88 protein-coding genes and 1 pseudogene are annotated in these 89019 nt (G+C 64.6%); 28 read left to right on the forward strand and 61 right to left on the reverse strand.

All coding sequences use genetic code 11. The features are described from left to right. Nucleotides 1-14: 14 nt before the first annotated feature. Entirely contained in the window at nucleotides 15-236 is a 222-nt protein-coding gene (locus tag AX709_RS19590; RefSeq protein WP_082731768.1) for a TetR/AcrR family transcriptional regulator, read from the reverse strand. A 278-nt stretch (nucleotides 237-514) separates the two neighbouring features. On the opposite strand from AX709_RS19590, the gene AX709_RS12005 reads away from it, so the two are divergent. The 4 genes from AX709_RS12005 (at nucleotide 515) to AX709_RS12020 (ending at nucleotide 6654) form a co-directional block, all read left to right on the forward strand. Continuing rightward, nucleotides 515-1624: a tyrosine-type recombinase/integrase gene (locus tag AX709_RS12005; RefSeq protein ID WP_231727514.1), complete on the forward strand. Its 1110-nt coding sequence runs from the start codon at nucleotides 515-517 to the stop codon at nucleotides 1622-1624. 218 nt (nucleotides 1625-1842) lie between these two features. Next, on the forward strand, nucleotides 1843-2955 hold the full coding sequence (locus AX709_RS12010) for a mannose-1-phosphate guanylyltransferase/mannose-6-phosphate isomerase (protein ID WP_066549576.1): 1113 nt from the start codon (nucleotides 1843-1845) through the stop codon (nucleotides 2953-2955). Between the two features lie 55 nt (nucleotides 2956-3010). Continuing rightward, complete coding sequence (locus AX709_RS12015; RefSeq protein ID WP_066549641.1) at nucleotides 3011-5320, forward strand: glycosyltransferase family 4 protein; 2310 nt, start codon at nucleotides 3011-3013, stop codon at nucleotides 5318-5320. After that, nucleotides 5311-6654 carry a glycoside hydrolase family 130 protein gene (locus tag AX709_RS12020; RefSeq protein WP_066549577.1) on the forward strand — a complete coding sequence of 448 codons (1344 nt, stop codon included), beginning with the start codon at nucleotides 5311-5313 and terminating at the stop codon, nucleotides 6652-6654. The genes AX709_RS12015 and AX709_RS12020 overlap by 10 nt, the downstream gene beginning before the upstream one ends. A gap of 57 nt (nucleotides 6655-6711) precedes the next feature. Here the strand turns inward: AX709_RS12020 and AX709_RS12025 are convergent, their stop codons facing one another. From AX709_RS12025 to AX709_RS12060, 8 genes are all read right to left on the reverse strand, one after another. Continuing rightward, entirely contained in the window at nucleotides 6712-6951 is a 240-nt protein-coding gene (locus AX709_RS12025; RefSeq protein ID WP_066549578.1) for a hypothetical protein, read from the reverse strand. Between the two features lie 714 nt (nucleotides 6952-7665). After that, nucleotides 7666-8205, reverse strand: a complete 540-nt coding sequence (locus AX709_RS12030) for a nucleotide exchange factor GrpE (RefSeq protein ID WP_066549581.1) — start codon at nucleotides 8203-8205, stop codon at nucleotides 7666-7668. A 75-nt stretch (nucleotides 8206-8280) separates the two neighbouring features. Continuing rightward, nucleotides 8281-10155 carry a molecular chaperone DnaK gene (gene dnaK, locus AX709_RS12035; protein WP_066549582.1) on the reverse strand — a complete coding sequence of 625 codons (1875 nt, stop codon included), beginning with the start codon at nucleotides 10153-10155 and terminating at the stop codon, nucleotides 8281-8283. A 91-nt stretch (nucleotides 10156-10246) separates the two neighbouring features. Beyond that, nucleotides 10247-11194, reverse strand: a complete 948-nt coding sequence (locus tag AX709_RS12040; RefSeq protein WP_066549587.1) for a DnaJ C-terminal domain-containing protein — start codon at nucleotides 11192-11194, stop codon at nucleotides 10247-10249. 149 nt (nucleotides 11195-11343) lie between these two features. Then, on the reverse strand, nucleotides 11344-12090 hold the full coding sequence (locus tag AX709_RS12045) for an HAD-IIB family hydrolase (protein WP_066549589.1): 747 nt from the start codon (nucleotides 12088-12090) through the stop codon (nucleotides 11344-11346). A gap of 46 nt (nucleotides 12091-12136) precedes the next feature. Beyond that, a complete protein-coding gene (locus tag AX709_RS12050) occupies nucleotides 12137-12472 on the reverse strand; it encodes a hypothetical protein (RefSeq protein ID WP_066549590.1) in 336 nt (111 codons plus the stop codon). Nucleotides 12473-12489: 17 nt separating this feature from the next. Next, nucleotides 12490-13302, reverse strand: coding sequence for a universal stress protein (locus tag AX709_RS12055; RefSeq protein ID WP_066549591.1), 813 nt, complete (start codon nucleotides 13300-13302; stop codon nucleotides 12490-12492). Between the two features lie 152 nt (nucleotides 13303-13454). Next, nucleotides 13455-13922, reverse strand: a complete 468-nt coding sequence (locus AX709_RS12060) for a Dps family protein (RefSeq protein ID WP_197418949.1) — start codon at nucleotides 13920-13922, stop codon at nucleotides 13455-13457. Nucleotides 13923-14235: 313 nt separating this feature from the next. Here AX709_RS12060 and AX709_RS12065 point away from each other — a divergent pair, with 313 nt between their 5' ends. Next, nucleotides 14236-14898: a BON domain-containing protein gene (locus tag AX709_RS12065; protein ID WP_066549595.1), complete on the forward strand. Its 663-nt coding sequence runs from the start codon at nucleotides 14236-14238 to the stop codon at nucleotides 14896-14898. Nucleotides 14899-15014: 116 nt separating this feature from the next. On the opposite strand, the gene AX709_RS12070 is transcribed toward AX709_RS12065, so the two are convergent. Next, on the reverse strand, nucleotides 15015-15338 hold the full coding sequence (locus AX709_RS12070) for a hypothetical protein (protein WP_231727515.1): 324 nt from the start codon (nucleotides 15336-15338) through the stop codon (nucleotides 15015-15017). Nucleotides 15339-15743: 405 nt separating this feature from the next. Here AX709_RS12070 and AX709_RS12075 point away from each other — a divergent pair, with 405 nt between their 5' ends. Then, nucleotides 15744-16490, forward strand: a complete 747-nt coding sequence (locus AX709_RS12075; protein ID WP_066549597.1) for a redoxin domain-containing protein — start codon at nucleotides 15744-15746, stop codon at nucleotides 16488-16490. Next, on the forward strand, nucleotides 16490-16771 hold the full coding sequence (locus AX709_RS12080) for a glutaredoxin family protein (RefSeq protein ID WP_007406284.1): 282 nt from the start codon (nucleotides 16490-16492) through the stop codon (nucleotides 16769-16771). Before AX709_RS12075 ends, AX709_RS12080 begins: the two co-directional genes overlap by 1 nt. Nucleotides 16772-17050: 279 nt before the next feature. Here the strand turns inward: AX709_RS12080 and AX709_RS12085 are convergent, their stop codons facing one another. After that, nucleotides 17051-17701 (reverse strand): hypothetical protein, encoded by a 651-nt coding sequence (locus AX709_RS12085; protein WP_231727516.1) that lies wholly within the window; start codon nucleotides 17699-17701, stop codon nucleotides 17051-17053. Between the two features lie 269 nt (nucleotides 17702-17970). On the opposite strand from AX709_RS12085, the gene AX709_RS12090 reads away from it, so the two are divergent. Together AX709_RS12090 and AX709_RS12095 are read left to right on the forward strand one after the other, a co-directional pair. Next, a complete protein-coding gene (locus tag AX709_RS12090; protein ID WP_066549598.1) occupies nucleotides 17971-18441 on the forward strand; it encodes an Hsp20 family protein in 471 nt (156 codons plus the stop codon). A gap of 53 nt (nucleotides 18442-18494) precedes the next feature. Beyond that, nucleotides 18495-19007, forward strand: a complete 513-nt coding sequence (locus AX709_RS12095) for an NADH dehydrogenase ubiquinone Fe-S protein 4 (RefSeq protein ID WP_066549599.1) — start codon at nucleotides 18495-18497, stop codon at nucleotides 19005-19007. Between the two features lie 82 nt (nucleotides 19008-19089). Here AX709_RS12095 and trxC read toward each other — a convergent pair whose 3' ends face one another. From trxC to AX709_RS12120, 6 genes are all read right to left on the reverse strand, one after another. Further along, nucleotides 19090-19527 carry a thioredoxin TrxC gene (gene trxC, locus AX709_RS12100; RefSeq protein WP_066549601.1) on the reverse strand — a complete coding sequence of 146 codons (438 nt, stop codon included), beginning with the start codon at nucleotides 19525-19527 and terminating at the stop codon, nucleotides 19090-19092. 61 nt (nucleotides 19528-19588) lie between these two features. Continuing rightward, complete coding sequence (clpB, locus tag AX709_RS12105) at nucleotides 19589-22198, reverse strand: ATP-dependent chaperone ClpB (protein WP_066549602.1); 2610 nt, start codon at nucleotides 22196-22198, stop codon at nucleotides 19589-19591. A 193-nt stretch (nucleotides 22199-22391) separates the two neighbouring features. Next, nucleotides 22392-23891, reverse strand: coding sequence for a Do family serine endopeptidase (locus AX709_RS12110; RefSeq protein WP_443026159.1), 1500 nt, complete (start codon nucleotides 23889-23891; stop codon nucleotides 22392-22394). A 250-nt stretch (nucleotides 23892-24141) separates the two neighbouring features. Continuing rightward, nucleotides 24142-24804, reverse strand: a complete 663-nt coding sequence (locus AX709_RS12115; protein WP_231727518.1) for a 6-phosphogluconolactonase — start codon at nucleotides 24802-24804, stop codon at nucleotides 24142-24144. 69 nt (nucleotides 24805-24873) lie between these two features. Further along, entirely contained in the window at nucleotides 24874-25299 is a 426-nt protein-coding gene (locus AX709_RS18650; protein WP_037569492.1) for a glycine zipper 2TM domain-containing protein, read from the reverse strand. A gap of 322 nt (nucleotides 25300-25621) precedes the next feature. Continuing rightward, nucleotides 25622-26473, reverse strand: a complete 852-nt coding sequence (locus tag AX709_RS12120; protein WP_066549605.1) for a class I mannose-6-phosphate isomerase — start codon at nucleotides 26471-26473, stop codon at nucleotides 25622-25624. Nucleotides 26474-26520: 47 nt separating this feature from the next. On the opposite strand from AX709_RS12120, the gene AX709_RS18655 reads away from it, so the two are divergent. After that, nucleotides 26521-26976, forward strand: a complete 456-nt coding sequence (locus tag AX709_RS18655) for a hypothetical protein (protein ID WP_156454261.1) — start codon at nucleotides 26521-26523, stop codon at nucleotides 26974-26976. Nucleotides 26977-27139: 163 nt separating this feature from the next. Here AX709_RS18655 and AX709_RS12130 read toward each other — a convergent pair whose 3' ends face one another. The 3 genes from AX709_RS12130 to AX709_RS12140 form a co-directional block, all read right to left on the reverse strand. Further along, the gene (locus AX709_RS12130) at nucleotides 27140-28351 is read right to left on the reverse strand and encodes a glycoside hydrolase family 130 protein (RefSeq protein ID WP_066549606.1); all 1212 of its coding nucleotides are present in this window, start codon (nucleotides 28349-28351) and stop codon (nucleotides 27140-27142) included. Between the two features lie 167 nt (nucleotides 28352-28518). After that, nucleotides 28519-29427, reverse strand: coding sequence for a YfdX family protein (locus AX709_RS12135; RefSeq protein ID WP_066549607.1), 909 nt, complete (start codon nucleotides 29425-29427; stop codon nucleotides 28519-28521). A 31-nt stretch (nucleotides 29428-29458) separates the two neighbouring features. Beyond that, the gene (locus AX709_RS12140; RefSeq protein WP_066549609.1) at nucleotides 29459-29794 is read right to left on the reverse strand and encodes a DUF5335 domain-containing protein; all 336 of its coding nucleotides are present in this window, start codon (nucleotides 29792-29794) and stop codon (nucleotides 29459-29461) included. 423 nt (nucleotides 29795-30217) lie between these two features. Here AX709_RS12140 and AX709_RS12145 point away from each other — a divergent pair, with 423 nt between their 5' ends. Together AX709_RS12145 and AX709_RS12150 are read left to right on the forward strand one after the other, a co-directional pair. Continuing rightward, nucleotides 30218-30901 carry a helix-turn-helix domain-containing protein gene (locus tag AX709_RS12145; RefSeq protein ID WP_231727519.1) on the forward strand — a complete coding sequence of 228 codons (684 nt, stop codon included), beginning with the start codon at nucleotides 30218-30220 and terminating at the stop codon, nucleotides 30899-30901. An 86-nt stretch (nucleotides 30902-30987) separates the two neighbouring features. Further along, on the forward strand, nucleotides 30988-31722 hold the full coding sequence (locus AX709_RS12150) for a Crp/Fnr family transcriptional regulator (RefSeq protein WP_066549610.1): 735 nt from the start codon (nucleotides 30988-30990) through the stop codon (nucleotides 31720-31722). 104 nt (nucleotides 31723-31826) lie between these two features. Here AX709_RS12150 and AX709_RS12155 read toward each other — a convergent pair whose 3' ends face one another. Continuing rightward, on the reverse strand, nucleotides 31827-32339 hold the full coding sequence (locus tag AX709_RS12155; RefSeq protein WP_066549613.1) for an Hsp20/alpha crystallin family protein: 513 nt from the start codon (nucleotides 32337-32339) through the stop codon (nucleotides 31827-31829). A gap of 324 nt (nucleotides 32340-32663) precedes the next feature. Here AX709_RS12155 and AX709_RS12160 point away from each other — a divergent pair, with 324 nt between their 5' ends. Continuing rightward, nucleotides 32664-33404 (forward strand): sensor histidine kinase, encoded by a 741-nt coding sequence (locus AX709_RS12160; protein WP_066549652.1) that lies wholly within the window; start codon nucleotides 32664-32666, stop codon nucleotides 33402-33404. Nucleotides 33405-33493: 89 nt separating this feature from the next. Here AX709_RS12160 and AX709_RS12165 read toward each other — a convergent pair whose 3' ends face one another. Continuing rightward, nucleotides 33494-35953, reverse strand: coding sequence for an NAD-dependent epimerase/dehydratase family protein (locus AX709_RS12165; protein WP_007406280.1), 2460 nt, complete (start codon nucleotides 35951-35953; stop codon nucleotides 33494-33496). Nucleotides 35954-36544: 591 nt separating this feature from the next. Here AX709_RS12165 and cls point away from each other — a divergent pair. Together cls and ybaL are read left to right on the forward strand one after the other, a co-directional pair. After that, complete coding sequence (cls, locus tag AX709_RS12175; protein ID WP_066549616.1) at nucleotides 36545-38023, forward strand: cardiolipin synthase; 1479 nt, start codon at nucleotides 36545-36547, stop codon at nucleotides 38021-38023. 58 nt (nucleotides 38024-38081) lie between these two features. Further along, nucleotides 38082-39776 (forward strand): YbaL family putative K(+) efflux transporter, encoded by a 1695-nt coding sequence (gene ybaL / locus AX709_RS12180; protein WP_047100454.1) that lies wholly within the window; start codon nucleotides 38082-38084, stop codon nucleotides 39774-39776. A 59-nt stretch (nucleotides 39777-39835) separates the two neighbouring features. Here ybaL and AX709_RS12185 read toward each other — a convergent pair whose 3' ends face one another. The 5 genes from AX709_RS12185 to AX709_RS12200 form a co-directional block, all read right to left on the reverse strand. After that, complete coding sequence (locus AX709_RS12185; RefSeq protein WP_066549617.1) at nucleotides 39836-41542, reverse strand: cation:proton antiporter domain-containing protein; 1707 nt, start codon at nucleotides 41540-41542, stop codon at nucleotides 39836-39838. A gap of 596 nt (nucleotides 41543-42138) precedes the next feature. Further along, the gene (locus AX709_RS18945) at nucleotides 42139-42306 is read right to left on the reverse strand and encodes a hypothetical protein (protein ID WP_164542692.1); all 168 of its coding nucleotides are present in this window, start codon (nucleotides 42304-42306) and stop codon (nucleotides 42139-42141) included. A 205-nt stretch (nucleotides 42307-42511) separates the two neighbouring features. After that, nucleotides 42512-43162 (reverse strand): YoaK family protein, encoded by a 651-nt coding sequence (locus AX709_RS12190; RefSeq protein WP_047100288.1) that lies wholly within the window; start codon nucleotides 43160-43162, stop codon nucleotides 42512-42514. A gap of 286 nt (nucleotides 43163-43448) precedes the next feature. Next, nucleotides 43449-44063, reverse strand: coding sequence for an HdeD family acid-resistance protein (locus AX709_RS12195; protein ID WP_231727520.1), 615 nt, complete (start codon nucleotides 44061-44063; stop codon nucleotides 43449-43451). 47 nt (nucleotides 44064-44110) lie between these two features. Then, nucleotides 44111-44839, reverse strand: a complete 729-nt coding sequence (locus tag AX709_RS12200; RefSeq protein ID WP_066549623.1) for a Bax inhibitor-1/YccA family protein — start codon at nucleotides 44837-44839, stop codon at nucleotides 44111-44113. Between the two features lie 487 nt (nucleotides 44840-45326). Here AX709_RS12200 and groES point away from each other — a divergent pair, with 487 nt between their 5' ends. Continuing rightward, on the forward strand, nucleotides 45327-45632 hold the full coding sequence (gene groES, locus AX709_RS12205; protein ID WP_007406608.1) for a co-chaperone GroES: 306 nt from the start codon (nucleotides 45327-45329) through the stop codon (nucleotides 45630-45632). Between the two features lie 48 nt (nucleotides 45633-45680). Beyond that, nucleotides 45681-47300, forward strand: coding sequence for a chaperonin GroEL (gene groL / locus AX709_RS12210; RefSeq protein ID WP_007406588.1), 1620 nt, complete (start codon nucleotides 45681-45683; stop codon nucleotides 47298-47300). A gap of 48 nt (nucleotides 47301-47348) precedes the next feature. On the opposite strand, the gene AX709_RS12215 is transcribed toward groL, so the two are convergent. Both AX709_RS12215 and AX709_RS12220 read right to left on the reverse strand, forming a co-directional pair. Further along, nucleotides 47349-49334 carry a PAS domain-containing sensor histidine kinase gene (locus AX709_RS12215; protein ID WP_007406594.1) on the reverse strand — a complete coding sequence of 662 codons (1986 nt, stop codon included), beginning with the start codon at nucleotides 49332-49334 and terminating at the stop codon, nucleotides 47349-47351. Beyond that, nucleotides 49334-50815, reverse strand: a complete 1482-nt coding sequence (locus tag AX709_RS12220) for an ATPase domain-containing protein (RefSeq protein ID WP_037569798.1) — start codon at nucleotides 50813-50815, stop codon at nucleotides 49334-49336. The genes AX709_RS12215 and AX709_RS12220 overlap by 1 nt, the downstream gene beginning before the upstream one ends. Nucleotides 50816-51294: 479 nt before the next feature. Here AX709_RS12220 and AX709_RS12225 point away from each other — a divergent pair, with 479 nt between their 5' ends. From AX709_RS12225 to AX709_RS12235, 3 genes are all read left to right on the forward strand, one after another. Continuing rightward, nucleotides 51295-51519 carry a ribbon-helix-helix domain-containing protein gene (locus tag AX709_RS12225; protein WP_007406591.1) on the forward strand — a complete coding sequence of 75 codons (225 nt, stop codon included), beginning with the start codon at nucleotides 51295-51297 and terminating at the stop codon, nucleotides 51517-51519. Beyond that, complete coding sequence (locus AX709_RS12230; protein WP_007406611.1) at nucleotides 51516-51860, forward strand: type II toxin-antitoxin system RelE/ParE family toxin; 345 nt, start codon at nucleotides 51516-51518, stop codon at nucleotides 51858-51860. The genes AX709_RS12225 and AX709_RS12230 overlap by 4 nt, the downstream gene beginning before the upstream one ends. Before the next feature lie 129 nt (nucleotides 51861-51989). Beyond that, the gene (locus AX709_RS12235) at nucleotides 51990-52541 is read left to right on the forward strand and encodes a hypothetical protein (protein WP_007406600.1); all 552 of its coding nucleotides are present in this window, start codon (nucleotides 51990-51992) and stop codon (nucleotides 52539-52541) included. Between the two features lie 64 nt (nucleotides 52542-52605). Here the strand turns inward: AX709_RS12235 and AX709_RS12240 are convergent, their stop codons facing one another. The 3 genes from AX709_RS12240 to AX709_RS12250 all read right to left on the reverse strand — a co-directional run bounded on the left by AX709_RS12240 (nucleotide 52606) and on the right by AX709_RS12250 (nucleotide 55609). Further along, complete coding sequence (locus tag AX709_RS12240) at nucleotides 52606-54048, reverse strand: L,D-transpeptidase family protein (RefSeq protein WP_443026333.1); 1443 nt, start codon at nucleotides 54046-54048, stop codon at nucleotides 52606-52608. Between the two features lie 238 nt (nucleotides 54049-54286). Further along, nucleotides 54287-54649: a Crp/Fnr family transcriptional regulator gene (locus tag AX709_RS12245; RefSeq protein WP_050794223.1), complete on the reverse strand. Its 363-nt coding sequence runs from the start codon at nucleotides 54647-54649 to the stop codon at nucleotides 54287-54289. A gap of 306 nt (nucleotides 54650-54955) precedes the next feature. Further along, nucleotides 54956-55609, reverse strand: a complete 654-nt coding sequence (locus AX709_RS12250; protein WP_007406599.1) for a TetR/AcrR family transcriptional regulator — start codon at nucleotides 55607-55609, stop codon at nucleotides 54956-54958. On the opposite strand from AX709_RS12250, the gene AX709_RS12255 reads away from it, so the two are divergent. Next, nucleotides 55588-56928, forward strand: coding sequence for a multidrug effflux MFS transporter (locus tag AX709_RS12255; protein ID WP_197432034.1), 1341 nt, complete (start codon nucleotides 55588-55590; stop codon nucleotides 56926-56928). The genes AX709_RS12250 and AX709_RS12255 overlap by 22 nt on opposite strands. Continuing rightward, the gene (locus AX709_RS12260; RefSeq protein ID WP_007406583.1) at nucleotides 56925-57800 is read left to right on the forward strand and encodes an SDR family oxidoreductase; all 876 of its coding nucleotides are present in this window, start codon (nucleotides 56925-56927) and stop codon (nucleotides 57798-57800) included. The genes AX709_RS12255 and AX709_RS12260 overlap by 4 nt, the downstream gene beginning before the upstream one ends. Here AX709_RS12260 and AX709_RS12265 read toward each other — a convergent pair. Together AX709_RS12265 and AX709_RS18300 are read right to left on the reverse strand one after the other, a co-directional pair. Then, nucleotides 57787-58473 (reverse strand): pentapeptide repeat-containing protein, encoded by a 687-nt coding sequence (locus AX709_RS12265; protein WP_007406590.1) that lies wholly within the window; start codon nucleotides 58471-58473, stop codon nucleotides 57787-57789. The genes AX709_RS12260 and AX709_RS12265 overlap by 14 nt on opposite strands. A gap of 147 nt (nucleotides 58474-58620) precedes the next feature. Next, a pseudogene (locus AX709_RS18300) lies at nucleotides 58621-59331 on the reverse strand (IS5 family transposase). A 1156-nt stretch (nucleotides 59332-60487) separates the two neighbouring features. On the opposite strand from AX709_RS18300, the gene AX709_RS12280 reads away from it, so the two are divergent. Continuing rightward, nucleotides 60488-60691 (forward strand): hypothetical protein, encoded by a 204-nt coding sequence (locus AX709_RS12280; protein ID WP_037569807.1) that lies wholly within the window; start codon nucleotides 60488-60490, stop codon nucleotides 60689-60691. Here AX709_RS12280 and AX709_RS12285 read toward each other — a convergent pair. From AX709_RS12285 to AX709_RS12380, 21 genes are all read right to left on the reverse strand, one after another. Continuing rightward, nucleotides 60688-63516, reverse strand: a complete 2829-nt coding sequence (locus AX709_RS12285; protein WP_066549624.1) for a conjugal transfer protein TraG N-terminal domain-containing protein — start codon at nucleotides 63514-63516, stop codon at nucleotides 60688-60690. The two genes, AX709_RS12280 and AX709_RS12285, sit on opposite strands and share 4 nt — an antisense overlap. Nucleotides 63517-63539: 23 nt before the next feature. Continuing rightward, nucleotides 63540-64940, reverse strand: coding sequence for a conjugal transfer protein TraH (locus tag AX709_RS12290; protein ID WP_066549629.1), 1401 nt, complete (start codon nucleotides 64938-64940; stop codon nucleotides 63540-63542). A 65-nt stretch (nucleotides 64941-65005) separates the two neighbouring features. Then, on the reverse strand, nucleotides 65006-65830 hold the full coding sequence (locus tag AX709_RS12295) for a conjugal transfer protein TraF (RefSeq protein WP_066549654.1): 825 nt from the start codon (nucleotides 65828-65830) through the stop codon (nucleotides 65006-65008). 2 nt (nucleotides 65831-65832) lie between these two features. Next, on the reverse strand, nucleotides 65833-66069 hold the full coding sequence (locus AX709_RS18310; RefSeq protein WP_082052519.1) for a hypothetical protein: 237 nt from the start codon (nucleotides 66067-66069) through the stop codon (nucleotides 65833-65835). Next, nucleotides 66050-66445: a hypothetical protein gene (locus AX709_RS12300; RefSeq protein WP_231727521.1), complete on the reverse strand. Its 396-nt coding sequence runs from the start codon at nucleotides 66443-66445 to the stop codon at nucleotides 66050-66052. Before AX709_RS12300 ends, AX709_RS18310 begins: the two co-directional genes overlap by 20 nt. A gap of 24 nt (nucleotides 66446-66469) precedes the next feature. Further along, nucleotides 66470-68311 (reverse strand): conjugal transfer protein TraN, encoded by a 1842-nt coding sequence (locus AX709_RS12305; protein ID WP_007406612.1) that lies wholly within the window; start codon nucleotides 68309-68311, stop codon nucleotides 66470-66472. Further along, nucleotides 68308-69054 (reverse strand): type-F conjugative transfer system pilin assembly protein TrbC, encoded by a 747-nt coding sequence (gene trbC / locus AX709_RS12310; protein ID WP_007406615.1) that lies wholly within the window; start codon nucleotides 69052-69054, stop codon nucleotides 68308-68310. Before trbC ends, AX709_RS12305 begins: the two co-directional genes overlap by 4 nt. Nucleotides 69055-69064: 10 nt before the next feature. After that, nucleotides 69065-70081, reverse strand: a complete 1017-nt coding sequence (gene traU / locus AX709_RS12315; RefSeq protein ID WP_007406589.1) for a conjugal transfer pilus assembly protein TraU — start codon at nucleotides 70079-70081, stop codon at nucleotides 69065-69067. Continuing rightward, entirely contained in the window at nucleotides 70081-70350 is a 270-nt protein-coding gene (locus AX709_RS12320) for a hypothetical protein (RefSeq protein WP_007406606.1), read from the reverse strand. Before AX709_RS12320 ends, traU begins: the two co-directional genes overlap by 1 nt. Next, entirely contained in the window at nucleotides 70350-71009 is a 660-nt protein-coding gene (gene traW / locus AX709_RS12325; protein ID WP_007406603.1) for a type-F conjugative transfer system protein TraW, read from the reverse strand. Before traW ends, AX709_RS12320 begins: the two co-directional genes overlap by 1 nt. Further along, the gene (locus tag AX709_RS12330; RefSeq protein WP_042469292.1) at nucleotides 71006-71542 is read right to left on the reverse strand and encodes a S26 family signal peptidase; all 537 of its coding nucleotides are present in this window, start codon (nucleotides 71540-71542) and stop codon (nucleotides 71006-71008) included. The genes traW and AX709_RS12330 overlap by 4 nt, the downstream gene beginning before the upstream one ends. Beyond that, nucleotides 71523-72200 carry a type-F conjugative transfer system protein TrbI gene (locus tag AX709_RS12335; RefSeq protein ID WP_037569809.1) on the reverse strand — a complete coding sequence of 226 codons (678 nt, stop codon included), beginning with the start codon at nucleotides 72198-72200 and terminating at the stop codon, nucleotides 71523-71525. The genes AX709_RS12330 and AX709_RS12335 overlap by 20 nt, the downstream gene beginning before the upstream one ends. Next, nucleotides 72193-72546: a hypothetical protein gene (locus tag AX709_RS12340; protein ID WP_007406604.1), complete on the reverse strand. Its 354-nt coding sequence runs from the start codon at nucleotides 72544-72546 to the stop codon at nucleotides 72193-72195. The genes AX709_RS12335 and AX709_RS12340 overlap by 8 nt, the downstream gene beginning before the upstream one ends. Nucleotides 72547-72559: 13 nt before the next feature. Further along, the gene (gene traC / locus AX709_RS12345; protein WP_066549630.1) at nucleotides 72560-75151 is read right to left on the reverse strand and encodes a type IV secretion system protein TraC; all 2592 of its coding nucleotides are present in this window, start codon (nucleotides 75149-75151) and stop codon (nucleotides 72560-72562) included. A gap of 1 nt (nucleotide 75152) precedes the next feature. Next, a complete protein-coding gene (locus AX709_RS12350) occupies nucleotides 75153-76184 on the reverse strand; it encodes a TraV family lipoprotein (RefSeq protein ID WP_066549631.1) in 1032 nt (343 codons plus the stop codon). Then, nucleotides 76181-77059, reverse strand: coding sequence for a DsbC family protein (locus tag AX709_RS12355; RefSeq protein ID WP_066549633.1), 879 nt, complete (start codon nucleotides 77057-77059; stop codon nucleotides 76181-76183). The genes AX709_RS12350 and AX709_RS12355 overlap by 4 nt, the downstream gene beginning before the upstream one ends. After that, nucleotides 77046-78374, reverse strand: a complete 1329-nt coding sequence (locus AX709_RS12360; protein ID WP_047100308.1) for a TrbI/VirB10 family protein — start codon at nucleotides 78372-78374, stop codon at nucleotides 77046-77048. Before AX709_RS12360 ends, AX709_RS12355 begins: the two co-directional genes overlap by 14 nt. 4 nt (nucleotides 78375-78378) lie before the next feature. Further along, a complete protein-coding gene (locus tag AX709_RS12365; RefSeq protein ID WP_066549634.1) occupies nucleotides 78379-79182 on the reverse strand; it encodes a type-F conjugative transfer system secretin TraK in 804 nt (267 codons plus the stop codon). Beyond that, nucleotides 79179-79745, reverse strand: a complete 567-nt coding sequence (locus AX709_RS12370) for a type IV conjugative transfer system protein TraE (RefSeq protein ID WP_047100309.1) — start codon at nucleotides 79743-79745, stop codon at nucleotides 79179-79181. The genes AX709_RS12365 and AX709_RS12370 overlap by 4 nt, the downstream gene beginning before the upstream one ends. Before the next feature lies 1 nt (nucleotide 79746). Then, the gene (gene traL, locus AX709_RS12375; RefSeq protein WP_007406717.1) at nucleotides 79747-80037 is read right to left on the reverse strand and encodes a type IV conjugative transfer system protein TraL; all 291 of its coding nucleotides are present in this window, start codon (nucleotides 80035-80037) and stop codon (nucleotides 79747-79749) included. Between the two features lie 61 nt (nucleotides 80038-80098). Continuing rightward, nucleotides 80099-80419 carry a TrbC/VirB2 family protein gene (locus AX709_RS12380; protein WP_030541416.1) on the reverse strand — a complete coding sequence of 107 codons (321 nt, stop codon included), beginning with the start codon at nucleotides 80417-80419 and terminating at the stop codon, nucleotides 80099-80101. 365 nt (nucleotides 80420-80784) lie between these two features. On the opposite strand from AX709_RS12380, the gene AX709_RS12385 reads away from it, so the two are divergent. Both AX709_RS12385 and AX709_RS12390 read left to right on the forward strand, forming a co-directional pair. After that, a complete protein-coding gene (locus AX709_RS12385; protein WP_066549635.1) occupies nucleotides 80785-81255 on the forward strand; it encodes a hypothetical protein in 471 nt (156 codons plus the stop codon). 124 nt (nucleotides 81256-81379) lie between these two features. Continuing rightward, nucleotides 81380-81886: a hypothetical protein gene (locus AX709_RS12390; protein WP_047100311.1), complete on the forward strand. Its 507-nt coding sequence runs from the start codon at nucleotides 81380-81382 to the stop codon at nucleotides 81884-81886. A gap of 29 nt (nucleotides 81887-81915) precedes the next feature. Here the strand turns inward: AX709_RS12390 and AX709_RS12395 are convergent, their stop codons facing one another. After that, entirely contained in the window at nucleotides 81916-82887 is a 972-nt protein-coding gene (locus tag AX709_RS12395) for a lytic transglycosylase domain-containing protein (RefSeq protein WP_066549636.1), read from the reverse strand. Nucleotides 82888-82997: 110 nt separating this feature from the next. Here AX709_RS12395 and AX709_RS12400 point away from each other — a divergent pair, with 110 nt between their 5' ends. After that, nucleotides 82998-84290 carry a hypothetical protein gene (locus AX709_RS12400; RefSeq protein WP_066549637.1) on the forward strand — a complete coding sequence of 431 codons (1293 nt, stop codon included), beginning with the start codon at nucleotides 82998-83000 and terminating at the stop codon, nucleotides 84288-84290. Nucleotides 84291-84307: 17 nt separating this feature from the next. Here the strand turns inward: AX709_RS12400 and AX709_RS12405 are convergent, their stop codons facing one another. Then, entirely contained in the window at nucleotides 84308-84577 is a 270-nt protein-coding gene (locus AX709_RS12405; RefSeq protein ID WP_037569879.1) for a hypothetical protein, read from the reverse strand. A gap of 785 nt (nucleotides 84578-85362) precedes the next feature. Between AX709_RS12405 and AX709_RS12410 the strand changes: the two genes are divergently transcribed. Further along, entirely contained in the window at nucleotides 85363-85767 is a 405-nt protein-coding gene (locus tag AX709_RS12410; protein WP_066549656.1) for a hypothetical protein, read from the forward strand. Nucleotides 85768-85829: 62 nt separating this feature from the next. Here AX709_RS12410 and AX709_RS12415 read toward each other — a convergent pair whose 3' ends face one another. The 4 genes from AX709_RS12415 to AX709_RS12430 form a co-directional block, all read right to left on the reverse strand. Further along, on the reverse strand, nucleotides 85830-86630 hold the full coding sequence (locus AX709_RS12415) for a trypsin-like peptidase domain-containing protein (protein ID WP_066549658.1): 801 nt from the start codon (nucleotides 86628-86630) through the stop codon (nucleotides 85830-85832). A 142-nt stretch (nucleotides 86631-86772) separates the two neighbouring features. After that, nucleotides 86773-87282, reverse strand: a complete 510-nt coding sequence (locus AX709_RS12420; RefSeq protein ID WP_066549638.1) for an Hsp20/alpha crystallin family protein — start codon at nucleotides 87280-87282, stop codon at nucleotides 86773-86775. A 69-nt stretch (nucleotides 87283-87351) separates the two neighbouring features. Next, complete coding sequence (locus AX709_RS12425; protein ID WP_066549639.1) at nucleotides 87352-87858, reverse strand: Hsp20 family protein; 507 nt, start codon at nucleotides 87856-87858, stop codon at nucleotides 87352-87354. Between the two features lie 94 nt (nucleotides 87859-87952). After that, nucleotides 87953-88609, reverse strand: a complete 657-nt coding sequence (locus tag AX709_RS12430; RefSeq protein ID WP_174609209.1) for an HdeD family acid-resistance protein — start codon at nucleotides 88607-88609, stop codon at nucleotides 87953-87955. 147 nt (nucleotides 88610-88756) lie between these two features. Between AX709_RS12430 and AX709_RS18660 the strand changes: the two genes are divergently transcribed. Continuing rightward, nucleotides 88757-88993 carry a hypothetical protein gene (locus AX709_RS18660; RefSeq protein WP_125458960.1) on the forward strand — a complete coding sequence of 79 codons (237 nt, stop codon included), beginning with the start codon at nucleotides 88757-88759 and terminating at the stop codon, nucleotides 88991-88993. The last annotated feature ends 26 nt before the right edge of the window (nucleotides 88994-89019 follow it).

Genomic DNA, 89019 nt, shown 5'->3' on the forward strand with positions numbered 1-89019 from the left:
CAACCCTCCTTAAATCACAACCTCAAATCTGTGCCATTGGTGCTGACGGGGGACAAGGCGGCCACTCCGCCATAGTGCTTGATGAATTCCTCAAACAGTCGGGGTTCATCGGCATGCTGCGAGACCACCGCTCTAAGTTCGTCAAGGAGCCTCTCGAGAACTGCTACGATCATCGCATCGCGGTCAGAGAAGTTCCGATAGAGCGCTCCGCGGCCAACACCGGCACGTTGTGCGATCTGCTCTAACGCGACATAACCTTTGTTACCGGACTAGCGGCTTTCTATTTCGTGACGGCCATTTACCTGCCCTTGGACGTGAACCGCAGTCGCTCAGCTTAGGTCCGGCGATTCAAAGCTATTGTCCGATGATCCTACGCCACTTTCGGCCCACCGGCCGGCGATCAAACGTCAAAATCGCGGAGAGCCGATCGATGTGCGGCTATCTTACGCAACGACAACAGCCTCAGCGGCACAGCCCCAGAAGTCTGTCCGATAATCTTTCTTATCGGACAGACTTGAGCTCGCCGGGCAGGGGTGGCAAACCACCTTGGACAGTCCATCGAATCGCGGCACCGATCTTGCAATACCCAAGCCCCGACGAACTCGAGCCCGAGCCCGTCACGCTGCCGGCGCTGGCGCCGGACGCGGCGATGCTTGCCGTGCTCCACGAGGATCTCGAACGCGCGGCCGCCTACAAGAAGGCCGCGCGTGCCGCCTCGACCCATCGCGCCTATGATTCAGACTGGATCATCTACACCGACTGGTGCCGCGCCCGCGGCCTCGTAGCGATGCCGGCACATCCGGAACAGATAGCCGCGTTCGTCGCCAACCAGGCCGCGTCCGGTCTTAAGCCAAGCACTATCGAGCGGCGCGTCGCGGCAATCGGTCACCATCACCGCACAAGCAACTATCCAGCGCCCACCGCGCACCCCGAAGCCGGAGGCCTGCGCGAGGCGCTTGCCGGCATCCGCAACGAAATACGGGCGAAGAAAACCCGCAAGGAGCCCGCAGACGCGGCCGCGCTCCGCAACATGCTGGCACAGATCAAGGGCGACGGCTTGCGCGCCCGTCGCGATCGTGCCGCGCTCGCGATCGGCATGGCCGCCGCGCTGCGCCGTTCGGAGCTGGTGGCACTGACACTCGAAAGCGTCGGTATCCTCGAGCACGGGATCGAACTGTATCTGGGCGCCACAAAAACCGACCAGGCCGGCGAAGGCGCGACGATCGCCATTCCCGAAGGCACCCGGCTGCGCCCGAAGGCGCTGCTGCTGGACTGGATCGGCGCCGTGCGCGTGCTGGAGGCCGGCATCATCCGCACGCCCGCGCAAGAAGCGGCGGTCCCGCTGTTCCGCCGCCTCACCCGAAGCGACCAGCTCACCGCCGAGCCGATGTCCGACAAGGCAGTCGCGCGCTTGGTCAAGCGCTATGCCGCCGCCGCCGGCTACGATGCCGCCAGATTCTCCGGTCACTCGTTGCGCGCTGGGTTCCTGACCGAAGCGGCCAGTCAGGGCGCGACGATCTTCAAGATGCAGGAGGTCAGCCGCCACAAGACGGTGCAGGTGCTCTCGGACTATGTCCGCTCGGCCGAGCGGTTCCGCGACCATGCCGGCGAGCGGTTTCTCTGACCTAGAACGCCGCCGCTCGCGACGGCCGCCCTCATGATCAGGCAGTGACGCTGCGACTGATCTAGCGCAGGGTGCGGCAGCCGCCCCGTCCTTACCGTCACGTAGCCTTGGCGGCGAGTGCGGCCATCCGGATCGCGCCCAACGCTGAAAGGAAATCGGAAAATTGTCCCTGGAGCGCGCTGCTCCCATGCCGGGACTTCGCGACAAGGGCCTGATTCATGCAGCTCATCCCCGTCATCCTTTCCGGCGGCGCAGGGACGAGACTTTGGCCACTCTCCACCGAGCAGACACCGAAGCAGTTCCTTCCACTGGCAGGCGAGGAAAGCCTCCTGCAGCAGACGGCCTTGCGTGCCAGGAGTATCGCGCAAGCTAGCTCCCCCGTCGTCGTCGCCAGTCAGAACCATGAGCGGCAGATCCTCGGAGAGCTCGAAGCAGTGGGATGCCCACCCTCCCGACTGCTCCTCGAACCGATCGGGCGCAACACCGCCGCCGCCCTTGCCATGGCGGCGCTCGAAAGCACGGACGAGAGCGCCTTGTTGCTGGTCATGCCGAGCGATCATGTGATCAGGGACGTAGAGTCCTTCGACGAGGCCGTGCACCGGGCTCTTCCTCTGGCCCGGGACGGCTGGCTGGTGACGTTCGGCATCACTCCAGACCGCCCCGCGACCGGTTATGGCTATATTCACATGGGAGAGCCGCTCTCCGGCGAAATTAACCGGGTGAATCGCTTTGTTGAGAAGCCGGAGGCGGCACGCGCGGAACGCATGCTTGCCGATGGCGGATATGTTTGGAACGCAGGCATCTTCCTGCTCCGCTCGGACCGCCTGATCGAGGAACTCTCGGTTCACGCGCCCGGGCTTCTCCAATCGGTCCGCAAGGCTTTGGCGAACGCCCATCGCGAGGGCATTCGAGTGATTCCCGATAGAGCCGCCTTCGCGTCCGTAGAGTCGAAATCGATCGACTATGCCGTGATGGAGCACGCCGCGCGCATGGCGGTGGTTCCCGTCGACGTGGGATGGTCGGATATCGGGAGCTGGGATGCGCTTCATGAGATCGAGGCCCAAGACGACAGCGGAAATGCGCTGCACGGCGATGTTCTAGCGCTGGAAAGCCATGGATGCCTGATCCGGACGAGCGGGCCCCGCGTTGCCGCGCTAGGCGTGTCCGATCTCGTCATCGTTGCCACAGATGACGTCGTGCTGGTGATCCCGCGGGAGCGTGCTCAGGAGGTGCGCCGACTGGTTCAACGGGCCGGCCAAGCGACGCCTCCGCCACCGCGACGACCGCAGCGAACCGCCACCCTGTCGATCGCCACGCCCGCCGCCTCCTGAGCAGGAAATGGGATCGGCTACACGAAACTCGAAGACGCCCGGAATGGAGAGTAAGATGAACGGCAATGCTCTGACGCCGCCGGTTCGCCACATCGCGCTGATCGGCAATTTCCCTCCTCGACGCTGCGGCATCGCGACTTTCACCGCCGATCTGCACGAAGCGCTGCGCCAGATATCGCCCGACGCCGGTCTCTCCACTGTCGCGATGAACGATCCTGGGACCCGGCACCGCTACCCGGAGGAAGTAGGTTACGAGATCGCGCAGGACGATCCCGACGCCTACCTGGCGGCCGCGGACCACCTCAATGCGCTCAATCCGGACGTCATCTGCGTTCAGCATGAATTCGGCATCTTTGGTGGGAAGGCAGGCGGCTACTTGCTGCCGATGCTCGAGAGACTTCGGGCGCCGGTCGTCACGACGCTTCACACGGTGCTGACGCAGCCCGACCCGGATCAACGACGGGTGATGCGCGCTCTCGCCGAGCGGTCATCCCGCCTGGTCGTCATGACCGAGATGGGCCGAACGATCCTTACCCGTGATATGGAGGTGGCGGCCGGCAAGATCGCCGTGATCCCGCATGGCATCCCCGATCTGCCCTTCCTGGACCCGGCCTTCCACAAGCACCGCTTCGGGCTCGACGGCCATCGCGTCATCCTGACCTTCGGCCTGCTTTCCCCGAACAAGGGCATCGAGGTGATGATCGAAGCGCTTCATCGCCTCGTGAAGGACCATCCAGATCTCGTATACATCGTCCTCGGCGCGACGCACCCTCATCTGGCGGCGCGCGAGGGCGAACGCTACCGCGACGAGCTGGCAAGTCGCGTCCGCCGCCTCGGTCTCGAGAGCCATGTGCGCTTCGTGAACGAGTATGTCGACGCGCCGACCTTGCAGGCGTGGCTCTCGGCCTGCGACATCTATGTGACGCCCTATCTCTCCGAGGCGCAGATCACGAGCGGAACGCTCGCCTACGCTGTCGGCTTGGGCAAGGCGGTGATCTCTACCCCCTATTGGCACGCGCAGGAGTTGCTCGCCGGGCGTCGCGGTCAGCTCGTCCCCTTCGGTTCGCCCGAGGCGCTCGCCGCATCCGTGGGCGCCGTTCTGTCCGACAGGAACCTTCGCGACGAGATGCGGCGCAACGCTTATCAAGCCGGCCGTGACATGATCTGGCCGGTGGTGGCAGAGCGCTATACGACGCTTTTCCAGTGGGCGCGCATCGAGGTCTTTGGAAAGCCGGGCGTCGTACAGCTTCACGCCTCCAAGTCGAAGCCGCCGAAGCCAAGCCTTAGCGCCGTGGCGCGGATGAGCGATGGGTGCGGTATGCTGCAGCACAGCCGGTCCACCGTCCCGGATCGGCGCCATGGCTATTGCCTCGATGATAACGCCCGCGCGCTGATGCTCGCCACGCAGTTCGAAGCAGAGCGAATCGAGGCCAAGCGTGCGCTCGCCCTGGCGCCTACCTACGCTTCGTTCGTCGACCTTGCCTGGAACGAGCAGTCACAGCGCTTTCGCAACTTCATGGGTTTCGACCGGAGCTGGCTCGAACAGGAAGGTTCACAGGACAGCTTCGGCCGCGCCGTCTGGGCGATCGGCCGTACGGCCGAGCTCACCCGCAATCACGGTCTCAAGCTCTGGGCGACGGCGCTTGCAGACAAGGTGATCCCGGCAAGCGCATTCCTCACCAGCCCCCGCGCCCGCGCCTTCGCCATTCTCGGCCTAGCAGCGCATCTCAGCGTCTACCCGGGCCACCGACCGGCAAGGCTTCAGCTTGAATCGTTCGCCGGGGAGCTGCACGACCTGCTTCGTACAGTAAGGCGGGACGCCTGGACGTGGTTCGAGCCGGTCCTTGCCTATGACAATGCCCGCCTGCCGGAAGCACTGCTGCTGGCGAGTACCGTCCTCGGCTGCACGGACATGCGACAGGACGCCCTGGAGGCGCTGGACTGGCTCCGGCGCCAGCAGACCGCTCCGGAAGGCCATTTCCGGCCGGTCGGCACCCAAAGCTTCGGCGCGGCCTTTCAACCGCCGCGTGCCTTCGATCAGCAGCCGCTCGAGGCCTGGGCGACGATCGATGCCTGCACGCTCGCATTCGCGCAGGACGGCGATCGCCGATGGCGGGACCATGCCGAAGCCGCGTTTGCCTGGTATCTCGGCGCAAACGACCTCGGCGTGCGGATCGCGAGCCCCGATGGCGGTTGCTACGATGGCCTGCAGGTGGATCGGGTGAACCTCAACCAAGGCGCGGAATCCATCCTCGCCTACCAGTTTGCAGCCCTGGCGATCGCGCGCTTGCGCAACAAGGCGGCCGTGTCGGACACAAGCGAGGAGCGCCCGGTGGCCGCGTCCGGAGGCAAGGCATGCCGCTGATCCAATCCAGCCTGCACCTCCTTCCGAACCCTTCCAGGGTGGTCGTTCGGCCCTTGCAGATCGCTTCGGAGCCGCGGGACCTCAACCCTGTCGATAATGAGCGGATGCGCCGGATCATCGCTGCCGTGCGGGCGATGGACGGCCGCACGACCCAAGCGGAGCTTGCCCTCGTGCTCGCGGATTTCGAGAGCCGGCACCGTGAGATTCGCAAGGTTTTCGAAGAGCGTTACGATCAGGTCGCGAGTGACATGGGTCTCACCGGATCGTTAGACCGTTCGCAGCGTCAGCTTATCGGCGCCTATTTTTGCCATGAATATTCGTTCGGTGCCGCGGCGGTCATGAACCCGAGCATCGTACCTCATCCTGACCAGACGGGGCTCCCGCATGGGGCATTGCGCTTCATCCTGTCCCTGCGCGCCGTCGGCGAAGGGCACATCTCGTCGGTGACGTTCCGCCAAGGCATCGTCCTCTCAGACGGCTCGCTCGAACTCGAGCCGGAACCGGATCTTGCGGTCGCCGCCAAAGCCGAGAGCCACGACGATGGCAGAGTCGTCTTTCGCCGTCATGACTGCAGCAACCGTCTCGACGAGATGGTGCTGTTTCCATTCACGCCCGCGCAGCGCAACGGCTTGGAGGACCTACGCCTCGTACGATTCGAGCAGAATGATGGCGGCCATACCTATTACGGCACCTATACTGCCTACAGCGGCAAGGCGATCTCCTCGGAAATCCTCCAGACCCGCGATTTCGAGACGTTCGAGCTTCGCCCGCTCCAGGGCAGCGCCGCACGCAACAAAGGCATGGCGCTCTTCCCGCGTAGTTTCGACGGAGACTATTTGATGATCGGCAGGCAGGATGGCGAAAGCCTTTATCTGCTGCGCTCCTCCGATCTCCATCGCTGGGAGCATGGCGAACTTCTTGCCCGCCCCGAATTTGCCTGGGAGCTCATTCAGATCGGCAACTGCGGATCACCAATTGAGCTGGAAGAAGGGTGGCTGGTGCTCACCCACGGCGTCGGCGCCATGCGCAAATATTCCATCGGGGCGCTGCTGCTCGATCGGGATGACCCCAGCCGCGTCATCGGCCGAACAGCAGTGCCGCTCCTCTCGCCCTCGGATGAAGCACGCGAAGGCTATGTCCCCAACGTCGTCTACACCTGCGGTGCGTTGGCGCACGCCGGCCGCCTGATCATGCCGTATGGCGTGGCGGACAGCTCCGTGAGCTTCGCGTCGATTGACCTGGCGGAATTGCTGGCGATGCTGTCGCCGCCAGCTGCCGCCCGGTCCCCACTCGCCCACGATGTGGAGCCGATCCGGGACCGAACGGACGCGTGATCCTTCCTTCACTCTGACGGCGCAGCGGACGTTAGTCGCGCACCAGCAGGCACTTGCCTAGTGCAGCGTCGTGTCGGTCTCGACGTCCGCCTCCGCGATGACATACTCGTCCCCCTCCCCCGCGAAGAACATCGTGACGCGTTCTTCCTCGTTTTCTGGAGGCGGCCGGTCAGGGAAACGTTCAGGCCAGGTGCCGTTTACGTAGGACAAAAGCGTGGACCAGGCGATTGCATGATTCGGATGCGTCGACAGGAAGACCTTTCCGAGGTGCTCGATCATCAGGACGACAACGGACATACGCCTACTCCGCCACCTTGACTCGCGAGAACATCTGCAAAGACGAGGTCGCGGAGAGAGGATCAGACCATCAACGGCTTCCGGCTGGGTTGGAAGTGCGAATGCCTGACAAAATCCGTTCCACTTCGAAGAGATCGCCCGACGTCTCGACACCAGGTCCGCAGAGACGAATGATCATTCGCCCCTCGACTACCTTGCTTCCAATTCGAGGTGCGGATCCGAGGCCAAAATGAACGCCTGGCTTATCGAGCACATGCTGATAGAGCCGCCAATAGCGGCGCCATTCAGCCGCGCTTCCGCTCGTCGAAATGGTCATATGACCGGATCGGAGCGGCACATACGACACATCGCGGCTTAACTGTGCGCGTTCGATCGCAAAGCAGCGCGCCCCACGGCCCGCAGCGACTTGCGCCGCTTTCCTCAGCAACCCCGTTCGCACCGACCGGTCAGGCCAGCGTGTCGGGGCGAGGATTGCGATTTCATAGCTCGGCTGATCGCCGCTCCCGACCTCGTGGACTTCGAAAGTCGGGAGCTGGGGCCCGCTTTTTGCAGACGCCGAGTCGACATGCGCGGCCGAGACAAGGGCGAGCACGCCGCACCACCAGTTCCCCCTTGTGGACCGGACCGAGCGTCGCAGCAGCCGGCCAAAGCATTGCCGTGTTCCGGAGGCGTCAGCGGCGGAGGCGAACCGTACCATCGGATCCGCCGCCCCGCTCAGCTCGCCCTTGCAATCACGACGCGCGCGGGCCTCACAAGCCGGCCAGCAACCCTGTATCCGGGCTGGAGGGTCTCGAGGACCAGGCCGTCACCTGTCTCGTCATCAGATCGCGATGAAATCGCATCATGGATGTTGGGGTCGAACGCCTCGCCCGTGCCGGGGCATATTCGCTCGACGCCCACCTTGATCAGCGCATCGAGAAACGCGCGACTGGTCGCCCGGAGCCCGTTTAGCAGGGCATCGACACTCGGCTGCGTTCTTTCCTCGGTTCGGCCGGCCGCCTCGATGGCGAGATCGAGGCTGTCCAGAGCGGGAACGATTTTCGAGACCAGGTCTGCAATCCCGCTCTCGCGCCCCTCGGCACGCGCGCGATCGGCGCGCTTCCTGGCATTCTCGGCATCGGCCAGGGCACGCAGGAGCCGCTCCCGCATCTCGTCGGCTTCCGACGCGGCCGCCTGCTTGGACTCGGGCTTCTCCACCACCTGCTCCTGCGGCGCTGGAGACTGTCCTCCTTCAGCGATGTCGTCCTGGTTCATTTGCCCGAGCCTTCATTCATCCGTGCAAGCGGCAGGCGCCACTTCACCAAACTGTGATCAGCGGAACGGACCGGATCACTTCTTCGCGTCGTCCGCCTCCTCGAACTCGGCGTCCACAATCCCGTCGTCAGCCGACGATGTGCTGCCCGGTTCCGCGCGCTGGGCGCTGGCGACCTTCTGGGTCGCAGACTGCAGATCCTCGCCGCGCGCGCGGATGTCCTCGATCTGGTCGCCCTGCATGGCCGTCTTCAGGTTCGAAACCGCGTCTTCGACGGCTTGCCGATCCGCGGCCGCAACGCGATCCCCTGCATCCGCAAGCGTCTTTTCGGAGAGGAAGATCAAAGCGTCGGACTGGTTCTTCGCTTCCGCCAGTTCGCGCCGCTTCCTGTCCTCGCTGGCATGCTCTTCGGCGTCCCTGACCGCACGCTTGATGTCCTCTTCGCTCAGCCCGCCCGAAGACTGGATGGTGATCTTCTGCTCGCGCCCGGTCCCTTTGTCTGTCGCGGAAACGTTCACGATGCCGTTTGCATCGATATCGAACGTCACCTCGATCTGCGGCACGCCTCGGGGCGCGGGTGCGATGTTCTCGAGATTGAACTGGCCGAGGAGCTTGTTGTCCTCGGCCATTTCCCGCTCGCCCTGGAAGACCCTGATGGTCACAGCGGGCTGGTTGTCCTCCGCCGTCGAGAAGGTCTGGCTCTTCTTGGTGGGTATCGTCGTGTTCCGGTCGATGAGCTTGGTCATCACGCCGCCGAGCGTCTCGATTCCCAACGACAATGGCGTGACGTCGAGGAGCAGCACGTCCTCGACCTGGCCCTTCAGCACGCCGGCCTGGATCGCCGCGCCGAGTGCCACGACCTCGTCAGGGTTGACGCCCTGGTGCGGCTCGCGCCCGAAGATGGTCTTCACCGCCTCGACGACCTTCGGCATGCGGGTCATCCCGCCGACCAGCACGACTTCGTCGAGCTGGTCGGCCTTGAGCCCTGCATCCTCCAGCGCCGCCTTGCACGGCCCCACGGTGCGGGAGATGAGGTCATCGACCAGCGCCTCGAGCTTGGCGCGCGTGAGGCTGATGTCGAGATGCTTCGGACCGGATTGGTCCGCGGTAATGAAGGGCAGGTTGACACTCGTCTGCGATGCCGAGCTGAGCTCGATCTTCGCCTTCTCGGCCGCCTCTTTCAGGCGCTGGAGCGCGAGCCGGTCCTGGCGCAGATCGATCCCTTGCTCCTTGCGGAACTCGTCCGCGAGAAAGTCGATGATCCGCTTGTCGAAATCCTCGCCGCCGAGAAAGGTGTCGCCGTTGGTCGACTTCACTTCGAACACGCCATCGCCGAGTTCGAGAATGGATACGTCGAACGTGCCGCCGCCAAGATCATAGACCGCGATCGTGCCTGCCTTCTTCTTTTCCAGCCCATAGGCAAGGGCGGCAGCCGTTGGCTCATTGATGATGCGCAGAACCTCGAGACCGGCGATGGTCCCTGCATCCTTGGTCGCCTGCCGCTGGGCGTCGTTGAAATAGGCCGGAACGGTGATGACGGCTTCGGTGACCGGCTCGCCCAGATATTTCTCGGCAGTCTCCTTCATCTTGCGCAGGATGTGCGCGGAGATCTCGCTGGGGCTCGACTTCTTCCCGTTCACCTCGACCCAGGCGTCACCATTGGTGCCGGGAACGATCTTGTAGGGCACCATGCCCTTGTCCTTCTGGACGATGGGGTCATCGTAGCGGCGTCCGATCAGGCGCTTGATCGCGAAGAGGGTCTGCTCCGGATTGGTAATGGCCTGACGCTTCGCGGCGGCTCCGACCAGCACCTCGCCATCAGGGCGGAAGGCCACCATGGATGGGGTGGTCCGGGCACCTTCGGCATTCTCGATGACCTTGGGCTCCTTGCCCTCCATCACCGCGACGCAGGAATTGGTGGTGCCGAGATCGATGCCGATTGCTTTCGCCATGCCAGCCTCCGAATGAGAAAATCGAACATCGACGATGGAGAGTATCGCGCTCGTGAGTCCTGACCTGGATCAGTTGTCGCGCAAGGCCGCCTCAGACACCCATGGAGGCACGCGGATTCTCGTCATGACGCTGGGCCCAGGTGCGGGCGAACTCCTCAAGCTCGGCGTCTCCGGAAGGCAGATGCACCATCAGGCGGACCAACTGATTGCCGCGTGAACCGTCCCGCCGGTGGAACCCCTTGCCCTTGATCCGAAGCGTGCGGCCCGAGCTCGATCCCTTCGGGATCGTCAGCAAAACCGGCCCGTCAACGGTCGGGACCCGCACCTTGGCGCCAAGCACGGCTTCGTCCCAGCGCACCGGCAGGTCTAGCAATACATCGTCGCCTTCGCGCGCAAAGAATCGGTGCGGCTGAATTTCGAGGATGACGATCGCATCGCCAGCGCCTCCGGGACCATCCTCACCCTGCCCGCGAAGACGCAGCTGGGTGCCGGACTCGAACCCTGCCGGCAGCTTCAGGTCGAGAGCCTTCCCACCCCCCAGGTCGATATGCTGCGGTCGAAGAGCCGCGGCATCCTCGAAGCTGACATTCAACCGATACGCGACGTCCGCTCCGCGAGCGCGATACGACGCGTGCCGGCGCGCTCCACCTGCGGTGGCCCCGCGGCCGAACAAGTCGCCGAAGATGCTGGCGAAGTCGGCCTCGTCTCCGCTGAATTCGAAGGTTGTCGCGCCGCCATCGGCGCCCGCCCGGAAGCCGCCGCGCCGGGCGAAAGGACCGGCGCCATCGAAATCGGAGAAGCCGAAGGGAGCCTTTGGATTGCCGTCCTCGTCGATCTCGCCGCGATCGTAGCGCGCTCGTTTGTCCTTGTCGGTGAGCAGGTCATAGGCCGCGGTCACGGCAGCGAAGCGTTCCGCCGCCCCCGGCTTATCCGCGTTACGGTCGGGATGATACTCCTTGGCGAGCTTGCGATATGCCTTCTTGATCGTGGCATCGTCGGCATCGCGCGGGACGTTCAGGGTTTGGTATGGATCCGCCATTCTATTCAGTCCCTGTCCCGGCCCCTCATCGCCTGCGATCGCCCTGCGCTGCAGATGAGATGGCAAATCGTTCCGTCAGAATCTTCCGTTCGTCCCGAGCCCCCGCGACTGCCATCGGAGCTAGACCGACCCACCATCGTCTGGCGGGCTCAACGGCCTAGCCACAGCGTCAGAGCATGAAGAATGCTCTTCGTCTCCTGCACGTCGCGAACGGCGACTGCATCGACTCCGACGGTGACGGCTGGATAGTCGTTGCCACCCGGGAAAATCGAATCGCCGAGGAAAACCATGTCTTTCAAAGGAACGCCGCTCTCCGCGGCGAGCTTGCGAAGCCCGAAACCCTTGTCGATTCCTGCCCGGGTGATGTCTATCGAGGTGGTGCCTCCGATATTGACCGACCATTCTGTCAGGGTCCGCCTCAACATCTCCTGGAGCTGTAGCCGCTTGCGCCGATCCGGATCCCAGGCCTCCTTGGCCTCGAGCGGCGCCTTCTGCCCAATCCCTGAATAGGTGATCTGCGTGCCGCGGTCCTCGATCCGGGGCCCCCATGCGGGATCGCGATCGAGCCCGGCAGCCTTGATCGCCCGGTCCAGCTCCTTGAGTATGTGGGCCTTCTCGGCCGGCGTGATTGCCTCCGAATAGGCTTGGCGCCACTCTCCGGCGAACCGGAAGAGCTTCGCTCCTGCCGTCGGCAGGATCCACAGCCGTCCCAGCTCGGCACCCGGCGGCAGCCGATCGACGACCTGCTTCTTGAACTGAGGCCAGTCGCCCCCGGAAATCACCGCCACCTGCGCGAAGGACAAGAGCGTGGCAAGCAGCCCGGCTACCTCGTCATCGAGCGGGGCCTTGCTCTCGGCCAACGTGCCATCGAGATCGAACGCCATCAGCTGCTTCACGCTGCCACCGTCCGAAGTGCGTCGACATCGCGCTCGCCTCGTGCGGTCATCGGGTTCGGCTCACCACATAGGCTGTTCCGTCAGCGCGGACGATGATGAGGTGATATGACTTGTCCTCGCACTGCGCGCGCCAGACCGGCCCGTCCTTCTCGTCGGGCAGCCGCTCGGCTTGAATGACGTTCTGGCACGGAAGGCCGGCATCTCGGATCGCACGGAAAAGCACAGCCTTCCGCGATGCCTCGTTGAGGTTGATCACCGCCTGCTGATAATTGTTTATCCCGTCGCTCGTGGCGGTCTGGGCGGCGGCAGGCTGTTCGGCCTTCTGCGTTCCGCATCCAGCGAGTGCGACGCACAAGGCGGTCGCGGCGAGGAACCGGCGCATCGATCGTTCTCCCCTGCTCAATGGGCCAGCAGCAGCGGCTTCGGGGACCGCAGCAACATCTCGCGCGTGACCCCACCGAGGATACGTTCGCGAATGCGCGAATGCCCATAGGCGCCGAGAACCGCGAAGCTCGACCGCGAGTCGATGATGACGTTCAGCAGTTCCTCTCCCACGCTGAGCTCACCGCGGGGCACCGAGAGCAACTCCGATTGGATGCCATGATGCGAGAGATAGGCGGCGGCGCCGGCGGCGGGAAACTCGGGAGCGTCGTCCCCGATCGTCACGATCTGGACGCGCGCCGCCCGGCTCAGGAGCGGAACCGCGAAACGCAGCGCCTGCGCGGCCTCGAACGAAGCGTTCCATGCGACGAGTGCAGTGCCCTCGAGATCAAGCGTTCCGTTGTCATAAGGCACCGAGAGGATCGGAGCGCGCGAATGGACTGCGACATCGCCGACGAGGTCGAGTTCGGCGTCCCAGCCTCCTTTGTCGCTTTCGAGATGACTGAGGATGATCACGTCGCTCAGCCGCGATTGATCGAGAAGCACCGTCCCAGGAGAACCAGCTCCGCGTACCCAGTCGAAGGTCACACCCTCGTCGCGCAGTCTGGCCTCCACGGCCGCGCGCGTGGCATCCTGTCGTTTCTCGTGCTCCGTGAAGAGCTTCACCGATGGGTAAACCCCGCCGAAGGGGTCGGCCATTGCGTAGGCCGACAGCGGCGCAGCCTGCGTGCCCGTCAGATGAAGGTCGAATGCCCGGGCAAGCTGGACTGCCGCGTCAAGCCGCGCGTCTCCGCCCCTGTCCTCGGCCACGTGGAGCAATCCTGTTTTCATCTACCGATCCTTTCGATTGCGTGGTCGGCCGAAAGGCAATGGCCGCAGCAGCAGAATGGTAAGCAGCGGAAGGATCGCGGACGCTGACATAGGTCAGACGCGGTGCCCGCCGATCGCTGCCGCCCGTCGGAGCGTGGACTGCGGAGGTCAGCTCACTCGTCGAGGAGTGCGCGGAGCATCCAGGCCGCCTTTTCGTGAACCGCCACGCGTTGCGTCGCGAGATCAGCGGTCGCCTGGTCGCCCGCTTCATCGGCCACAGGAAAGAGGCTGCGAGCCGATCGGGCAGTCGCCTCGTGACCCTCGGCCAGGATCCTGATCATGGCCTCGGCCTTCGGGGGCGTCTCGGGCGCATCGGCAAGAGAGCTGAGCCCGGCGAACTGCGCATAGGACCCCGGCGCCGGCTCACCAAGAGAGCGTATCCTCTCCGCAATCGGATCAACGGCGTTCCACAATTCGGTGTATTGCGCCATGAACATCGCATGCAGGCTGTTGAACATCGGCCCCGAGACGTTCCAGTGAAAGTTATGGGTCGTCAGATAGAGGGTGTAGGTGTCCGCCAACAAGCGGGCCAAGCCGCCGGTAACCTCTTTCCTCTTTGCCTCATCGATTCCGATATTCATGGCCATTCGAATTGTCCTGCAAATGGCGCCGCCTCCGCGGTCACTATTCCGCCGATGCGGTCGCAGCTCCTATGCCATCCTCAGCCACGTGCGCGGCTCCTGAGGTCGCGCCAACTTTAGCCCGCGAAGCGCGCGGCAAACTGACCCAGATCAGACGTGCACGCCAATGTCGCTGCTCGGCCAACGCATACCCTTTGATGTCCCCGATTTCGGCTGACGTGGGTCAGCGCGCGGGCTCGACTCGCAGAATAGGTGAACCGCGGCGGAGTACCAACTGGGGCTTGGATGCCCGTAGCAGACAGGAGGATCCGAGATGGTTTCACTTTTCCGCACTGACGCCACGATCAAGAAGGACGTGGAGAGCGAGATCCAATACGATCCGTCGATCCAGCATGAAGACACGATCGCCGTCGCCGTGAAGGACGGCATCGTGACGCTGAGCGGCGTCACCAAGAGCTACATGGACTCGTATTATGCCGAGAAGGCGGCGAAGCGGGTTTCGGGGGTGAAGGCCGTCGCCAACGAGATTCAGGTCAAGCTCTCGACCGAGCGCCTCGATCCCGAGATTGCCGAGGAGGCGGTCAAGTCGCTGAAGCGCGAGCTGCCCAGCAGCGCCGACAAGATCAAGATCGTCGTCAAGAGCGGCTGGCTCACGCTCGAGGGCCACGTGGAATGGAACTTCCAGAAGGAATGGGCAGAACGCGCCGTACGATCGATCGCCGGCGTGAAGGGCGTTACCAACACGATCACGGTCCAGCCCAGGGTCAACCCAGGCGACGTCAAGAAGAAGATCGAGGATGCGCTCGTCCGCAGCGCGCAGGTTGACGCGCAGCGCGTCCAGGTCGAGGTCGACGGCAGCAAGATCACGCTCAAGGGCACCGTGAGGACCTGGGCGGAGCGCCAGGAAGCCGAGCGGTCGGCCTGGTCTGCGCCCGGCGTGTCGAGCGTCGACAATCAGATCAGGATCCTGCCCTGATGCAACCGGCGGGGATGGCTTTGGCTATCCCCGCCTTCGCCGGCTGCGCAGCATCGACCTGCACGAACCCATCGCCGACCGGCGTAACCTTCCCGACGGATTTGAGCGAGGACCCGTCAGGTCGGCGGGAAGGTCGCGTCGATGATCGTCCCGCTTGGCAACTGGCAGCGGCCTTGGCCACCGCCAGCCATGCCTGCGCCGGGCCGCATCAGCCGGAAATGGCACCGCATCTGCCCGTCCGGCCCGCCTAGGTTGGCCAGGACTCTTCCGCTATAATGGGTGAGCGTGCTCTGGGTGGGACCCCAATAGGCCCAGCCGCGCCATCTCCACCGGTTGCCCCACCCGGTCCACAGCGGGCCGAGCTCTTCAATGGTTGTCTCGCTCGTGATCTGGAAGAACGGGCCTGCATAGGTCGCGCCGGTGCTCAGGTTAGCGGTCATCGTGCCCGATCGGGCACCGCTCGATTTCCATACGAACGTCGCTGTCGTCGACCCGCCCCTCGAAACGCCGATACCGGACCCCGTGGTGGTGCACCCGGCTATGCCAAGAAGCATTGCGGGCAGGAGAGCAGCCCTGATTGCCTTCATCTTCACCTCAACCTCTTGCTCTATGCGTTCGATCGTCGCCCCTTCATCGGTGGTCGCCGCGCTCCATGGGGCTACCGACCTCCTGCGGCCGAGCCACGTCGAGCGGCGATCTTGGGTTAGTCGCAAGGGCGATCCGGGCTCTGATCTATCTCAGCCCGCCACCGGGCGACCGGGCTAGGTTGAGTCGGCGACATCAGAGCGGTTCGTCGCGCCATTCCTCGCGAAGACGGACCACGTTGCCAGCAAGGAGCCCTCAACTTGGATAGAAACGCAGGCACACTGGCCCCCCAGCCAAGTCGACTGGAACAGCTCAGCACCGACTTCGCGGCGCTGGCGCCCAAGCTTCCGGACGGCCCGGAAAAGCAGGCTCTATCGCTGCTCCACGGCATGATTCAGGAATTGTGGCGCTCCGCCGGCTCGGCCCGCCCTGCCTTCGAGGCACCGGCCGGCGCGACTCTGGATGATCTGAAAAGCCTCCACGAGCATGCGCCTGCGATGGAGGGAGATGCGATCAATTCTCCTCTCAGCGTGGGAGCGAAAGCGCCAGAGTTCGCCCTGCTGGACGCTAGCGGCCGGGAAGTCACCCTCTCATCCTATGCGGGACGGGCGATCGTCCTCGTCTTCTATCCGCTCGACTGGAGCCCGGGCTGCAGCAAGCAGTTGGACCTTTATCAGCAGGAATGGAGCGAGTTCGAGAAGCGCGACGTGGAGATCGTCGGGATATCCGTAGATAGCCTTTACAGCCACGGCGCCTGGGCCGCCGCCCGCGGACTCTCGATGCCTCTCCTCGCGGATTTCAATCCCAAGGGAGAAGTCGCGCGCCGCTATAACGTATGGCGCGACGCTGATGGCTTTTCCGAGCGCGCGCTCTACATCATCGATGGAGAGGGCGTCATCCGTTACGCCCACGTCTCGCCGAAGCTCCAGCATGTTCCCGACATCTATGAGCTCTTCGCCAAGCTCGACGAGATTGTTGGAACGCCAGCAACTGGGGGACGCGAATAATGGCGTCCGCGTATCGAGCACGCGGCTCGGCTGCCGCTCCGATCGTCATCTATGGAAGCCGTTGGTGCGGCATCACCATGATGGTCCGGCGGTATCTCGATCGAGCCGGGATCCCGTATCGCTTCGTCGACTGGGAAGCCCATCCGGAAGTGCGGTCGGAGCTCGAATGGCTGGCCGGAGGCAGGCTAGCCAGTCCGACGATCAAGCTCGGGGGACAGGTTCTCGTGCAGCCCTCGATGCGCGAACTCGAATGGGCGCTGGCCCGCGCCGGATACCGTTAGCTTTAGGAATACGGCTCGCACTGGCCACTCGCCCCCCCGGCCGGCGAGCCGTCGCACCGGGCAGCGTGATGCTATCACTCCGCCCGTCACGCTGTCCGGTGCCCTTCCCCCCCAACAAATCTACGGCGCCCATATCTTATAGGCGGCTGAGCATGATGCCGCGGCCGCCACACGAGTGGTTACGGCCAAACGCCCGAGGTACGACCCAACGGGCTCAGGGTTAGATCGGCCCCCCCGTTCTGATTTCTCGAGCGCGCCGGGCCGCCAGGCCCCTGCGGACTAAGTGGCGAGCCACGGATCGGGTTGGATCGTGGCAAGGGGCAACTCGTCCAGAGTCTTCTTCAGCTCGATTTCGTGCACGTGCACGTTGAGAGCTCCTGACTTCCGCATGATCTGCTGAGCCCTTTCCTCCGCGGCGGCATCGCGCGCGCGAACGAAGACGACCAATCCTCCCCCACGCAGATCGCGTTCCAAATCTTCCGCGCCGACGCCACCAAGAATTGCGCTGCGGACGACCTTCGCAATTCCCGCTCCGGCCGCGCCGCCGGCGGCCGTAGCGGCAAGCACCGCTGCGAGTGCTCCGCCGGATGCCACGACCGGCAAAGCTGCCCCTAGCGCGGCAAGCGAGATCAACGTCCCGAACACCAGACCCGTGACCGTCGTCCCTTCATCGCGCGTTACGAGCTCGCGTCGTGGCAGCTCAGGTATCTCGGCCAGGTGGATGGGATCAGCATAGATCGCCGGCAGCTTCTTTAGGACCGCCTCGCGGCTGGCCATCAGGTCGATATCGCTTTTGTCGAAGCCCGCGGCGCTGAGTGCGACAACCATGCTCTCGAGCAGTTCGAGATTGTGCACGGTGCCGACGACTTCCCGAGCCCGGACGGTTTGGACAATGCTCTGCTCCGACTCTTGCGGCACGCTGCGCTCCACTGATGACCGAAATACTCCATGTCTCCCCGGTCGCCGCTCGAAACGCCCTGATGTAAATCAGCCGTTGCTCCGCACTGCTCCCGCATTCTTGGCGCTCGGGCCCGAGAGCCAAAAAAGTCACCCAAGCGGCTTCACGCCGTCTTGAACACGACTTCACCAGTACTAGCTAAATTGTGCCGGGTGCCTCTGCGGGCCCGGCAGGACAAGAGGGCGTCGGCTCTCTCTCCGACGCCTCAGATGTCCAAATTGCTCACGAGGAGGATTTGGCGATGAGAGCAGCGAATTATCTAGATCTGGCGCCCTATCGGCGCTCTACCATCGGCTTCGACAGGCTTCTCGACTTGATGAACAATGCCGCGCCTGATGCGGCCGAGCCCTACCCGCCGTTCGACATCGAAAGGCGCGCAGACGGCACCTATCGTATTTCGGTCGCAGTTCCCGGCTTCCGACCGAACGAACTGGAAGTGGTGGCGCAACAGAACATGCTCACCGTCAGCGGACGCAAAGCCGGGGGAGAACCCCAGGCCACGTACCTGCATCAAGGCATCTCCACACGCTCCTTCGAGCGTCGTTTCCCGCTCGCCGACTTCGTCATCGTGCAGTCGGCCGCACTGGAAAACGGTCTTCTGACCATCACGCTGAAGCGTGAGGTGCCCGAGGCGATGAAGCCACGCAAACTCGACATCTCCACCACCGCCCAGCCGGCATCCACGACCGAGAAGGACCAGGCCCAGGCTTAAGAGATTGCGCGCCATCGAGAGGCCGGTGGCGCGCACTTGGAAGGAGACGTTTTATGATTGCGCGACTCGCGAAGGCCCGAGCGGCAGCGTCTGCCCGCTTCAGGGCGAGGCTTGCCCGTGTTTCGCGCCGACAACTGCGCCCAGGGCCGCTGATCGCCCATGAAGAGGTCAGGTCCGGCCGCAATTCGCAGGATGACCGCTCGTGGCTCCGCTACCTGAGCGCGCTTCCGGAGGACGCGCGGGCCGTCCTCGAGCCGCTCCCAACGGCGACGAACCAGGGCGGGCGCGCGCGGAAGGGGCAGTGGAGGCTCAGTTACCCGCAAAGGAAGAAGCCGTTTGTAGATTGGCTGATGGGGTGGACCGGTGGTGAGGATCCTCTGGTTCAGGTCGACCTTCGCTTTCCAACCCGCGAGGCGGCAGAGCGATATTGCGAGCGATTGAACTTGCCCTACGACGTGCATGAGCCTCCGCGCGCTCATACCGAGCCGGTCAACAAGCAGCGCTTCCAGCTCGATGACGCGCCGATCGCGGGATGGCCCGACACCTTGGCGCGGGACCGCTCCTGACACTGTATCGTGCGGCATCCCAGGCGGCGGCCGCTCAGCACCGCCGCGCCCGATGCAGGTCGAGCCGCCGCCGCACTGGGATTTAGGTGCTGAACCGCTCGGCCCACCCTCTCAGCGTGCCTAGATCAGTGACGCCAGCCTGGCGCGCGACGACATTACCATTCTTAAAGGCGAGCAACGCAGGAATTCCCTGGACGCCGTACTCGGATGCGATGTGGGGATTGGCGTCGACATCAACTTTGATGAAGCGCGCCTTCGGTTCGAGGGAGCGCGCCGCCTGTTCGAAGATCGGCGTCATCGCCCGGCAAGGGCCGCACCAGGCCGCCCAGAAGTCGACGATCACCGGCAGGTCCGAATTGCGAATATGCTTGCGCGCTCTCGCCGCGTCGAGGGCGGCAGGGGTGCCCTCGAACAGCTTCTGATGACAACGCCCGCATTTGGCGACGAGCGGCTCACGGTCGGCGGGCACCGCGTTGGTGGCATCGCAATGGGGGCAGACGACCCGACGCTTTTCGGCCATCGATGAATCCTCGTTCGCGGCAGGTCATCGCGGCAGCGGGTCGCCGCCGCGATGGGTCCTTTCAAGCAGCCTGCGCCTCGGCAGGCCTTGATACGTTGGTCGTGAATGTCAGCTCGCTGTCCCCTTCATCGATGGTGACGGTCGAGCCATCCGGCACCTCGCCCCGCAGGAGGAGGTCCGCCAGGGGGTCCTGAAGATATCGCTGGATCGCGCGCTTCAGCGGACGCGCGCCATAGACCGGGTCGTACCCCACGCGGCCGAGCCAGGCACGCGCGCGCTCGGTGAGGTCGAGCGTGATCTTGCGGTCCTTGAGGAGGTTCTGGACGCGCGCGACCTGAATGTCGACGATGGGACCCATGTCGGCCTGGCCGAGGCGGTGGAACAGGATGATCTCGTCGAGCCGGTTAAGGAATTCCGGCCGGAAATGCGCCCGCACCACTTCCATCACCTGCGGCTCGACGCTCTCGACCGTCTCCCCTTCCGCCAGGTTCGAAAGATACTGGCTGCCGAGGTTGGAGGTGAGGATGATCAGCGTATTCTTGAAATCGACCGTGCGGCCCTGTCCGTCCGTCAGCCGGCCATCGTCGAGCACCTGCAGGAGCACGTTGAAGACGTCGTTGTGCGCCTTTTCCACCTCGTCGAAGAGTATCACCTGGTAGGGCCGCCGCCGCACCGCCTCGGTCAGCACGCCGCCTTCCTCATAGCCGACATAGCCCGGCGGGGCGCCGATCAGCCGCGCGACCGAGTGTTTCTCCATGAACTCCGACATGTCGATGCGGACCATCGCGCTGTCGTCATCGAACAGGAAGCCGGCGAGCGCCTTGGTTAGCTCGGTCTTGCCGACGCCGGTCGGGCCGAGGAATAGGAACGAGCCCATCGGCCGGTCCGGATCCTGCAGGCCCGCGCGGGCACGGCGGATCGCGCGGCTGACCGCCGTGACCGCCTGCCGCTGGCCGATGACCCGCCTGCCGAGCGCCTCCTCCATATGGAGGAGCTTTTCGCGCTCGCCTTCGAGCATCTTGTCCACCGGGATGCCCGTCCAGCGCGAGACGACCGCCGCGATGTCCTGGGCGGTGACCTCCTCGCGCAGCATCGCGCCCTGGCTCGCCGTCTGAGCGTCGGCCAGCTGCTTCTCCAAACCCGGTATGACGCCATAGCTCAGCTCGCCAGCGCGGGCGAGGTCGCCGCGTCGCTGCGCCTGGTCAAGCTCGAGGCGAGCCTGGTCGAGCTGCTCCTTGAGCTTGGCCTCGGCCTGGATCTTCTCCCGCTCCGCCTGCCAGCGCTGTGTAAGTTCCGCCGACTGCTGCTCAAGCTGCGCGAGATCATGCTCGAGGTGCGTCAGGCGATCCTTGGATGCGGCATCCGACTCCTTCCTGAGCGCTTCCCGTTCGATCTTCAGCTGGATGATGCGCCGGTCGAGCGTCTCGATCTCTTCCGGCTTGGATTCGACCTCCATGCGGATCCGGCTTGCCGCCTCATCCATCAGGTCGATCGCCTTGTCGGGCAGGAACCGGTCGGTGATGTAGCGGTTGGAGAGCGTCGCCGCCGCGACGATCGCCCCATCCGTGATCCGCACCCCGTGGTGCAGCTCGTACTTTTCCTTGAGACCCCGGAGGATGGAGATTGTGTCCTCCACCGTCGGTTCGCCGACGAACACTGGCTGGAACCGGCGCTGGAGCGCCGCGTCCTTCTCGACATATTTGCGGTATTCGTCGAGCGTGGTCGCGCCGATGCAGTGCAGCTCGCCGCGGGCAAGCGCCGGCTTCAAGAGGTTGCCCGCATCCATCGCGCCTTCCGTCTTACCCGCGCCGATCAGCGTGTGCATCTCGTCGATGAAGAGGATGATGTCGCCCTCGGCCCCCTTCACTTCGTCGAGCACGCCCTTGAGACGCTCCTCGAACTCGCCGCGATACTTCGCGCCGGCGATGAGCGCCCCCATGTCGAGCGCCATCAGCTTGCGATCCTTGAGCGTGTCGGGAACGTCGCCATTGGCGATGCGGCGCGCCAACCCTTCCACGATCGCGGTCTTGCCCACGCCGGGATCGCCGATGAGCACGGGATTGTTCTTGGTCCGACGCGCCAGGATCTGAACCGTGCGTCGGATCTCCTCGTCCCGGCCGATCACCGGATCGAGCTTCCCGTCCCTGGCGGCCTGGGTGAGGTCGCGGGCGAATTTCTTCAGCGCATCGTAGCGATCCTCGGCGCTTGCCGTGTCGGCGGCGCGCCCGCCGCGGAGCTGGTTGATCGCTTCGTTCAGCGCCTCGGGCTTCACGCCCGCTCGCGCCAGCGCCTTGCCAGCCGCCGCGCCTGTCGCGAGGGTAAGCGCCAGCAGCAACCGCTCGACCGTCACATAGCTGTCCCCGGCCTTCTGGGCGATCTGCTCGGCTTGATCGAGGAGACGGACGGCATCGTTGTCGAGCCCGGGAGGCTGGGACGCCCCGCTTCCGGTGACCGAGGGCAGCTTGGCCAGCGCAGCGTCGACCTCGCTGGTCGCCAGGTCCGGATTGCCGCCGGCGGCGCGGATCAGGCCGGCTGCCATGCCCTGCTCGTCCTCGAGCAGGGCTTTGAGGATATGCTCCGGCGCGATGCGCTGATGATTGAGCCGGATTGCGACAGTCTGCGCGGACTGAAGAAAGCCCTTCGCGCGGTCCGTATACTTCTCAAGGTTCATCCCGATTCCTCCTGTTCGACAAACAGAGCCGGCGGAAGTGCGGAGCGAGCGGAGGCCTCGCGCGCGGACTTTCCGTCGGCGCATCGATCGGCAGGTCGCGTCCGATCGCGATCGGAGCAAGCATCAGCCGCCTCGTCCAACACGCAAGGCGAGGAGAAGTGCCGCACCCCCGTCCTCCTCTCCTCGCCATTTCTCAGGGCTTCCCGGAGAGCTCGACGCCGACGAACCGCGGTGGCACCGACCCGCGCTTCACCAACAGAAGCACCTGCTTACGTCCCGCCTTCCTCGCTGCGGCGATCAAGCCCACCGCCTCCTGTGCGGTCCGCACAGCCTGCTGGTTGATCGACAGGATGATGTCGCCCTCGCTCAGTCCTTTCGCCGCGGCGTCGCTGGAAGGATCGACCTGCACGATGACCAGACCCTGGGCTCCAGGATCGACCCGCAGTTCGCTCGCAAGCGCGGGCGTGAGCGGCCGCACGGAAAGGCCCAGCCCGGCGGAGGCGCTCGCCTTCCCTTCACCATCGTCGTCGAGGTCGAATTCTTCGTCCTCGCCGTTGAGGCTCGCTTCTGCCGGCCGCTCGGCAACCACAGCCGTCAGCGTTTTCCTGGCACCTTCGCGAAGCACCTCGAGCGTTACCCGCGAGCCGACGGGAGCGGCTGCGATAAGCCTGGCTACCGAGTTCTCCGGCGTGATCTCGGTCCCATTTACGCGCAAGATGACATCGCCCTGCCGCAAGCCCGCACGCGCCGCCGGCAGGTTCGGCTGCACTTCCGCGACGATTTCGCCGCGGTCCTTCTGCAAGCCCAGCGCGGCAGCGACATCCTCGGTGACAGGCTGCAGCAGGAGGCCGAGATAGCCACGGCGGACGCGACCGCCGGCTCTCAACGTATCGACGACCGGCTTTGCGATCTCGGCCGGGATCGCGAAGCCGAGCCCGACGTTGCCCCCGGTGGGAGAAATAATCGCGGTGTTGATCCCGATCACATTGCCCTGCATGTCGAAGAGCGGGCCGCCTGAATTGCCGGAGTTGATCGAGGCATCGGTCTGGATGAAGCTGTCATAGGGCCCTGAACGGAGGTCCCGATGAAGGGCGGACACGATTCCGGCCGTCACCGTGCCGCCGAGGCCATAGGGATTCCCGATTGCCAGGACCCAGTCGCCGGTGCGCGCGCCCGGCGAGTCACCAAAGCGCACGAAGGGCAAGTTGTTGGCTTCGATCTTCAGGACAGCGAGGTCGGAGGCTTCGTCACGCCCGACCACGCGAGCCGGATATTCCTGCCCGCCGGTCAGCGTGACCTTGATCGCTTGGACCTGCACGCCCGCGCCGCGACCCGCCACGACGTGGTTGTTCGTGACGACGTAGCCATCTGCCGAAATGAGGAATCCGGATCCGAGCGACGTCGCGTTACGGGGAGCGGGCGGCCGGCCCAGCTCCGGAAAGGGAAACAGGCCGCCGAACGGAAGGCCGCCTGGAAACTCGGGCATTCTCCGCGCCCTGACACGCGACGTCGTCGAGATGTTCACGACAGCCGGTGAGAGACGGGCGGCAAGATCGGCGAAGCTCGGGGGCGCCCCACGCGCCGACTCCAGGCGGCCGGAACCCTCCGCATTCAGCGGTGCCGTCTGGGCGTGACTACGCGTATCGCAGGCGACCGCCAGCAACAACGCTGGAACGAAAATGAACCTCCGCATCCAGGATCTCCTGTCGATCAGCTCGATCAGCCTTCCGGCGAGCCGATCGAGCACCAAAGACCTGGGCAAGCTAAGCGTGCCGGCTCGGCCAAACGCTGATCTTTGTCAGTGCTATGGAAAGGGCGGGCCGCAGCATCTTCTCCACGACTCCCAGCCTTTCGCTGCCATGCTTTTTCGCAAAGAGCTTGCTGAGCCGGCCCCGCACGAGAGACGCCCGCGAAGCGAGCCGATCCAGCGACAAAGTTCGAAGCTATCGGCTCCAGAACAGATCGGGCTGGCACTTCGCTTTAGCTAAGACGATGCCGAGCGGCATCTGCGACTCCGCACCCTCATCCAGGGCCCGTTTGACGACTTCCAGCTTATCCCGGCCGCTGCCGGAAATCAGCAGTCGCTTTGCCGAGAGAATGGCGCTCAGCGTCAACGTCACTCTGGGCACCGGCGCCTCGGCCGGAAGCGGCACGGGCCTGACGCCAGCGATGCGCCTCCAGTCAGGATAACGCATCGCGACGGGAAGGTCGGGTCCCGGGAGGAGCGAGGCAACATGACCGTCCAAGCCGAAGCCGAGCCAGACCAGATCCAGCGGCCAAGCCAGGTCCGAAAGCCTCAGCTCGGCTGCGTCTGCCGCCGCGGCAGGATCATCGAATGGTGGTCTTGCGAGAGGGATGAGCTGTGCTTGCCCCGCCGCGAAATATCTCTCCAGCAGACCATAGTTGGACAGCCGGTCGCCAGGCGGCACGAGGCGGTCGTCGGTGGGGATGACCGTGACCCCACGCCACCCGCTCGCGCGCGGGGCAAGGAATTCGAAGGCGCGTGCAGGCGACCTGCCACCCGGAAAGGCGACGAAGGCGGCGCCTTCCGTATTCAGACGATCGGTGATGATGCCCGACACCTCTCGGACCAGGCTCTCGGCCAAATGCTCCGGAGTGGCAAACCCGTGCCATAGCGGCTCAGGCACACCAAGGACTTCCGACTCCTCCGGCACTTAGCGGCGTCGCCAGTGGCGCTTGTACCAGTATCGGTGATAGGGATAGGGCCTGTAGATCCAGTGGCCCCCGTACCATACCCAGGGATCATACCACGGCGGCGCCACATAGACGTGCGGATAGACGGGTGGCGGATAGAAAGGCTCGGGCGCTGCCTTGACCACGAACCCGGGCGGACAGTCGGGGCTGGCGTTCCTCGCGATGGCGCTGCCCGCGACCGCGCCTGCACCCGCGCCAAGGACGGTGGCCGGGGCTCTATCGTAGCGACCCGCGAGCCCTGAACCAGCAAGCGCTCCAATCAGCCCGCCGATCACCGCGCCTGCAGCGACGTTGCTTCGGCGATCGGCAATACAGTTTTCTGCCGCCCACCGTTCGGCTTCGCGGCTGTAGCGATCGTCCTCCTCGCGCTCGCGGTCCGACTGCACGAACCGGCCAGGAGGCGGCTTGTAGCCGGGCGGCGGCGGTACGTTGTACTGCTCGCTGCGGCCTTCGGTTGGGCTTGAAGACGAAGCGGTGGAAGTCTGCGCAATCGCGGGATTCCCGCAGGCCAGAAGCAATGTCAGGATTGTGGTGCAGCGAACCGGGCTAGCAGGCATTTCAAGGCCCATCCTTGGAGAAGCCCACCGAGGCGGGATCATCGGCTTCGCTATGCGCAGCACCTCCGTCCGGCACTGATCTAGCTCATTTCAACAAGCCATTTTCGGTTCGATCGGGAGCCCGCTTCAGGACTGCCGGTCCACTTCAAGATCAGCTGATGAGCGCCTCGTGCACCGCTCGGCCGGAATAGGCGACGAGAAGTTCGCACGAGCCGGTGAAGTTGACGCCGGCATCGCCAGCGACGATCCACACGCCGCCTGGCTCTATGGGCTCCGATCCCACGACCGCTTCGCCCCGGAGGGGTATCAACCAGACCGGCTCGCCTCGCCGCGGCGCCAGAATGCCGGTAAAAGCGTCGGCCCAGCGTTCCACCACGAACGGCCCTCCGGCGGCAAGCACGCGCCTGCCCCGCGCCAACTCGAATGGGGCGAATGGAGCGTCGTAGGGCGCCGGGCGGGCAGCCTCCACTGCCTCGTCCAGATGGAGCTCGCGGTTGCTACCATAGTCATAGAGCCGATAGGTGACGTCCACATTCTGCTGGATTTCGATCAGGCTGAGACCGGCGCCTATGGCGTGGATCGTGCCTGCCGGTGCGTACCAGAAGTCACCCGCTCTTACCGGCTTCCAATCGAGCAGCGCCACGATCGAGCCGTCCTTGGCCGCGGCGCGCAGCCGGTCTTTTGTAATCGGCTCACGCAATCCCATGGCAATGCTCGCCCCTGGCTCTGCCTCGAGGATCTGCCAGGCTTCGCTCTTGCCCCGGGGAAGCCCGTGCGCCTTCGCGGCGGCGTCATCAGGATGAACCTGGACAGAGAGCCGCTCGCTTGTGAACAAGTGCTTGACCAGCAGCTCTGGTTCACCAAGGCCGCTCCCGTGCGGAACCTCGAACCAGATTTCGCCGATCGGTTCCTCGCCCGCACTTACGTCGTCGAACCCAGGTCCAAGCGACCGCCGGCCCCAGGGCTTTCTGACCGTTTTTGTCACCAAGCGGAAAACCGGCAAGCCGTTCCCCTCCCCTTCTAGAAGTTCGAGCGGCAGTGGCGGGCGTAATGGAGCCCTCTGAGGAAGCCACGCCGCGCGTAGCCCGCGTCGATTGCGGCATTCAGGCGCCGCTGCGCGGGAGCGGCGCCTGTTATCTCCCGGACGATTCCGCGGAAGGGGATCAAGGCATTGACCACGGACCTGCCGCCGGCTTCGGCTATTCTCCCGGCCCGATTTTCTCGCCTTTGGCGCGCAGTGGTGAAATCAGGGCCCAGGACGTTGCTCAGTTCCTTGATCGCCTCTGTGAGCTCGCGGCAGGTTCCAAGCTTCTCCACGCTATATGGATCCTCTGCGGCCTTGAGGAGCACCGGCGGAATCTCGGTCCTCGCGACACCCACATCGTGGGCGGGCTGCACGACAATCTTGCCCGCGCGGTCCAACACCTCGCCGACCGGCTGCTGAGGCTTCCCGTCCTGCGCAAGCGCGCCAGCACCGCTAAGCGGAAGCGCAATCAGGAGTGCTGACCGGAGCAGGCAAAGGGGCAAGGTGTGCGGCACGCAGGCAGCTCCACGAGATCGCGCGTCGGCGGGCGCCGATAGACGAAGTGCTTTGTAAGCAGTGAAGCGGTCCGGCTGGCTGACCCATATCAGTCGGAGTGCTGCGACGGCCGTCAACCTGCGATACCGCCTAGTCCATCGCGGCCAGCAGAGCATCAAGACTCAAGGTCGAAAAGGCAGTGAAGCTGTCCGCGACGCCATATGGTAGCAATATGTCGTTCCCGCTCAGCAGCGCGCCGCAGCTATAGACGACGTTCGGAACGTAGCCGTATCGCTCCTCCGGGGACGGGCGTAGCAGTGGCTGGCGTGTGCGGGCGATCACACGGCTGGGCTCCGATCGATCGAGAAGGCACGCACCGATACAATATTCCCGCATCGCTCCCACGCCATGCGTGAAGACGAGCCAACCATCGGAAGTTTCAATCGGCGATCCACAGTTGCCGAGCTGTGTGAACTCCCATGTCCATTGCGGGTTTACGATCCTGATGCCGCCATCCCAGTGATGCAGGTTTTCGGACAGTAGAAGCCAAATATTCTCATTGTCGTGCCGGCCGAGCATCGCGTAACGGCCCTCGATCAGGCGGGGAAACAGCGCCATTCCTTTCGAGGCGGCGATGGGTCCCTCGAGCCGGTGCATCTTGAAGTCGACGAAGTTTCGGGTGGCGAGCAGCTCCTGGGCGATCCCTCGTCCCCCGACCGCCGTGTAGGTCCCTGCAAACAGTGTCGACCCGTCCTCCATTTCGAGGCTGGTGAGCCGAAGATCCTCGATGCCGCCGCGCTGCCGCTCGAGGATCGGGAACAGGACGGTCTCTGAAAGGTCGCGGCTGTCCTCACAATGAAGATGCACAGCAGCATCATCGTTTTCGGGATATTCGATTCGGGGCGTGGCGGCCAGCGGGCTCGCCGCATCTAGGACGATGTCTCTCCCTGGCTGCCAGGTGCCCGTTCTGAAGGCGATGGACGAAAGGTGCCCTTCGCCGATCGCCCGCAGCGATAGGATGAACCGCAGCGCGCCTGGCGGACATCCCGACTGATCCGGATGCCTGACGATGCTCGGGTTGAACAGGGCAGCCGACTGGTAGGCATATTCCTCGCTGAAATAGGCGCCGATCAGCTTTGCGCGAGCGCCACTCGCCGAGAAGCTCCCGCGGAGCAGTTCTCTGGCGTTCTCGTAGCGCTGGAGAAAGACCTTCTCCACGTCGCGGTGACGGCCGCAGAGAACGCTCAGCAGCCGTGCGTACTCGGCCGCCAATTCATCCTCAGGCAGGCCGAGGATCCGCCCGACGATGCGCTCGGCCCGGGTCTGACCCCGCTCCAAGGCATTCGGCGAGTCGCCGGGCATGAAGGTTCGTATAACCGTTCTTCGATGGTCGGGTTTGATGAAGTGCGGACTTCGCAGGATCGGAACGTCCGCACTCATCGTCCTATGTTTCCCCTCGTTGCCGACCGGCGGAACCGTCGAACCTGAGCGCGTCCGCGCCTGCCGCACTGCCTAGAGAGTGCAAAAGCTCACTTCTTCTCCGCAGGCTGACTCGACTCCGTTGCCTTCTTGAAGCGCTCGCGGATCTTGTCGAAGATGCTGGTCGCCGCGCCCTTGTTCTTGGTGCCGTCCTCGATCTCGTCGACCGTCTTCAGCAGGTCCTTCATTTCGTCCTTGGTCGCATAGCCGAGCGCCTGACCGAGCCGGAGCTGCTCGCGCGCAGTGGTCAGCAGTCGCTGAATCCTCGCCTCGTCTCCGGCGCCCCGCTGTGCGTTCGCGGCCAGCTTGCGCGCCTCTTCGATCGCCGCGCTCGCCCGCGTCAGCGGGAGCGGGTGGATCACGTCGCGGATCACGATCGTGCTGAGCGCCGCTTCGAGCGCCGCCTTCGCTTCATCGAGCTTGTTCTGCGCGACCAGGACCGCGGCCGCCTTGATCGCGTCCGGGTAGGTCGCGAGCGGGAGATTGCTGACCCGCACGACGGTCTCGCTCGCCAGCCCGTCGATGAGATGGCGTGCTTCCTGCAACCGCCCATCCTCGAGCGCGTCCTCGGCCGATTTCCGCAGCGCGTTCACGGCGTCCACCGAACCCAGGACGTCGTAGCTGACGACGCTGACGTCGACCGGGGCGAGAGCGAGGCTGGGGTTGCGCGCGAGCACGATTTCCAGCTTGCCTGTCGCGCGCTCGAGAGCCGCGGTTGCGGCCTTGGCATCCTTCTTGTCGAGCGCGGCCAGAGCATTCTCCGTCTCCTGCAGCGCCGAAACGGCGTCCTGGAGCAGCTCTTCGCGATCGACCGGCGGGGTCGGCGTCGCCTGCGCGGTGGCGTTGTTCGCCGCCGTGGTCGTGTTCTCGGCTGCCTGGTTGTCGGCGTCCTGCTTGGAACAGCCCGCCGTCAAGATGAGGGCCGAGGCTGCCGTCGCGGCGAAAAGACTGCGTTTCATGATCTTCCCTTTGGTTGTTGAGGATACGGGCTCATTGGTCGGGAGCGGGCAGCGCCAGCGGCCGCCTCAGCTTGATGAGGTGATTCGTTCCATCGCGATCGATCACCGCGATCGCCGCAACGCCATCGCCGGATTCTTCGACATAGATCGACTGCGGGTGGTGGATCATGTGATCGAGCCCCTCGAGCGTCACACCGACCAAGTCATCCTTGTGGTCATAGAAGATTCCGGTGATCGGCAGGTATTGCGCTTCGATCTGATCGCCGAGTTCGAGCGATGCGACTTCGATTTCGGCTCGAAGCCCGGTAAGGCCGCGGGACACGCGGTTCAGATATTGAGGCCATTCCGCCTTAGGAACGACGTTCACGGTTCGACTCCTTCACAAAGGGCGAGGGACCGCTCGCCGGGGTTTCTCGTCGAGAAAGGATATCGGCCGTCCCGCATCGAGCCCCTGGTCCGCGGGGCGCGGTTTGCCGCAGCGCTTCCTCCGGAAGAGCTGCGAATTGGGGAATGCCTTGGAAGGTCCGGGGAAAGCTTCCCGAGCCGCTTCCCGACATCCTGAACATCGGATCTTGATCCACCCGGCCGCCCGCTGGCGGGACCGGCGAGATCGCGATCTTGGCCGATATCCAGCTCAACGCGCTCATCGATATTCTCCAGGTCGCGCCTGGAATTGCAGGCCCGGCCCTCCGCCGCCCTGACATAGCTCAGCCTTCTGCCGGTCGAACTGTGGCACGACTCGGGCATTGAGATTGCCCATCATCGTGACATATGTTACGCACCGTGACATGTGGAACGGCTCGGCAGCTCATTTGAGACGGAGACGCCCGCGATGAATCGCGGGCGAAAGGTCGTTCCTCCGCCTCTAGGAAATGGCTTCAACTCCAAGCTCATCATGTTGAAGGACCGCCAGGAACTCCCTGCGCGGCCCGAGTCGGATGGCCTCTACTGGATCCTCTCCGGCGCCATCCAAACCAGCATCATCTCCGAGGATGGTCGCCGGTGGATCGGTGGCTTCTACCTGCCGGGGGAATTCATCCTGCTCGAACGCGACGAGGTGCGCAGCCAGTTCGCCCAGGCCCTGTGCCCGACCTCGCTCATCATGACGGATCGCAGCGTGCTTGAGGGCCTGTCGCAGTTCGATCACTTCACATGCGCCACGATCACGACCTGGTTTCTGCGGACCTATCGGATCGCGCTACGCACCGGCTTCCTGCTCGGGCGGTCGAATGCCATGGAGCGGCTGGCGTTCTTTCTTCTCGATCTCATGCAGAGGCTGGAGGGGCGTCGCCACTTCCATCTGCTCATGTCGAGAGCCGACATCGGCGACCATCTCGGGTTAACCAGCGAGACCGTGACCCGTACATTCACTCTGCTGCAACGGCATAACTATGTGCAGGTGAATGGGCGCAACCTGGAAATCCTTGATCCGATCGGGCTTGCGCGTCTCGCGGCGGCGGTGGTCACGACCTGACGGCGCCGGGCCCACACAGCGGCCGTGTGACATGTGGGCCCACCTCTGCTATAGCGCACTGGTTATGGGAACGGGTTCGGACTCGAATGAACTTCATACCGTGTGAAGACTGCGCGCTTCGCCGGTTGGCGCTGTTCAAGAAGTTTACAGCGCCCGAGCTCAGCTTTGTGCGCGCCCTCAAGAATAATCAGATAGATGTTCCTGCGCGCCGCGTGATCATCGAGCCTGGGCGGTTCGCCGGAAAGCTGTACACGCTGTATGCGGGATGGGCATATCGCTACAAGCTTACACCAACCGGGCAACGACAGATCATCGACATTCTGCTGCCGGGTAGCCTGATCGGTCTTCAACAGTTGATGCTGGGTGATTCGGAGAGCGGTGTCGAAAGCCTAACCCCCGTGACGCTGTGCGTGTTGACAGGGCGCAGTATCGACGAGCTGTTTCAGCGGCACAGCCACCTCTCCGAGGCGATGGTCTTCGCGCTCATGGAGGACCAGCGCCGCGCCGATCGCCGCATGGCGCTTGTCGCGAAGCAGAATGGCGCTGAACGCCTAGCCTACTTCCTGCTTGAGCTTGTAGATCGCCTCGTTGCGTTGGACCTCGGGCACGATGCGATGTCGTATTTCCCGCTTCAGCGTCGCCATCTGGCTGACCTCCTCGGCTTATCTGAGACCCATGTCAGCCGCTCGATGCAGGAACTTCGCCGCGGCGATCTGGCAGCGATCGCAGCGAACTCGCTCGTGATCCGCAACCGGCAGCTCATGATCAACCTTTCGGGCTATACCCTGTCAACTCGGGAGCACCCTCGCCTTCTGCTCTGATCATGTGTGATATGCCGTTGCCGGGAGTGGGACAGCTTCACCAGAACGGGCGCAATCACTGAGATGGCCCCGCCCGTGGGCACGCGGCCCACGGGCGGTAACTATCATGCCTGACCCGAATTGACGGCGATGCGGCGGACGTTCTCGGCGGCAGACGCCGATTTCGGCACCGTGACGGTGAGAACGCCCTTCTTGAACGTGGCACTCGCCTTGTCCTGCTCGATACCCTTGGGAAGGCCGATGCGGCGCTCGAATCGCCCGTAGCTCCGCTCGGAATAACCCCGGTCCTTGTCCTCGACCTCCGACTTCTTCTCGCCACGCAGCGTGAGGACGCCTTCCTCGACGATCACTTCCACGTCCTTTTCGTCGAGTCCGGGGAGCTCGGCCGTGACGCGGATTTCCTTGTCGGTTTCGGCAAGCTCGACGCTCGGGGCGAGGAGCCCTCGCTCGACGCCGGCGAGCGCCGGCACACCGAAGCCGCGGAAGAAATCCTCGAACAGGCGGTTCACTTCCCGGTGCAGCGAGAGCACCGGGTCGCTCGCAGCGCCCGCAGCGCTGACCTGAGCGGGAACCTTGTTCTCCTGACGGCTCCAGGGGATCAGATCACGAATGGACATGGCATCTAACTCCTTCTTCGAACAGCGTCATCGCGGAGCCGCCGACATGCCTGGCACGCTGACCGAAAGCTGGGGTGGCCGGTCGCCTTAGGCTGAGCGCGCCGGCGCGTGATTGCGCCGTTTCGCCGGCTAAGGCACAAAGCTCTCCGCGCTACTTTTGTTCTTCCAGTCATTCCGCCGAGGCGGCCGGTGGCAAGCTTCATCGGTAAGCGCTCCGGGCAGGCTAACACTGATTTAGCTCAGCCCCCGATTGGCGCCGGTCGCGATATGCTCCGGCATTGTATGGCGACCGAAGCTTGGCATCCGGCGACCGAAGGAGTGGTCATGGACATCACGACTGTGTTGAGCAGCCCGGCCGATCGGGTCGTTCGCCAACCCGACATGCTGATGCGTGGAATGGCGCACGACCTCGACAATATGCTGGCGGTGATCGCCTCCGGTCTGGTTTCGATCGAGCGCGGAGCGGATCAGCAGCAGCTGGCGCGCCTCGTAGCCGGAATGAAGCACGCGATCCGGAATGCCGCTTCCCTGGCTGACGATATTGCGGAGCTCAGCACCGATCGCGGCGTGACGACCGAGCGGATTTCGGTTGAAGCGCTGATCCGCGGGCTGGAAGCGCGGGCCAGCACCATTCTGGGAGACGGCGTGGACTTTCGGACAGAGATCGCGCGTGACCTCTGGCCGGTCCGCGTCCTCCCCAATTATCTCCAGTTTGCGCTCTTCAATCTCCTGGCGAACGCCGCCGACGCGATGCCAAAAGGTGGCGTGCTGGTCTTGCGGGCCTTCAACACGTTCCGAAGCACGGCGAGCCCCGCAGGCGCAGCGGGCGACTTCGTTCGGCTTGAAATGGTCGATTCCGGCGAAGGCATCGCGCCCGACGTTCTGACCCGCGTTTTCGATCCGTTCTTCACGACGCGGCAGTCGCTCAAGAGAACCGGGCTCGGGTTGGGCCAGGTCCGTCGATTCGCGACCCAATTTGGCGGTGATATCGCGGTCGAGAGCGACCAAGGCGCTGGAACCCGAGTCATCCTGCACCTGCCGCGAGCAGCGCCGGGCAGGTCCTGACCCGATACCACCGCGAAAGAACGCGGCCGCCCTTCCCGTCTCAGCCGCGCTGCGGCCGCGTGTCACGAGCCCTGCCGCGCCTGCCCTGGTCAGGCAATCAGGCGATTCCACGACCCGTACTGGGCTGACACCTCGCCTCTCCGGATGGCGAGACCGACCAACGCAAGGCCTAGCAGCACATTATATGCGGTGTGCAGAGCCTCCGCGCCGAAGGCGAATGGCGTAACACAGAGCGCCGCGCCAATGGGAATGAGCAGGAAGCGGACGGAGCGCGCGACCTCGGCGGCGGCTATCGAGATCACGGTCAGCGCCAGTGACCCGAGCAGGTGATCCCAATCCGCGATCGGCGGCGCTGCGCCGAACGTGACCCGCGTGAACAAGAGCGATGCCGCCAGCGCGGCCGCAATGGCCAGGTTCCAGGGCAGGCTCACGCCACCGATCGCCACGTCCTTCACGATCGCGCGGGCCGGTCGGTCGAACTCGTCAGGCACGTCACCAGCCCCCCCCTCGTCCGTGTCCCCGAACAGGAAGACCCGAAGCACATTCTTGCCTGCCCGTGCACGGCGGCGAAGGAACTGGCCGACCGCCACCAGTTCGTCCAGCGAGTAGGGTATCTGGATCAGCATCGCCGCGGCTCCGATCAGCGCCAGCGTGCTCCAGGTGCCGATCCAGATCGGCTGGATGATGATGAAGAAGATCGAGACAATCCCGAGCGGGGCGATCATCAGCCCGAAGAGAAGCACGAGCCACGGCATGGTCCGCCAGCGCGCGCGCGACCCGACGATCCCCGTAAGGATCTCGAGGCCGTAGGTGTAGCCGCCGAGCGCGGCATCGGAAACAGGCCATGCTTCCGAGACTTCGCTGGTGATGATCTCCTCGGTGCCGTTGCGCGGGTCTTCGACGCTTCCCTGAAAGAAGGGCTCCCAGACGTCGGACACATAGCCGAGCTGATATGCTGCGAGGTAACGGGAGACATAGAGGCCGATCAGTGCAAGGGCGATGATCGGGATGCGCTGGGTCCAGCTCGAGGGATTATACGTCCACCCCTGAGGCACCTGCGGACCGGTCACTCGCGCCAGGGGTGACGGCCCCACTTCGGGCTTTGTCCCGACCGCAAAGCCGAAGATCAACATACCCACCAGCGTGTCGGAAAGGTATGCTGTTGGATTGTCGGTCCAAAAGACAAACGGCGCTGCCATCACGACAGCGCCTATCGCGGCCGATACCCATCGCGCCCAAGGCGCGTGCCAGCTCAGCGACAGCGATGCGAAGACGATCAGCAGCACGCCGGAGACGATCTCGGTCCAGCGGAGCAGAGGCTCGACCACGCCGATCAGCGGCGGCTGAGTGAGCAACCAGGTTCCGAGCATGAGGTTCACGAAATGCGCCCAGCGCGTCTCGGAATGCTCCCTCCGGTAGCGCTCGTCGCTCGCCCGCCTGACCTCCTCAGGATGTTTGCCCAGCGCGGCGGCCTCGGCGAGATCGTGCGGCGGCCGGAGACCGTTTCTCTTGTACCAAGCCAGAGGATCGCGCTTCAGCGCCGCGATCATCTTCGGGAGCTCATCCTTGAGGCGATGATGGGGTCGCCAGCCCAGCAGTTTCTCGGCGCGGCCGATATCCAGCGCATAATGGTCGTCTGCAAGCCGGATCATGAAGGGCTTGATGAACGGCTTCTCACCCTCGTCGATTGCGTCGGGGACGACGGGCTCGAGCTTATCCTGAGCCCAGACACCGACTGCCGCCACCGGCTTTGGCACTCGCAACGTCGGCCAGTCCTCGATGCCGTGGATGAGATATCCGATCTCGTCTTGCAGCGCATCATACCCCAGCGCTTCGGGCTCGCCGATCAGGATCTCCGCATCGGGCGGCAGCGTGTCCCGGCGTTGAACGGCGAGACGGACCGCTTCGACAACATCCTCTCGATGGACCATGGACTGGCCCACTAGCGGCGAGCCCGAGTAGAAGAAGCTCTCGAATTCGCGTTCGTAGATCCGGGCTATCTGATTGGAGAGCGTGGGGACTGCAGACTCCTCGTCGTACACCCCGGCGAAGCGCAAGATCGCATATGGGATGGAACCGTGTTCTTCGCGGATTACCTCTTCGGCCAGCGCCTTCGACTTCGGATAGGCCCAACGGGGATCGATCGGCCAGCTCTCGTCGATTTGTTCGCCCGGCGCGCACGGCGCGTGCACGAGCATCGTGCTTGAATAGACGAACTGTTCTACTTCGAAGTCCTGCAACGCTCGCAGGAGCCGGCGCGTGCCCTCTACATTGACCGACCGGTAGAGCGGATGTTCCTTGCCCGTGAAGTCGAAGTAGGCCGCCAGGTGGATCACCGACGCCACGCGTCCACCATGGCTCGCGCGGATCTGCGCCAGAGCATCGAGCACAGATTGGTCCGAAGCAAGATCGACCTTGATCACCGGGAAGGTCAGCGCCTCTGCTTTGAGATCGAGCCCGACGATCCGGTAATCCGCTGAAAGCACAGCCGCCACCGAACGTCCAAGATTGCCCGTTGCGCCGGAGATGATGACAAGTGGTTTATCCATGTGTGCTCACCCCGATCTGTCTCGTGTTGGCCTCACGGCCACGCCGACCTGATCCCAACCGCGACGCCGGCGCATGGCGCGAGCACATCTGCCGCACGAGCTGAGCTTCGGGGCGACGCAAGGCGCCGAGCCCGAGCGCCCACCTGGTCCCTTCAGCCGTCATGCACGGCGGCACGAGCTACGCCATTCGACCCTTCGTCTGGGCATCACCTGGTTCCGGAAGGTCCGGCACGCAGCTCATACCTTAACTTTCGTCGAGCTCGTCCTGAGCTATGTCAGGGCCACGCCACCTTGCCGGTGGGAAGCTCGCTCCTTCGAGGAGGTGATTATGTGCGGGCTGATCTCAACGGGCGCGGCTGGCGTCATCCGGAAGCGGCAGCAGCGGTTCGTGTACGAGGACGCCGGCCCGCCGCCATGAGGCGGCACCGTGCGCAACGCGCCAAGTGGTCTCCCAGCCCAGCATGCCGATCGACCAGACGCCCGTGGACCGAACCGAGCCGATCGCATCCCACACGACTTTAGCCTCTCTGGACCTCGACACAGAATGGGTTGGGAGGCACGCTCCGCCCAGGAGTCCACACCGCGGCCGCGATGCTGGGATCGGATCACTTCGCGCAACACGGCTTCTTCATCGCCAAAGGCGATGAGGTGAACCTGGGCGTCGCTCTCGAGTGGCTGGCCGTCGCAGCGCCTTGGGCGATCCGGATCGGCGCGCTGATCGTTGTTCCCTTCCGCCGGTCGCCGGCTGCGACGCAGAGCTGGCTGCTCCTCTTCTTCGTGGCGCCGTGGCTCGGCCTCGTCCTTTATCTGGCGATCGGCCGGCCATTCCACCCCCGGTGGCGTCGAGAACGTGTCGCGCAACTCTGGCCGATCATCGACCGGGCAGTTTCCTGCATCGACCGGGTCGCTCGGCCGGCCGAGCTGCCGCTCGTCCAAGCTTCAGCGGCTTCCCTCGTGAGCGGGATTGGCCGCATGCCGCTCTTACAAGGCAATGAGGTCGACTTCCTGACGGACTACGACGCAACGATCGGTCTCCTCGTTGAGGATATCGGGCACGCCAACGACCATGTCCACCTTCTCTTCTACATCTTCGCCACGGACGCCGCCGGCCAGAAGGTGATCGCCGCGCTGCGCCAGGCCGCGCTGCGCGGCGTCAGGTGCAGGGTGCTCGTCGATGCGATCGGATCGCGCACGTGGGCCGCCCGCATCGAGCGGGAGCTGCGGCCCGCAGGCGTCGAAGTTCACGAGATCCTGCCGATTCGGGTGCTTGGCCGCACCACGCGCTTCGACCTGCGCAATCACCGCAAGATCGCCGTAATCGACGGACGCACCGGTTACACCGGCTCGCAGAACATCATCGACGCCGATCATGGATGGGGCTGGCCAAATTGGGAGGTAATGGCCCGGGTTCGAGGGCCGGTTGTCGGCGAATTGCAGGCGGTCTTCGTGGCGGACTGGTTCCTCGAGACGGAGAAGGAGCTCGCCGACGGGCATCTCTACCCTCCGGCAGACGATGCCGGCAGCAGCCTCGGGCAAGTTCTGCCGAGTGGGCCCGATCTCGAGCATGGGGGCATCGACGAGCTGTTCGTTGCGCTGATTCATTCGGCTCGAGATCGTGTCCTGATCTCCACTCCCTACTTCGTCCCGAGCGAGCCCCTCCTGCAAGCGTTGCAGGTGGCGATCCTCAAGGGAGCCGAGGTCCATCTGCTCTTGTCCGGCCGCTCCGATCATCCCCTCGTTCACCTCGCGCAGCAGTCCTACTATTCCGAGCTGCTGTCGGCCGGTGCGGTGATCCACCTGTTCCAGCCGGGCTTCCTGCACGCCAAGCATATGAGCATCGATGAGGCAGTCGCCGTCGTCGGATCGAGCAACGTCGACATGCGATCATTTGCCCTGAATTCGGAGATCAGCCTCGTCCTTTACGACCGCGAGGCGACACTTACCTTGCGCCAGATCGAGCGCTCAAGGCTGGAACAATCCGTCCCACTGAGAGCAAGCGACTGGGAGCGCCGCAATCTCGCGCGCAAGTGTGCCGAGAACGTAGCGCGGCTCTTCAGCCCGTTGTTGTGATCTGCTCGGACCAGCTGAGCCGGAGTGAGAACGAGACTTTGCTATTGATGGAATGACCATGCACCATGACGCACCATTAATCGCCACGATTGTCGCCGGCCTGGTCGCTGCTTTCATCGCAGGGACCGTGGCGCACCGGCTCAAGATATCCCCGATCGCGGGCTATCTGCTCGCTGGCGCCTTCGTCGGGCCGTCGATGCCCGGCTTCGCGGCGGACCCGGAAATCGCATCGCAGCTTGCCGAGATCGGTGTCATTCTCCTGATGTTCGGCGTCGGCCTGCACTTCTCGCTGCGGGATCTCCTGTCAGTGAAAAAGATCGCGGTCCCTGGAGCGTTGATCCAGATCGTTGTCGCAACGCTATTCGGCATGGCGCTGGCCTGGGCGCTCGGGTGGCGCGCTGGCCAGGGCCTAGTCTTCGGTCTCGCGCTATCCGTTGCGAGCACTGTCGTCCTAGTGCGGGCTCTTCAGGTGCACAACCTCGTCCAGACCGATCAAGGCCGCATCGCGGTGGGCTGGCTGGTAGTCGAGGACCTGGTGATGGTGCTGGCGCTGGTGCTTCTGCCGTCCGTAGCCGCCATCCTGTCGGGCACATCGGCGAACGCGGGCGCCGCTGCCGCGAGCGCCGTGACCACTACGCTGCTGAAGGTGGCGGGCTTCATTGCGCTGATGCTCCTCGTGGGCCGCCGCGCGATGCCGGCAGTCCTTCACTGGGTGGCCGATACCGGTTCCCGCGAGTTGTTCCGTCTGGCAGTACTCGCGATCGCCCTTGGCGTTGCCTTCGGCGCCGCGCTCGTCTTCGACGTCTCGTTCGCTCTCGGCGCCTTCTTCGCCGGCATGATCCTGGGTGAAACCCAGCTCAGTCGGCTCGCGACCGAGGAGATCCTCCCGTTCCGAGACGCCTTTTCCGTCCTGTTCTTCGTTTCGGCCGGCATGCTGTTCGACCCAGCGGTGATCCTCAATCAGCCGATTGCGCTTCTGGCGACGCTCGCCATCATCCTGGTCGGCAAGTCCGCGGCTGCCTATGCCATCGTCCGATCGTTCGGATATCGTGACCAAACCGCGATCACGATCTCGGCAAGCCTGGCACAGATCGGCGAGTTCTCGTTCATTCTTGCCGGCCTTGGCGTCAGCGCCGGCCTTCTGCCTCCCCAGGGCCGGGACCTGATCCTCGCGGCCGCTATCATCTCGATCTTCCTTAATCCCCTGCTCTTTTCATTCGTAACCAGGCAGGGGGTTCGTCCACTTCGGCACGCCGGCCCTGCGGAAGGATCTTCAGAAGAGCCGGCGCCCGAGCAGGGCCCGCCCCCTGGGCATGTGATTATCGTGGGCTATGGCCGAGTCGGCCGCTTCATCGCTGCAACGCTCGGGGCCTCGGGATACGCGCTGAGCATAGTCGAGGACAGCAGAGAGGCCGTGCAAGCAGCGCAAGCGGAAGGGCTGCGCGCCGTCCAGGGTAACGCCACCGAAGCTTCCATCCTCACGCGGGCCGGCATCACCGGGGCATCGACGCTGCTGATCGCGATCCCTGAGGGGTTCGAAGCCGCGATCATCGCGAAGCGTGCCCGCGCCATGAACCCGGACCTGCGCATCATCGCGCGTGCCCATTCGGAGGCGGAGGTGGACCACCTGCAGGCGATGGGTGCTGACGCAATCGTCCTGGCGGAGAAGGCAGCAGCAGCCAAGATGGCGGCGCTGGTCTCAGAAGCGGAGTCCGAGGATGTCGACGGACTCGCTCACCTGGTGGAGAGCTAATCGGCAATGATTCCGTCGCTGAGCGCCGCCTTCATGCAAGGGCAGTTTCCAGCGACGGGTCAGATCGTCCGCAACGCCCGAAGCTCAGGATTGAGGCGGAGGCGGACCGCCCGGACGCGGGCGAGCGCCTCTTCCGGAGAGACACCAAGCGCGACGAAGGTCTGCACTGCCAGCCCCAAGCCCGCAGCCAAGTTCTCCGGAAAGATGTAGGTCGCGCCGGCCTTGGCGATGGATGTCAGACCTCGATTGTCTCTCGTGCTGACAAGGACTGGCACCGCCGGATTGAGTTGCCGAACCTGGCGTACCAGCTGCTCTAGCCTTGGCTGGCTGTTCAGAAGGGCGACCACCACTGCGGCCGTATCGATGTTGGCTGCCTCAAGCACGCCGCGGCGTGTTGCGTCACCGAAAATGACCTGATGCCCCTCGCGATGGGCAATCCGAAGCCGGTCAACGTCGCGCTCGATCGCGATATAAGGTATCCCGCTCGCCTTCAGAACCGTACCCACCAGCCGTCCGACCGGGCCGCACCCCGCCAGGATGACGTGACCGCGTAGATCGCCCGCCGAGCCGCCGATCATGTCGTCTGGCTCAGCGACCAGCTGCGGCGTCGACAGGACCTCGGCCGAGATGCGCCGATTGAACTGGATGAGGAACGGAGCCAGGAAAATGCTCACGGCCGTCCCTGCGAGTGCCGTTTGCGCCACAACCTCCGGCAGCAAGCCGCCACCGATCGCCTGGGTCAGGATGAGCAGGGAGATCTCGCCGCCGTGCGCCAGGACCAGCGCGGTCTGCAATGCCGCATTGGTCGCAAGTCCGCTGAACCGCGCCAGAGCGAAGATGATCGCGAGCTTCACGAGGACGAGGATAGCCACCGCGCCGACCGTCGCCGCCGGCTCGGTGAGAACGATCGACCAATCAACGCTCATACCGATCGTCAGGAAGAAGAGACCGAGGAAGATGTCCCGCAGCGGCCGGAGCTCGTCTGCGAGGTGATGGCGGTAGTTGCTCTCGGCGACGACCATGCCGACGATGAAGGCTGCTACCGCCAGGGAGAGACCGATCATCTCGGCGAGAAGCGCGACGCCTGCAACCAACGCCAGCCCGGCAAGCATCAGCGGCTCGTTGGATCCACTCCGAGCGATCCAATCGAAGATGCGGCCGATCGTCTTGCGCGCGAAGAGCGCGGCACCCGTGAAGACGAGCACGGCAGCGCCCAACCGCAACATCAGGCCGGCAAGGTCCTGCTCAGCGCCCGAGGCAACCGCGCCAACCAAGAGCAGGACAGGGAGGGCCGCGAGATCCTGGAAGAGGAGGATACCCGTCGTTGCTATGCCATGACTGGTCGTCACCTCGTCCTGATCCAGCAGCTGCTTGTGGACGATGGCGCTCGACGAGTGCGCGAGTGCAAAGCCCAGGATCAATGATGCGGTCAGGGACAGTCCCGCGAGGAGGGCGACCCCGGCTACGAGCAATGCGGTGACAACGACCTGAAGCGTGCCCAGCACGAAAACCAAGCGACGAGCCGCGACAATGCGTGGCCAGGAGAATTCAAAGCCAATGACAAACATCAGCGCGGCGATGCCGAGCTCACCGAGGAAACGGGTTCCCTCATTCGCGGAAACGAGGTGAAGCCCGTAGGGCCCTACGACCGATCCGGCGACGAGATATCCTGCAATCGAAGAGAGGCGGAACTTTGTGAAGAGCGCGACGAACGCCAGGGAGGCGAAAATCAGGATCACCGCATCGACGAGAAAGTGGTGAAGCATGAACCGGACGCCTCTCGCGGGGATCAAGTGCTTTCCGCCAAGGGCGGCGGGTCGGGGCTGCTCAGCGCGCCGTCGGTTGCAGCGACGCTCGGGCGTAAAGAGATAACCGGTTGAAGCGGCCTTCCCACGTTCGCCGATGGCAGTGAGCAGCGGCACTCAGCGTCCAGGATCGATCAGGCCTGCGTGCGCCACCGCAAGAAGGGCGTGGTCGAGCCTCGTCCCAACGATCGGTGCCAACCGCCGCCCCCCCGACGGTCTTCGGCCTCTGAGCTGGCGGCACGCGTCACCTCCGTCTTGGGCAAGCCACCAAACAATCGCTCAGGTGGAGAGGACGCACACTGACATACCTCAGCTGGGTTCTGTCCTGCCGCGTCAAGCGCCCCTCATCTTTTCGACGGCGGCTGCGACAGCTCTAGTGGGGTGGGTACGACGTTGGTCGCGATCTTGGAGCCGCCGGTTCGGCTGGGCGGACGTCAACAGCGCCCTATCCGTCGCTTCACTATGCTCCGGGTATCTCGAGGCACTCGACGACATCGACCGCTTCGCCCGGAAAGATCGTGAATGAGGATGGTTCCCGAAAAGGCGGGCGGCAACCTTCAAAGCGTCCAGCTCGGCGGATCGCTCGCGGGGAAAGACTCTTCGATCGCTTCGTCGACCGGGTCGAGATCCGTCCCCTCCTGACCTTCCTCGGCCACGCTCTCATCAGGTGCCAGTTCCGGCTTCCTGTCCTTGTCGGGATTCACCGACGCTTTGGGGTCCGTCATCCTTTCATTCTCCAGCAAAGTGAGCGCTGCACCTCTGCATCCGCGCGAACCGACTGCACATTCTGCCTGTCAGGATGGACCGGGCCCTGATTCAGATCAGCTCCGCTTGGCTTGTCTCAGGCGGTCGCCGGCAAGGACGTGCGCGCGTCCTTCCGAAAAGGCGATGGCCACAGCCTCAAGGCCGCGGATAGAACGCCTGCAGCGATCACGCCGGTTCGCCCGTCCTTTCGATGAGGCCTGCCCAGACGGCGAGGAGAAGCGCGGCCAGCGCTGCGAACCAAAGGCCGTCGACACCCAACCGGTGGAAGCTAAGCGCGCCTATGATCGCGCCTGTGACGAGGCTCGACCACAGTAACAAGTGTGGGAGCCAATCCCATCTGGGTCCGCCCAGCAGCGCCATGCCGATCCGCTGCCCCGCCTTCACGACCGCACCGGTCATATAGGTGAGGCCGATGCTCACTTCGCCATCGCGCTGGAAAACGAGATTCTCCGCTCCCATCGCAGCAGCCATGAGCAGCGGTGCGAATGCGCCCGCGCCGACGTGCGCGAGCGTCGCGCTCGAGGCGAGGAGCAATGACACGAGTCCCAAGACAGCGGACTTCCGGCGCTTCTGAACCAGGGTGGCCACGAGCGTGGCCGCGATCACCCCCGTGAGGAACGCACCAATCAATCCCAGCGCGATCAACGCCGTCACCGACCGTTCGGCCGCCCCGATGGCGAGCCGTGTGGAGTTGCCGCTCATGAACGACACAAACATCCCGCCTGCGGCCAGGAAGCCGAGCCCGTCGACGTAGCCCGCCAGCCCGGTAAGACAAAAGGCGAGCCACTTTCGTCGCCGTTCAAGCACGCCGATCATTGAACCCACATACTCCTGCTATCCGAAACTGATGCCCGGGCGGGCACGCCGCTTCCAGTCCGCGCCACCAGAAAGCGATAACGGTAGAAGGTTCGTCGGGGCGGATCGCCAGCGCACAGGCGCTGGACGCTCCCTAGCTAGGCCTGGCGACCGAGCCCATGCAATGTGAGTGTCTGGTAAGCGGCACGGCCCCTGCTGCTGGAGCCGGTCGGCAGGGAATTCCAAATGTTTCCCTGCCGCCCTAGCGAGACTGTTGCGGCCTGGGCGAGGCGCAACGGGCGAGCCATCAAGCTCGGCGAAGCTTAAACCCGAGCCCGAGAAGAACAACGCCAGCGATGATCGCGTACGTTCCGATTACCCAGGCGGCAGACGGCAAGGTCGTGAGCGGATCGATGACCAGCAGGACGACGATCATAAGCCCGACAGCGACCGATAGAGCGCCAGACAGGCCCATCAGCCATTCGCCGCGGATTACCTTGCGCAACGTCACTGCCGCAGCAATTTCGAGGGCACCGGTGACGATCGCCCAGACGGCCAACATGATGAGCGTAACCAGCGCATAGCCCGCGGTCACGGCTACGGGCATCAGCAGGAACAGGACCGCAGTCGCGATGCCGATGATCCCGCGGATCACATAGGCCCACCAGCGCTCCTCCTTACGGCGGGCGCCGCGCACCGCGGCGACCAGGGACAGAATGCCATCGGCGCCGGCGTAGCCGGCGAACACCATCGCAAAGGCGAACAGGGCGCTGAGCGGGAACAGGAAGGAAACGACGCCAAGCGCCAGCGCGAGGACACCGCGGAAGACGATCCAGCCCCAGTTGCGGCGCAGTGTCCCCAACATCGGTTGGCTGACCGCTTCGGGCTCGTCGGAAACGGCATTGATCTTAACTCGAACCACGAAAGCCTCCCTTTTCTGCCGGCCGATAGGACGGCGACGCGACGTCGCTATGCTCGCTGACGCTCCCCCATGAGGTTCAGCAGCAGCTGGAACAGGTTGATGAGATCCAGATAAAGGGACAGCGCCCCCATCACGGCCAGCTTCTCGCCGGATTCGGTGTCCGCATAGGCGAAGTATTGACTCTTCAATCGCTGGCTGTCCCAGGCGGTCAGGCCGGTGAACACCAGCACGCCGATGATCGAAACGGCGAACTGCAGCGTGTCGGAGGCGAGGATCAGGTTGATTAGGCTCGCGATGATGACGCCGACAAGCGCGACCATGAGGAAGGTCGACCAGCGCGAGAGGTCGACATTGGTCGTATAGCCCCACAGGCACATCGTCGCGAACAGGGCCGCGGCCGAGAAGAACGCCAGCGCAATGCTGGTGCCGGTGAACACCAGGAAGACGCTGGCCAGCGACAGTCCCATGACGCCTGCGAATGAATAGAAAGCGATCCGCGCAGTGGTGGCGCTCATCTGCTCGACGCGGAAGGAGAAGAATAGAACGAAGGCGAGCGGCGCCATGATCACGACCCATTTGAGGGGCGTGTTGAAGATCGGCTGATAGAGAGCTGGCGTGCTGGCGACGAGGAAGGCGACAAGTCCGGTAAGGACCAGTCCCTGCGCCATCGTGCGGTAGATGCCAAGCATGTAGCGGCGAAGACCGGCGTCGTAAGCGACCGCGCGCCCCGAGGCGCCGTGCAAATCCGCGCCAGACCTTTCAAATGGCGTGTTCATCTGCACATCTCCAATGGAAGGTGCAGCGATCGAGGAAGCACGTGCTGGTCCGGCCTCGCGCCTTCCCGACACGGCCTGGGAGCAGTTCGCGGCGTTCCGGACCTTTGAAGGCTCGTCGAGCGCTGCACAGCGCCCGCGTCCACGATCGGCAGGGGCCATCGCGTCACCCACCTTTGGAGCACTGAACCAAGCGAGATCACGGGCTGTCCGTCCTTGCCGAAGTCTTGCGGTCCTCTTGAGCAGTGCCGTAGCGAATCGGCCGCAATCGCCCGCTGATCTACATCACCTCGTCGCCGCGACTCTCGAGGCAATGTCCGCTCGTGCGCTGCGCGAACGTGCATGCGCATTGGCACTCACATGGGTGAAGTGCCAGGAACGTGCGGCAGATCTCTTGATGGTCGAAAGTCGTCTTCCTAGCTCTGCCGAAACCGACCGTTCCCCGCGAACGGGAGGGTCATCACATCATGATCTGCTTTGGAGGTAATGCATGCATTTCCGTCCCCTGCACGACCGTGTCGCCGTGCGTCGCATCGAAGCCGAGGAAAAGACGGCCGGCGGCATCATCATCCCCGACACTGCCAAGGAGAAGCCTCAGGAGGGCGAGGTCGTCGCCGTCGGGCCCGGCGCCCGCGACGAGACCGGCAAGCTCGTCGAGCTGTCCGTCAAGGCCGGCGATCGCGTCCTTTTCGGCAAATGGTCCGGCAGCGAGGTCAAGATCGACGGTGAGGAACTGCTCATCATGAAAGAGAGCGACATCCTCGGGATCGTCGAGACCGAAGCGTCGTCGAAATAGGGCAGCGTACCCACAGAAATCCACGCGAACATAGGAGGAAACGATACAATGGCTGCAAAGGAAGTCCGTTTCTCGACCGACGCGCGTGACCGCATGCTGCGAGGCGTCGACATCCTCGCCGATGCGGTCAAGGTCACGCTCGGGCCGAAGGGCCGCAACGTCGTGATCGACAAGAGCTTCGGCGCGCCGCGGATCACCAAGGACGGGGTCACGGTCGCCAAGGAGATCGAGCTCAAGGACAAGTTCGAGAACATGGGCGCACAACTGATCCGAGAGGTCGCGTCCAAGACCAATGATCTCGCCGGCGACGGGACCACGACCGCGACCGTGCTCGCCCAGGCGATCGTCCGCGAGGGCGCCAAAGCGGTCGCCGCCGGCATGAACCCGATGGACCTGAAGCGCGGCATCGATCTCGCCGTCGGAGCCGTGGTCGACGATCTCAAGGCGCATGCGCGCAGGATCAGCGCGAACAGCGAAATCGCCCAGGTTGCCACGATCTCCGCGAACGGCGACACCGAGGTCGGCCAGATCCTTGCCGAGGCGATGGAAAAGGTCGGCAACGAAGGTGTCATCACCGTCGAGGAGGCAAAGAGCCTCGCGACCGAGCTCGAAGTCGTGGAGGGCATGCAGTTCGACCGCGGTTATCTCTCGCCCTATTTCATCACCAACCCCGAGAAGCTGCGGGTCGAGCTGGAAGATCCGTACATCCTGATCCACGAGAAGAAGCTCTCGAACCTGCAGGCGCTGGTGCCCCTGCTCGAAAAGGTAATCCAGTCGGGCCGCCCGCTGCTGATTATCGCCGAGGACGTCGAGGGCGACGCGCTGGCTACCCTGGTCGTCAACAAGCTGCGCGGCGGGCTCCAGGTCGCGGCCGTCAAGGCGCCGGGCTTCGGCGATCGGCGCAAGGCGATGCTCGAGGACATCGCCGTCCTCACCGGCGGCAATGTCGTCAGCGAGGACCTCGGCATCAAGCTCGAGAACGTCACCGTCAACATGCTCGGTCGCGCCAAGAAGGTGGTGATCGACAAGGACGACACGACGATCATCGATGGCGCCGGCCAGAAGTCGGACATCGACGGCCGCGCCGCGCAGATCCGCCAGCAGATCGAGACGACCACCTCCGACTATGATCGCGAGAAGCTGCAGGAGCGGCTCGCCAAGCTCGCCGGCGGCGTCGCCGTGATCCGTGTCGGCGGCGCCACCGAGGTCGAGGTGAAGGAGAAGAAGGACCGGGTAGACGATGCGTTCCACGCCACGCGCGCTGCGGTCGAGGAGGGCATCCTGCCCGGAGGCGGCATCCCGTTGCTGCGCGCGGTCAAAGCGCTGGAAAGCCTCTCCGCGGCCAACGACGACCAGAAGGCCGGGATCGAGATCGTCCGCCGCGCCTTGAAGGCGCCGGCGCGCCAGATCGTCGACAATGCCGGCGAGGACGGCGCCTACGTGGTCGGGAAGCTCGGCGAGGGATCGGACTACAACTGGGGCTTCAACGCTGCCACAGGCGAGTATGAAGATCTCGTCCGCGCCGGCGTGATCGACCCTGCCAAGGTCGTGCGCACCGCTCTTCAGGATGCGGCGTCGGTTGCAGGGTTGCTCATCACGACCGAGGCGCTCGTCGCGGAGCTGCCGAAGGACGAAAAGCCGGCGCCGGTTCCCGCGATGGACTATTAAAGGATTGGGGGCCGCAAGGCCCCCATCCGAACACCCAGTGCCTTTCGTCTAGGCGGTGTCACCGCTCGCGCTCGCCGCCGCCCGGATTTCGGCAAGTTTCGCGGCCAGTTCGTCCTGCCGAAAGGGCTTCATGAGGCGCGGAAAGTCCGGAGTGATCTCGCTGCTCTCGGCATAGCCCGAGACGATCAGGACGGGTGTGCGCGCCCGCAGCGCGCGGCCGAGGGCAACGCCCGACATCCCTGTCATCAGATGATCGGTGACCACGACGCTCGGGTTCATGCCGCACTTCACCAGCTCCAGGGCGTCCTCCGCCGATTTCGCCTCGGTCACCTCATAGCCGATCGCGGAAAGCATCTGGCTGATGCTCGAGCGGACGAGATCGTCATCGTCGACAAGAAGGGCGGTTCCCTCCTGGGGCAGCACTCCCTCGATCTTTGGCGCCGCGCGCTGCGGGGTCTCCGTCGACACGGGAAGGAGAATCTCCACCCGGGTCCCTGCATCGGGAGCGGTCGTGATCGTGAGGGTTCCGCCGAGTTGCCGCGCAAGGCCATGCGCCATCGAAAGGCCAAGCCCTGTCCCCTTGCCCAGCCCCTTGGTCGAAAAGAACGGCTCCACGGCTCGCTTGGCCGTCTCCTCATCCATACCGATCCCGGTATCCGAGACCGCGAGGCTGATATAGCTGCCGGCGCTCAGGCCCTCATCATTTTCCGCGCTGAGATGCCGGGCAGATGCCGAGATGCGGAGCGTGCCCCCTTCGGGCATCGCGTCCCTCGCGTTCACGCAAAGGTTGAGGAGCGCCATCTCGACCTGGTTGTGATCGGCGCGTGCGGAAGGCAGCCCTTCCGGCATCTCGATCACCAGGCTGATTCTTGGCCCGATCGTCGATCCGACCAGTTCGGCCATGCCGCGCACCAGCGTGCCGATATCGACCGCGCGGAGCTGCAGCGGCTGCTGCCGCGCGAAGGCCAGCAGCCGCTGCACGAGCGCCCTCGCCCGCTCGGCCGACTGTATGGCACCCTCGATGAGGCGGCGCTGGCGCTCCGTGCCAACTCCGCTGCGACTCAGGATGTCTAGCCCGCCCACCATCGGCGTCAGCAGGTTGTTAAAGTCGTGGGCGACGCCGCCGGTAAGCTGACCCATCGCCTCGAGCTTCTGCGCCTGACGGAGCGCCTCCTCGGCACGCTTGCGGTCGGTGATGTCGAGCGCTTCCACGATGAGTGCCAGCGTATCGCCTTGCGGACCACGCATCGGCCGCATGCCCACGTCGAACGAGCGCGGGCCGATCGGAAGATGGATGGTCAATTCTTTTTGCAAACTCACGCCCGCTGCGACGCGCAGCACACCAGCCTTCACGGCGTTGTGGAGGTCGGGCGAATGCGCGAACCACGGGGTCTCCCAGAGGAGCTTGCCGACCACATCCTCGAGCCGCGCTTCGATCCCCGCCAGCGCCGTGGCGTTCGCGTCGAGGACGGTCCCATCGAGATCGATGAGCAGCTGATATTGATTGTTGGTCTGGAAAATCGCCCGCATCCGCGCTTCGCCCAACGTTAGCTCGGCGGTCCGCTCCTCGACCTTGCGCTCAAGGGAGCCGGCGAGGCTACGCAGCTCCTCGAGGCGCGCGCGTGCCTCATATTGCCGGCGGCGGGCGCGCAGCGCCGCGCGCGCCAGGCTCATGAGGGTAGTCGGATGGAAGGGGCGTTCGAGGAAGCTGACGTTCCCGAGCCGCTCCAGCAAGCGGGAAGCCTCGGGGTTGCGTTCGAGCCCGCTGCCCTGGTGCACGAGCAGAACGAACGGAAAATCGGACCATTCTGGCTGGTCCGCGATCCATGCCTGTAGCGACCCGGTGTCGGCACCGATCAGCGCCTCCGAGGTGACCACCGCGAGGCCTGCGCCTGCCCGGATCTCCTCGACCAGCCGGGCGACCGAGGGACATTCGAGCGCGGTGATGCCCGCGTTCGCCAAAACGGATGCGGCGACGTCTGCATCCCGGCCGAAAGGCGCGAGGATCAGCGCGCGCTCGGAATGTTCGGGCATCAATGGCGTTCTTCGATCAGCTCAGGTGCATCCCCGAAGAGGCTGCACACGCCGCGCGCCATTCCCTGGAACGAGACCAGCGCTTCGCCGATCCGGACCCCTTCGGCGCCAATGCTATATTCGCGAATGGTGTCTTCATGCGCACCGGTTCGCTTCTTCACGACCGAAATCGCCCGGCGAAGACGGCCGCGGGCCTCGAAGTAGCGCAGCATGATCACCGTGTCGGCGAGATAGGTGACATCGACGGGAGATTGCGTATTGCCGACCAGCCCGCGCTGCGCGATGGTGACGAACGTCGTTGCGCCCTGGCGGTTCAGATACTGCAGCAGCTCGTGCATGTGCAGCACCAGGGCGTTCTCGCCCGGCATCGCGGCCTGGTAACCATTAAGGCTATCCACCACCACCGTCCTCGCGCCATTCTCCTCGACGCATTTCCGGACCCGCGCTGAAAGCTCTCCGGGGGTGAGCTCGGCGGCGTCGATCTGCTCGACCTGCAAGGCACCGGCGTCCATCATCGCGATGATGTCGATTCCAAGCCCTCTTGCCCGTTCGGCCAGGAGTCCGACCTCCTCGTCGAACACGAACAACGCCGCCTTCTCTCCTTTCTTCACGGCCGCAGCGACGAACGTCAGCACGAGCAGAGACTTCCCCGTTCCTGCAGGGCCCAGGATCAGCACGCTCGATCCACGCTCCAGACCACCCCCCGTCAGCGCGTCCAGTTCGGCGATCTCGGTCGTGACCTTGTCGCGCTCGAAGCTGGACCGGTGCTCGGCCGAGATCAGGCGCGGAAATACGCGGGCGCCGCCTCGTTCGATGACGAAGTCGTGATAGCCGCCGCGAAAGCCTCGCCCGCGATATTTGGCGACCCTGATCCGCCGGCGCTCCGGACCGTATTCTCTTGCGAGCTCCTCCAGGCAGACCACACCATGCGCGACGCTGTGAACGGTCTTGTCTTCGGTCTCCGTCGTCATGTCGTCGAGCATCAGCACGATCGTACCCTGGCCCGCGAAATAGTGCTTCAACGCGAGGACCTGTCGCCGGTAGCGAAGCGAGCTCTGCGACAGCAGTCTGATTTCCGAGAGGCTGTCGAGGACCAGCCGGTCGGGCTTCGATCGCGTGAAGGCTTCGAATATTCTCCGGGTCGTCTCCACCAGCTCGAGGTCCGACGAGTAGAGCAAGCTCTGCTGCTGCTTCTCGTCAACGAGGCTATCGGGGGAGATCAACTCGACGATCTCGACGCCGTCGAGCGCCCACCCGTGCGCTGCGGCGGCGGCGCGCAGCTCTTCCTCGCTTTCGGAGAGCGTCAGATACAGCACCTTCTCTCCGTTCCGGGCCCCTTCGAGCAGGAACTGCATCGCGACCGTGGTCTTGCCCGTTCCCGGCAGGCCCTCGAGGAGAAAGACTCTGCCGCGGCTCAACCCTCCACCGAGGATGTCATCAAGGCCCGGCACTCCCGTTCCAGCAGGTTCTTCGCTATTCATCGTACAACTTGCCCCCTTCGAGCATGGGTTCCCCCGACCGTTCTGCGCGACCCGCGCCGCCTGACGATGTATCGCGGGGATGGAGCAACCCTCGTCGGACATGCCGACAAAGCACCCAGCAAAGCCTGGATTGCTGCCCCACGGCGCCCCGCCAGAAAGGGTGCCGGATAAAACATGTATTCGTCGCTGAGCTAGATCAGTCAATCATGCAGGTGCCGGTCAGCCGCTACCCTGCTCGAGGAGCCTGGCGAGCGTTACCCGCCCGCCTGTTCCCCACTGCGCCGATCACCTCCCCCACAGTTTCTCGCCGCGAAGACAACCGCTCGTGGCACTTTACCCCGCCGGTAAAGTGCCACAGCTGTTCATCCCCGGGCTTCTCGCATCGGGAAATTGTCGGATCTAGTCGTCAGAAGACGCACGACGGGCGGCTCACCTTGCCAAATTTTGCCAAACTGCGTATCTAGAACGCCATGAGCACGATGAACATCTCGCTGCCCGACACCCTCAAGGCATTCGTGGACGAGCAGGTCGCGGGCCGCGGCTACGGCACAAGCAGCGAGTATGTCCGCGAACTCATCCGCAAGGACCAGGATCGCCAGCGGTTGCGCCGGCTGCTGCTCGACGGTGCCGAATCTGCCCCGGGCGATCCAGCGGACGACCCGTATTTCGAGGGGCTGCGCGCGCGGGCTCGCCGCACGGCATGACCGCCAAGCGGGTCGTTCCGCGCGAACAGGCTCATCGCGACGTCGAAAACGCTATTGACCATTATGCGCGCGAGGCCGGGCCGGAGATCGCGCTTCGCTTCGTGAATACGCTCGAAGCAGCTTACCGCATGATAGGCGAGCAACCCGGGATCGGTTCCCCGCGCTACGCACATGAACTGGCCCTGCCCGGTCTGCGACATCGCCGGCTCGCCCGCTTTCCGTGGCTCGTCTTCTACGTTGAGCGGGACGATCACATCGATGTCTGGCGCGTGCTCGACGCGCACCGCGACATCCCGGCCTGGCTTGACGATCCCGAAGGCGATGACCGCACATCGCGCTGAGGTCGAGCACGCCAGGCGCTTTCTGAAGACTCCGCAGTCGCGAAACTCGATGCGCGAAACCTCGGAAAGTCCGACCTACCGCAAGAAGGGGGATTCACATGGGAATCAAGATGTGCTTGATTCGTTCTCATGTTCCAGCCGGACTTCTTCGCCGCCGCCACCGATGCGGATCGATCAGCATCGCAGGACGCACCCGCGCTGGACCTGCCGGCTCTTCTCGATCGCCTGACGGCGGTTTGCGAACGCCCACGCTATAGCTTCATGGTGCTCAATCTGATCGCGCAGGCGAGCACACAAAGCGGCTCGGCCGGCCCCTACGTCCGTGACGGGGACCGCCAGGTGCCGGTGCGGGACTGGCTCTGCGATGCCCTCGCTCCGGTCGCCCGGCGGGATCCCCGCCGTCTTGCGATCGCAAGGAAAGTTCGATCGGAGCTCGAGCAGCGCAATGAGCTTCCATCCGACATAGCCGCCGCCGAACAGCTGATCGCCGCGGAGGTTCAGAAGCGAATCCGTCTCTCCGGGCGCACGAACGTGAGCCGAGCGGTTTCGGAACTCGTCAGGGCCGGCTTCGTGCGGCGGCACTATCAGGGCTACCGCGTCGACCATCACAACCGCGGTGCCCAGCGCCAGGCTGTCTACACGGTCACCGACGAGGTGCGGCGCGCGCTTCATCCGCGGTAATGAGCTTGGCGAAAGACTATCCGGCGGCTGCCTGAAGCCCTTGGACAAGCAGCCACAATCGCCGTCAGGGCCCGACGTCAGCCGCACGTGTCTTCACCCGAAGGCCCGTGCTTGCCGGGAAGCCGAGCGCGCTCGCCACGCGATCATTCCATCCATAGGGATCGGAGCGCACCACCGGCTCGCCTGAATCGTCGAAGAGCACCGTCTGGTAGAGCATGCGGACCGGTACGGGTTGCGGCAGCGCGACGTAGCTCTCCTTGCCCGTGGCGCGGGCCCGGTGCCATTCGGCATCAACGCCCTGATCGCGTGCGAGCATCTCGGCGAAGCCAAGAGCGTCCTCGACGCGCACGCAGCCATGGCTGCGCTGCCGCTGCACTTCGGAGAACAGCGCCTTGGCGGGCGTGTCATGCAGATAGATGGACTGCTCGTTCTGCATGTCGAATTTCACAAGCCCAAGCGCGTTCTTCGGACCCGGCTGCTGGACGATCCAGCCATCCTTCCACACCATGTTGTTGCGACGGAGATAGCCGGCGCCCTTGCCGGCGAGCTCCTTGCGCTGGATCGAGCGCGGCACGGTCCAGGTGGGGTTCGCAACCAGCCGCAGGATCGGCGATCCAAGCTGCGGGGTCGCGGTCTCCGGTTCGCCGACAACCACTTTGCGCGTGTCGACGAGCTTGCCGTCGCGCCAGTAGGCCAATCGGGCGGCGGCGAGATTGACATCGATGCGGGTCGCCGGCGGGTTTCTCTCGAGCCACCGCAGCCGCTCCATGTTGACTGCGATCGCACGCGCTCGGTCCGCGTCCGAGAGATTCAGGATCTCCAGCGCATCGGTTCCGATCATCCCATCGGGATCGATGCCATAGTCAGCCTGCATCCGCTTGACCGCAGCCACCATCGGCGGCGTATAGACAGCGCCGGCGGCGGCCTTGTCGAGATAATCGAAGGCTACGAGCTGCGCGGCGATAGCCGGTATGCGCGGATCGCTCTTGCCCGGTTCGATGGGCTTGCCCGCGTCCGGTATCGGCGTGGGAGGCGCGTTGCTCGACTTTCGAAGCGCAACATAGGCCTGCGACAGCCTGCGGTAATTCTCGTCCCCCGGCGCCAAGCTCTCCAGCCACTCGTCCAGCTTTCCTTCCTGCATCGCGCGCGCAAGACCCGCCCGAAGATCAACTTGCGGGCGTGGGACGGTGTAGATGTCGAAGAGCTTTGTCGGATCGGCCGCCCCGCGAGCCAACGTGCCCGCATATGCGAGCGCGGCCTTCGTCAACGCCGCGTCGCGACCCGCTGTGCCCGATCGCTGCTCGAGCGGAAACGGCAGGCGGTCGAGACCGTGAGCCGCACGGGCCTCCATGGCTTTCCTGAGCTGGCCCACCAAAGCCTCGGTCCAGGCTGGTTGGGAAACCGTTCCCCCAGCCTCATGCTGACTCGATGGATTGGTGCGAACCTCGCATGCAGACAGGCCCAGCGAGCCGGCCAGCAACAATGGAACGGCCACATTCACGCGCACTATCATCCCCTTCTAATCGAACCGCAACGCGGCAAAGGCGGTTCCGCTCCGAAGTCCGTCGACCGGCATCCAGGTTCACGAAACGCGCCTCGGCTATGGGCGACCCCTGACAGTTTCACCCCCTCCCCCCCACTGCCATGATTTCGTCTCCGTCGATGCGGTCGTGGCACATCAGCAGCCAGTGCGCGACACGGGTCTCGACCTGGTGATGCACATGGCAGACAATGCCGTGCGCCAGCTAGACTATGAACGTCGGCACATAGAGCTTGAGAAGCGCACGCAGGGGAGGACTCTGCTCCATCAGCTCGATAAGCGTCGATGTATCAATGCGGAGGCCAGTTGCCCCATCGACCTGTACGATCGTGTCGTGCCGAGAACATTCGGCCCCCATCAGCGCGCAAAAGCCTGACAGACCATCACGTCCAAAGATGCCGACTTCCGTGCTGCCGCTCTCCGGCAACGTCGAGACGACGGTCGCAACCCCTCCCTCGGGAAAGTAGATGTGTTCGATCGGTTCGCCCGCCACGACCAGCTTCTGGCCTCGCCCCAACTCGACCGGTGTTAGATGCGGTCGCAGCAGACCGAGATCATCGTTTCCCATCCGTGAAAAAAGGAGATTGGAAGTGAATGATCTACGCGAATCTAACGAGCGCACCCCTCACAGGCTGTGCCAAAGCCCGTCAACATGTTCAGGCGGCCGGCGGCGCATGATGCCAGGGCGCGGGGTGAATCAAGCCGCAGCGAGCAGTTTGATCAACCCACGGGCGTTTGCGGCATGGGTGATGTGATAAGGTACGACTGAGAGTGCGGTTTCAGCCTTCACCCGTCTCAGACCACGAATGAGGAAGCGCGCGCCGACCAATCGATCATTATTCCGGGCGCCGGCAGATGCTGAAGGTAGTCGAGGCTATTCGGCTATGAAGCCGAACGTCCGGAGCGCCAGGTCGATCTGTGCGACGATCCGCTTGCGTGTGAGGCTCTCGCTCCTGCCGAACAGGGCGCAGAGGTGAAGGTCGCCCATCGCCGCGCCCAGCAGCATTCCCGTCACGCGCTCGACATCGCCGATGCTCGGGCACGGACGTTCCAGCTTCACCCGTTCCACGGCCGCCACCAGATAGCGATAGCCTTTCGCCATCACGCGCTCATGGAAATCATCGGCCAGTTCCGGCGCGTGCTCGGCCTCCGCGATGAGAAGCCGCGTGAGGCGGACCTGCCGTGGCGACAGCACGAAGGCGATCACCTCCATCAGGCGGTGGCGCAGCTCCGCCAATGGATCGGCGATCGGCACAGCGTCGCGATCGTCCCAGGGGCAATCATCGGCGGCGACGACAATCGCGGCCAACAGCCGGCTCTTGTCCGTATAGAAGGCGTAGATCGTCTTCTTCGACATGCCGGCGGTTCGCGCCACGTCCTCCATCGTGGCGGCGCCGTAGCCGCGCGTTGTGAACACCTGCTCGGCGGCCTGAAGGATGCGCCGCCGCCGCTCGGTGTCCGAATAGAGCGGAGGTCGTCCCGCCCTGGCGATGGCGTGATCGGGAAGTGTCGAGGAGGTTCTTGACATTACGGAACGATATCGTTTCCTATCACGGTTCAAAACGCTACCGTTTCCGAACCGCCAGCGCAAATCCGGGGCGGAGTGGAAGATATCCGGCAAGGTCATTCGCATTGCAGCCCATAGCATCAAGACGCATCGCACCCATCCTCGGAAGCCTCGGCGCGCTCGCCCCTTTGGCCATCGACATGTATCTTCCGGGCATGCCGCGGATCGCCGCCGATCTCCATGCCGGCGAAGGCGCCGTGCAATTCAGCCTCATGACCTTCTTCGCGGGCCTGATGATCGGTCAGCTCTTCTGCGGCCCGCTCTCCGACAGGATCGGGCGCAAGCCGACGATCTATGCGGGACTGGCGCTGTTTGTCGCCGCTGCGCTCGGCTGCGCGAGCGCGGCGACGCCCGAACAGTTGATCGCCTGGCGCTTCGTGCAGGGCCTTGGCGGCTCGGTCGGCATGGCGATCAGCATGGCCATCATCCGCGATCTCTACACCGGCCATGCCGCCGCCCGCCTGATGGGGCTGATGATGATGGCGCTCAGTGTCGCGCCCGTCATTGCGCCGCTGCTGGGAACGGCCATCCTTGCCTTTGCACCCTGGCCGGCCCTGTTCGTGCTGCTGGCGATCGTCGGCGCTGGCTGTGCGCTACTGGTCGCCACCGTTCTGCCAGAGACGCGGCCGCCTGCCCTGCGGACCGCGACCCGCCCGGCCGACGTGGCGCGCAACTATCTGCATCTGATCGTCAGCCGGCGCTACATCGCCTATGTCGGTGTGATGGCCGTCGCACAGGCGGGTTTCTTCGCTTACCTCGCCGGCTCGTCCTTCGTGTTCATCTCCGTCCACGGCCTGACCCCGGCCGCCTACAGCCTGATCTTCGCCATGAATGCCGTCGGCCTGACGGCCGGCGCGCAACTCGCGCCTCGTCTCATGCATCGCTTCGCCCCGCAGACGATCGTTCGCGCGGCGCTGGCCGTTTATGCGGCGGCAGCGGTCATTCTCGCCCTGCTCGAACTGGGCGGCGGCGCGGGCATCGTGGCGCTGGCCGCCTTGCTGTTCGTGGCAATCACCGCGCTCGCCTTCGTGATGCCGCTGAACAGCATGATGGCGCTCGAATCCTATGGCGCCATCTCGGGCACGGCCGCAGCACTGATGGGCACGATCCAGTTCGCGGCGGGAACCCTCGCATCGCTCATCGTCGGACTCACCGCCGACGGCACCGCATTGCCGATGGTGCTGACGATCGCGGTAAGCGGCATCGCCGCCTGCCTGCTTGCCTTTGGTGTCTTTCCGAGGGCGCGCGTCTTCGAATTGCAGAAGGAACCCGCATCATGATCGGAATCACCGGCGCCACCGGCAAGCTCGGCCGGCTCGTCATCGACACGCTCTTGCAGACGATCCCCGCATCCGACATCGCAGCGCTGGCGCGCAGCCCCGACAAGGCCGCGGAGCTTGCCGCGAAGGGCGTCGCCGTGCGGCAGGCCGACTATGATCGGCCCGAGACTCTCGACAGCGCCCTTGCCGGGATCGAGCGGCTACTGCTGATCTCGTCGAACGAGATGGGTCGGCGCGTGCCCCAGCACCGCGCGGTGATCGCGGCGGCACAGCGCGCAAAGGTGAAGCTGCTGGCCTATACCAGCCTGCTCCATGCCGACCGCTCGCCGCTCGCGGTGCGGGAGGAGCACGTCGCGACCGAGGCGGCATTGGCCGAGGCCGCTATTCCCCACGTCCTGCTGCGCAACGGCTGGTATATCGAGAATTATACGGGCAGCGTCGGCATGGCGATCGATAACGGGTCGATCATCGGCGCCGCCGGTGACGGACGCATCTCGGCCGCCGCGCGCGCCGACTATGCCGCTGGTGCGGCGGCCGTCCTGACGGCCACGGCCGATCAGTCAGGCCAGGTCTATGAGCTTGCGGGCGATACGGCCTTCACTCTCGCCGAGCTCGCGGCGCAAATCACCCGGCTTTCCGGCAAGACCGTCACCTATCGCGACCTGCCGGCGGACGAATGCCGGGCGGCGCTCGTGGTGCGCGGCCTGCCGGAGCCGATCGCCGCGCGGATGGTCGCCTCCGACATCGGCATCGCCAAGGGCGGCCTGTTCGATGACAGCCGCCAGCTCAGCCGGCTCATCGGGCGGCCGACCACGCCGCTGTCGGAGGCCCTCGCAACGGCGCTGAAGGACCGACCCATCAACGCACATTGAGTCCCAGTTCGCTCAAGAGCTGGCCGGCCTGCTCGCGGGAGATCGTCGCACCGCGAAACAGGCTGGCGTCGACAAGCCGTAAGCCGCCCAGGTCGGCGCCGCGCAGATCGGCGCCGTCGAAACGCGATCCCGTCATGACCGCATCGCGCAAACTGCACTCCTCGAAGATCGTCGCGCGGAAGTCGCACCTGCGCAGATCGGCTTGCCCGAAGTCGATCTTCTTCAGGATCCGCTTGCGGAACGATAATCCCGGCAATTTGGCATGGATCAACAGGGTTTCATCAAAGCGGATATCGAGCGCTTTCGCGTTCGACAGGTCCGCGCCCGTCAGCTTGCATCGCTCGAATTTCGCGGCGGCAAGGGTTGATTCGCGCAGGACGCAATTATTGAAGTCGCTGGCGACGAAGATGGCGTCGCTCAGGTCGGCTCCGGTGAATTGCGCGAAAGCGGCGCGGCAAGACCGCCAGGCCGTGCCCTCCAACTTCGCGCCGGTGAAGTCGGCGCGGCGCAGATTGCATCGCTCGAACGTCCAGCGGGATAGGTCCAGTCTGGCGAGGTCGGCCGCTTCGAGATCGCAGTCGATGAGATGAGACGGGGACGCGAGCAGGCGCTCGACATCGGCCCGGGTCAACGCCTGGTCGTGAATTGAGCGATCGGAAAACAGATTATCCACTGGTGACTGGTAGCTCGGTCAGCCAATGTTATCCACACTCGCCATGCCTCTAAGCAATGGCCGCCCGCGGGAAGTCGTGCGTGAATGCGAAATAGCCGATTTAGGGACTATTGGGATTCACCGTGAGTTGATGACGGCGGCTGCGAGTTAGATCATGGCTTCGAAGCTGGGGTCGCTTTTGCAGGCGCGCATGGCGGTGCGTTTGAACTCCTTCAGTTTACAGAAGAAGTTTTCGATCAGATGGGTCCAGGTATAGACGGCGGCATCGATCTGTCGTGCGCCGATGCGTTTGGGGTGCTGCGAGATGATGACGGCGGCGCCGCGCTCATCCAGGTCGGCGAGGATGGCGTTGCTGTCGAAGGCCTTGTCCGCGATCAGCCCTTCAAAGGCGAGGCCGTCGATGAGCGGCGCCACCTCGACGCTGTCGAAGCGCTGGCCGGGGCACCAGCCGGAAGCGCACCAGATTGCCGAGCGCATCGGTCAGCGCCAGGTTCTTGGTCGTCATGCCACCTTTGGAGCGGCCGATGGCCTGGCGCTGATTCCCCCTTTTGCGCCCTGCCCGTGACGGTGGACTTTCGCGATCGTTGCATCGACCATGGCGTATTCCAGGTCAGGCTCGTCCGACAGCGCGTCGAAAATCCGCTTGAACACATCAGCTGCACGCTAGTCGCGAAACCGCCGGAGCGCCGTGCTCCAGTTGCCGAACCGCTCCGGCAGATCGCGCCACGGACTGCCCGTGCGCGCAATCCACAGCACCGCCTCCAGAAACAGCCGGTTGTCTCTACCGCTACGCCCAGGGTCAGTCGGCTTACCCAGACAATGCGGTTCAATCCTCGCCAATGGGCGTCGGTCAGCCATCTCGATCCATTCGCAGCGTGAGTCACATCCGCAACGCAAAGTGAATCTGGAGGGTTCTGTGAGATCGCGCCGCGGTGAGCGTCGACCTTGGCGCCATGGAGGCCAGGATTTTGGCCGACCCCAGTCTGATGCGCACGCGGCGCTGCACCGTCGAGCATCCCTTCGGGACGATAAAACGCATTTCTGGCGCGGTAGATTCCTCACGAGAGGTCTCCGACGGGTAAAGCCGAAGCCGTCCTCTCGGTATTGGCCTACAACATCATCCACGCCACCAATATCGCCGGATCAAAGGCACTTCCGGGATAAGGCCTTCCCTCGTCCAAAACACGGGCGTCAAAGATTCATGGGTGGCGGGCAACTTCCAGTGAGTTTTGGCGAAGCCCGCCTCAGAAGCCCCCCGACATATCGGTGGAACGCCTATGAAGGGCGTGATACAAAATGGGAGGTCCAGCGTAACCTGCCCCACCTCCATCGTCGGGTAGCCGGCACTTGACACGCGAGACCTTAATCTGCGGCCGGCCGGAAGCCATTTCGGTGCAGGCGCACGACAGGATCCGAAAGGAGCACAACGGCTCCGCTCGGGTGGCGCGGGGCCGGCTCGACGCCGAACCACTCATTCGGGAGAGGCGCTGGAGGAGAGTTGCATGAGCAGGGAAGACCTTGAATATTACGTGCGTCGCGCACGCGATGAGGCAGCCGCGGCCGCGGCCGCCCACAGCGTCGAGGCGGCCTCGGCTCACAGGCTGCTGGCGATCGAATATGAGGGGCAGGCGCAGGAGCTAAGGGCAAGGCTGGAGGGCGCCGCGCGGGACAATGACGGGTGGCCCCTCGATGGACCAGTTCGGCGCCGACGGCCCAAGTTGTCGATTAGGACCGTGCGGGAGTTCGCCGACTAGGGCCGGCTTCACGTCAGCGAGAAGCAGAGCCCAAGCGCTCCGCCGGAGTTCCTAGTCCCTAGTTTATAGCTAACCTGGATCGCGATGACGATGCTGCGACAGTTACCGTCATCTCGGCCATGCGCGAGAGATCAGGAGCTGCGGCCCCCGCTGTGGCCCGCTCTTCAGCGAGCATTTCCCGTTTCGCGCCGGAGCCGCTCCTCCCTCACCACCTTGTTATCAAGCCTCGAACCTTGTAATGGACAGGTTCGGAGGTTCTTATGCTTAAGCTGGACGCCGCGACATACTTAATCACACAGGATAATTCAGCCGGTCCGATCATTCAGTTCGTCGACGATGGGTTTGAGCCTCACGGCCCGGTGACCGACGCCGATGGTAATGTCAGCACAGCGAGCGCGGTTGCCTACCTGGTCGCCTATGCGATTCTGGCAGGCGTTATCGGCTACTTCTTTCTCGCAATCTAGCGCCGCGGTCGCTCCCGCAGCTTCGGATCATTGAAGAAGCCGCGGTTGTGGTCGCGATTCACCTCTAGCTGGACGTCGACCGAACCCTGCACGGCGTTGGTCCGAGCAGCCTGCGCCGCGCCACGATCGCTCTCGAGCCGGTCTCCACCTGACTCGATAATCGACTGGGCGGCCCGAGGATCGCCGCCGGCAGGGCCGGACGGATTGTCTGATACGCCATGCGGTCGATACGAGCTCGCGACATCCGCCGCGCTATCGACACCTGGCCGGTGGACTTGGACGAGATCAGGCTCTTGCAGCTTACCAGCGATCTCTTCGCGAATGTCGTCCTGCTTCTCGCGCATCCAGCGCGCTACCATCTCCTGCCGAACGGCGCGCTGGTGGTCGCTGAGGTCAGTCGCCCACAACTCCGGAGCATCCAGGCCGGGGTTTGAAGCCTGTTGCGCCCGATACCACTGCGCCAGATCCTGGCTCATGTTCTCGCTCAGCTGCATGCCGTGCGTCTCGGCGTAACTGGCATCGCGGGAGAGCTGCTGCGACAACTCCTCGAGCTTTCGGGCCGTCTCCGTGTACGACCGGGCACGTGCCAGCGCCTGCTCGTGGGTGAGGGAGGAGCTGGAAGTGGTCGAAGCGCGGCTGAAAACGCCCGAGCGGTCATAAGTGCCATCGGAGGACGTTGCGCCCGTACCATTGGCATGCTCGTCCCGGACCCCGCTGCTCGCGGTACTGGAACTATCAGACGAACGAGTATCTGTCGTTCCATGCCGCAAGGTGTCCTGCTGCTGACCTTGCGTTGTGAGGCTGCCGCCCACGCCTGGCAAGCGACCGAGAACTCTTCCGATGCCGCTACGCGCGCCACCGGTGCCTTGCTGACCACCGCGCAATCCGACTGATACAGAGCCTGACACCTGGTTGACAGTACCCGCCGATCGGTCATGGCCGTTGGACACAGTCAGGCTCTGGCCGGTAGACGACCGATCCTCTAATCCTTGTGAACTGCTGCCAGTCGTCCGGTCAAACTGCTCAACCGACGTGTTCGACGAGCGGCCGCTGCTCGAATCCCAGCCAGACGAACGCTCGCTCGACGTGCCGTACGCACTCCGCTCGGTCTTGGTCCAGGTGAGCATCTCCTGTGCCGCATTGTCGTAGGCCTGCGACTGACGATGCGCCTCGCTTGCCATCTGCCGCCACTCGGCGACAGTGCCTGTCGACATGGTGGGCGTGAATCCCAACCGCGAGATCGCGCCGCTGGTGTCGAACACGTCCTGACCGTTGCCGAAGCCGTTGACGAGAGCGCCATTGTCCTGACGCCATCCGACACTCGCCGCGCCGCCCATGAAACTGGGTGCGGTCTGCCACTGGTCGGCCTGCCGCATGTTCGAGGTCGAGTTCGCCCAGCTCACGTTCCCGTAGGAATAATTGCCGGTAGTCTGCTCCAGCGCCGCAGCTTCCGCGGCATTCTGCGCCGGCGCCAGCATCGACGTCGCCTGCCCGGCGATCGACATCGCTCCCCGCGCGAGACCTCCCGCTAGGAAGGGTATGCTCATCAGCATGAAGCCTGCGATTGTCGCTGTCTCGCCGTTCACGGCGCCTATGCCGGCGTAGCTTCCGAGCGACATCCCGCCGGAGGCGACGCCGTTCGAGGCTGCCTCGGCGCGGGTCATGCAGATCATGTGCAGGATGACGTAAAGCGGTCCCCATGAAGCCAGATAGAAGAACCCCATCGCGTAGCCCTTCAACGAGCTCAGCCCTGTCTGTGGAAGCAGGAAGAGCGGGAAGATGACGGGGAACATCGCGAAGAAGACGACTGTGAGAACGATGTTCAGGATCGGCACCCAGGCCATCGCCTGTTGCGCGATTGAATTATAGGTGTTCCGAGCCTGAATGTCCGCCCGGGTCTGTGCGAAGGTGTCGATCGACGCCGCCCCGCTCCCGCCGGCCATCGAGTTTCGCGCCTGGATGAAGGCGTTGACGGCGGTGTTCTGCCTCATGACGCCAGTGAAATCGTCGCCCGAGCCTGTGAAGGCCGCATTCACGATCGGGACGTCGTGCTTGAGCTTCGCCGCGGCGACAGCATTGCTGAGCTTGGGATAGACCTCCTTTGCCCAAGGCTCCGCGTTCGCCTCGATCATGGTCGCCCATTGGCCGTTCAGCGTGTCATAGGCCTGGCGACACGTGACAATGAAGTTCTGGACCGAGCCGTCGCCTTGCCTCTCCAGCCACTCCTGCGACCGCGCTTGCGAGCCCGGCCCGATCGCCGCCCACAGGTCCGGCGCCTTCGCAAGGTTGGTGAGCGACTTCTGGTAGAGCATCACGTCGCCGAACAGGCAGTTCTTGAAGTGGTTCTCGAGGTTGGTCGAGAACTCCGCGTCGCGGATGGTGAAGTTGCGGGTCGCGTCGAATAGCCGGGCGCCGTACACCATGCCGTTCGTAGTGTAGTTGAGCTCTCCGGGCATGACGAAGACGGTCTCGGCCGTCCGGGTGAGCCAGTCGCCGATTTGGGTGGTGAAGCTCGCGAGGACCCCCAGGCCGAGAGGTACATTCGCCACCGTCGCGGGCGACAGGCTCGGATTGAGGCGGTCGGTCACCTTCACGTCGATCGTCGGGACCATGAGGCATAGGTAGATGCCCGTCGCCTGAAGGAACCAGTTCAACCACGCGCGGAAGTTGAGGGTGAAGGCGACGACGAGGAGCGAGTAGATCAGACCCATGACCATCACGACCCGCAGGAGCGAGCGGTAGCCCCCTCCCCCGGCCCACGCGGCTACGGCATTGAAAGTGTTGACGAGATACTCGCCCCCGCCAACGGTGAAGACCTCGAGCACGCCGCTACCTCCCTGTTACGCGCCTAGAGCAGGCCCTGCGCGTTCAGCCCCCGCGAAAAGTTGAGGGCTGATGACATGCCGGGGGTCATGGTGTTCTGAAGCGTCGACTCCAGCATGATGCTCCGGTTGATGATCTGCATCGTCACCTGGAGCTTGTTGCTCAGCTTGACGTCGCGCTGCGCGAACTTGGCGCGGGTCGCCGCGATCTGCTGGCGCCACTGCGAGGCCGTCTCCTGGTCCGCGGTCTGGTAGAAGACCTTCGCCTGCTCCACCCTGTCGAGCATGTTGTCGAGCATGGCGTTCAGCAGATCGACCGCGACGATTTCAGAGAGCGTCTGAGTCTCGCCGTCGGTGAGCGCGTAGTGGGCGTAGGCCTGAACCGCGAGTATCTTGTAGATCGGAACCGTCGCCATGTTCAGCAGCTGCTTCTCGGCTGCGTCGAGCGCGGTGTCGCTGCGAATTTTGGAGCTCATACTCTTGATCATCGTCGCGATCCGGGGCCGAAGCGCGCTTGAAGCAGGCACGCTGAGCGTCTGGTCCGAGACGTCGGTGCACGGGTCGTTGTTGCACTTCAGGATTTTCACTGCCGGCGCGTTCGCGGTGCCGTCGAGCAATGCCGTCACGACCGCCTCCTCGGCCGGTCCGTAGATCACCACCTTCGGGCCATGCTCGCTGCCTGTCGGCGGGGTCGTGACGATCGTCCCGACCAGCGTCATCACATATTCGGAGAAGGCCTGGTCGAATGCTCCGAACTTTGACGACTTCTTCAGCGCCTCCCACGTATAATTGTGCGGGTCGCCGATGATCTGCTCCTTCATCGCCGGGTCGGTGTTGCCAGCGAGCGTCGCGTCCCTCTGGCCCCCGTTGTTGCAGCCTTGGCGGGACGCGGCCCAGTCCGAGAAGACGCCCTGGCTGTTGCCGACAGCCTCGCAGATGGTCGATCGGGTGGTTTCCATCTGCGGCCAGATCCCGCCCACCAGCGCCTGCGCGGTCTCGCAGCTCGAGATGTTCATCTGGTTGAGGAGCTGAGCCTTCTGGCTGAACTCGTCCATGACCTTGCCGATCTCAGGCGAGACGCTGTCGATCGCCAGCTTGAAGGCGAAGCCGAGCGCGTTGTTCGCCGTCGCCTTCAGCATCGCGACGATCTCGCTCGCGTTGATGAAGCTGAAGGAGCCGGAGAACAGGTCGATACCCCCGCATCCCGCCCGCGCGCTTGGGAGCTGCAGGTTGAAGGGCGACACGCTCTTCTGCGGGAAGCGCGTCCAGACGTTGCCGAGCGAGTAGTAGCCGGCCGACTGCCCCTGGAACGCCGTTGGCCCGGTGACGTTCGCCGCGCCGCCGGCGTCGTTGAAGAACCCGTTCATCTCCGAGGCGACGTCCGCCCGTGCGACACCGATGAGCGCGAAATGCGATGCGGCGACCATGGAGAGGGCGGCGCCGGCGCGGTGAGCCAGCCTTTTCAGTCGACCCTTCTGCCGTTGAATGGACATCAGTAGTCGCTCCCGACCTTGGTGTTGGTGAGCATGAAGATGCGATCCATGATCTCATCGGCGCTGAGGATGCCGTAGCCGACGGGGATGGTGCGCTTCGTCGCGGTGTCGAACAGGACGAGTGCCGGCGTCTCGTTGCCGGGTATCCCCATCCGCGCGCGCTGGCCGGAGTCGACCACATAGTTGGGGAAGTCGCGGCTCGGCCCGCCGTCCATCGAGACGGCCATCACGGCCATGCGGTGACCGTCCGCGACCGATCGCAGGATCGGCGAAAAGACCTCGCACGCGCCGCAGCTCTGCGCGTAGAAGTAGAACAGACCGTAGCGCTGACCGAGGTTGGTCAGCACCTGGTCGCGGTCGGCCTTCCGGTTGTCGAGCCAGGCGCGCTTGGCCACCGTGTTGACCGGCCGCTGCAGCGTGTAGTCGATGTCCGGATTCTGCCAGAGCGCACGCTGCCAGGTGTCCGAAAAGGTCGACGCGCGGTCCAGCTGCTCACGCTGGAAACGGACATAGGCAATGACGTTCTCTTCCGACGGATCGAGGATCGCCCGCGCCTTCAGCTCATCCAGTTGCCGCGTGATGGCCTCGAGGCGCTCCGCCGCGCTCTGCTCGGACGTCTGCGGCTGCGCCTTCGCGGTCTCGGGCGGCTTCGGCTTGGTGCAGTAGAACCATTGTCCGAGCCTGCGCTCGCCGCAGTAGAAATCGTCGCTGCGGTCGGACGCCTCGACGCTGTCGTCCCGACGCTCGGCATCCTGCGCCCGCAGCGGCGCCGCCAGGGGCGCGACCGCCAGCAGGAGCATCGCCAGCTTCGCGACCTTGGACATGCTCATCGTCCTTCCTTTTGATCTGCCGCACCGTCCGGGGATGGCGCGGGGTGGTTGAGCGGTGCGGTGGGCGGCGCCTTCCACAGCGCGAGGTCGAGGCAGCAGTCGAAGGCGGAGGTGATGGTTGCGTGGCGACTGCACGGTGAGGCGGGCGCGGACATAGGCGCTGCAGGTGCTGGCTGGCCGACGCCGGCGAGCAGCACCGCCAAGATCGCTGGCTCAAAGATCGCGAATGCCATGGTCCAGTTCTCCTTTCGACAAGCGCAGCACGGACATCATCAGAGCGACATCGATCAGCCGCGTCCCATGGTCGAGCATCCGCACCATGCCGCTCATCAGCGGTCGCGCCGCACGGCGGCCTTCCTCGGTTGCGCAAAGGCCATGACCCTTTTCCGCGAGCCACCGATTGGCCAGCATGTGCTCGATCGGCGCAGCTGCGGCCGGCGGGTCGACCACGCATTCGAACCAGCCGCCGATCACCTTGCAGATGTCCTCCACGCGCCGCGGCTGCCCGGCGCGATACAGGCACATGAAAATCGCCAGCTCGAACACGGTCATCTTCCAGTCACACCCTGGAGCGCCGGCAGAGAGCAGGTCATTCGCCGTGGCCGTCATCTCGATCCCCTGGCTCGTGGCTGGTCATGGCTTGCCTCCATGCAGGTCGTAGTAGTTCTGAATCTTCGACTGAATCTCGGTCATCGTCTGGACCTCGTCCGGCAGCTTGGCCGCGTCGAGGAAGTCGGCGTACACTTCCGTGAAGTCCATTTTCGAGAGATCGAGCCGCTGGAACTCGGCAATGCTGAAGCCCTTGCACTGCTCGTTCTTGGGCTTCCCCCAAGGTTTGTTCAGCTGGACGCGGCCCTGCTCCTGAAGGACACGGCTCAGCTTGCTTTCGAAGCAGCAATAGGCGGTCTTCTTCGTCTTGCAGATGCCGAGGAAGCTGGACGAGCACCAGGTTCCGACCTTGTGGCAGAAACCCATGCGGTCCTTGATGTCGAGCTTCATCTCGTCCTGGGAGCAGGCGAACAGCGCCAGGAACGGGGTCGCGAGCGCGGCGATCGCGACGGGCCCGCCGGCGAGCGCTGCGCCGCCTGCGGCGACCGTCAGCGCGCCGGATACCTTGCCCGCGCAGCAGTTGATGAGGCCGAAGACCGGCTTGTGGCAGGTGTCCCGCGTTCCCGAGAAGACGGTGAGATTGTTCGGGTCGAAGCCCTTTGAAGCGTCGTCGATCGCGTGCAACGCGACCAAGGCGTCCTTGAACTCGGTCGAGGCCTCGCGGGTAATCGGCTCGCAGTCCCCGTTGATGCAGTAGACATCGTCACCACAGATGTACTGCGGCGCGTTTGAGGTCGGGGTGTCCGGTGTTGGGCAACGATAGACCTTCTCCTTGACCTTGCACGCACCCTGCTGCGGGTCGTCCAGGCAGTCCTCGCGCAGAAACGTGCACTGTCGGTTCGCGTCGAGATCGCCGCAGTCGTTCCCTGCGCTCATGACATTGCAGGTGAAGTCGCGCTTCCACGCCCAACAGGCCTGCGTGACCGGCACGCCGTCGATGATCCGGGTCTCAGGTCCTTCGGTGCAGACCTCGCCGGCCGCGGCAGCGGTGCACATCGCATCGGCTGCCATTTCGGCGCAGCCGTCGACCCGCTTCACCGTCACCCTGGTCTGGACGGTCTTCTCGTGCCAGCCCTCGCCAGTGATGGGGCTCGGCAAGAGGGCGATATCCCCCAGGCTCTGCGAGCAGACATACTCCGTCGCATAGTAGTCGTCGCAGAACTTGTTGGTGGACACGCCGTAAATCCGGTGCGCGGCGCAGGCCTGCATGGCCACGCCCGTGGGCTTGCAGGTTCCGGCCGCGACGTGCGGCGCCATCGAGGAATAGCGTGCGAACGGCGTACCGTAGGCGCTGTCGGGAACGACGAAATACTTGTACGCGTCGGTTTTCGTGATCTCAGGCGCCATCCTGATAGAACAGGACCTCGGCACTTCGTCGAGCTTCGTTCCCTGGTTGCACGTCGCCTCGTAATATCCTCCCGCGCCGGAACCTGGCGGGAGCGGTTGGCACTGGCCGGTGGTCGAGCCGATATTCTCATCGGCGAGGTAGGCCGACGGATCGTTCTCGATCGACGTTGCGCGCGACGTCGTTGCAAGGATCTCCGTGTTGCTGAAGGCGGGCCGCGTGCGATCAGCGTCGGTGACGGTCCGGTAGGACTCGTTCGTCGACCGCTGGGCCGTCCCCGCCGCGATGAGCGCATCCGGATCGTCGAAGTAGGTGCTCTGCGGCTGATTGGTCCCGGAATAGCCCGGCACGGCATGGGCCTGCGCCTCCGAATTGGGAACAAGGCTCTCATCTCCCCGCTTCGCGTTGCCAAACGCCTTGCCTTCTTCGCGCGCCTGCTCGATCGTCATCTGCTGCGCGCCAGCAGAGCTGATCGTCAGGCAGACGCCGGCAAGCACGGCCACGATGGCGCGAAGGTTCATTGGCGCCGGCTCCGCGCCAGGTTGCCGAGCGCCACCGATGCGATGCGCGCGCCCGGTCCGTTGGCCTCCGCGAAGGTGTTGAGGGCATAGTCGACCGTGACGTTGCCCTCAATGCGATCATGGGGCGGAACCTTGGTCTGGCAGTGAAATCCGGCGCACAGGTCGAAGGTCGACGAGACCGCCACATATGTCGGTACCGCCTGCACGTCGAAGGCGCGGAAAAGCCGCGGGTCGATGCCGATATTCGGCATGTCGCCCTTCTGCACGACCTGGCCGAGACGGCTGACGAACTCCTTGGCCGAGTTGTTGGGGAAGCCGCGGAAAACGACGACGCCGCCTGCCCGCGCGGTATCGGCGATCAGCTGCTTGAGCGTCGCCGGCGGCATCGACAGGCTGGCGAAGACGATGAACTGCGGGGCATCGCCCCCCGGGACATTGGCATTTGTCGCCGCGCCCTGCACCAGCTCGTCGAAGTCGATCTTACCTTCCGGTCCCTTTGGCAGATCGGTCGCGGCAACCCGCTGCATGTTGTCGATGCCCGACTTACGGACGGCGCTCGCCTGCTCGCGGAATTCGTCACCGCGGTCCTTTACCTGGTCGACGAAGGCCTGCGCTTCTGCTGCCATGTCGGCCGCGCGCTTCTTGACGGCCTGAACGTCGACCCCGTCGACGGATTGCGCGAGCAATGCCGAAAGACCAGCAGTGCCGAGAAGCGCGACGATGCCCGATGTCAGAAGACGCATGTCTCTCTCCTCAGAACACGCAGCAGTTGCGCTTGCGCCAGACGAGGTAGCCCATGTCCTCGCCGCCGGCGGGAAAGGCGCGTCCAGCATCGGGCGGCATGGTCGAGGCGCCGATCGCCGAGCAGGCGAACCGGCCGCTCACCGTCGGGATCGGGTTGACCATCTGGAAGCGGTATTGCTGCTTCCGCATGATCGGCATCAGGTACTTCTTGCAGAGCCCCTGCGAGCCCATCGTGCCCCAGGCGAGGCCTTCGCGGTGCATCTTGTAGGCGAACCGGGAAAGCGCGAGCCGCGACGACTGGACATGCCCGATCGAGGCGGGAATATTGCCGTTGAGCGGATACATGCTGCCCTGGCACCCCGCGCACCAGAACAGCGCGTCGAGCGGCAGCGCGGCCGTTCCCGCAATGCAGTCGCCCGCGCACGCCGCCTTTGCGATCGGGTTCGCGAAGACGATCGCCTCGGGGTTGATGATCGCGGTCAGCGAGTCATCCTGCCACAGCGGATCGACCTCGGTCATATAGGCGATGTCGAACGATGCCTGCTCGAAGCAGATGAAGTCGGTCAGGATCTCCATCCAGTATAGGAGCGGGTAGACGTACCAGTGGACGTGCCACTTCGCCGTGCTCTGTGACCGGCCGCCTACCATCGACGGCCCGGCTAGGTAGCCCTGGCCGATGTCGAAGCCCGGCGCGATCCGCGTTCCCCCGAGGTTGGGAAAGCACCACGGCTTCATCGTTACGTCCGCCAGCCTCGCGGGCTCCCAGAAGCCGACCGAGATGCCGATGCGGGGCAAGGGGTCGGCGCACGCGCAGACCGGCGACGCAGGATTGTTGGTGTCGGGGCGGCTGCCCGGCCAGATCTTCGCCCCGCCGATCGAAAGCGGAAAGAGGCACGACCAGCAGACGTCCGTGATGGGATTCACGAACTTGCCCGTGCACGTCGGCGCCGCCTCGGCGCGCGGCGCCAGGGCCACCACCACGAGCAGCAGCCCCAAGACGCCGAGGATGGCCCTCAGCCAGCGCATCAGCCCGCCTCCCCCGTCTCTTGGAGGAAGGCGCTGTCGGCCGCATTCTTCCGGCGAAGATAGAGCCAGGTGTACAGCGCCGCCGCGGCGAGCAGCGCGGCCGCGAGGCACGGCGCAGCCCGGCCAAGGGCGGCATGGAACTGCGCGAAGAACCCCACGACCGACGCGACCGACAGGCACAGCCCCTGCCACACCAGCCGCATGCGGCGAAGGGCGCCGGTTTCCGGTGCGGCCATGGGGGTCCGCAGAAGGTCCAGCCAAAGCGGCATCAGCTCTTTGCTCCCGGCTCGAGGACGGTCTCCGAGACGCGCAGCAGACTGCCGGTCTGCGACACCACGGCCGGGGTGTGGCGGATGCCGAACTTGGCGGTCAGGCGACCGTCCTGGTCGAAGAAGAACCGGCGCTTCCGCGCCGTCATCGACTCGATCGGCGAGCCCTTGACGAAGATGATCTTCGCGTTGAACTCGGTGAACCGTCGGGTCGCCCACACGACCTGCGCCGTATCGTCGCCGTCGACAAAGACGAGGCTCTGCCGCATCGATACGAAGTCGAGCGGATTGATCCTCTGCCCGGCTTGCGCGATCACCTGTCCTTTGTGGTCCCGGATCTCGCGCTCGAGCGTGATGCTCGGGTCATAGTCCCAGGCCCGCGGCTCCTCGGCAGGCGTGATGCCGGCCACCGGCACCGGGCGCCGCACCTTGGCCTCCACGCGCTTGGCGAAGGCCGCGTTGACGCGGTCCATCTCTCCCGTCGCCTGCGCGCGTTGCAACCGAGCCTCGATGGTGGAGAGCAGGTCGGCTTCGATGACAGGGAACGTCTGCCCGAGCTGGCCGAAGTCCCGCGCTTCGCCCCGCTCCGATCCGGTGACCAGGACCCCGGCGCCCAGACAGGCAGCACCGGCGAGCGAGGCAGCGACCGCGCGGATCACAGGATCGCCTCGCCGGTGCCGACAATCTGGCGCCGACAGGCAAAGCCGATCGCCGCGTAGCGGGAGTCGAAACCATCCTTGTGGGGGGTGCCGACATAGTAGCAGCCCGCCGGTATCACGCCGCTCGGCCCGATCGGGAGCCGCTCGCCGCTTCTGGTCGTGGGCTTGGTGTAGCCCACGACCCGTCCGTTCACCGTCACGGCGCGGTGCCAGTGCGCCACAACGTCGCCCGGCAGGCCGTAGACGATCTTGCCGAACATCTGCGGCTTGTCGCCGAAATGGCGCCGCACCAGGTCGCTGGGGGGCGGATCGAAGAAGACGTACTCGCCCCTGACCGGCACCTTGTTCCGGTGGATGACGAACGCCCAGTTCGGGAGCGAGTCTGTGGTGTTGATCAGGAGCGCGTGATTGTCGCGCCAGTCGCTGATCGCGCCGAGCACCACGCTTCCCGCGACGAGCCCGCCATACAGGCCCCAAAGTCGTTTGCGCGGCCGCCAGGGGGCGGCCGTCGCATTACTGACCGGCACTGCCATCGGGACCTCCAAAGGTGGTGATCGCTGCCCCGGGGATTGCCGCGGAAGGCGCAGCGCCGGCACCGGAGCCGGCCTGCGGCATGGCCGCTCCGGCCGGGACGGCCACCATCGGCTCGAGCGTTGCGCCGGTAGCGGCAGCGGGCCCGCCGGGCATCGATGGCGTCGCCGGTCCCGGCGCCATCTGCTGCTGGAGCTGCTGCATCTCCTGAGCGCTCGCCGGCCGGGGTTGGCGAACGCCGCTCGCATAGACGGCCTTCCGCAGGCTGTCGGTGATGTCGGGCACGTTCTTCGTCAGCACCGCCTCGCCGACCAGCACCACCTGCCCCCCCGCACCGCGGCGCTGGAGTTCGTGGTCGAGCGAGGACATGAAGGCACGCATCTCGGCCTCGACCTGCCCGGGCGGCGACGCGGAGCGCGCCTGCGCGCTCACATACTCGCCAACGATGTTGGAGAGGCTCGCCTTGACGATATGCTCCTCGCGGGGCTCGACGAGTGCCTTGGTCACCCACATCGCCCAGATCAGTGCGACGATCAGGATCGCGCCCATCACCAGCTGAGCCCGCGTGAATCCGCCGAAACCACGCCCGGAACGGGCCGGCGCAGCGGCCTTCGGCGCCGTCGGAGGAGCTTGAAGGTCGAGCTGGGGCTGATCAGACATCGGTGTTGCTCCCCTTGGGATCGCGCGAAGGCAGGATGCTGTGCCGGCGGAAGAAGATGACCGCGGCCGCGAGAAGCATGTGCGCGACGATCAAGACGTGCCGGAATGACGTGATGCGAGCGGCCTCGGCGGCGACGTACCGGCTCGCAAGATTGTCGAGCTGGTGCATCATCCCGTCGAACGAGAAGCCGCCGATGGCGAGGAAGAAGAGGACGAACAGGCCCCAGGTGATGAGCAGGGTCGACGCGAGGAACCCTGCCATGTGGAGGTAGAAGTAAAGCAGAAAGCCGACATCGAGCCCGCGCGACGGGCGTCGGGGGCTGGGGGTGGTCGGCTCTGTGAGCATCGTCGCCATGGGTTCACTCCGCAGCGATTGCCGCCGCATCAGCGGCGGGCATCGTCCATTTTTCGGGGTTCTCGGGGAATGCGATCCGCTCGATCGCCTCATCCATGCTGAGCCCGTCGGCGACCATCGCCTCAATGGCAGCAAAGGTGCGCGGGCTCGACGAGAACAGCGCGGCAGAGAAGGGATCGAGGACCAGCCGGCCGACCGCCAGCGTCTCCGGCCCCTTGATCATGATGTCGGAATATTCGAAGCCGTTGCGCTTGAGCGAGCGGAGCAGCGCGTCGGTATAGTCGTCCATCTCGAAGCGATCGTGCTTCTTGAAGTCGGCGATCGTTTCCGGCTTCTGCTGGAGGATCACGAACCAGTCGCTGTTCTCGAGGGCGGCTATGGACCCGGCCGACTTGTAGTAGTCGTTGAGCGACTGCGTGGCCGTCACCAACGAGGCGCCATACTTGCGGCACGTGCGGGCGTAGGTTTCGATGAAATCGGCCATCGCCCCGCCGCGAAGCATCTGCCAGGCCTCGTCCAGGAGCAGCGCCTTCGGAATGGAGCGGTCGACCTTCCGCATCATCTGCTGCGACATGAACATGATCGCGGTCAGGACGACGCTGCGCAGTTCCTCGCGCGAGGACAGGTCGGACAACTCGAACACCGTGAGCTGTGCCTGCAGCTCGAACGAGACCTCACCCTGGAAGAACTTGCCGTAGGTGCCGGCGCTCGAGAACGGCATCATCGCGATGGCGAGATGCGAGGCAAGCTCGTTGCCAGTCTCGTTGAGCGCGGCGATCACGTCGTCGATCGAGCCGTTCCTGCCTTTAGCCTCCCAGACGCGGTTGACTGCGCCGTCGATCAGGCCGCGCTCGGTGTCGGTCAGCCGGTCGATGTGGCGGGACATCTGGTTCACGATGGCCTTGAGCATCGCCATGCAGTCGAGGAGATAGTCCTCATCCTCGGCCGCCTGGGCGGCGTCGATCATCGAGAACGGGTTCAGGCAGAAGCCGCTCGACATCGTGAACTCGACGAAGGCACCGCCCTGCAGCTTGGCCGAGTGCTCGAAGGAGCGGCCGTCATCGATCACGACAACCTTGGATCCCGCACCGCACAACGAGGCGCACAGCTCCTGCAGGGCGACCGACTTGCCCGACCCCGACTTGCCGAACACCGCCACGTTATGGTTGCCTGCGGCGTTCTCGAACGGGCTCCAGAAGAAGGGCTGGCCCCGTCGGCCGATCAGGAGCAGGTGCGGCGTGTGACCACCGAGATACTCGCCCTGTATGGGAGCCAGGTTCGCCGCGGTCGTGCTGAGCATGGTCCGCATGCGCTTCATGCGCTCGAGGTCGCGGGACAGCCCGTTCGCCATCGTCATGGGCATCGCGCACAAGAGGCCCATCACCTGGAGGTAGCGGTCGTCGAGCAGGTCCCAGCCTGCGGCCCGGTAGACCGACTTGAGGACGCGCTCGTTGGCGTCTCCCTTCCCTTTGGGAGAGAAGGACGTAACGCTGTAGAACAGGCGCACGAGCTTGCGCCCCTGGCGGATCTCGTCATTGACGAACTTCCACTCCTGGGACTGCTCGCGGAGTTGGGGAAGGAAGCGCGCGGACTTGGAGTCGGCGAGGCTCGTGGTGCGCATGAACTTGAAACCGGCCTTGTTGCTCGAGGCCTGGGGATCGGGAAAGTCGAGGCACAGGTTCGTGGAGACCGGGCACGGCATTCGCAGCTTGTCGGCGAACATGTCGCCGATCAGCCGCGCGCAGTCCCAGGGCGCCCAGCGCTGAGGAAGATTGCGGACCGAGAACGAGCGCACGTCGAATACGTCGGGATAGATCTCGCCGATCTCGGGCGCGCCGTTGACCTCCTTGCCGGTCGGGCGAAACCGTTCCGTCCGCAGCAGGATGCGGTCCGGATCTACCTTCATCTCGATGTCGCGGCGCACCGCCTGGTCAGCGATGGGATCAAGCGGATTGTAGCTGATGACGTCGTCGCCCGCGGCCGTGGTCGGCGAGGTGATGTCGTCGATCCACCCGATCAGCGCGACCGGATCCATTTTGCGCGCGGAGACCCCGATCGAGCCGAGCACGGAGATGAGGCCGTCCATCACGGCGACGATTTCCTCGACCGAGACACGCGAGCTTTCCGGCGTCGAATAGGAAATGGCGACGCGGTGGTTGCGAAGACAGAACGGCGCATCGGCCGAAAGCGAGTTCCACACGCCGTCCGTGAGGAAGTCGACCCGATGCTTGGCCATCCGCTCGTAGACGCCGCTCGCCGAGTAGCGGGGCAGATACCATTTGGAGAGCCGCTCGCTGATCCGCGGGCTCATCCAGTCGTGGAACTGCAGGCATCCGGGCACCGGGATGCCCTCGGACAAGAATTGGGTCAGGATCTCGCCGGTACGCTCATCCGCCCCGACGAGCGGCGAGACCTCGATCACGAATCCGCGCGAGGCGGAGTTGTAGAAGATGCCCGTTTTCGGGTCGTAGCTGCGATAGGGCAGCCAATGCGCGAGCATCGGCACGGCCAAGTCCGGACGCTCGGCCTCTGGCCGCTTGCTATCGCCGAACAGACCGGAGAGCAGGCTGTCGTAGAAACGGGGCTTCGCGCTCATGTCAATTGTCCTCCGGAACCGCCGCGGGGAAGCTCGCAGCGCGGACGGTGGGGCTCGTCAGGGTCGTGAGCCCCGCCCCGGGCGTCGCTCCGGCGGAGCCGCGCGCGCTGTCCTCGATCCGCTCGCGCGCTTCCTGATACTCTTGGCTCGCCTTCACGCGCGCAGCTGCCTCCTGGCCGGACGCAGTGCTCGTGGCGGGAGCACCCTCCGAGCGCTGTTTGGCTTGAGGCGGCGCCTCGCTTCGCCGGCTGGCTGGCACGCCCGCCGCGGCGGTCTCGCCGCCGCCAGCTGCGCGCTTGGTGCCCGTGGCGGACGCAGTCGGTTGCTGCGACCCAGTCGCTGAGGATGCCGAGGCGGGCGCTCCAGCCGTCGGCGCGCCGCGCGCCGGCTTGACCTTGGTAGCCAGACGGCTGGCGACATCCGCCTTGATCGCTGCAACCGGATCCGGCTTTCTGGCCCGGGCAGCCGCCACCACATCCGGGTCCGGCATGTTCGGGTCGAACGCGGCGACGTCCACCACACCGGGAACCTCGCGCTCGACCGCATCGACAAGGCTCAGCTGAACAGGTGCATCAGCCGACCTGCTGTCGGGGATGGGAGTCGCATCCGCAAGCGCCTGGGCCTGCCACTCGGATTGGACGACCGCGTGGACAGCGCTCGATTCATGCAGCCGGCCCCGGTCATCGACATAGGGCTGAAACACGATCCGGAGCACCTTCTCGCGGGTTCGCGGCGCGACCTGCCCATGTGCGTCCGAGAGCGGCGCTGCCACAGCGGTGCGCAGGGCACGGGGCTGTTGTGCCGGTGTCGGATAGGGCCCTGCCGGGATCATGACATCGCCGGCGTCACCGGAGATCATCGCCAGCGCGCGATCGTCGATCGTGGAGGACGGCGCGCAGATGCCGTCCGGCGCCTGGCAGGTGAAGCTGCCCTTCACGTTGCCGCCGAAGGTCGTGCAGCCGTTCAGGCTCATCAGCGTGCCGAAGCCAAGCGCGGCGACCGCAGCCTGGCGGCCGAGGCGCGGCGCGCTCACGAGCGCCCGTCCTTGAGCCAGCTCTGCAGGAACTCTTTGGGCCGATAGCCCTCGAGCATCGCTCCATCGCTGCGCACGATCACCGGCGTTCCGCTCAGGCCGTGCTTGTGAGCGAAGGCCTCGTTCGCATCGAGGCCCGACGTATCGCACGACGGGCCGCTCTTGAGCGGCTCGCCGGCATAGGCGGCATGTAGCGCCTCCTCGCGATTCCTCGCGCAATAGACCCGGTCGGCGATATCGCGACTGCCGAGAACGGAGATCGGCCGCTCGACGACCCGAACGTTCATGCTGCGCAGCACGTTCGTCAGCGCGCGGCAATACCCACACCGGAAGTCGGTGAAGACCGTGACTGTCTGCCCCGCCGGATTGCCCCAGACGATCGCGCCGTCCTTCGGAAGTCCGTCCAGCGCCAGCCTAGTCGGCCGCGAGGGGAGCGCGGTCTTCTCGACCCTCGCCTGCGCCGGAGCCGCCGCTTCCATTCCCTGGCCCTCGCCCTCCGCGGCCGCGGCATTGGCCTTGGCCGCACCGCCGACGAGCATGTCGGGGTTGATCTCGAGCAGCCGGGCGGCCGTTAGATCCTGGCGTGTCTGCATGTCATAGACCCGGCCGATGATGAGGTAGCGGGCGCCGGCGTCGACGTAGAAGAGGTTCGACCCCGCCGTCACCTCGCAGAGGCCACGTACCTTCTCGCAATTGACCTGGGTTAGGGGCGTCTTCGGCAGGCGCGTCTTGAGCAGGTTCGTGACCTCGGCGCTGCTCGGACCCGCGACCTGGGCCGCGAGGGCGACGCTCGCAGCGCCAAGCGCCGCGACGCCGGTGAGCAGCTTCCAGGGGCGCGCGAACGCGCTCCGGCGCAAGCGATCAATTGCGGACATAAACACCCTCCAGGAAGACGATTTCGACATCGACGCCGGTCGGCATCTCGATGACCGGCTGGTACTGTTCGGCGCGCTCGATCAGATATTTCGAGACGTCCTTGCCCGACTCCGCGGCACCGCCGCCGAGCGCACGCAGGCCGACATTGCCCAAGCTCGGCGTGCGGTTAGTTCCACCGTCGCCATCGGTGCTGATCGTCGCCAGCGGCTGCTGGAAGGCCGTGTTGAGCGCGTTGCCGGCACCGCCGACGAGGCCCGCGAGGAACGCCTGCATGGCAAGCGAACCCTCGCGGCTGACCACCCGCCCGCGCACGCCGGTCTTGCCGCCGAACGCGATGAAGCCCTTGACCTCCGAGACGGCGTAGCGGCCGCCGGGCTGCGGGCACGTCATCTTCTGCAGCTTGACGTAGACCTTCTCGCTGGAAAGGTCTCCGCGCGCCGCGCCGTTGATGAGGCAGCCCTGGATCTTGGTCGTGAGGAGCTTGCCGTTCTGCAGCACCGAGCGCGCCGGCCCGGTAACGCGCAGAACGACGGGCAGCGGATCGGTCTGGCTGTTCACGCCGGCGCTCGCGTCCACCCCCACGATGACCTTGGCCGAGGCGAAGCTGTTGGGCGGCAGATAGTTCGGGCTGTCGGTATAGACCGTGCTGCCCTTCGCCACCTTGGACGCAGTCCCCGTGTCGGAAGACGAGAAGCTGACCATCTTGACCTCGGCGGCGCGGCTGAGCGGAGGCGCTGCGCCGGCCTCGCCCGGCGCGTCCGGCCGCTGATAGGCTTGCGGGCCACCTCGCCCGTACAGTGCCGCGGGGCCCGGCGCCGGGGGCGGCGCCGAAGGCCGCTCGTTCAGCTGCTTGCGGAGCTGCTCATTCTCCGCCTGGTAAGCGGACAGCACTCGCTGGCCGTCGGCCTGCATCGACGAGTTCTGCCCCTTCAGTGCTTCGATCTGAGCGGCGAGATTGTCCATTCTCGCCTGCTGGCCGTTCACCGACTTGAGCTGGTTCTCGGTGGACTCAAACCGGTTTTCCGAGAGCGCCATCCACTCCTGCTGCGAGAGGTTGCGGTTCACCAGATCCTTGGTCGAGACCTCGACCTTCTCGGCGCCATCGGCGTCGGCGGCCTTCTCGCCTTCGTCGCCGCTGAAGATCCACATGGAGGACAGAACCAGCCCGACGCCGGCGACCCCGGCGAGCAGCATTCGCTGCTTGCGGCGCACCGCTTCGTTGCCCGCCAGTTCGCCTCCGACAGGCGAGACCCCCTCGCCCTCCGCCTCGTCGAGGGGCCTCCGCTTACGAGTGAAAATGTCCGAGAAGGCCATGGGCTTACCTCACATTCTGGGAGACGAGGTAGGCCGTCGTGACCTTCCCCGGGGCGAGCTTGGGCTCGGCGATGGAGACGGCGAGCGCGCTTGCCGGAGCGACCGTGCGCTCGGTCAACTCGGTCGGCGCATCGCCCGTGTTCTCGATGCGCAGCACCTTGCCGGTCAGGTCCTGCCCGCGATATTCAGCGATCATCTGGACCTTGAGCTTGCCGACATAGACCGGCTTCAGCGCGCGCTGCCGCATCTCATAGCCGTCGGCGACGCTGTTGGCGTACATGGCCTGGACGAGCTCGACCGCGGCATCCTGCGGCCCGGCGGCGACCTGCTGGGGCGAGCCCTCGGCTGCCTTTTCCCGGGCGATCGCCGGATTGGACACAAACAACTGCGCCGCCTGGTCGCCGGCGATCCGGCAGACGAACTTGTAGACGTAGCCGCGCTTGCTCGTGCCGAAGAAGGAAAGCGCCGGGCGGCCGAAACCTTCGGGCACGCTCAGGTAGATGTCGCCCCGGACCGGCTCGTTGACGACCGAGAAGTCGTCCTGCGGGTTGCCGGTCGAGATCTTCGACACGCTCGCGAACTCGTCATCGACCAGGCTGATCCGGGTCAGGTCCTTGGCCGACGCCTGACAGTCGACCTGGGCGCTGTCGGCGGCCACGACCGTCTGGTCTGCCCATGCCGGCTGCGCGAACAGGAAGACCGCCAGCGTGATCAGGCAGGCGCCCGCCACCCTGCTCAGGATGCAGTAGATGCGGGACATGAGGATGGTGCCTGCAGCAGCGCTGCCGACGGCATAGAAAGCCATCATTTGTCTTGCTCCTTGCCGGTGCGGACCATCCCGAAGCCGACCAAGCGGAGCGACAAGCCCTCATACTCCCAGTCGTAGCGGAAGGTGCGGCGCTCCCTGGAGATCACCTTGTTGCCGACAATGGTGTGGAGCTCGCCGGTCACCTCGGACCGCAGGTTCTTGGGATCGATGTCCATCGACTCAATCGTGAAGAACTGCGAGATCGAGGAGCCGCGCTGTTCGTTGACGATCTTGAGGAGGTCGGACTTGATCTTGCCCTGAACGCGCGGCGATGTGATCTCGAGCACCGCGTTCATCCAATATTCGAGGTTTTGCGGACTGCGGTCGAGCGTGAGCACCACCACGTCGCGCGTGATCATCTCGAGATATTCGCGGGAGACGCCGGCACTGCTGACGGTCACCGGCGAGCGCAGTACGGGCTGGAGGACGATCTCGCGGTCTCGCGAGATGCCGAAGGCGAGCAGCAGCGCTGTTATCGCCGCAAGCGCGCCTGCGACCACGACCAGGAAGTTGCGCTGGCGAAGAACCCGCTGGTTGCTTGCGTGGCTGAATGCGAGGTCCATCTCAGCCCGCCATCAGTCGGAGATAAGAGGGTGGCGTGGCCCTCAGGCCGGTGAAGCCGGCCGGAAGATGCCAATAGGCCAGATGGAGCAGCCAAGACGCGGCACGACCCGCTTTTGCCTTTTTCAATCCCCACCAGCCGGCGAATGCCAACGCCGTTCCGATGACGATGTGCTGGGTCATGATCCCCCAGACGAATGGCGTAACCATCGCCAGGAACTCATCCAGCGTCCACAGCCCGATCAGTTCTGGATCGTCCAGATGAGATGGGATCGCGTACTTGTCTGCGGCCATTGCACCACCCTCCCCCTGTGCGGCGCCGAGGCTGCCACCCCGACGCGCCAGGCTCGTTGCGTTAGATCGTCGCCGTCACCGTCGAGGTGACGATCGGAATGCCCGTGCCGGCGCCGACACCGACGCCGACCGGAATGGCGATCTGACCCATGGAGAAGCGGCCCGAGGCGAGCGCCACGATGCCGCCGGCGAGCGACAGCACGGTAATGACCTTGCCGCCCGACCCCTCGAGAAAGTCGGTGAACTTCGTGAGGGCCGTGTCGAACGTGGTATCCGCCCCGGCAAAGGCCGGCCCGGCGAACCACAGGAGCGCGAACAGCATCACAGCGAGGGCGAGGATCGCCATCTCCATGCGCCCGCTCCGATTCAGCAGAGACTGCATAAGAGTTTTCCCTTCGATGGAGACGCGGCACCTCCGCGCCCAATTGAAGGGTGGGTCCCCAACGACTTTCGCTACAACCGGCTTTTGTTGGAACCGCCGGGCTCTCGGCGGATTTATCTAGCGGCCGTGCCTAAAGAACCTTCGGCAGAGCCAAACATCGTCCGCGAACAACGATTCTTCATCTTGATTCGCGGACACCTTGTCCCGGCTTTCAGGCGCGCTGTCCGCGGTTGCGGACCCAGGTCCGGCTTTGCGGGCAAGTCCCTGTGCGGGTACACTTGGCTCGCCCCGGACGAGTCGTATAGGGCGATGTCACTTCACCTTGGCGACTTCAGCCGAAGCCAGGCAAGCAAGGACATGCGGGAATGGGCGGGCAGGCAATGCGGGGGTACACCCTCGACGTATCCGAGTATCTGTTTCGGCTGACCACCGAGAGTCTGCGGATTCACTCCAATCAGACACGGCGCTACCAGTCGCTCGGGAACCTCGTGAACGCGCGCGCCACCGCCGGCGCCGCAGGCGCGATCGAGCAGCACGACGTGGAAACGCTGCGCAAGCACCTCGAGAAGGTGCCGACCAAGGGCCCGATCCGCATCCATCTAAGCATCACGAAGACGAGCGCGGAAAGCCTGACGGAGGCCAAGCGGCGACTCGAAAAGCATCTCGGATCGGCCCTGACGGTCGGCGACGCTATCTCCATGCTGCTGTTCGATTATGTGGTCGAGCAGGGCACCGCCAAGCTGTTGAGCAAGATCGGAATCGACGAGCAAAAGCCGCCAAAAGGCGCGCGCGGGCGTGGTCGTGACGAGGGCGAAAAGGTTGTGCGAATTAGATAAATTCGGTTGTGAGGGGTGCGCGGGCTTTTCTCGAAGGGCTTGCCAAGATCGATAAGGTTTGATTGTGTCGCTCTGTCCGCAAAAAGGACTGCGGGGGCGAAAAGTGTCATCGCTTACGAATCGAATGGAGCAGGAGCTGCCCCTCGAGGCAGAAGCTGAAGCAGCGGCCGACTATGTGCCGATGATCATGCGCGCGATGGAGGCCAACGACATCGGCATCCGGACGATGGCGCTGCGCTCAGGTATCAAGAAGAGCAGGCTCGGCACGATCCTTCACCGGGACCCGGAGAAGCGCGCCTCGATGACCTTGCCGGAATTCCAGGCGATCCTCAGGGCCCTTAACATCGACCTCATGCAGGCAGTCATCAGCGTCGAGATGACCCGCGAGATGGAGCTCGTGCAGGACGATCGCTTCACCGCACTCGTGGCGATGCTGAGCACCTTGTTCAAAGGTCTGCCCCACCGGCTCGTCGAGGCTCTTCAGGAGCTCGAGGGCATGGACGGCAGCGAAATCCGCAGCGAGTGGGGCACCTATTTCCAGTCGGCGGTCATCAAGCGGATGGTCACCGAGATCACGGCGGTCCTCCAGCGTCGCTCGCAATTCGGCTCGGGGCGCGACCCGCTTCTCTAGCGCGGCACCCGTGCGATCGGCACGACTTCTCAGAAGCTCGACACCGTGGCGGCGCGAACGAATGGTTCACGGCGCGGTGCCGGCGATGCACTCGTCTGGATGGTCGCAACTCTCGAAATGCCGCTGAGCCGAGACCAGTTGAGCAGGACGTTCGAGACATAATCCTGGGTCTCGACGATCCGCGGCACACTCCCGTTCCTGACGCGCCCGGGCCCGGCATTGTAGGCCGCCAAGGCGAGGTGATAGGCACCGAACCGGTCGAGCTGCTGACGCAGATACCGCGCTCCGCCACGAAGATTCTGCTCCACGTCGTAGCGGTTCACGCCAAGACCGGCGGCCGTCCCAGGCATCAGCTGCGTGAGGCCAAATGCGCTTTTCGGGGACACCGCGGAGGCGTTGTAGCGGCTCTCCCGAATGATCATCGCATCGAACAGCCCGACTGGAATCCCGTATTCGCAGGCGACGTTGCTCATCATCGAGAAATATGTCTGGCGGCGGACTTCGGCATCGGCGGGCAGGAAGCCGCTTCGCCGGTAACCCGTCGGCGAGCATCCGGGGACGAAGGTCGTGGCAGCCGCAGCGAAAACCGGGCCGCCGCGCATCCATGCCGGCACGGCGATCGCGGAAAATGGAGCAAATGCCGCCGTCTGACTGGCCGGGGCGCCGAGCTGGGCAACACCGACCGGGGCAAAGGGGTCCTCCTCCGCGACCGCCGTCGTTGCGCCGGCCTCTGCCGCGAGTCTTTCACCCATCTGATACTCGACCCAGCGACGGCTCAGATCGTGGACCCGGAAACCCTCCACATCCGCTATGACGGCCTCGGCCGGACCCTCCATGCTGGGCTCGGCCGTCCCATCCTTACCGTCGGCGGCGACGTCCGACCGCCCCGTCATGCTGATCAGCTGGACGCTGCGCACCGGCGAAGCGGCGCGTTGGGTCGCCGCGAGCGCGGCCCCGCTATCAACGATGAAAAGTGTGCTCGCGAGCAACAACGCACGCATATCAAACCTCCCTGACCCCTAGTTCAGGAAGTTGAGATCAGGCGATTTGTAGTTGTCAATTCCCCGGAGCGGGCAAACTATGGCTGCATTGGATCGCCCGAAACTGGATCATGTGGCTGATTGACCGAGACACGGATGGCGGCGGCCCCCGGATCGCGCTGCCCGCTCCGCTCCGCGAGGCGCTGGTGCGTTGGTACATCGGCCAGGGATCGCCTGGCGATGAAGAGGCAGGAATCACGCTCGTCCAGAACGCCCGCATCGGCGCCAAGTGGATCGCCTGTGATTGCCTGGCCGCGGACGATCCGCCGCCGATACTTACGCCCGCCTTCCTGTCGGAGGCGGAGACCTATTATCTCCGCCGGCTGACCAGCGCGAAGCGACCCGACCACCGCGCCGACTGCCCCTTCTTCCGGGATCAGGTCACCCATCGCATCTCGGAGGTCCGATCGCGCGAAACGCCGGCGGCGCCTCCCGAGGGCTTCTTCGAGGTCCTGCGGCCTGCCCCCAGCAAGCTCGCGCAACAGCCCGAGAGCGACGCCAGCGACGATCGCACGCGCCACGCCTCGGTGCCTAGGCTGGCCCGGCTGCTATGGCGCCTCCTCGACGTTGCAGGGACGACCCGGGCTTTTCCCTTGTCGGATGGCGCGGAGGAGCCTTCGATCAAGCGGGAGTTCGATGCTCTAGTGAAGGCGAGCAGCAGGATCGAGATCGCGCCCGGCGTCGAGCTCAGCCGCGCCTTCTGGACCCACGCCGATGCCCTGCACAGCCGGCGCGCCTATGCGGTTCTGAGGCGTCTCTCCGGAGACTGGCCTCCCGGCCACGCGCCGCAGGCGTTCTTCGCGCTCTTCTCGCATCAGATCACCGGCCATGTCATCGAGACCGCCGACAACCGGCCAGTGCGCGTCGCCAATCGGGTGCAATCCCCGTCGGTGCGGGGCAACCTGGTCCGTGGCCCCTTCCTCGTGATCGTCGTCGCTGGTCAATATCCCGAGGCGCGTGGCTATGCTCCGCTTCGCGCCTACGCGCAGCCGATCTACTCGGGGCAGCGCTTCATCCCGGTCGAGTCCGAGTTCGAGCGCAGCCTGCTGCGCGAATTGCTGTCGATCCAGCGCAACCTTCACCGGCATGGCATCGATGCCGCGATCGAAAAGCCCGTGTTCGATATTCTGACGCCGCTCGGCCCTGCGCGACCGGACTTCCTGATCGAGGCGCGCTCGCGGATCACCGGGGAGATCAAGCGTCTGGCGATCGACGCCATCGACCACGGTGACGACGAGCATGACGGATCGAGCACCAGCGGGCATTCCCGCATGCGCGAGATCGCTCCGCTGCTCTGCCTCAGTTCCGGCGACCTCGAGCTGGGCCGGGTAGCGCGAAAGGTTGCCGCCGCCCTGGACCTGTGAGTTGAGCCCCGTGCTTCTCAGCTCCAGCGAAGCGTCATCGCGAACCCGCCCACAATGGCGATGATAACCGGCGTCGAGCGAAAGTAGAGCCGTTGCCACAGCCACCAGAGCTTGGGCACGAAGAGGATTGCTTGTCGAACGCTCCGAACTTCTTCCCAGGCGCGTTCGCGGCAGACCTGCACTCCAGCGCCGACAATCGACAATGCGAGGGCGATCGCACAGCACATCGCCGTAGCAGCATAGAGGGCTGCCCAGTTCGCCAGTTCGAGTTGCGTTAGCTGCGCCATTTCGACCGTACCTACTCGCACCGCCATCCAGGTAAGTGTCTGCCCTCGTCTCGGTTCCTACAATCGTTGCTGGCCGCCAAAGTCTGGCCTCCGACCCTTGACGGGGCGCGGAAGAATACTAGCTCGACTGACGCCGAACGCCATAGCGGGTTCGGCTGGGACTAGAGGGCGCCGGCTCTCTCTCCGGCGCATCTCATGCCCGAATTGCTCATGTAGAGGATTTGGATATGAGGACGATTATTCGCGATCTGATCCGCGGGCGCCGGCGCGTTGCTGCCGATAGCTCCCACGACAACTCGCTCCGCCATCTGGAGAGCCAGACGCCACCCTCTCGATCGGAGGTGCGTCGCTGGCCTTCGCGCGCGATGAAGGTGCTGACGTCGGCAATCGTCGGTCTGCTGGCGCTCTTCGGCATGTCCCTTACCCCCGCCGCGGCTCAGGTCTGGGCGCCGCCGCCGGCGTGGGGGCCGGGCTGGCATCATTGGACCGGCCATCATCGCTGGGCGCCAGGATGGCGCGGCCCAGTGTGGATAGCTGAACCAGGCCCTCGTCATGGTTGGTATCGCTGGCACGGCCGGTGGTACCGGCATTGCGGGTGGCGCTGGGAAGCGCCGCATCTCCGCGTGTGGCGCTGCTACTGACGCGTTGGCCCGACCCGCGGCAGTCGGGCCAACATCGACCACGTGGCGATGGACCGCGACCATGCCCAGCAAACTGCGCATCGGGCTAGACGGATTTGCTCGCTAAGCATGCCTTCCGCCGACCGGAGGCCGAGGGAAGCTTTGATGTTCGAGTGTCTGATTCTTGGGGACAGCACGGGCGTCGGCACCGCGCAGGCGATAAACGCGCGCTACGAACGCCATTGTGACGTTCAGGCCGCAGAGCGGGCCACGGCCGCCCAGGTCCTTTCCTGGCGAAGACCGGGAAAGCGCTACAATACCTGCATCTTCTCGATGGGCTCCAATGACATGGCCGGACCGGCTCTCGCCGCCCGCCTCGCTGAGATACGTGCGCAGTTCTGCTTCAACCGTGTGATCTGGCTGCTGCCATACGCCCGCCCACAAGCCTACACCGTCAGCTCCGTCGCTGCTCGCTTTGGTGACGAGACCCTGGATCTCGGCCGCTTCCGCTCCCGCGACGGCGTTCACCCGCTTCGGTACGGGGACGTGGCCGCGGCCTTGCTAAAATAGCGTCGGAGCGGCGTGGCGCCGCTGACGATGGATTTTGGAGCGGGGAAGAACAGAGCGGGAAGTCAGCTATCGGCGGCAGCAGCCAGCCTCGTGCCCGCGATCCGTTCGACAACTCTCCGCGCAACGTCGGAAGGCACAGCGAGCCCGATGCCGACATTTCCGCCGCTGGGGCCGATGATTGCGCTGTTGATGCCGATGACCTCGCCGCGCATGTTGATCAGCGGCCCCCCCGAGTTCCCTGGATTGATCGGGGCATCGGTCTGAACATAGGGCGGCCCCCCCGCGGACGGCGCCCGTACCGCGCTGATGATGCCGGCGGTGACGGTCTGGCCCACCTCGAAGGGGTTGCCGATCGCCACGACATAGTCGCCGACATGGGCCTTCGCTGACTCGCCGAGCGGCAGGGCCTTCAGCCCTCTTGCGGGGATTCTCAGGACGGCGATGTCGGTCAGTGGATCGCTCCCGAGCAGTTCCGCCTCGACCTGTCGATCGCCGATGCCGACAGCGATTGCGCGCGCATGTGAGACGACATGCTGGTTGGTCACCACCAGCCCGCGTTCGGCGTCAACCACAAACCCCGATCCGGCCGATATGCGCGGCGCGAGGGCTTCGTCAGGAACACCAAGAAAGAGGCGGTAATAGGGATCCCGGAGCAGAGGGTTCTGCGCATAGGGCGAACTCTGCAGCACGGCGATGTTGACCACCGCAGGCGCGACCCGCTCCACCAGCGGCGCCAGCGTCAATCGGTTGAGGGGAACGGCATCGCTCGATATCGCCCGTTGCCCGGTCGCTTCAGCCGGGGCGGTGCTCGTCAGCATCTCGACGGCCGCGCCGCCAAGGGTTGCGCCAACGAACGTGAGCACCAAAGCCCATGCTGCCCAGATGCCCCTGGATTGCCGGTGGGATCGAACCATGACTGTTCCCTCTGCTTCGTCCTCCACCAGCCGGCGTAGCGAGCGTGTGTTTCGAAATCCGCGCACCGGCGGCGCCGGCGCGCGGTATCGATCAGTGCTGCGTCGCGCCGTCGCCGAGCGGTATCCTGCGACCGCGCGTCGTCCGCTGCGACTTGGGCATTCGCACCGTCAGCACGCCATCGCGTAGCACGCCCTGGCAGTTCTCCTCGTCGGCGCCGTCGGGCAGCACGATCGAGCGTTCGAAACGGCCATAGTAGCGTTCGGACCAGCCGCGATCCTTGTCCTGGTGCTCGGACTTCTTCTTGCCCCGAAGCGTCAGCACGCCATCGTCCACGGTGACGTCCACATCCTTCTCGGTCAGGCCGGGAAGCTCGGCGGTGACGATCACCTGATCATCGGTCTCCTTAACCTCCAGATACGGCCAGCTCTGCACATTGCTGGAGAGGCCGATGCCGCCCACGAGCGGTGCCCGGAAAAAGTCCTCGAACAGGCGATCCATCTCTCGGCGGAGCTGGACATAGGGGCTGCGCTCTTCGTCGCGGAAGAGCGCGGGCGCCGGGTTCTCCTGCCGGCGCCACGGAATCAAATCACGCATCGACATGATTCGTCTCCTTGGTTGCTGGCGAAGAGGGCTCGCCGCCCCGAACGGCGCGGCGAGCCCGGTTCGGCATCAGGCAGCTTCGCGCTGCTTGGCGCCGTCGTTGGCCTTCTCGTTATTGTTCGCGGACGAGTCCTCGATCCGGCGGGCATTTTCACCAGCCGCGCCGATGCTGATCTTCCGCGGCTTCATCGCCTCGGGGATCTCGCGCACCAGCTCGATCGAGAGCATGCCATCCTTGAGCTCCGCATTCTTCACCTGAACATAATCCGCCAGGCCGAAGCGGCGCTCGAAGTCACGCGCGGCGATGCCGCGGTGGATGTAGCGGCTTTCCTCGCTTTCCTGCTTGCGACCAGAGACCACGAGCAGATTCTGCTGTGCGGTCACTTCGATCTCGCCGGGGCGGAAGCCGGCCACCGCCATGTTGATGCGGTAGCGGTCCTCACCTTCGCTCACGAGATCGAACGGCGGATAGTTGTCGGTAACCTGCGAAGTCAGACCGTTCTCGAGCAGGTCGAACAGCCGGTCGAACCCGACAGTCGAACGCCGGAGCGGGGTGAAGTCATAGTTGGTCCTCATAAACAAGTCCTCCTTTGAGCAACGAGTGTATGAAGAGCGTCCGAGAGAGCGGACGCACTCTCCATGCCGGGTCCTGTCGGCACCCGGCAGGAGTTTATTTGGTTTCGTCAGAACGGCTTTCAAGACCATTCTCAACAGCCTGAAGTCGCTTCAGGCGGATGCCGAGGCTGATCAGCGTAAAGCCGGCGAAGAAGGCCCAGGCCGCAATCACCCACGCCACCGAGAGGATGCTAGCGATCGGGTAGAGCCACAGCATGGCCCACACCCACACACCCAGCAGGATCGACAGCGCGCCAGAGATCCCGAGCAGCCATTCGCCCTTGATCTCCTTGCGCAGCCGGATAGCGGCGGCGATCTCAAAAGCACCGGTAAGGAACGCCCAGGCGATCAGCACGCCCAGCGTGACCAGCGCATAGCTTAGGGTTGCGAGCTCGGGCATCAGCGCAACGGCCACCGCGGCCGCGATGCCGATCACGCCGCGCAGGACCATCGCCCACCAGCGATCCTCCTTCTTCGTCGCCCCCCGTACACCCGCGATCAGCGACAGGATGCCGTCTGCGCCGGCATAAGCGGCAAACACGAGGGTGAAAGCGAACAGAGCATTCAGCGGAAACAGGATAGTGACTACGCCCAGCAATAGGGCCAGGGCACCACGGAACACAATCCAACCCCAGTTCCGCCTCAGCAGCGCAGAACCCCGAGCATAAGCGCTCCCCGTGGAGAAGGGGGAGGCAAAAGACATTGCGGTCATATGATCTCTCCCAGTTCAACAGCGGAGGCCGACACGGGAGCCCTGATCAGGCACTTCCGCGCCGGCGACCATCACTCGCAGAAATAGGTGAGGCCGGTATGATTTGAATAGGAGGGCGCATACGAAAACAGCGGGCGCCGGCTGGCAATGAAGCACGGCAAGGATCTCCAACCCTTCGGCTTTGAAGAACGGGTGCTTGGCAAGCAATGCGACCGCCGCGCCGGATATCTTGGGTCGTCGCGCCCCCCCTGGAACCAACAGGGTAAAAACTGCGCACCTCTGGTAAAGATCAGCTACAACCCGAAATTCACTTCAGTAAACCGTTATCGCGATGCGCTGGCATTGTCCGCCGTCAGCACCAATGGCACAGATTTGAGGTTGTGATTTAAGGAGGATCTGGGCTTCGTCGT

The sequence above is a fragment of the Sphingomonas sp. CCH15-F11 genome, assembly GCF_001557005.1.
Taxonomy (GTDB): Bacteria; Pseudomonadota; Alphaproteobacteria; order Sphingomonadales; family Sphingomonadaceae; genus Sphingomonas.

Excerpts from the sequence above, each read along its gene's own strand:
- AX709_RS12010 (WP_066549576.1), top strand. The coding sequence starts at position 1,843 with ATGCAGCTCATCCCCGTCATCCTTTCCGGCGGCGCAGGGACGAGACTT.
- AX709_RS12015 (WP_066549641.1), top strand. The coding sequence starts at position 3,011 with ATGAACGGCAATGCTCTGACGCCGCCGGTTCGCCACATCGCGCTGATC.
- AX709_RS12020 (WP_066549577.1), top strand. The coding sequence starts at position 5,311 with ATGCCGCTGATCCAATCCAGCCTGCACCTCCTTCCGAACCCTTCCAGG.
- AX709_RS12025 (WP_066549578.1), bottom strand. The coding sequence starts at position 6,951 with ATGTCCGTTGTCGTCCTGATGATCGAGCACCTCGGAAAGGTCTTCCTG.
- AX709_RS12030 (WP_066549581.1), bottom strand. The coding sequence starts at position 8,205 with ATGAACCAGGACGACATCGCTGAAGGAGGACAGTCTCCAGCGCCGCAG.
- dnaK (WP_066549582.1), bottom strand. The coding sequence starts at position 10,155 with ATGGCGAAAGCAATCGGCATCGATCTCGGCACCACCAATTCCTGCGTC.
- AX709_RS12040 (WP_066549587.1), bottom strand. The coding sequence starts at position 11,194 with ATGGCGGATCCATACCAAACCCTGAACGTCCCGCGCGATGCCGACGAT.
- AX709_RS12050 (WP_066549590.1), bottom strand. The coding sequence starts at position 12,472 with ATGCGCCGGTTCCTCGCCGCGACCGCCTTGTGCGTCGCACTCGCTGGA.
- AX709_RS12055 (WP_066549591.1), bottom strand. The coding sequence starts at position 13,302 with ATGAAAACAGGATTGCTCCACGTGGCCGAGGACAGGGGCGGAGACGCG.
- AX709_RS12060 (WP_197418949.1), bottom strand. The coding sequence starts at position 13,922 with ATGAATATCGGAATCGATGAGGCAAAGAGGAAAGAGGTTACCGGCGGC.
- AX709_RS12065 (WP_066549595.1), top strand. The coding sequence starts at position 14,236 with ATGGTTTCACTTTTCCGCACTGACGCCACGATCAAGAAGGACGTGGAG.
- AX709_RS12070 (WP_231727515.1), bottom strand. The coding sequence starts at position 15,338 with ATGACCGCTAACCTGAGCACCGGCGCGACCTATGCAGGCCCGTTCTTC.
- AX709_RS12080 (WP_007406284.1), top strand. The coding sequence starts at position 16,490 with ATGGCGTCCGCGTATCGAGCACGCGGCTCGGCTGCCGCTCCGATCGTC.
- AX709_RS12090 (WP_066549598.1), top strand. The coding sequence starts at position 17,971 with ATGAGAGCAGCGAATTATCTAGATCTGGCGCCCTATCGGCGCTCTACC.
- AX709_RS12095 (WP_066549599.1), top strand. The coding sequence starts at position 18,495 with ATGATTGCGCGACTCGCGAAGGCCCGAGCGGCAGCGTCTGCCCGCTTC.
- trxC (WP_066549601.1), bottom strand. The coding sequence starts at position 19,527 with ATGGCCGAAAAGCGTCGGGTCGTCTGCCCCCATTGCGATGCCACCAAC.
- clpB (WP_066549602.1), bottom strand. The coding sequence starts at position 22,198 with ATGAACCTTGAGAAGTATACGGACCGCGCGAAGGGCTTTCTTCAGTCC.
- AX709_RS12110 (WP_443026159.1), bottom strand. The coding sequence starts at position 23,891 with ATGCGGAGGTTCATTTTCGTTCCAGCGTTGTTGCTGGCGGTCGCCTGC.
- AX709_RS18655 (WP_156454261.1), top strand. The coding sequence starts at position 26,521 with ATGGAGCCCTCTGAGGAAGCCACGCCGCGCGTAGCCCGCGTCGATTGC.
- AX709_RS12130 (WP_066549606.1), bottom strand. The coding sequence starts at position 28,351 with ATGCCCGGCGACTCGCCGAATGCCTTGGAGCGGGGTCAGACCCGGGCC.
- AX709_RS12135 (WP_066549607.1), bottom strand. The coding sequence starts at position 29,427 with ATGAAACGCAGTCTTTTCGCCGCGACGGCAGCCTCGGCCCTCATCTTG.
- AX709_RS12150 (WP_066549610.1), top strand. The coding sequence starts at position 30,988 with ATGAACTTCATACCGTGTGAAGACTGCGCGCTTCGCCGGTTGGCGCTG.
- AX709_RS12155 (WP_066549613.1), bottom strand. The coding sequence starts at position 32,339 with ATGTCCATTCGTGATCTGATCCCCTGGAGCCGTCAGGAGAACAAGGTT.
- AX709_RS12160 (WP_066549652.1), top strand. The coding sequence starts at position 32,664 with ATGGACATCACGACTGTGTTGAGCAGCCCGGCCGATCGGGTCGTTCGC.
- AX709_RS12165 (WP_007406280.1), bottom strand. The coding sequence starts at position 35,953 with ATGGATAAACCACTTGTCATCATCTCCGGCGCAACGGGCAATCTTGGA.
- cls (WP_066549616.1), top strand. The coding sequence starts at position 36,545 with ATGCTGGGATCGGATCACTTCGCGCAACACGGCTTCTTCATCGCCAAA.
- ybaL (WP_047100454.1), top strand. The coding sequence starts at position 38,082 with ATGCACCATGACGCACCATTAATCGCCACGATTGTCGCCGGCCTGGTC.
- AX709_RS12185 (WP_066549617.1), bottom strand. The coding sequence starts at position 41,542 with ATGCTTCACCACTTTCTCGTCGATGCGGTGATCCTGATTTTCGCCTCC.
- AX709_RS18945 (WP_164542692.1), bottom strand. The coding sequence starts at position 42,306 with ATGACGGACCCCAAAGCGTCGGTGAATCCCGACAAGGACAGGAAGCCG.
- AX709_RS12190 (WP_047100288.1), bottom strand. The coding sequence starts at position 43,162 with ATGATCGGCGTGCTTGAACGGCGACGAAAGTGGCTCGCCTTTTGTCTT.
- AX709_RS12200 (WP_066549623.1), bottom strand. The coding sequence starts at position 44,839 with ATGAACACGCCATTTGAAAGGTCTGGCGCGGATTTGCACGGCGCCTCG.
- groES (WP_007406608.1), top strand. The coding sequence starts at position 45,327 with ATGCATTTCCGTCCCCTGCACGACCGTGTCGCCGTGCGTCGCATCGAA.
- groL (WP_007406588.1), top strand. The coding sequence starts at position 45,681 with ATGGCTGCAAAGGAAGTCCGTTTCTCGACCGACGCGCGTGACCGCATG.
- AX709_RS12215 (WP_007406594.1), bottom strand. The coding sequence starts at position 49,334 with ATGCCCGAACATTCCGAGCGCGCGCTGATCCTCGCGCCTTTCGGCCGG.
- AX709_RS12220 (WP_037569798.1), bottom strand. The coding sequence starts at position 50,815 with ATGAATAGCGAAGAACCTGCTGGAACGGGAGTGCCGGGCCTTGATGAC.
- AX709_RS12225 (WP_007406591.1), top strand. The coding sequence starts at position 51,295 with ATGAACATCTCGCTGCCCGACACCCTCAAGGCATTCGTGGACGAGCAG.
- AX709_RS12230 (WP_007406611.1), top strand. The coding sequence starts at position 51,516 with ATGACCGCCAAGCGGGTCGTTCCGCGCGAACAGGCTCATCGCGACGTC.
- AX709_RS12235 (WP_007406600.1), top strand. The coding sequence starts at position 51,990 with ATGTTCCAGCCGGACTTCTTCGCCGCCGCCACCGATGCGGATCGATCA.
- AX709_RS12245 (WP_050794223.1), bottom strand. The coding sequence starts at position 54,649 with ATGGGAAACGATGATCTCGGTCTGCTGCGACCGCATCTAACACCGGTC.
- AX709_RS12250 (WP_007406599.1), bottom strand. The coding sequence starts at position 55,609 with ATGTCAAGAACCTCCTCGACACTTCCCGATCACGCCATCGCCAGGGCG.
- AX709_RS12260 (WP_007406583.1), top strand. The coding sequence starts at position 56,925 with ATGATCGGAATCACCGGCGCCACCGGCAAGCTCGGCCGGCTCGTCATC.
- AX709_RS12280 (WP_037569807.1), top strand. The coding sequence starts at position 60,488 with ATGCTTAAGCTGGACGCCGCGACATACTTAATCACACAGGATAATTCA.
- AX709_RS12290 (WP_066549629.1), bottom strand. The coding sequence starts at position 64,940 with ATGGTCGCCGCATCGCATTTCGCGCTCATCGGTGTCGCACGGGCGGAC.
- AX709_RS12295 (WP_066549654.1), bottom strand. The coding sequence starts at position 65,830 with ATGTCCAAGGTCGCGAAGCTGGCGATGCTCCTGCTGGCGGTCGCGCCC.
- AX709_RS18310 (WP_082052519.1), bottom strand. The coding sequence starts at position 66,069 with ATGGCATTCGCGATCTTTGAGCCAGCGATCTTGGCGGTGCTGCTCGCC.
- AX709_RS12300 (WP_231727521.1), bottom strand. The coding sequence starts at position 66,445 with ATGACGGCCACGGCGAATGACCTGCTCTCTGCCGGCGCTCCAGGGTGT.
- AX709_RS12305 (WP_007406612.1), bottom strand. The coding sequence starts at position 68,311 with ATGAACCTTCGCGCCATCGTGGCCGTGCTTGCCGGCGTCTGCCTGACG.
- trbC (WP_007406615.1), bottom strand. The coding sequence starts at position 69,054 with ATGCGTCTTCTGACATCGGGCATCGTCGCGCTTCTCGGCACTGCTGGT.
- traU (WP_007406589.1), bottom strand. The coding sequence starts at position 70,081 with ATGCGCTGGCTGAGGGCCATCCTCGGCGTCTTGGGGCTGCTGCTCGTG.
- AX709_RS12320 (WP_007406606.1), bottom strand. The coding sequence starts at position 70,350 with ATGCCGCTTTGGCTGGACCTTCTGCGGACCCCCATGGCCGCACCGGAA.
- AX709_RS12330 (WP_042469292.1), bottom strand. The coding sequence starts at position 71,542 with ATGGCAGTGCCGGTCAGTAATGCGACGGCCGCCCCCTGGCGGCCGCGC.
- AX709_RS12335 (WP_037569809.1), bottom strand. The coding sequence starts at position 72,200 with ATGTCTGATCAGCCCCAGCTCGACCTTCAAGCTCCTCCGACGGCGCCG.
- AX709_RS12340 (WP_007406604.1), bottom strand. The coding sequence starts at position 72,546 with ATGCTCACAGAGCCGACCACCCCCAGCCCCCGACGCCCGTCGCGCGGG.
- traC (WP_066549630.1), bottom strand. The coding sequence starts at position 75,151 with ATGAGCGCGAAGCCCCGTTTCTACGACAGCCTGCTCTCCGGTCTGTTC.
- AX709_RS12355 (WP_066549633.1), bottom strand. The coding sequence starts at position 77,059 with ATGTCCGCAATTGATCGCTTGCGCCGGAGCGCGTTCGCGCGCCCCTGG.
- AX709_RS12360 (WP_047100308.1), bottom strand. The coding sequence starts at position 78,374 with ATGGCCTTCTCGGACATTTTCACTCGTAAGCGGAGGCCCCTCGACGAG.
- AX709_RS12365 (WP_066549634.1), bottom strand. The coding sequence starts at position 79,182 with ATGATGGCTTTCTATGCCGTCGGCAGCGCTGCTGCAGGCACCATCCTC.
- AX709_RS12370 (WP_047100309.1), bottom strand. The coding sequence starts at position 79,745 with ATGGACCTCGCATTCAGCCACGCAAGCAACCAGCGGGTTCTTCGCCAG.
- traL (WP_007406717.1), bottom strand. The coding sequence starts at position 80,037 with ATGGCCGCAGACAAGTACGCGATCCCATCTCATCTGGACGATCCAGAA.
- AX709_RS12380 (WP_030541416.1), bottom strand. The coding sequence starts at position 80,419 with ATGCAGTCTCTGCTGAATCGGAGCGGGCGCATGGAGATGGCGATCCTC.
- AX709_RS12385 (WP_066549635.1), top strand. The coding sequence starts at position 80,785 with ATGGGCGGGCAGGCAATGCGGGGGTACACCCTCGACGTATCCGAGTAT.
- AX709_RS12390 (WP_047100311.1), top strand. The coding sequence starts at position 81,380 with ATGGAGCAGGAGCTGCCCCTCGAGGCAGAAGCTGAAGCAGCGGCCGAC.
- AX709_RS12395 (WP_066549636.1), bottom strand. The coding sequence starts at position 82,887 with ATGCGTGCGTTGTTGCTCGCGAGCACACTTTTCATCGTTGATAGCGGG.
- AX709_RS12400 (WP_066549637.1), top strand. The coding sequence starts at position 82,998 with ATGTGGCTGATTGACCGAGACACGGATGGCGGCGGCCCCCGGATCGCG.
- AX709_RS12405 (WP_037569879.1), bottom strand. The coding sequence starts at position 84,577 with ATGGCGCAGCTAACGCAACTCGAACTGGCGAACTGGGCAGCCCTCTAT.
- AX709_RS12410 (WP_066549656.1), top strand. The coding sequence starts at position 85,363 with ATGTTCGAGTGTCTGATTCTTGGGGACAGCACGGGCGTCGGCACCGCG.
- AX709_RS12420 (WP_066549638.1), bottom strand. The coding sequence starts at position 87,282 with ATGTCGATGCGTGATTTGATTCCGTGGCGCCGGCAGGAGAACCCGGCG.
- AX709_RS12425 (WP_066549639.1), bottom strand. The coding sequence starts at position 87,858 with ATGAGGACCAACTATGACTTCACCCCGCTCCGGCGTTCGACTGTCGGG.
- AX709_RS12430 (WP_174609209.1), bottom strand. The coding sequence starts at position 88,609 with ATGACCGCAATGTCTTTTGCCTCCCCCTTCTCCACGGGGAGCGCTTAT.
- AX709_RS18660 (WP_125458960.1), top strand. The coding sequence starts at position 88,757 with ATGAAGCACGGCAAGGATCTCCAACCCTTCGGCTTTGAAGAACGGGTG.